Genomic DNA, 111,264 nt, shown 5'->3' on the forward strand with positions numbered 1-111,264 from the left:
AATGCTGGCTCATTGCGCCATCGATGGCTTCCTGCATCGATTCGCCGAGAAGCCGCTGACCGAACTGCTTCTTCAGCAGGGCCATCGGCACCTTGCCCTTGCGGAAGCCCTTCATCTCGACCGAGGGCTGCGCCTCGGCGAGCTTCTCGTTCACCTTCGCATCGAGTTCGTCGGCGCTCAGCTTGATCGCGTAGCCGCGCTTGAGTCCGTCGTTCAGGGTCTCGGTGACCTGCATCTTGCGTATTGTCCTTCCGTCATCTCGTGGTGCGGGTGAAGGGACTCGAACCCCCACGCCTCGCGGCGCCAGAACCTAAATCTGGTGCGTCTACCAATTCCGCCACACCCGCGAAAACCTGCGCGGGCGCCCCACATGGGTCGCGGGTGCCCGATTGCGGCGCTCTCTAGCAAAGCGGGATGACGAGCGCGAGCGGAAAATCCTGCACTCATAGGGCGCCGGGCGAGCCTTCGCGCGCGCCGGACGCGCTGCATCGCTCGCGGGTCACGGTGATGCATCGCAGTTGCAGTGCGCCGTGCCGTGGGAACCTTTGCGCACAAAGCCACGACTTTAACCCGATGTTGCCGTAGTTTTCGGAAAAAACGAGGCAGGAACAGCAGGATTGCGCCCATGGAACCGAAAACGGTCCGGCGCGGAGCGGGGGCCCGTGTGCCACGGCCCGGCTCCGTCGATGCCATTCACAACGCCCTGATCGCGGGCACCGAGGTCTTCACGCTCGACGGCACGCTGCCGGTCGAGGTGCTCGTCCCAGGCGATCGCGTCATCACCCGGGACGCCGGCGCCGTCGCGCTGCGCGAGGTGCGCCACCGGCACGCGGCGCTGCCGCTCGTCCGGCTGCGCGCAGGCTCTCTCGGCAATGCGCGGCCCGATCGCGATCTGGTCATGCCTGCCCGGCAGGAAATCCTCGTGCGCGACTGGCGCGCCAGCGCGCTGTTCGGACGGGCCCAAGCGCTCGTCGCCGCCCGCCGCCTCTGCGACGGGGAGTTCGTCTCGGAGATCGGCACGTGCGACGTTTCCGTCGTCGAGCTCGTCTTCGACGCGCCGCACATCGTCTATGCCGACGGGCTCGAGGTCGCGGCCGGCGCGCCCTGCCCCGCCACCGTGGCCTGATCCCCGGCTTCGGCTCAGACGCCGAGCTCGCGCAGCACTCCCGGCAGCATGCCGCACAGATCCTCGGCAATCAGGCCGGGCCCGAACCGACGCGCGCATTCCACATGCAACCAAGCGCCGGTGCCGGCAGCCTCGAGCGGGGCGATCCCGCGCGCGAGCAGCCCGGCGATCAGCCCCGCGAGCGTGTCTCCAGCGCCGGCGGTGGCGAGCCACGGAACCGACCGCTCGTAGACCGCCGCGTTCACGAGAACGCGGCCATCCGGCGCGGCGATCACCGTGTCCGCCCCCTTAAGCAGAACGACCGCGCCGCACCGGACGGACGCCGCGCGCGCGGCGTCGATGCGCGAGGCGGCCGGTCCCGACTCTGGCGTGCGCTTCAGATCCTCGGCGATATCGGGAAAGAGCCGCGCGAATTCGCCCATGTGCGGGGTCAGGACGCACCGCGCGTGAAGCTTGGAGAACAGCCGGTCAGGCGCGTCGGCAAACGCCGTCAACGCGTCCGCGTCGAGAACGGTCGCGCGCCCGGATGCAAGCGCGGCGGGAACAAGGGCGTGCGCACGCTCCGACCCGAGGCCCGGACCGAGGCAAAGAGAATTCAATCGGGGATCCTCGAGTGCCGTGTCGAGCGCCTCTGCATCATCGACCCGGCGCAGCATCACCGCCGTTTCGTGCATCGCCACTTCGAGTTGCGCCGCGCCCGGCACGCCAAGGGTCACGAGCCCCGCCCCGATGCGCAAAGCGGCGCGTGCCGACAGCCGCGCCGCGCCGGTTCGCCCGGCACCGCCCGTCAGCACCAGCGCATGACCATGATCATACTTGTGCCCCGGCCGTTTCGATACCGCTGCGAGGGTGTCCGGTTCGACGAGCCGCGCCGGCCGAGCCCCCGGCGCCGTGGCCGCCTCCAGCCCGATATCGACACGCGCGAGCTGCCCGCAGGCCGTCGGTCCGTCGCTTAGGATGTGCCCCGCCTTCCGACGGTGGAACGTCACCGTAAGGTCCGCGGCCGTGCGCGCCTCGGGCGCGGCATCGCCCAACCAGCGCCCACTGTCGCTGCACCAGCCACTCGGCATGTCGATGGCAACGACCCGTGTCTCTGGATCACGCGCCGCGGCGCCAAGCTGTCGCGCCACTGCCGACAGGGTGAACGGGCGGGACAGGCCGGTCCCGAAGAGCGCATCGATCCAAAGCACTTCGCCGTCCACGGCCGGCGGCGCGATGGCCGCGTCCTCGAGCGCGCGCACCTCCCCGCGCTCGCGCCAGAGGTCATGGTTCGCCCGCGCATCCGGCGGTAGAGCGTCGGCCCGGCCGAGAAGGTACAGGTCGATCGTCCAGCCCCGCGCCGCGAGCAGCCGCGCGACGACGAAGCCGTCACCGCCGTTGTTGCCGGGCCCGCACAGCACCACCGCGCGGTGCGCACCTGCGGCAAGATCCGGCCACTTCGCCAGTACGGCGTCCACCGTCCCGGCCCCTGCCCGCGCCATCAATTCCGCCCCGGTCACGCGCCCTGCCTCGATGTCCGTACGCTCTGCCGCGCTCATTTCCGCCGCTGTCAAAAGCTCCATGCACCACCCGATTCAATTCTGATTATTTCTTGTGCGCATCGCACAAAAAATGATCCCACCGTCATTTCACGCTGGCGTGCATCCGTCACTGCCGCTTCTGTCGGATTGTGACGCTCCGGCAGACATGGTCTGACCGCGGAGGCACGGATGAGGGAGACACGCGCCATGAAGAAAATCGAGGCGATCATCAAGCCTTTCAAGCTCGACGAGGTGAAGGAAGCGCTTCAGGAGGCGGGCATCCAGGGGCTGTCGGTCGTCGAGGTGAAGGGCTTCGGGCGACAGAAGGGGCATACGGAACTCTATCGCGGTGCCGAATACGTGGTCGACTTCCTGCCGAAGGTGAAGATCGAGGTGGTGCTCGACGACGATCTTGTCGATCGCGCGATCGACGCGATCGTCGCCGCAGCGAAGACCGACAAGATCGGCGACGGCAAGATCTTCGTCACGCCTGTGGAGCATGCCATCCGCATCCGGACCGGCGAAACCGGCTCCGAGGCGCTCTGACCCCCTGCCTCGCCAACGACCAATCACACCAAGATTTTCCTACGACAGAGAAGGATTCCATCGATGAGCAAGAGTGACGTTCTCAAGCTGATGAAGGACGAAGACGTCGCCTACGTCGACATCCGCTTCACCGATCCGCGCGGCAAGCTGCAGCACGTGACGCTGATGCACGATCAGGTCGACGAGGACTTCCTCGAAGAAGGCTTCATGTTCGACGGCTCGTCGATCGCCGGCTGGAAGTCGATCGAGGCCTCGGACATGAAGCTGATCCCCGATCCGGACAGCGCCTACATCGATCCGTTCTACGCCGAGAAGACGCTCTGCCTGCACTGCACCGTGGTCGAGCCGGACACCGGCGAACCCTACGAGCGCGATCCGCGCGGCACGGCGCTGAAGGCGGAGGCCTACCTCAAGGCGTCGGGCATCGGTGATACCGCCTATTTCGGCCCGGAGGCCGAGTTCTTCATCTTCGACAACGTCCGCTACTCGAATTCCATCAACAAGGTTTCCTACGAGGTCGATGCCATCGACGCGTCGTGGAACACCGACACCGAGTACGAGATGGGCAATACCGGTCACCGCCCCGGCGTGAAGGGCGGCTACTTCCCGGTGAACCCGGTCGATCACGGGCAGGATCTGCGCTCGGAAATGCTGTCGACGATGGCGCGCATCGGCATGAAGGTCGACAAGCACCACCACGAGGTGGCGTCGTGCCAGCACGAACTTGGCCTGATCTTCTCGACCCTGACCGATCAGGGCGATCAACTGCAGAAGTACAAGTACGTCATCCACAACGTTGCCGAGGCCTACGGCAAGTCGGCGACCTTCATGCCCAAGCCGATCTATGGCGACAACGGCACCGGCATGCACTGCAACATGTCGATCTGGAAGGACGGCAAGCCGCTCTTCGCGGGTGACAAGTACGCGGACCTGAGCCAGGAAGCGCTGTGGTTCATCGGCGGCATCCTCAAGCACGCCAAGACGCTCAACGCCTTCACCAACCCGTCCACGAACTCCTACAAGCGCCTGATCCCGGGCTTCGAGGCACCGGTTCTGCGCGCGTTCTCGGCCCGGAACCGTTCGGGCTGCGTCCGGATCCCGTGGACCGAGAGCCCCAAGGCCAAGCGCGTCGAGGCCCGCTTCCCCGATCCCTCCGCGAACCCCTACCTGTGCTTCGCGGCACTGCTGATGGCTGGTCTCGACGGAATCTCGAACAAGATCGACCCGGGCGAGGCGATGGACAAGAACCTCTACGATCTGCCGCCGGAAGAGCTCGAGGGCATCCCGACCGTCTGCGGGTCGCTGCGCGAGGCACTGGACTCGCTGAAGGCAGACCACGCCTTCCTGCTGGCCGGCGACGTCTTCACCAAGGATCAGATCGACGGCTACATCGACCTGAAGATGGAAGAGCTCGAACTCTACGAGCACACGCCGCACCCGGTCGAGTTCGGCCTGTACTACAGCTGCTGACCGTTTCCGGAACGAAAGAAATTCGCGGGGCGCTCCTTTTCGGGGCGCCCCGTTTCCGTTCGGCCCCCCTGACCCCTGCCGGTTGCCGGACCCTCTTGCAAAAGCCGCAATTGCAGATCTGCACGGCAGCGGCTCAATTGTGGCGAAACCCGGACAGAGCCAAGCGGGATGCGACGGATCTGGGCCAATTTGGGCAAAGGCGCCGGAACTGTGGCATCCGCCGCGAAAATGCGCCACTTGCGGCGGAAAATGCCGCTTTGGGTGACCCTGCGTTTCACAATTAGGGCGCGAATCCCCCGCAACTTTGTCTCATCGCGACACATCAGAGACGCGCCACGGAGACAGAAGCCATGACCGCTATTGCTGCCCAGACCGAAACCGTCCTGCCCGAACGCGCCTCCCTCGTCCTGGGAGCCGACCTCCACCTGACCGTGCATGCCCTGACCGACCTGATCGCGGTCTGCCTGCCCGAGATCGATGTCGACGGGGGCACGCCCGTTCGCACGCAGACCGGCCTGCACGTCGAGACCGAGAGCTTCGATCTCCGACTGTCGGTGGGTACCCTCGGGGGATCGAACCGCCTGACGGTGGAACTCGTCGCCCGCGATCCCGCGGAAACGGCACAGGCCTGCGTGCAGGCCCGCCTCGCGAAACTCGTTTGGTACATGCTGGCGCGCGTTCCGGCCACGCATGTGGAATGGCTCGATGCCGCCGTCGCGCTGCCGCGCGCCGCGTTCCTGTCGGCATTGGAGCCCGAGCCGACGCCGTCGCGCCCGGTCGCGCCGCGTCGGACGGTGGCGGCGCCGTTGCGCCGCACCGCACGTCCCGCCCGTGTGCGCCGTCTCGTGCGGCCGCAGCGCACGGTGCCCGACGAACAAGGCGCCACGCATCGCCACGACTCGCACGTCCAGGCTTTCGAGCGGCACCTGCGCGCCGAAGTCCTGCGAGACGCCTCTCCTGAAGAAGTCGCGGCCCTGCGCTCCGACAACGAGAACCTGGCCCCCTTTCCCGGCCGAACGGCCGTTTCGGTCAGCATCGCGGCCTGCGTTGCGGCGATCGGGGTCTTCCTGCCGCTGTGAGTCGGTCACGCCGGCGTGCTTCGCCGGCGTTCCGCCTTAACGGTGGAACGATTCGGCGCTACCGTCGTTGGCCAACGGCTTTCAGACAGGAGACCTCGATGCGCCGAATACTCACCGCGCTTTGCCTCACCCTCGTTTCGGCACCCGCGGCCTGGTCCGCTCAATGCATCACGAGCCAAGGCGCGTTCGGAAGCTACAAACAGGGTCTCGCCCAGGAAGCCGCCGCTGCCGGCGTCGGCCAGCGCGGCATGCAGGCGCTGCAGGGCGCACAACTTTCGGGCATCACCTGGCGGTTCGAATCGCAGCCCTCGAGCCAATCTGGCGTGTCCTACGGCGATCCGGCCAACTTCCTCGCGAAGCGGTCCGGCGGATCGGCTCAGGCCTTCATCAACCAGGTGTCGAACCGAATCCAGCGCAACGCCAACCTCTTCTCCTCGCTCGAGCGGACCTACGGCGTCCCGGGAAGCGTGCTGGCGACGATCTGGGGGCTCGAGACGAGCTTCGGCGGCTACCTCGGACGCACGCCGGTCGTCGGCGGCGCCGTGACGCTGGCCTCCTACTGCCGGCGCCATCCCCGGTTCGAGAGCCACGCCATCGCCGCGCTGCAGCTCGTGGACCGCGGCGTCATCACGCCCTCGACCCAAGGCGGCCCGTCGGGCGAGCTGGGCCACATGCAGTTCCTTGCCGGTAACTGGGCGCGCTTCGGCGTCGATGCCAACGGCGACGGACGGGCCGACCCCTACAACGCCGTCGACGCGCTGGCCTCGGCCGCGAATCTGCTGCGCAGTAATGGCTGGCAGCCGGGTCAGCCCTTCGGACAGGGCACGCGCAACTTCAACGTGCTTTCCGCTTGGAACGACAGCGGCAATTATCAGCGTGCCATCGCCTACGCCGCGGAGCGCATCGGCGGCTAATTGCCGGTTTTTCGCGTTATTGTCCTGAATCATGCCGTTTCACCGCCGGCGCCGCACGAAGCGGCCGCCGGCGGACACAATCTCTCCTCAAACGCGAATTAACCTTGATCTCAGAAGCGCCCGCAAAGGGCCGGTCCCGAGGTCGAGAAGCCATGTCGCACGTTGTACGTCCCTATGCCGCCCTGCTGCTACCCGACCCCGCCGGGCCGGATCTGAGCGCAATGCTGCGCGGCGCCGCCGAGGCGCTTCGCGATCTCGACGGCGGTCCGGACGCCGTGCGCATCTCGCGCTCCCGGTCGGCCGCTGCGGGCGCGACGACTATCGTGCGTGCCGTCGTCTCCGGAAACCGCATCGTGTTCGAACTGGCCGGCCGGCCCGGCCGCTCGCGCCTGTCGCGGCGCCGCGCGGCCGAAATCCTGTCAGGTGTCGTCCATCGCGTCCTGCCGATGGTCGAGGCGCAGCACGTCGAGTGGTTGAGCCCGAGCAGCGCGCTCACTCCCGAGGAGTTCCTCGCGGCGCAAAGCTACACGTCGAGCCGCCGGGCCCCGCCCGCCGCGCCGACGAAAGGTCCTGAAGTGTCGAACGTCACCCGTCTGCCGGTGACTCCGCGCCGCATCCCCGAGCCGCCGGCGCCCGAAGCCCCGGAATCCGAGACCGCCTTGAGCCCGACGCAGACCACCGATCTGCGCGCGCAGGCGGCGAGCTGGTCGCTCACGGCGACGATCGCGGCGTTGTGCATGCCGGTCGCCCTGATCCTCGCCGCGACGCATGCGTTCCGCGGATCGGATTTCCGTCTGTCGGCGCATGTCCTGACGCTTTCGGCGACAGGGACGGTGCTCAATCAGGCCGGAGCGTTCCGGCCGGAGCTTCTTCTGGCCGCTCTCTGACACCGGGCACGTCCGCACGCTCCAGCATGTAGGTGTGGATCGTGAACACGACCGCCCGCGTCTGCGGCAGCCGGACGAGGCACTGCCGTTCCGTCCGCAGATAGTCCGGCGCTTCTCGGCTCCATTTCGGGCGCGTCGCCGGCGGATCGGGCTGATAAAGCGTAGGATCCGCCGTCCAGAGTTCGTTGCAGCGCCAGAGCGGTCGACCCACGCCGATCCCATCGAACAATCGCTGCACCCGCCGTGCGATATTCCCGTCGTAGTCCGGGACCGGATCGTGGATCGTCGTCAACGGGTGGCCGATCTTTTCCGACAGGCGCCACCGCGCGGGAAAACAGAGCATCGCCGCGGTCAGAACGTGCTCTGCGGCATCCTCACCACGCTCCAGCACGCACACATCCTCCTGCACGAGCCGTCCCAGCGTCGCGAGCGGATCGTCGCGATCGAGCGCGACGGCGTTGTCATCCGGACGCACGACGTGATCCGCAGCGACTTTGTACCCATCGGGAAGCGCCGCGACGATCGCCTCCAGAGCCTCGAGCACCGCGGGCCGTGCCCCGGGTCGTTCCGCAAGGACGGCATCGCGGTCGGTCTCGATCAGGCGGGCGCGTTCGGCCATCTGTTCGGCAAACGCATCATCCGTCACGATCCAGGGCTCCGAGAGTGGCTGGATCCCCGGCAGACGCGGGCGCTCGGCCGGATCGTAAGGCAGATGCCGTTGCAGGATCATCGTGTGCTCCGAACGAAAACGGCGCGGCAGGCCGTGGCCGCCGCGCCGTGCATCGATCAAGTGGCGCCCGGATCAGCCGCGCGCGCGGCCGACGAGCTTCCAGGCGGCGGGCAGCAGCACCGCGGCCAGTGCGAGCTTCAGCGCGTCACCGACGAGGAACGGCGTCAGGCCCCACTGCAGGATTGGCTGGTCCCAGCCGTAGAGCATCCCGAGCCAGATCAGGCCCGGCACGTAGATCAGGACGTTGCCGAGCAGCATCGCGCCCGCCATCTTCGGCGCCGACCGGTCCCAGCCGCGACGGGCGAGCGCGCCCAGAAGCACGGTCGCGGCCACGTAGCCCGCGAGGTAGCCGCCGGTGCCACCCATCATGTAGGCGATGCCGCTCGACTCTGCGCCGGAGCCCGCGAACACGTTGAGACCGAGGGCGCCGAGCGCCATATAGCCGAGGATCGTCACGAGACCGAGCCGCGCACCGTAAGCGGCCCCGAGCGTGAGCACGGCGAACGTGCCCATCGTGATCGGCACGGGCCACATCGGAACGCGGATCTTCGCCGCGGCGGCGAGGAACGCGATGCCGAGAACGACTAGCGCCGCCTGCTTGAGACGCAGGCCCGCGCCTTCGGTCGCGCCGAAGGTCTCGGCCAGCACGTTGCGGTGGGTTGCGGTGGTCATTCGGACAGCCTCCTGGTCCTTGTCGTTCCGGTTCGTTCCGTTCTGCCCGAGCCGCCGGCATCCGGCAAGGGCTTAGCGCCGGTCCCGAGGGTCGCGGTCAGGCCGCGCCGGGCGCGTTCCCGTTGGTTTTCTCGCGGACGAACAACGTTTCCATCCGGTAGTCCTTGCGCGGGCCGCTGACCTCCCACGTCACGCCCCAGACCGGCCAATCGGCGAAATCGTAGACGACCGCGTAGCGATCAGGATCGCACAAGTGAACCGCCTCCGGCGAGGTCAGGCCCAGCGGGATGGCGTGGAACGGGCGGCCGTCGTCGAACGCGATCTCGATGCTGCCCGCGCCTTCGCGCCAGAGGTAGCTGCGCGTGCCGGGGATCGGCTTCTGGCCAGGCAGATGCATGGTCACCTGCTCGTCGTAGCGCAGCGCGTCCTGTTCGGGAATGAAACAGACCCGGCCCTCTGCATGGCCGGACATTGCGTGCATACGGTCGGTGATACGGCGGCTCAACCTCCACGTGCCCACGAAGTCACGCAGACCCGCCGGCAGACGCGCGAGGGCGCCCAGGGGATCGGCTCTTCGGTTCACGGCTTAGGGACCGTCACTTGTTCGCGCATACCACCAAGTCTATGACCGCGGCTGTTCGGTCAACAACCTGTGAGAGGTCCGGTTCCCATGATCCCCCGTTATTCCCGCCCCGACATGGTCGCGATCTGGGCACCGGAGACGAAATTCCGCATCTGGTTCGAGATCGAGGCGCATGCCTGCGACGCGCAGGCCGATCTCGGGGTGATCCCCCGCGAGAACGCCGAAGCGGTGTGGACGGCGGACGGCGTGGCGTTCGATGTCTCCCGCATCGACGAGATCGAAGCGGTGACCAAGCACGACGTCATCGCGTTTCTCACCCACCTCGCCGAAATCGTCGGCGCGGACGAAGCCCGATTCGTGCATCAGGGCATGACATCGTCGGATGTGCTCGACACCACCTTCAACATCCAGCTCACGCGCGCCGCCGACATCCTGATAACGGACCTGGAGGCGCTTCTCGCCGCGCTGAAACGCCGGGCGCTCGAGCACAAGGATACGGTGCGGATCGGGCGCAGCCACGGCATCCATGCCGAGCCGACGACGATGGGCCTGACCTTCGCGCGCTTCTACGCCGAGATGGACCGCAACCTTCAGCGCATGAAAATCGCCCGGCAAGAGATTGCTACCGGGGCCATTTCCGGCGCTGTCGGTACCTTTGCGAACATCGATCCCGCGGTCGAAGCGCATGTGTGCGACAAGCTCGGCCTCATCCCCGAGCCAATCTCGACCCAGGTCATTCCGCGAGACCGGCACGCCGCGTTCTTCGCGACACTCGGCGTCATCGCGTCCTCGGTCGAGAACCTCGCGACCGAGATCCGCCACATGCAGCGGACCGAGGTTCTCGAGGCCGAGGAGTTCTTCTCTGCCGGCCAGAAGGGCTCGTCGGCGATGCCGCACAAGCGCAACCCTGTCCTCACCGAGAACCTGACCGGGCTTGCACGGCTCGTCCGGTCGATGGCGTTGCCCGCGATGGAGAACGTCGCGCTCTGGCACGAGCGCGATATTTCGCATTCGTCGGTGGAGCGAAACATCGGCCCGGACGCGACCGTGACGCTTGATTTCGCGCTCGCGCGCCTGACGAATGTCGTCGAGAAACTGGTGGTTTATCCCGAACACATGATGCGCAACATGAACCAGTACAAAGGTCTGGTCATGTCGCAGCGAGTGCTTCTCGCGCTGACGCAGAAGGGCGCGAGCCGGGAGGCCGCGTATGCGATGGTGCAGCGGAATGCGATGAAGGTCTGGGAGGAAGGACGCGACTTCCAGACCGAACTCGCGGCCGATCCCGAGGTGACCGCGATCCTGTCGCAGGACGAGATCGCCGAAAAATTCGACCTCGGCTACCATACCAAGCATGTCGACACGATCTTTGCCCGGGTGTTCGGAGAGGACTGAGCCGTGAAATGATGCAGCGGCGGGTCAGACTGCGCGGCGTGCCGCCGCAGGATCCATCGTTTCTTTGACGCTGCGTCATCAGACGTTATCTTTCGTCCATTGCAGCAAGGAGGACGGAAGATGACGATCAAGACACTTCTCGCCGCCGCGGCCCTCACGGCCGCCTCGGCCCTCTCGGCCAGCGCGAGCTGCAGCTGGGGCCAGCAGCAGGCGATGTCCTGCGGCGAAGGCATGACCTACGATCGCGAGAGCGGTTCCTGCGTAACCGTGACCGGCTGATCTGCCAGCGATACGAACACCGACAGGCGGCTCTTGGGAGCCGCCTTTTTCATGCGCGGGCCGAGCACGCTGCAAGCCTTCGTTAAGCTCGTTCCGATACCGAGACCGCATCCGACAGAATTCGCGATGCTCAAGAGCTCATGACCGTTCCGCGCCCGCTCGCCGCCTTGCCCGGACCCGTGGCCGGTCGGCCCGACCGCCTGACCCGCAAGGCGAAGGCCGCCATCATTGTGCAGTTCATCCTCAACGAGGGCGCCGACGTCCCCCTGTCGTCGCTCCCCGATCCCTTGCAGGAAGAGTTGACCCACGCGCTCGGCGCGATGCGCTATGTCGATCGCGCCACGCTCGACGCGGTGATCCAGGAGTTTTCCGACGAGCTCGAATCCGTCGGCCTGTCCTTTCCCGGCCATGTCGCCGGCGCGCTCGATCAGCTCGACGGCCGGATCAGCGCGCACACCGCGCGCCGCCTGCGCAAGGAGGCCGGCGTGCGGCAGCTGGGCGATCCGTGGGATCGCATCGGCGGACTTCCGGCCGAGCGCATCGCGGAGTTCGTGGCCTCCGAGAGCGTTGAGGTCGCCGCGGTCCTGATGTCCAAGATCAACGTGACGAAGGCCGCGCAGGTGCTTGGTCGCCTGCCCGGTCCGCTTGCGCGACGCATCACCTACGCCGTGTCCAAGACGTCGGCGATCACGCCGGACACGGTGGACCGGATCGGCCTGGCGATCGCCGCGCAGATCGATGCCGAGCCTGCTCGCGCCTTCTCTGCGACGCCGGTGGACCGTGTCGGCGCGATCCTGAACTACTCCGCCGACCGCATCCGCGACGACGTGCTGACCGGGCTCGACGAACAGGACAGCGCCTTTGCCGAGGCGGTGCGCAAGGCGATCTTCACCTTCGTGAACATCCCCGAAAGGATCGCCGCGGCGGATGTGCCAAAGATCACGCGGGAGGTCGCAAGCGACACGCTCGTCACCGCCATGGCCGGCGCCCGGTCCGAAGAGATGGCGCCGGTGGTCGATTTCCTTCTCGACAACATGTCGAAACGCGTCGCAGGCGGCCTGCGGGAGGAGATCGCGGACCGGCCGGTGCCGAAGGCGAAAGAAGCCGAGGACGCGCAACGCGCGGTCATCGACGCGATCCGGCGGCTGGTCGAGTCCGGCGAGGTCCAGTTCGTCGAGCCGGAGGACGAGGCGGCCGAGTGACGGCGCGCGCGGATGCCGCGCTTGTGGATCCGGGGCGCGCGGCCTATCTCTCGCACCCGATCCGCGAGGGAGCCCGACTTGGCCGATGCCGACCCTTCCCAAGACGCCGCCCGCACCGACGCGCCGCGCGGCAGTTGGGGCGACTGGGCGACCGATCGCGCGCTGCGCGGCGCGATTGCCGCGTGCCTCGCGTTGCCGTTGCCGCTGCGCCTGCGCCTGATGGGCCGGCTCGTGTCGGGCGTGGTCGCACCGCTCGCCGGGTATCGGCCCCGCGCGATCGAGAACCTGCTACATGTCTGGCCGGACATGCCCCGGGATCGGGCGCGCGCCCTCGCCGACCGTGTGGCCGACAACGCCGGCCGCACGATGATCGAAAACTACGACGTGCTCGGCCTGCGCGACCGGATGGCGGACGTGCCGCTGACCGGCCACGGCGTGGACGACATGGAGGCGGCCCGCGCCGCGGGCCGTCCCATCCTCTTCGTCACCGGCCACTACGGGAACTTCGAGGCGCCGCGCGCCGCTCTGGTTGCGCGGGGCTGGCAGATCGGCGGCCTCTACCGACCGATGTCGAATGTCTATTTCAACGCGCACTATGCCGCCAACATGCACCGGCTCTCCGGCCCTGTGTTCGAACAGGGCCGCCGCGGCACGCTGGGTCTTCTGAAACACCTCAAGGGCGGCGGCAACGGCGTGCTGCTCTTCGATCTCTATTCGGGTCGCGGTGTGCCGATCGACTTTCTCGGGCGTCCCGCGCCGACGCTGACCTCGGCGGCCGAGATCGCGGTCAGGACCGGTGCGCTCATGGTCCCGTTCTTCGGCATTCGCCAGCCCGACGGCCAAAGCTTCGAGCCGCGCTTCGATGCACCGATCCCGCATGGCGACCCGGTCGAGATGATGCGAGCGGCGACGGCGGCGCTCGAGGCGCGCATTCACGACGATCCGGCGCAATGGTTCTGGATTCACCGACGGTGGAAGCCCGACCGGCAGGCGAAGCGTCAGCGCAAGCGGGCGGCGGCCAACACCTCGCCGTGATCGGCCTCCTGCACCAGCACGACGGCCGCGGCATCGCCCTCGATCGCGACCTGCTCGGACCAAGCGCCCTGCCCGTCCCAATGGCCGACGACGTCCCAGTCCGTCACGATGTGCGAATACTCGATCTTGCGGCCGGCATTCTCGCCTCGATGGATCGCCACGGATTCCGACTCGCGGTAGCGGACGAGATACACCTTCGTTGCGCCAACCGGCGCGTCGGTGGCGAGCGCGAGGTCGAGCACGGTGCCCCGACGTTCGGCCGTAATCTCGACCGGCGTCTCGCGCGCCTGATGCCGCGCGACCGCGGCGGCGAGGTCCTTCGGACGGTTGCCGACGATATCCTCGGCCCCGTTGACGACCATCTGCGGCGTGTAGACCGAGGTTCGGCCCGCGGCGCGGGCATAGCCCTTCTGCCGCGCGGTGAAGCGCGGCTGCGCGAAGCTGTCCTTCCAGCCGATGTAGTCCCAGTAGTCGACGTGCAACGCGAGCGGGATGACACCCTCCTGCGTCCCCAGCTCCTTCAGGAGCGCATCGGCCGGCGGACAGGACGAACATCCCTGCGAGGTGAAAAGCTCCACCACGACCGGATGCTCCTCGGTCGCCCCGGCGATCGCCGTCGCCGCCCAGAACACAGCAGCCAGCCGCACGGCCCCGATCATCGGCACACCCCGTCTCGATACAATCTGTCGATGGATAGACAGCCGGAACTGAAATGACCACTCAAGGTTTTGAGAGAGTTCGTCACCGCGTTCTCCCGGCGCACTTGCACAGTGCTGCATACCACAGTATACAACGCGCCTGACCTTGATCGAGTCCGTCCCGTGGGGCACATCCCCGGGTGACGACCACGATCGCCCAGCATTCTTCAGGAGGCAGCATGCCCATCACTGTAGGCCAGGACAGCTCCAACACCCGCAAGTTGCTCGAGGCCGGCGGGTCCACCGTCGCCTACTATTCCATCGAGGCGGCCGAAGCGGCAGGGCTCGGCGATTTCTCGAAGCTGCCGAAATCGCTCAAGGTCGTGCTCGAGAACATGCTCCGCTTCGAGGATGGCAAGACCGTCGTCACCGACGACGTGAAAGCGTTCAGTGAATGGGCCGCGAACGGCGGCAAGGCCAACCGTGAACTCGCCTACCGCCCTGCGCGCGTGCTGATGCAGGACTTCACCGGCGTGCCGGCCGTCGTCGACCTTGCGGCGATGCGCGACGGGATCAAGGCGCTCGGCGGCGACCCGCAGAAGATCAACCCGCTGAACCCCGTCGACCTCGTCATCGACCACTCGGTGATGATCGACGAGTTCGGCAATCCGCGCGCCTTCCAGATGAACGTGGACCGCGAATACGAGCGCAACATCGAGCGCTACACATTCCTCAAGTGGGGCCAGAAGGCGTTCGACAACTTCCGCGTGGTGCCGCCGGGAACCGGCATCTGTCACCAGGTGAACCTCGAATACCTCGCGCAGACGATCTGGACCGACACCGACCAGAACGGCGATGAGGTCGCCTATCCCGACACGCTGGTCGGCACCGACAGCCACACGACGATGGTCAACGGCGCGGCCGTGCTCGGCTGGGGCGTCGGCGGCATCGAGGCAGAGGCCGCGATGCTCGGTCAGCCGATCTCGATGCTGATCCCCGAGGTCATCGGCTTCAAGCTCACCGGCGAGATGGTCGAGGGCACCACCGCTACCGACCTCGTGCTCAAGGTCTGTCAGATGCTTCGCGAGAAGGGCGTCGTCGGCAAGTTCGTCGAATTCTACGGCGACGGGCTGGACAACGTGACGCTCGCCGACCGCGCGACCATCGGCAACATGAGCCCGGAATTCGGCGCCACCTGCGCGTTCTTCCCGATCGACGACGAGACGCTGCGCTACCTGCGCATCACCGGCCGCGACGAGGACCGGATCGCGCTCGTCGAAGCCTATGCCAAGGCGCAGGGCATGTGGCGCGAGCCGGGCGCGGAGCCGGTCTTTTCCGACACGCTCGAGCTGGACATGGCGACGGTGAAGCCGGCCATCTCGGGCCCCAAGCGCCCGCAGGACCACGTCAATCTCGATGAGGCGGCCAAGACGTTCCACACCTACATCGAGGGTCAGCGCGACGCGAAGGATGCCGACGCGAAGGAGGAGGTCCGCTGGGAAGGCGAAGGTGGCATGCCCGAGCCGGTCCAGATTCCCGGCGACACCGGCAGCCACAAGCGCGGCTTCGTCAAGATGACCGATATCGACGGCGAAGAGGTCGAGTTCCAGCTGCATGACGGCTCGGTCGTGATCGCGTCGATCACCTCGTGCACCAACACCTCGAACCCCTACGTGATGATCGGCGCCGGCCTCGTCGCCAAGAAGGCGCGTGAAAAGGGTCTCGACCGCAAGCCCTGGGTGAAGACGTCGCTGGCGCCAGGCTCGCAGGTCGTGTCGGCGTACCTCGAAGCCTCGGGCCTGCAGGACGATCTCGATGCGATCGGCTTCAACCTCGTCGGTTACGGCTGCACCACCTGCATCGGCAATTCCGGCCCGCTTGCGCCGGAGATTTCGAAGTGCATCGCCGACAATGACCTGATCGCGACGTCGGTCCTGTCGGGCAACCGTAACTTCGAGGGCCGGATCAGCCCCGACGTGCGCGCCAACTACCTCGCATCGCCGCCGCTCGTTGTCGCTTATGCCATCGCCGGCGACATGAACGTCGACGTGGCGAACGATCCGATCGGCACCGACAAGGACGGCAACGACGTCTATCTCAAGGACATCTGGCCGAGCCAGGCCGAGATCGCCGCGCTGGTCGAGCAGACCGTCACGCGCGAAAGCTTCCAGGAGAAGTACGCCGACGTCTTCGAAGGCGACGAGAAATGGCGCTCGGTCGAGACCACCGACGACGAGACCTACGACTGGCCGGCATCGTCGACCTACGTTCAGAACCCGCCATACTTCCAGAACATGTCGAAGGAGCCCGGCGAGATCCACAACGTCGAGGACGCGCGCGTTCTCGCCATTCTCGGCGACATGATCACCACCGACCACATCTCGCCCGCCGGGTCCTTCAAGGAAACCACCCCGGCCGGCAAGTACCTGGTGGAGCGTCAGGTCGCGCCCCGCGAGTTCAACTCCTACGGCTCGCGCCGCGGCAATCACGAAGTGATGATGCGCGGGACCTTCGCCAACATCCGCATCAAGAACGAGATGCTGGACGGCGTGGAGGGCGGCTACACGCTCGATCCCGACGGCAACCAGACCTCGATCTTCGATGCCGCGATGGCGTACCAGGATCAGGGCACGCCGCTGGTGATCTTCGGCGGTGAACAGTACGGCGCGGGCTCCTCGCGCGACTGGGCGGCCAAGGGGACGGCACTCCTCGGGGTCAAGGCGGTGATCGCCGAGAGTTTCGAGCGCATCCACCGCTCCAACCTCGTCGGTTTCGGCGTGGTGCCATTCGAGTTCACCGGGGGCGATACCCGCAGCTCGCTTAAGCTGACCGGCAAGGAGAAGGTCTCGATCCATGGCCTCGACAGCGTGACGCCGGGCGCGGAAGTGCCCTGCAAGATCACCTACGAGGACGGATCCGAAACCGAGATCACTCTCAAGTGCCGGATCGATACGGCGATCGAGGTGGATTACGTCAAGCATGGCGGCGTGCTGCACTACGTGCTGCGCAACCTCGCCAAGGAAGACGCGGCGGCCTGACACCCGTGCCACCGCACGCGAACCGCATCGCAGGGGCCCCTCGGCGCATCGCCGGCGGGCCCCTGTCGTTTTCCGGCCGAAGCGGGCGCGCGCCGTGACGACTTGGCCGTCCGATAGGGTGATCGACCTCTACGACCGGAATGTGGACGCCTTCGCAGCCGCGCGCAGCACGTCGCTGTTCGAAAGCGGCTGGCTGTCGGCCTTTCGCAGAACGATGCCCGCCGGTGGGGCTTCGGTCCTCGACCTCGGCTGCGGAACCGGCCGGCCGTTGGCCGCCCACCTGATCGACGCCGGCTGCAGACTGACGGGGATCGACGGCGCGCCCGGCATGATCGACCGCGCGCGTACCGCGTTTCCGGATCACGACTGGCGCGTGGCCGACATGCGCGCCCTGCCCCCGCTCGGACGCTTCGACGGGCTCATCGCGTGGCACAGCCTGTTTCACCTGACGCCAGAGGATCAGCGCAGCATCATCGCCGCGATGAGCGGTCTCGCATCGCCCGGCGCCGCGTTGATGTTCACCAGCGGCCCTGCTTTCGGCGTGTCGCTCGGGACCTTCGCCGGCTCCCCGCTCTATCATGCGAGCCTCGCGCCCGCCGCCTATCGCGGCGCGCTGCGCGATGCGGGGTTCGAGGTCCGTCGCCACGTTGCGTGCGACCCGACGTGTGGCGGCGCAACGGTCTGGCTCGCGCGTCGAACCTGCTGAATCCATCTGCCGCCACCGTTTGGGTTGCAACGGTGCAACCCCGCCTTTAGGTCGCCGGGCCGCCACCCTGCCGTTAGGTCAGCGGCAGGCAACCCAAGGGAGGATCTGATGCTCAACGCCCTGTCGCGTCCGCTGGTGCGGGTGATGGACCGATACTTGCCGGATCCATTCGTGTTCGTCGTCGTCCTGACCCTCGTGGCCGCGCTCGCCGCGCTGGTCTTCGAAGGGACCGCACCGTTGCAGGTGGTCGCGATGTGGGGTGACGGGTTCTGGTCGCTCCTGCAATTCTCGATGCAGATGCTGCTCGTGCTGGTGACAGGCTACATGATGGCCTCGACACCGCTCGTGCGCCGCGGACTTGCCGCGCTGGCCGGCCTCGCCGACAGCCCGGCGCGCGCCATCGTCATGGTCAGTCTCGTGTCGCTGCTGGCGTCCTGGATCAACTGGGGCTTCGGCCTCGTGGTCGGCGCGCTGTTCGCCAAGGAACTCGCCCGCGTGGTCCGGGTCGACTACCGGCTGCTGGTCGCGTCGGCCTATTCGGGCTTCATCATCTGGCACGGCGGGCTCGCCGGTTCGATCCCGCTGTCGATCGCGACGGAGGGGCATCCCTTCGTCGACCAGATCGGCGTGATTCCGACCGGCGAGACGATCTTCTCGTTCTATAATCTTGCCATCGTGGTCGCCTTGTTCATCGCGGTGCCGCTCATCAACCGGGCGATGATGCCGCGCGAGGCGGACAGCGTATATGTCGACCCTGCCCTGCTCGAGGAGCGCGAGGCGCAACCGGCGAGCGACGATCCGACGCCGGCCGAATGGATCGAGACGAGCCGCGTGCTGCCGCTCTTCATCGGCGCGATGGGCGTGGCCTGGCTCTTGCAGCATTTCCTGACCGGCGGCGGGCTGGAGCTCAACGTCATCAACTTTCTCTTCCTGACGCTGGCGATCCTGCTGCACGGCACGCCGCGCAACCTTCTCGCCTCGCTGTCCGAAGCCGTGAAGGGCGGCGCCGGCATCGTCATCCAGTTCCCGTTCTACGCCGGGATCATGGCGATCATGGTCGAGTCCGGGCTCGCCGCGTCGATCTCGCAGGGGCTGACGGGCTTCGCCACCGCGACGACGCTGCCCTTCTTCACCTTCCTCTCGGCCGGTATCGTGAACTTCTTCGTGCCGTCGGGCGGCGGGCAATGGGCGGTGCAGGCGCCGGTGATCCTGCCGGCGGCCGAGTCGGTCGGCCTCGACCAAGCCCGCGCCGCGATGGCCGTCGCCTGGGGCGACGCCTGGACCAACATGGTGCAGCCGTTCTGGGCCCTGCCGATCCTCGGCATCGCGGGCCTGCGCGCAAAAGACATCATGGGCTTCTGCACGGTGCACCTTCTCGTCTCGGGCGCGATCATCGCCATCGGGCTGACCCTGCTCTGACACCCGACGTGCCGCGCGATGCGGCAGACCGGCGGATGCCAGCCCGCGGGCGCGGCATCCGGCCGGTTTCCGCCGTCCGCGGCGGCCCGTCACGGTCTCGTGTGACGGCGCGTCCGACGATCACCGTTACACCTGCGACGGGCCATCCCCAGATGGCTTGGGACACGACCACCAGAGCAGGTTTTCGATGAAGCTTCTGACCCTCGCGCAGGCCGCCGTGCTCGTCCTGCTGACCGTCTTCGGGGCCTATGCCGCGCACGACACGACCCGCACCGCCGCCGATCCCGCCTGCCTGACCCAGAGCGACGGCACCTGCGCGCGCTAGACGACGCTCAGGATCCGGCGGCGAGCGCCTCCTCGAGCGCCGGCACGAAGCGCTGCTCGAAATCCGAGCCGACGAGCGGCCCCTGGAAGCGCAAGAGCACGGTGCCGTCGCCGTCGACGATGAAGGTCTCGGGCGGCGCCGTGACCCCCCAGTCGATCGCGGTGCGGCCCTGCGGATCGAAGGCGACCGCGGCGAAGGGGTTCTCCTCGTCGCGCAGGTAGGTCAGCGCGGCGTTGGACTGGTCCTTGAAGTTGATCCCGACAAGGTCGATCCCCTCCGCAGCATATTCCAGCAGCTGCGGATGCTCGGCGCGGCAGGGCGGGCACCAGCTGGCCCAGAAGTTCACCAGCGTCACCTCGCCGTCGGCCAGCATCTCCATCCCCACGGGGGGATAGTCGCCCAGCGGTTCGGGGGTGATCGCCGGCGCCGGCTGGCCCACCCGCGTCGATGGCAGACCCTGGGGGTCCTCGCGATACATGCCGACATACGCGAGCGCCGCGAAGGCGGCGAAGATCGCCGGGGGCAGGATCATCAGCGGCTTGATCTTCATGCGCTCTTTCTCCGCCGTTCGACCTCGTCGAGCGCGGCGCGCACGCGGCGCGCGCGCCACACGCTCACCAGAACCAGCGCCACGATCAGCACCAGCGACACGCCATAGGCCGACAGGACCGTGCCGGCGTACTTGCCGAGGTCGGGGATCATGCCATCCGCTCCCGCGCGAGGATCGCCCGCATCCGCCGCGCCCGGATCTCGGTCTGCGTGCGCAGGAACACCAGCGCGACGAACAGCAGCACGAACCCCGCGATGCAGACCAGCAGCGGCATATAGAACACGTCCGCCACGTTCTCCTCCTTGTCGAGCGACAGCGACGCGCCCTGGTGGAGGCCCTGGTTCCAGAAATTGACGGCGTAGCGCGACAGCAGCGCGAAGACCGACCCGACGAGACACAGGATCGAGGTCAGATCGGCGGCGGAATCGTCGTTCTCGATCGCCTCCCACAGCGCCATGTAGCCGAGATAGAACAGGAACAGAATGAGGAACGACGTCAGCCGTGGATCCCACGCCCACCACGTGCCCCACATCGGCTGGCCCCAGATCGCCCCGGTGGCGAGCGCGATCACCGTCATCGTGGCGCCCACCGGCGCCGCCGCGCGCGCCGCCAGCGCCGAGACGTGGTGCCGCCGCACGACCCAAATCAGGGACGCGACCAGCATCATCAGCCACGCGTTGATCGCCATCAGCGCCGCCGGAACGTGCAGGTAGATGATCTTGACCGTCGAACCCTGGCGATAGTCGTCCGGCGTGAAGAAGAAGCCCCAGACGAGGCCCACCACCAGGCAACCGAGCGCGCTCGCGGCAACCACCGGCAGCACGCGGTCGGTGACCCGGATGAACCGGACGGGGTTCGCGTATTCCCAAAGCGACATCGGCTGCGTCTTACCCTTCGATCTGCGGCCGCTCCAAATCACATGTCCGGGCGCGGATTGTCCACACTCAGCGCAGCGAGACCCGCAATACCGCCGCCGCGGCAAAGGGCAGCAGCGCGAGCGCACCGGCGCTGACCCCGGCCAGCAGCAGCAGCGGCGTCTCCACCGGCAGTCCCGCCGCGCCGCGCCGCGCCGCCTCGGCCCCGAAGATCAGCGTCGGCACGTAGAGCGGCAGAACCAGCAGCGACAGCAGCAACCCTCCGCGCTTCAGCCCCACGGTCAGCGCCGCGCCGAACGTGCCGATCACCGACAGCGCGGGCGTTCCGATCAGGAGCGACAGGAACAGCCAGGGATAGCCGGGCCCCGGCAGGCTCAGGAAGATCCCGAGCGCCGGCGCCGCGGCCACCAGCGGCAGGCCGGTGGTGATCCAGTGCGCGAGCGCCTTGACGGCGACGATCCCCTCGAGCGGCAGCGGCGCCGTGGCCAGAAGGTCCAGCGTCCCGTCCTCGAAATCGAGCGCGAAGATCCGGTCGAGCGACAGCAGACAGGCCAGGAGCGCCCCGATCCACAGGATGCCCGGCGCGATCGCCGAGAGCCGCGCCGTCTCGGGCCCGACCCCGAACGGCACCAGCACCGTGACGATCAGAAAGAACGCGAGCCCGAGCCCGAAGCCGCCGCCCGCGCGCACCGCGAGCGCGAGGTCGCGCCAGAGAAGCGCCCTCACAGGAAGGCCTCGTCGCCGGACGCGGCCGGGAACCGCGCGCGGTGGCGGGCGACGTCGAGGACCCCCACCTCGGCGCCAAGCCCGAGATCGATATGGGTCGCGATCAGCGCGGCGCCGCCCTGTGCCAGATGCGCGCGCACCGCCGCCGCGAAAAGCGCGACCGACGCGGCGTCGAGCGACACCGTCGGCTCGTCCAGCACCCAGACCGGCCGCCCGGTCACCAGAAGCCGCGCGAGCCCCAGGCGCCGCTTCTGTCCGGCCGACAGGTTGCCTGCCCAGCGAACTTCCAGCGCGGACAGGTCGTAGGCCACCAGCGCCGTCGAGATGTCGCGCGTGCCGAACGCCGCAGCCCAGAACCGGAGGTTTTCACTCACCGACAGACTGGCCTTCAGCCCATCGGCGTGGCCGGCATAGGCGACGTTCTCCTGCCCCCCAATACGGCCCGCCAGCGCCGGCTGCAGGCCCGCGACCGCGCGTAGAAGCGTGGTCTTGCCCGATCCGTTGGGGCCGCGCAGAACCAACGCCTCGCCGGGCCCGAGCGCGAGGCTGACACCCTCCAGGACCGGCACGCTGCCGCGCGCCACGCTCACATCGATAAGCTCAAGCATCCCCGTCGCCCTAGACCGCGCTCGGATCGGCGACAAGCGTCCGCGCCTTCATCTTGCCCGAAACCCCGGGGGTGTGGGGGCAGAGCCCCCACCCGGTCGCCCGTTTTCGTGCAGCGCCGGTGCTCAGACCGGCAGCACCGCGAGCGCCACGCGGCGCCCTTCGGACAGCAGGACATTGTACGTCCGGCAGGCCGAGGGCGAGTTCATCACCTCGACGCCGATGCCCGCGTCCTCGAGTTCGGTGCGCAACTCGGCGGGCAGATGCGCGATGTCGGGGCCCGTACCGACGAACAGCACGTCGATGTCGGGCGCCAGCGCGCGCAGCGTCTCGCCGTCCTGCATCCCGCCCCAGGCCTGCGTGCCGCGCGGCGACAGGCAGAGCGGGCCGTCGACCGCCTTTCCGCCGATGCGGAAGAAGCCGGGACCGTAGCCCTCGACCGGCGCGGCGTCGCTGAAGGTGATCTCGTTGAGGCGCATGTGCCACCCTCCTCACGTCCCGATCGGATCTCCGATCACGTAGATACCGCAGTAACCACATAAATCACGCGGCGGTAAAGTCCCCCACGATCTCGCCGGAACGGCGCAGCAAGGCCCGCGCGCGCTCCCGCAGAACCGACCCGAATGGTGCGGTGCGACAACACGCCACGGGCTTGAATGCGGCACAGGTCCGGCTCGATGGACCGATCAGGCGTCGACGTTGGCGAACTGGTTGCCCTGGGTGTTGTCGGGCTTCGACCAGTCGCGCTTGACGCCCAGCCGGTGCAGGATCGCCGAGGCCACGAAGATCGACGAGTACGTGCCGACGATCACGCCCCACGTCATCGCGAAGACGAAGCCGCGGATCACGTCGCCGCCGAGCACGAGAAGCGTCAGCAGCGCAATCAGCGTCGTCACCGAGGTCATCAAGGTCCGGCTCAGCGTCTCGTTGATCGAGATGTTGAGCACCTCCCTGAGCGGCCGCTTCTTGTACTTGATGAGGTTCTCTCGCACCCGGTCGAACACGACCACCGTATCGTTGAGCGAGTAGCCGACGATGGTCAGCAGCGCCGCGATGATCGCGAGGTCGAAGCGGATCTGCAGCTCCGAGAAGATGCCGATGGTCAGCGCGACGTCGTGCACCAGGGCGACGACCGCGCCCACGGCGAACTGCCATTCGAAACGCAGCCAGATGTAGACCAGCACCGCCCCGATCGCGAGCAGCACAGCGATGACCGCGGTCTGGATGAGCTCGCCCGACACCTTCGGCCCAACCGACGAAACGGAGGTGAACTGGATATCCGGCGCCACCTCCTGAAGTGCGGCCTCGACGGCGGCGATGGTGTCCTGGCTCACCGCCTCGACCTCGTCCTGCGCGGCGATGCGGACCATCGCGACGTTCTCGTCGGGGCCGAACGAGGGATCGAACACCTCCGAGATGACGATGTCGCCGAGTTCCAGGTCCTGCAGCGCGTCGCGGTAGGCGCCGACATCCACCGGCTCGGCGCTTTCCGTCCGGATCGTGGTGCCGCCGCGGAAGTCGATGCCGTAGTTCAGCCCCTGGAGGAAGAACGATACGAGTGCCACGACGATGAGCACGGCCGATATGCCGAGCCAGAGCTTCGAGCGGCTGAAGAAGTCGATCGAGGTCTCGTTGGGGACGAGTTTCAGACGCATGTTGGTCGCTCCTCAGACCGTGACCGTCTTCGGACGGCGGCGCTCGAACCATGTCACGATCAGCAGTCGGGTGACGAAGACCGCGGTGAAGACCGAGGTGCAGATCCCGAAGCCGAGCGTGATCGCGAAGCCCCGCACCGGGCCGGAGCCCATGGCGAAGAGGATGATCGCGGTGATGATCGTGGTGATGTTCGCGTCGACGATCGCCGACAGCGCCTTCTCGTAGCCGCGCTCGATCGCACGCGCCGGCCCCTTGGCCGTCTTCAGCTCTTCGCGGATCCGCTCGAAGACCAGCACGTTGGCGTCGACCGCCATGCCGACGGTCAGGACGATCCCGGCAATGCCCGGCAGGGTCAGCGTGGCGCCGATCAGGCTCAGAAGCCCGAACAGCAGCGCGATGTTCAGGATCAGCGCGACGTTCGCGAACACCCCGAAGAGCCCGTAGCTCGCCACCATGAACACGAGCACCAGCGCGAAGGCGACCATGGTCGCGAGCTGGCCCGCCGCGATCGAGTCGGCGCCGAGCTCGGGTCCGATCGTGCGCTCTTCGAGGAAATCGAGCCCGGCGGGCAGAGCGCCGGCCCGCAGAAGGACCGCGAGGTTGGTCGATTCCTCGATGGTGAAGTCGCCGGTTATGATGCCCGAACCGCCGGGGATGTGGCTCTGGATCACAGGAGCCGAGATCACCTCGTCGTCGAGGACGATGGCGAAGGGCGAGCCGATATTGGCCGCGGTATAGTCGCCAAAGGCGCGCGCGCCCTGCGTGTTGAACCGGAAGTTCACCGCCGGCTGGCCATTCTGGTCGAACGACGGCTGCGCGTCGACGAGCTGTTCGCCGGTCACGACGGGCGAGCGTTCGAGCGTGTAGAAGACGTTTTCCTCGTCGAGCGCGGGCAGCACCTCCTCGCCGACGCCGGGGTCGGCCTCGGGATCGCCGCTGCGGCTTACGACGGGCTGGAACGTCAGCTGCGCGGTGGTGCCGATGATGTCCTTCAGCTCCTGCGCCGAGCCGATGCCGGGCACCTGGATCAGGATCCGGTCCGCCCCCTGGCGCTGGATCGTCGGTTCACGGGTGCCGACCTCGTCGATGCGACGACGAATGATCTCGAGCGCCTGGCGCAGCGTGCGCTCGTTCGTCGCCGCGCGTTCGGCGTCCGACAGGGTGACCGTCAGGATGCCGTCGGCCGCGCTGACGTCGATGTTCTGCGCCCCGCCCTGCGCCAGCGCGGTCGTCGAACTGACCGGCTCCGCGAGATCGCGCACGGCTTGCAGCGCGGCGCCCTGCCCCGAGGTATCGGATATCGCGATCCGAAGCTCGTCCGGCGGGCTGTCCTGCAGGCGGATCGTGCCGATCTCGTCCCGCAGCGGGCGCAGCGCGTCCCGCACCGACGGCCAAAGCGCCTCGAGCCGCGCGCCGTAGACGTCTTCCACCCGGACCTCGGCCAGAAGATGCGCGCCGCCCCGCAGGTCGAGGCCCAGATTGACGAGGCCGGACGGCAGGAACGACGGCCAGCCCGCGGCCTGCGCCTCGAGCTCCTGCGTCGAGCCCTCGCGCTCGATTGCGGTGACGGCGTCGTTGTGCGCCTCCACACGGCCATAAAAGAGGTTGGGCGCCGCGAAGATCAGGCCGGCGGCGACCACCGCCCAGATCAGGATGCGCTTCCAGAGGTCGATCTGCAGCATGGGTGCCGCCTTCGCTCGGGGGCGCCGACCGACATCATGCCGCCGTGCGCCCCGTGTGTCCGGGTCGCCGGCTTACTTGTCGGCGTTGGCGGGCTCGGTCTTCGACAGGACCTGCGCGATGGTGTTCTGCACCACGCGGACCTTCACGCCCTCGGCGAGCTCGACGTCGAGCTCGTTGTTGTCCTTGACCTTGACCACCTTGCCGATAAGCCCGCCCTGCGTGACCACCTGATCGCCGCGCCGCAGGCTTTCCACCATCTTCTGGTGCTCCTTGATCTTCTTCTGCTGCGGACGGATCAGCAGGAAGTACATGATCGCGAAGATCAGGATGAGCGGGACGAACTGGGCGATCGCGCTGCCTTCCATCGAGGGGCTCCTATCGGGTCGTGGGATGCGCGGCGGCCCGGGGCCCCGCGAAAGTTGCGCGGAACCTAGGGCGCGGCGCGAAGCGATGCAAGCCGATGCCGCTGCGGCCCGATGCCCTCTGCGGCACGGGCTGATCGCGGCTGGAACAGCGGGCGGCTGCGCCTATCTCCGCCGCATGCCGATCCGTCTTCTCCGCGGCGTCCCAGCCGCCCTCGCCCTCGTATCAGTCCTAGTTTCCTCGGGGGCGGCACGCGCGCAGGACGCGATCGGGCGGGTGAACATTGCCGGCTACAACACGCGCGGCATGTGCAGCGGCACGCTCGTGGCGCCGCGCGCGGTGCTGACGGCGGCGCATTGCGTGCTCGAACGCGACGGCAGCCCCAAGCGCATCTCTGACATGGTCTTCGTCGCCGGCTGGACCGGAGAGGGCCACGCGGGCGCTGCGCGGGTGGCCGATGTCGAGGTTCACCCCGATGCGGTGTCGGACGGGCGCATCGACGTCGCTCATGACCTGGCTCTCCTGCGCCTCGATCAGGACGTTGCGCTGGAGCCGCTGGCCGTCGGCAACGCGCCACCCGCCGGGCCGTTCGCGCTCGCCGGGTACACGCGCAGCCGACCGCACCGGCTGACCCGCTCGGAGGCCTGCGCCGGACAGGGCGCCGGCGCAGTCTGGCGCATCGGCTGCGCGATCGAATACGGCCAGTCAGGCGGCCCGGTCCTGTTCGGCGGCGACCGTCCGCGCGTCGCCGCCATCCTCTCGGCCCGCGATGCCGGCGGTGCCATCGCCGTTCCGGTCGACGGCTGGGTGCGCCGGACGCTCGCCCGGCTTCGGTGATCCCCTACACCTTGCCGCGGCTTTGCGGCATAAGCGGCGCGGAATCACCGAGATAGGGAGCGAGGCGATGCACGACATCCGCTGGATCCGCGACAATCCGGACGCCTTCGACGCCGCCCTCGGGCGGCTCGGAGTCGAAGCCGCATCGCCCTCGCTGCTCGCGCTCGACGAGGCGCGGCGCGGCGCGATCCACGAAGCCGAAACCGCGCAGGCCGAACAGAACCGGGCCGCGAAGGAGATCGGCGCCGCCAAGTCCAAGGGCGACGAAGCCGAATTCGAACGCCTGCGCACGCTGGTGTCCGAAAAGAAGGCCGCAGTGACCGAGATGCAGGCGAAGGCCCGCGATCTCGACGCCGAACTGACGGACGCGCTGATGCGCCTTCCGAACCTGCCGTTCGACGACGTGCCGGAGGGGACAGACGAAACCGACAATGTCGAGCTTCGCCGCTGGGGCACGCCGCGCACGTTCGACTTCGCGCCCAAGGAGCACTACGAGCTTCCGGGCGTGCAGGACGGCATGGATTTCGAGACCGCGGCCAAGCTGTCGGGCAGCCGGTTCGTCGTGCTGTCGGGCGCGGTGGCACGGCTCCATCGCGCGCTCGCGCAATTCATGCTCGACACGCATGTCACGCAGAACGGCCTGACCGAGACCTGGACGCCGGTTCTCGTGCGCGACGAGATGATGTTCGGCACCGGGCAGCTGCCCAAGTTCGGCGAGGACAGCTACCGCACCCGCGAGGGCTGGTGGCTGGTGCCCACGGCCGAGGTGACGCTGACCAATATCGTCAACGGGCTCACCGTCGACGAAGGGTACCTGCCCCGCCGGTATGTCGCGCATACGCAGTGCTTCCGGTCCGAGGCCGGCAGCGCCGGGCGCGACACGGCCGGGATGCTGCGCCAGCACCAGTTCGAGAAGGTCGAAATGGTCTCCGTGACCCATCCGGATGCCTCGCTGGAGGAACACGAACGCATGACGCGCTGTGCCGAGGGCATCCTCGAGGCGCTGGAATTGCCCTACCGCACGGTCGTGCTGTGCACGGGCGACATGGGCTTCGGCGCGCGCAAGACGCACGACATCGAGGTCTGGCTGCCGGGACAGGACAATTACCGCGAGATCTCTTCGGTTTCGGTCTGCGGAGATTTCCAGGCGCGGCGCATGAACGCCCGCATGAAGCCCGCCGACGGCGGCAAACCGGTCTTCCTGCATACGCTGAACGGATCGGGGCTCGCGGTCGGCCGCTGCCTGATCGCCGTGCTTGAGAACGGCCAGGAAGCCGACGGATCGGTCACGCTGCCGTCCGCGTTGCATCCGTGGCTGGGCGGCAAGACCCGGCTGAGCGCGGAAGGAGAGCTGCTCTGACGTCCGAAACGCGCATGAAGCTCTGGGCCTGGGCGACGCTCGTGGCGGCGCTGGCCTTCGCCGCGGCGCCGATCCTGTCGCGCGGGTTCAACGGTTTCGAGCCCGGACAATTCCCTGTGCCGCAGGACGATCCACCGGTGCAGCCGGCCGGCTACGCGTTCGCGATCTGGGGGCTGATCTATCTCTGGCTCGCGGCCGGCGCTGCCTTCGGCGCGCTGCGCCGGTCCGACGATCCCGACTGGGCCGCGATGCGCCCGCCGCTCGTCGCCAGCCTGCTCATCGGGGCGTTCTGGCTGCCGGTCGCGCAGGCATCGGTCCCGCTCGCCACGGTGATGATCTGGGCAATGCTGATCGCGGCGATCATCGCCGTTTTCCGCGCCGGTGACACCGACCGGTGGTGGCAGATCGCGCCGGTGGCGGTCTATGCAGGCTGGCTCACGGCCGCGTCCTGCGTGTCGATCGGCCTTGTGCTCGCCGGCTGGGGGATCATGCCCGGCACCCCGGCCGCGCTCGTGGCGCTGGTGCTGGCGCTCGCCATCGCGGTGACGGTCCAGTATCGCCTGCACCGTGCGCCGGAATACGGCATCACGGTGATCTGGGCCCTCGTCGCGGTGATCGTCGCCAATGCCAGCCCGTTCAATGCCGCCGTCGTCGGCCTGTCGGTCATCGGGATCGGCGCGATCCTCGCGATCCGCGGCACCGACACGGAATGACCCCGACCGGAGGCGCCGCGCCATGACCGACGAGACCGCCCGCGACAAGATGACCTCCGGCGCGCTCTACTATCCGGGCGACGCCGGCCTCGTGGCCGATCGCAAGCGCGCGCAGGCACTGCTGCGCGACTACAACGTCACGATTCTCGGCGATCCGGGGCGTGTGGCGATCCTGTCCTCGCTGCTGGGCACGATGGGCGAAAAGGTCGCGATACGGGCGCCGTTCTATGTGGATTACGGCTACAACATCCATATCGGGACCGGCGTGTTCCTGAACTACGGGTGCTACCTGCTCGACGCCGCGCCGATCCTCATCGGCGATGGTTGCGATATCGGGCCTTACGTGCAGCTCCTCACCGCCGATCATCCACGCGATCCGGAGGCTCGTCGGCAGGAACTGGAGAGTGCGCGCGGCATTACCATCGGCCGCGACGTGTGGCTCGGCGCGGGCGCGATCCTTCTGCCGGGTGTTACCGTGGGCGACGATGCCATCGTCGGCGCCGGCGCGGTCGTCACCCGCGACGTGCCGGCCGGTGTCACTGTGGGCGGCAATCCGGCTCGCCCCCTTGTTCGCCGCCAAGCGACCGACTAACTTTGTCGGGAAAGAAGGAGGCACGCGCATGTTCGGCATTCCCGGCCAGGCCCCCGTCACCATGACCGACGCGGCGGTCCGCCAGATCTCGAAACTGATGGAGCAGGACGGCCGCTACGGGCTGAAGATCGGCGTCAAGAAAGGCGGCTGTGCGGGTATGGAATACACCATGGACTACGTCGACGACGCCGAATCGAACGACGAGGTGGTCGAACGCGACGGCGCCCGCGTCCTGATCGCGCCCATGGCGCAGATGTTCCTGTTCGGCACCGAAATCGACTACGAGACTTCGTTGCTCGAGAGCGGTTTCAAGTTTCGCAACCCCAACGTGGTCGACGCCTGCGGTTGCGGCGAATCGATCAAGTTCAAGGACGTGGACGAGCTACAGGCGGAACAGGCCGACAGCGCGGACTGACCCCGGCTCTCCCGAAACAGATTCACAAAAGGCCACGCGGATGTCCGCGTGGCCTTTGTCGTTCGCGTCAACGTCGTTCGTCAGGCGTTCCGCCCGTCACTCCCAGCAGCTGACAAGAACGGTCATGTCGCTGGCACGGCGGGTCAGGTCCTCCGGCGTCAGCTCACCGCCCAGATCGGCGCGACCGACGCTGAGCCCGGCCTCGGACACGAGGCTCTGCAACGCTTCCGCGTCGGCCGCGAAGCTGACCTGTTCGGGCAACTGGCGGCCGCCCGCATCGCGCGGCAGCAGCATGCCGAGAACACCGCCGCCGGTGTCGAGCACCGGCCCGCCGGCATCGCCCGGCTCCGCGGCGAGCGCCAGCCGCTTGAGGTTTTCCTCGCCCGAGAGGCCGCGCACGTCCTCGAGGCTGCCGAAGGTCAGCGTCGGTGCCGGAAGGACGCCGCCGAAGCTGTAGCCCGACACCGCCACCTCGGACTTGAGGCGCGGCGGGTCCATCCGGAACGCCGCCACCTGGCGCGGCGCGAGCCGCGCCACCGGAACCAGAACCGCGGCACCGAGATCGGCATCCTGCGCCGCCACCCGCGCCTCGTGGCTGTCGTCGAGCGTGACCCGTCCGCATCCTTCGACCGCGCCGAGCGCCGTCACCACCGCGCCCGAGCGATCCACGTAGAAGCCCGAGGCGGTGGCGCGCGGCTGGCGCACACGCAGACCGGCCACGAGATCGATCGCCTGCTCTTCCTCGGCCACCGTCGCCGGATCGAGCACCCGGCCCGGCACCGGCGCGAAGCTCTGCTGCATCTCGTCCAGCACCCGGGCGCGCCGCTCCTCGTCGCCGACCGGCCAGATCAGGGTGAAGCCCTTGACCGCTCCGTCGGTCAGCCGCGCCTCGGTGTGCGACACGATGCGCCCGCTCTGGCCGGTGAGCGTGAACCCGTCGGCGCGGCGCGACCGCTCCCCGCCTTCCGGCACGATCTCGAGCGTCTGCATGATCTCGTAGAGACCGTTCATCGTGTCGCGATCGCCGGGCTGCGAGATCAGCAGAACGCGCGCCGGCAGATCGCCGGTCGGCTCATAGCGCACGAACGGGCTGGACGCCGCATCCTTCTCGACCACACCGAGCGGGATCGCCACACGCACGCCCGCCTCGCGGTCCTCGACGACCTGAAGGTCGAGCCCTTCGAGCACGGCATTGTATTGCCCGATCAGCGCGGCTCGCTGACGCGTGGTCAGGATGCCCGTCACTTCCTCGCCGTTCGCGCTCTGCCACTCGGACATAGCGCTCCGCGTGCCGCGCCCGAAGGCCGCGTCGATGGGCCCCTGGTAATGGCCGGCCCATTCGAGCGCGATCTGCAATTCCTCGCGCTCGGCGCGGTTCAGTTGCGCCTCGCTGGCGCGCGCCTCGCGCGGGGTCTCGTCTGCCGGGGCCGGTGCCTCGGGCGCGCTCTCTGAGCTTTCGCCCGTGCCCTGCTGCGCCTCCGACGGGGCATCGGGCGATTGCGGAACGACCGCGCCCGCCCCGACAGGGAAAAAGCGTTGGCGGTAGCGGTTGGGCTCCTCGACATAGGAATCGCCCGGGATCTGCCCCGCCGCGCGCAGCTGACGCAGCCGCGCCGCGGCCTCTTCGGGCGGGAATGGGCCAAGCGCGATGCCGTACCAGCCTCCGCCCAGCGAAAAGCCATTCACATCCGAAAGATAGCTGGCGTAATCCCGCACGCGGTCCTCGGCGCGCGACAGCGAGCGCTGCGCCTCGATCTGGATGAAGGCGGCCTGTTGCGCCGCCGCCATCGAGCCCGCGAATACGAGCGCCGCTGCGAGTGTCCAAAGCCGTCCGGTCATGCGCGTCTCGTGCCTCTCTGTGCCGTGTTCTATGAGCCTGAGCACGCATAACAGAGCGTGGCAATGTCGCATGTCAAAATCTGGGGAGCCGCGCGATTGACCCCGGCCCTGTGGCCTCATAATCAACCCGCGATATCGAAGGACGGATGGACAGCCATGGCCGCGAGCGACAGACCCAAGAGCTTTCAGGAGATCATCCTGCGGCTGCAGAACTACTGGGCCGCGAAAGGCTGTGCCGTCCTGCAACCCTACGACATGGAAGTCGGCGCCGGCACGTTCCATCCGGCGACGACCCTGCGCGCGCTCGGCGCCCGGCCCTGGGCCGCGGCCTACGTCCAGCCCTCACGCCGTCCGACGGACGGGCGCTACGGCGAGAACCCGAACCGACTTCAGCACTACTATCAGTTCCAGGTGCTGATCAAACCCTCGCCGCCGGACCTTCAGGACCTCTATCTCGGCTCTCTCGAAGCGATCGGCATCGACATGGACCTGCACGACGTGCGGTTCGTCGAAGACGACTGGGAAAGCCCCACGCTCGGCGCATGGGGGCTCGGCTGGGAGGTGTGGTGCGACGGCATGGAAGTGTCGCAGTTCACCTACTTCCAGCAGGTCGGCGGCCACGATTGCCACCCCGTCTCGGGCGAGCTGACCTACGGGCTGGAGCGGCTGGCGATGTACGTGCTTGGCATCGATCATGTGATGGACATGCCCTTCAACGATCCGCAGACGCCGATCGCGCTCAGCTACGGCGACGTGTTCCGCCAGACCGAGCGGGAATATTCGCGCTGGAACTTCGACGTCGCGGATACCGACACACTCCTGCGTCATTTCGAGGATGCCGAGGCCGAGTGCCGCCGGATCCTGGAGGCCGAGGAGATAGACCCCAAGACGGGCCAGCGGATCGTCATGGCGCATCCGGCCTATGACCAGTGCATCAAGGCCTCGCACCTGTTCAACCTGCTCGATGCGCGCGGCGTGATTTCGGTGACCGAGCGGCAGGCCTATATCGGGCGGGTGCGCGCGCTGGCCAAGGCTTGCGCCGATGCCTTCGTGACGACGGACGCAGCCGCCGCCTTGGCCGCGGAATGACCGGAAAGGTACTCACCCTGTTCCTGGTGGCGGCGGCGCTCGCGGCCGGGCTCGCCATGTATTACCTCCAGGTCTATGCCTTCTACGAGGACGTGCCGGAGAACGACGCCGAGATCGTGCTGATGCGCGCCGGAGAGGACACCGCCGAGCCGATCCCCTTCGAGACGTTCGAGGGCATCGACGCCGACAGCTCACCGATCCGCTATCGTGCCTGCTTCTCGACCGAGGTGTCGCTCGAGGCCGCCCGCGAGCGGTTCGAAGCCTATCCCGATGCCGCGCCGCGCGTGGCGCCGGGCTGGTTCTCGTGCTTCGACGCCGAGGCCATCGGCGAGATGATCGCGGACGGCCGGGCCGGCGTGTTCCTGTCCGAAGCCAATATCGAGTACGGCATCGACCGCGTGGTCGCGATCACCGAAGACGGCTTCGGCTACGTCTGGCACGAGATCAACGATTGCGGCGAGAAATCCTACGACGGCACGCCGCTCGGCGAGGATTGTCCGCCCCGCCCCGAAAGCTGATCGGGAACCCTAGCCCTGCCCTGCGCGCTTTTCCCGAGCGACGCAAGGAGCGATCATGGCACAGCAAGCACCCGCATGGGTGGTCCCCGTCATGCGCGCGGGCTACAGCGCGCGCGCACTCGTCTACACGGTCGTGGGCAGCCTCGCCCTCGCCGCCGCCATCGACGGCGGCAGTGCAGAGGGAACGACAGGCGCCCTCGCCGACCTGAAATCGGAGCCGTTCGGCGTTGCGCTCTTGTGGGTCATCGCGATCGGCCTGCTGGCTTATGCGGTCTGGCGCTTTATTGCCGCGGCCCTGGATCTGGAGCGTCGCGGCGACGATTCTTCCGGCCTCTTCGCACGGGGCGGCCTCGTGGTGACGGGCCTGATCCACGCCGCGCTCGGGGTGTCCGTGGGCAGCCTCGCGATGGGCCGCTCGGGCGGCGGCGGCGACAGCGGGGCGCAGGACTGGACCGCGCGCCTGATGCAATTGCCCTACGGCAAGTGGATCGCCGCGGCGATCGCCGCAGGCATCATCGGCGCCGGGATATACTACATCCACAAGGGCATGGCGCGGAAATACGAGCGCACGATGCGCGTCACGCCGACCACGCGGAAGCTCGACCCGGCCCTGATGGCGGGCTTCGTGGCACAGGGTACGCTGATTGCCATCGTCGGTGCTCTTTTGGGTTATGCGGCGCTCACCGCGGACCCGAGCGAGGCCGGTGGCATCGGCGCGGCGCTCGATCAGGTGCGCTCCGCTCCGTTCGGTCGCGTTGCCCTTGGGGTCATCGCGGTCGGTGTCCTCGGCTTCGCCCTCGAGAACCTCGTGGAAGCGCGCTACCGGATCGTGCCGGCGCGGTCGGGCGGCGAAGTGGAGACGCTCGCGGCACGGGCCAAGGCGAAAGCCAAGGCCAAGGCCGAGGAGACGGCGCGCGCCGCACAGCGATGACAGCGGGCCTCTGCTAGCTGCTGGACGATACCGTCGCGGGCCGGTATCCCCGCCGCGACCGACATTCCAGCGTTCGTGGATCCCAGCATGCCCGACCTCTTGATCGAACTCTTTTCCGAGGAGATTCCGGCCCGGATGCAGGCCCGCGCGGCCGAGGATCTGCAGACGCGGATGACCGACGGGCTGGTCGAGGCGGGGCTCACCTACGCCCATGCCGCGGCCTTCGCCACACCGCGTCGCCTCACCCTCGCGCTCGAGGGGCTGACCGAGTCGTCACCGACGTTGCGCGAGGAACGCCGTGGCCCCCGCACCGACGCGCCGGAAAAGGCCGTCGAAGGCTTCCTGCGCGGGGCTGGCGTCCAACGCGCGGACCTGATCGAGCGTGAGGAGAAGAAGGGGACGTTCTTCTTTGCCGTGGTCGAGACGCCGGGACGCCCCGCAGAGGCGATCATTGCCGAAGTACTCGACCGTGTCGTTCGCAACTTTCCATGGCCGAAATCCATGCGTTGGGGGTCCGGGAGCCTTCGCTGGGTGCGGCCGCTGCACCGGATCCTGTGCATCCTGAGCGATCAGGAGGGGCACCGCGTGGTCCCGCTCGAGATCGACGGGATCGCCGCCGCGGATGTGACCGAGGGCCATCGCTTCATGGCGCCGGACGCATTTTCGGTAAACGGTTTCGATGATTACGTGGCGAAGCTGAAGCGCGCGCACGTCATCCTCGATCCGGCCGAGCGTGCCGAGATCATCCGCAACGACGCCGAGAACCGCGCGTTCGCCAGCGGTCTCGAACTGGTCGAGGATCGCGGGCTCCTGGCCGAAGTTGCGGGCCTTGTCGAGTGCCCGGTCGTCCTGATGGGCGAGATCGGGGCCGAGTTCCTCGACCTCCCGCCCGAGGTGCTGATGACCTCCATGAAGGAGCACCAGAAGTTCTTTTCGGTGCGCAATCCGAAGTCTGGCCGCATCGAACGGTTCGTGACCGTCGCCAACCGCGAGACGGCCGACCACGGTGCCACGATCCTCGCCGGCAACGACAAAGTGCTGTCGGCGCGGCTGTCGGACGCCAAGTTCTTCTGGGAAAACGACCGCCGCGTCGCGGTCGAGCAGAAGATGGCGCCGTGGATCGAGAGCCTTGCCGCGGTGACGTTCCACAACAAGCTCGGGAGCCAGGCGGCCCGGATCAACCGGATCGCGGCGCTCGCACGGGAACTGGCCCCGGTGGTCGGCGCCGACGCCGACCTCGCGGAGCGCGCCGCGCGCGTCGCGAAGGCCGACCTTTCGTCGGAAATGGTCTATGAATTCCCGGAACTTCAGGGCCTTATGGGCCGCTATTACAGCGAGGCCGCCGGCCTCCCGGCCGCGGTGGCCACAGCCTGCGAAGAGCACTACTCGCCTCTCGGGCCCTCCGACGCCGTGCCCTCCGCTCCGGTATCCGTCGCCGTCGCGCTCGCCGACAAGATCGACACGCTGACCGGGTTCTGGGCGATCGACGAGAAGCCGACCGGTTCGAAGGACCCCTACGCGCTGCGGCGCGCGGCACTCGGCGTGATCCGGTTGCTTGTGACGAACGACCTGCGACTCGGGCTGCTGGATGCGGTGCGCAAGTCAGACACGCTTGTCGTCGAGAGCGCGGACGGGCTCGTCGGTCCGGGCATCGAGGCATTCGCGCCCGATCTCCTCGGCTTCTTCCACGACCGCCTGAAGGTGTATCTGCGCGATCAGGGCATCCGGCACGACGTCATCGACGCCTGCCTCGCGATGCCCGGCGCCGACGACCTGACGCTGCTGGTCAAGCGGGCGCGCGCGCTTCAGGACATCCGCGAGACCGAGGATGGCGAGAACCTGATCCAAGGCTTCAAGCGCGCCAACAACATCCTGGCACAGGCCGAGGAGAAGGACGGCGTCGAATACAGCTTCGGCCCGGACCGCAAGTTCGCCGACGCGCCCGAGGAAACCGCGCTCTTCGATGCGCTGGACGCCGCCGAGGCGCGGATCGCCCCGGCAATGGCGTCCGAGGATTTCGCCACCGCGATGGCGGCCATGGCGGGCCTGCGTCCGGCCCTCGACGCGTTCTTCGACTCCGTTCAGGTCAATGCCGAGAACGAGGTGCTGCGCCGCAACCGTCTCAATCTGCTCAGCCGGATCCGGCAAGTCTGCCTGCAGGTCGCGGATCTTACGCGGCTCGAGGGCTAGACGATCGCTCCGGACGGCCGAGACCAAAGCGTCACGCCCCTGCCTCGAAGCGGCCCTTGTGCGGGCGTTTCGCAGGCGTATCCTGCGCCGGAGATGAACGACGCCGCACCGCAGAAACCCGCCGAGACCGATCCAGAGGTCACACTGATCACGCCGACCGCGCCGGTCCGGTCGTCGACCCATGGCGGCCGTGCCAAGTGCCTGCAGCGGCTCGTTCGGCTGGACTTGCCCGTTCCGAAAACGGTCGCGCTGTCGTTCGATGCGGTGCGCGGCATTGCGCACGGCCGGATGCCCGACCTCGACGCACTGCTCGGCGCCTTTCCTGCCGGTGCGGTCCTCTGCGTCCGACCGTCATCCGAAGACCCGGACTGGGGCGGACCGGGCGCTGTGCTCAACGTCGGCCTGAATGACGCGACCCACGCACGCCTGTCGGCCGAGATCGGCGTCGCGGCGGCGACCCAGCTTTATTCGCGGTTCGTGCATGCCTACGCGGTCGAGGTGGCGCGGCTCGATCCCGACGTGTTCTCGGACATCGAAGCGGAGGATGCGGACGGGCTGGCCGCCCTTCTCGACGCCTATGCCGAAGAAGCCGAAGAGCCGTTTCCGCAGGATCCCGCGGTTCAGCTCGGCGCCGTCCTGCGCTCGATGGCGCGCGCGTGGGAGGGCACGACCGCGCGCATCCTCCGACAGGCCAAGGGCGCACCGGCGGACGCCGGCCTAGGCCTCGTGGTGCAGGAAATGGCACTCGGACTCGGACACGGGGAATGCGGCTCCGGCGTGCTGCAGCTTGTCAGCCCCGTGACCGGCCTGCCGCAGATCACGGGGCGGTATCTGAGCCAGAGCCAGGGGCGCGAGGCGCTCGAGAAAGGCGCGGCCTCGCTCTATCTCGAGCGTGACGCGCGCGGTGCCTCGCTTCAGGACCTCGCCCCGGACGCCTTTGCCGAGCTGCTGAGCCATGCCGAACGCATGCGCCGGCGGCTGCGCGCGGAGATGCAGGTGGAGTTCACCATCGAGAGCGGCCGGCTGTTCATCCTCGACGGCGTCGTGGTGAAAGGGACCGCCCGCGCCTGCGTGCGCATGGCCGTGAGGCTCGCCGAAGACGGAATCATCTCGCGCCAGGAGGCTCTCCTGCGCGTGGAGCCGCGCGCGTTGTCCGAATTGCTGCACCGTCAGGTCGATCCCGAAGCGCATCGCGATCCGATCGGCAGCGGCGTCGCCGCGAGCCCCGGCGCGGCCTCGGGCCGGATCGTGTTCACCGCCACCGACGCGCAGGCGATGGCCGCGCGCAACGAAAAGTGCGTTCTGGTGCGCCGCGAAACCGCGTCAGAAGATGTGCGCGGCATGCACGCGTCCGTCGCCGTCCTGACCGAGCGCGGCGGCATGACGAGCCACGCCGCCGTGATCGGCCGCGGGCTCGGCCTCCCTTGCGTCGTTGGCGCTGGACGCATGGGCTTTCATCCGCGCAAACGCCTGCTGATGGCAGAGGACGGCCGCGTTTTCCGCGAAGGCGACACGATCACTGTGGACGGCACCTCCGGCGCGATCCTCGCCGGAGCGCCGGCGATGGTCGAGGCGATGCTCGACGATTCGTTCCAGACACTGATGACCTGGGCGGACGAGGAACGCGACATCGGCGTGCGCGCCAATGCCGACACGCCGGCCGACGCGACCACCGCGCGAAATTTCATGGCCGGCGGAATCGGGCTCTGCCGCACCGAGCACATGTTCTTCGAACCCGGCCGGCTGACCGTGATGCGCGAGATGATCTTCGCCGACGGCCCCGAGGACCGGCGCGCGGCGCTCGAACAGCTTTTGCCGATGCAGCGTGCCGATTTCATCGAGCTGTTCCGCATCATGACGGGGCTTCCGGTCTGCATCCGCCTGTTCGACCCGCCGCTGCACGAATTCCTGCCCTCCGATCGCTCCGGCATGCGCGAATTGGCAGAGGCGCTTGGACTGCCGGTGACGGACGTGACGCGCCGGGTCGAGTCGATGGGCGAATACAATCCGATGCTCGGGATGCGCGGGGTGCGCCTCGGCGTGACGGTGCCCGAGATCTACGACATGCAAGCGCGCGCGATCTTCGAGGCCACGCTGGAGGCGAGCCGCGAGGATGCGCCCGTGGTCCCCGAGGTGATGATCCCGCTCGTGTCGACGCCGCGCGAGGTGGAGTTGGTGAAGACCCGCGTCGATGCCGTGGCCGCCGCCGTCCGGACCGAGCGGGGCCGCGATTTCGACTATCGCCTCGGCGTGATGGTCGAAACGCCGCGCGCCTGCCTTCTGGCCGATCAGGTCGCGCGCCACGCGCAGTTCCTGAGCTTCGGAACCAACGACCTCACGCAGATGACCTACGGCCTGTCGCGCGACGATGCCGGGCGATTCATGTCCGACTACGTCGCGAAGGGGGTCTTCGCGGAGGATCCCTTTCACGTCCTCGACGAGCACGGCGTCGGAGAGCTCCTGCGCATCGGTGTGCAGCGCGGTCGCGCCGGCCGTGACGACCTGACCATATCGGTCTGTGGAGAGCATGGCGGTAACGCGGATTCGATCGCGGTATGCCGGGCGGCGGGAATCGATTACGTCAGCTGTTCGCCGTTCCGCGTTCCGGTGGCGCGATTGGCGGCAGCGCAGCTTGCGCTGCGCGATCGGGCCGACGACAAGATCAGCCACCCCTGAGAATTTCGCACGCGACATATTGAATGTGAATTGTGGCGATCGGCAAGACACCGCCGAAACCGAATGTCGCAAACTGGACTCGCAAGGCCGCCGTGTTTAGGCCCGCTCCCGTCTTGCCGCGCCCGGCGCAGATCGGGGGCAAGCCTGGGGATAACATTCTGAGGTGTGCTTATGTTCCGTGTCCTGCTCGCGACACTCGCTGCCCTTGTGTGCGCGCTTCCGCTTCGTGCCGATACCGTCGAAGACGACATTGCCGACCTGATGCGCGTTGAAGGACGTGCCTTGAACGCCGCCAGCGCGGCGCATCTTCAGCGTCTCGTCACCACGCCCGACAACGCGGTGAAGTCGCTGCGCTACGACGCCCGCTGGCTGTCGCAGCATCCGTTCGACGCCGGCGGCCGCGATTGGCAGTGCCTGACCGAGGCGCTCTACTTCGAGGCGCGCGGCGAGAGTCTGCGCGGCCAGTTCGCGGTGGCCGAGGTCATCCTCAACCGCGTCGACAGCCCGCGCTATCCCGACAGCGTCTGCGGCGTGGTGAACCAGACCTGCCAGTTCTCCTACACCTGCGACGGCCTGCCCGAGACGATGCACGAGGCGCGCGCCAAGACGCAGGTCGGCAAGGTGGCCGGTCTGATGCTGGAGGGCGCGCCGCGCGAGCTCACCGACGGGGCAACCCACTATCACACCGTCGCGGTCAGCCCCCGCTGGGCCAACGCGTTTCCGATGACCGCACAGATCGGCGTGCATCGCTTCTATCGTCAGCCGCTTCAGATCTCGATGCGCTGACCGCGCCGCGAGGCGGATCTCGGCTCCGGCCGCGATCCGCCTGTCCCGCCGGCCGCATCCGGCACCACGCCCAATTCGCGCGCAGGCACCGTCGCGCCCGGTCGACGCGATGCCGCAAGCGGGTGGCAGCCGGTGCCGCGGCATGGTTAAGGTCGCGCAACACGATGCAAGCGCCGAGCCCTGCCATGGCCTCCGAAATCCGTCTCGCCTTCTCCCACCCTGCCGAGCGCAGCCTCGCAACCGCGGGTGATGCGCCGCGCGACAGGATCAGCCTGCGCGACCATGTCCGCGAGGTCGAGATCGGCGCCTTCCAGGCCGAGCGTGGCACCACCCAGCGCGTCAACTTCAACGTCGTGGTCGAAGTGCTGCCCTTCACCGGGCCGCTCGACGACGACGTGGACCGCATCCTGTCCTACGACCGGGTCACCGAGGCGATCAGTGCCGAACTTGCCGCGGAACGCGTGAACCTGCTCGAGACGCTGGCCGAGCGGATTGCCGAGCGCATCCTCGCCGAGCCGCAGGCGCTGCGCGCCTTCGTGCGGATCGAGAAGCTCGATCGCGGCCCGGGCGCGCTCGGAGTGGAGATCGTGCGCGGCCGGCGCGAGCTCGGCCAGCGCGGCGCCGAACGCGCGGAGGAGCGGCCGCACCCGCGGGTCGTCTACCTGTCGAACGCGGCCATCGACGCCGCCGCCCTGCCCGGCTGGATCGACACGCTCGAGGCGGCGCGTGCCCCGCTCATCCTGTGCGTCGGGCCGCATGCGCTCGCGGTACCGAGCGCCGAGCATCCGATGGTGCAGCGGCGCATCGACCTGCTGGCGATCGAGCAGAACGGGTGGCGGCTGGCCGCGCGCGACCCGCGCGCCAAGGTCGTGGCGACCCGGACCGAGCTCGACTGGGCGATGAAGAACGGCCAGATCAGCATCTGGGCGCCGTCGAAAATGGTGCTCGATGCCACCAGCGGCCCCAAGGGCCCGGCCCGCGACGCGGTCGCGCTCGCTGCATGGTTCGCCGGCGAGATGGCGGCGCGCGAACTGATCGTGGCCGGAGCCGACCTGCCGGAGGACGCGGAGGTGCCGCTGCGCGCGCTCGAGGTCGGCGCGCCCCTCTGAGGGCTTGCCATGTCCGGCGTGCTCGCCCATTCGGGCCCCATGAGCGACTATTTCCGACCCCTCGTCCAGCGCGGGCCAGCGCGTCCGCCCGGCGCCCATGCGCTTGCCGGCGGCGCGCACTGGTTCACCCATGCCGAACGTCTGCGCCGCGGCGCCGCGCCCGAAATCGTACCGGCCGACGCCATGCCCGCCGACTGGGCGCAGGCGCTGACCGCCGCGCGCGCTCCGGTGGCCGGCGTCGATATGAACGGGCCGCGGCTGATGGGCATCCTGAACGTCACCCCCGACAGCTTTTCCGATGGTGGCGCGCATGACGGGCGCGACGCGGCGGTGGCGCACGGACGCGCGATGGCCGCGGCCGGGGCGGACCTGTTGGACATCGGCGGCGAATCCACCCGCCCCGGGTCCGATGCCGTGCCGGCAGAGGCGGAGCGCGACCGCGTCGTGCCCGTTCTCGAGGCGCTGAACGGCGACACGGACATGCCGCCGATCTCGATCGACACGCGCAAGGCGGTGGTGGCCGAGGCCGCGGTCGCAGCGGGCGCCACGCTCGTCAACGACGTCGCGGCGCTGACCCACGACCCCGCGCTCGCGGCCTTCTGCGCGCAGGCGGGCCTGCCTGTCTGCCTGATGCATGCGCAGGGCGATCCGAAGACCATGCAGGACGCGCCGGCCTACGATGACGTGCTCCTCGGTGTCTACGACTGGCTCGCCGCCCGCGTCGCGGCGGCGGAGGAAGCGGGCATTCCACGCACGGGCATCGTCGTCGACCCCGGCATCGGCTTCGGCAAGACGGTCGCGCACAACCTCGCGCTCCTGCGCGGCGCGGCGCTCTTTCACGGGCTCGGTTGCCCTGTGCTCGTGGGCGCCAGCCGCAAAGGTTTCATCGGCGTGATCTCCGGCGAGCGGGATCCCGCGCGCCGCGCGCCGGGCTCGATCGCCGTTGCGCTTGCCGCAGCGGCCGAGGGCGTGCAGATTCTGCGCATACACGACGTGGCCGAGACCAAGGCCGCGCTGAGGCTCTGGCAGGCAGTGAGCGAAGGACAGGCAGATGGGACGTGAGCTTTTCGGAACCGACGGCGTCCGCGGGCGCGCCAACAGCTACCCGATGACCGCCGAGACGGCGCTGGCGATCGGCGCCGCCGCGGGGCGCTATTTCAGGCGCGACACCGCCGGCGTGCACCGTGTGGTGATCGGCAAGGACACGCGACGCTCGGGCTACATGTTCGAGACCGCGCTGACCGCCGGGCTGACCTCGACCGGGATGAGCGTTCTGCTGCTCGGCCCGGTCCCGACGCCCGCGGTGGGCTCCATGACCCCGTCGATGCGCGCGGATCTCGGGATCATGATCTCGGCCTCGCACAATCCCGCCGAGGACAACGGCATCAAGTTCTTCGGTCCCGACGGCTTCAAGCTTTCCGACGCCGCGGAGGCGGAGATCGAGGCGCTGGTGGCCTCGGGCGTCGACCTCGCCCCTGCGAGCGAGATCGGGCGGGCGCGCCGCATCGACGACGGCCGCTTCCGCTACCAGGAGCGCGTGAAGTCGACCGTGCCCTCCGGCATCCGGCTCGACGGCATGAAGGTGGTGATCGACTGCGCCAACGGCGCCGCCTACCGCACGGCGCCGGACGTCCTGTGGGAGCTCGGCGCCGAGGTGATCCCCTTGGGCGTGACACCCGACGGCTTCAACATCAACCGCGATTGCGGCTCGACGAGCCCGCGTGTCGCGCGCGAAACCGTGGTCGCGCACGGCGCCGACCTCGGCATCTGCCTCGACGGCGACGCCGACCGCGTGCTCCTGATCGACGAGACCGGCACGGTGGCCGACGGTGACCAGTTGATGGCGCTGATGGCGACCCGCTGGGCCGAGGAGGACCGGCTGCGCGGCGGCACGCTGGTCGCGACCGTCATGTCCAATCTCGGCCTCGAGCGGCATCTGACCGACCGGGGGCTGAAGCTCGAGCGGACAGGTGTCGGCGACCGCTACGTCGTCGAAGCGATGCGGCGCGGCGGCTGGAACCTCGGCGGCGAGCAATCCGGCCACATCGTCATGACGGACTACGCCACCACGGGCGACGGGCTGATGGCCGGGCTTCAGTTCCTGACCGAGATGGTCCGCACCGGACAGCCGGCCTCGGCACTTGCCCGGACCTTCGAACCGGTGCCCCAACTGCTCAAGAACGTCCGCTACACGCCCGGGCGCGCCCCTCTCGACGCCGCCACGGTGCAGGAGACGATCCGCGCCGCCGAGGCGCAGATGGGCGCGCGCGGCCGCGTCCTGATCCGGAAGTCCGGGACCGAGCCGCTGATCCGCGTCATGGCCGAGTGCGAAGACGAGGGCCTGTTGTCGCAGGTCGTCGACGGCATCGTGGCCGAGGTCGAGGCCGCGGCCTGACCGCGGCGCGGGAGGCAGGCGGCGCAAGCGAGGGGCCGGCCCCTCGCGCTCCCCGGAGTACTTGGACCAAGAAGAAGATGCGGCGGGAGTTCGAGCGCTTTGCCGCCGGGCCTCGCCTGCGAGGTCAGAGCTTGCCGGCGTAGATCTGCGCGAGACGGGTCACGGCCTGGTCGGGCGGCATCTCCTCGCTTTCGCCGGTGCGGCGCGAGGTCAGTTCGACAACGCCGTTCTTCAGCCCGCGCGGCCCGACGGTGATGCGCCACGGCAGGCCGATCAGGTCCATCGTCGCGAACTTGGCGCCCGCGCGCTCGTCGGTGTCGTCGTAGAGCGGCTCCAGCCCCGCCTCGGTCACGGCGGCGTAGAGCTGTTCGCAGGCGAGATCGGCGGCCTCGTCGCCCTGCTTGAGGTTCACGATCCCGACATGGAAGGGCGTGACCCCCTCGGGCCAGATGATGCCGCGATCGTCGTGGCTGGCCTCGATGATCGCGCCGAGGAGGCGCGAGACGCCGATCCCGTGCGAGCCCATGTGCACCGGAACGCGGTTGCCGTCGGGGTCGACCACGGTGGCGCCCATCGGCTCGGAATACTTCGTGCCGAAGTAGAAGATCTGTCCGACCTCGATGCCGCGGGCGCGCCGGCGGCGCTCCTGCGGCACCTGGGCCTCGAACTCGGCCTCGTCGTGGGTGTCGTCGGTGCGGGCATAGCGCGACGTGAACTCCTCGAGCACGGCGCGGCACTGGGCGTGGTCGTCGTAGTCGATGCGCCGCGCGCCGAAGGTCAGTTCGGTGATCTCGCTGTCGTAGAACACCTCCGATTCGCCGGTCTCGGCCAGGACCAGGAACTCGTGGGTGTCGTCGCCGCCGATCGGGCCGCTCTCGGCGCGCATCGGGATCGCCTGCAGGCCCATACGCTCGTAGGTGCGCAGGTAGCTCACGAGGTGGCGGTTGTAGGCGTGCATCGCGTCTTCGTAGGTAAGATCGAAATTGTAGCCGTCCTTCATCAGGAACTCGCGGCCGCGCATGACGCCGAAGCGCGGGCGCACCTCGTCGCGGAATTTCCACTGGATGTGGTAGAGCGTCATCGGCAGGTCGCGGTAGGACGACACGTGGCTGCGGAAGATGTCGGTGATCATCTCCTCGTTGGTGGGGCCGAACAGCATGTCCCGGTCGTGCCGGTCGCGGATGCGCAGCATCTCCGGGCCGTAGGCGTCGTAGCGACCGCTTTCGCGCCAGAGGTCGGCCGACTGGATCGTCGGCATCAGCATGGCGATGTGACCGGCACGGGCCTGCTCCTCGTGCACGATCTGCTCGATCCGCCGCAGCACCCGGTAGCCCAGTGGCAGCCAGGAGTAGATCCCGGCCGATTGCTGCTTGATCATGCCGGCCCGCAGCATCAGGCGGTGCGAGGCGATCTGCGCCTCCGACGGCGTTTCCTTCAGGACGGGCAGGAAGTAGCGGCTGAGGCGCATGGCGGCTCCCGGGGTGGTCTGTGGGCAGGGTGCCGCGCCGGTGTAGGCAAGCCCCGCCCGTAAGGCAATGCGGGCCTTCGGTTTGACCTTCGCGGCGGTCCGGGCGAGATGTGACACTTTCATGACACGCACCCCGCGCGGCGCCCGCGCCGCCGCAAAGAAGACGGAGCCCGCATGCCGCAGACGATCGAGGAACCCGCCCGCCACACGCCGGTGATCGCCGAGACCGACGTGCTGGTGGTGGGCTCGGGGCCCGGCGGCCTGGCCGCGGCGCTGGCGGCGGCGCGCGCGGGCGTGCAGGTGATCCTGCTGGAGCGCTTCGGCTGCATGGGCGGCAACATCACGGTGGTCGGCGTCGAGGGCTTCGCCTGGTACCGGCACGCCGCGACGATCGAGGCCGGCGGTATCGGCCGGGAGTTCGAGGACCGCGCCAAGGCGATGGGCGCCGCAGCGCCGGAGAGCCAGTCGCTGAGCTACGAACTCGACAGCGAGGGCTTCAAGCTGGTGGCGGATCGCCTGGTGGCGGAGGCCGGCGTGCGACCGATGCTGCACCGGCAGGTCGTGGCCCCCATCCTCGAGGGCGACAGGATCGCCGGGGTGATCGTCGAATCGAAAGCCGGGCGCGAGGCGATCCGTGCCGCGCGAGTCATCGACGCGACCGGCGACGCCGACATTGCCCACCGCGCCGGCGCGCCGACGGCGAAGACCCCGGTCGAGGAGATGCAGGCCGCGAGCGTGATGTTCCACCTTGCCGGCGTCGACAAGACGCGCTTCCTCGCCGGCGTCGCGGCGGACCCCCAGACCTACGGCGACTGGTCTTCGGGCGAGTGGCAGGTGGAGACCTCGGGCAAGGAGGACGCGATGTATTCGCCGTTCCTCGGAAAGCCGTTCGACAAGGCCCGCAAGGAGGGCCGCCTGCCGGCGCACCTGTCGACGCTGGGCGGGACATGGGGCGCGGTGCACGACACCGGCGAGATGACCTACATGAACCTCGTCCATCTTGCCGGCTGTGACGGGACCGATCCCGACAGCCTGACCCGGTTCGAGATCGAGGGCCGCGCGCAGGCGATGGCGGCGATCGAGGTGCTGCGGCACTACACGCCCGGATGCGAGGGCGTGCGCCTTCGGAATTTCGGCATGTCGATCGGGATCCGCGACACCCGCAAGATCCGGGCCCTCTACGACATGACCGAGGCCGACGTCCGACACGAGGGGCGCTTCGACGACTCGATCGGCATCTACCCGGAATTCATCGACGGTTACGGCGTGCTGATCCTGCCGACGACAGGTCGATACATGCAGATCCCCTACCGCGCGATGCTGCCGCGCGGGGTGCGCGACCTTCTGGTCGCGGGGCGCTGCATTGGCGGCGACCGGATCGCCCACGCCGCGACGCGCAACATGGCCTGCTGCGCGGTGACCGGCCAGGGCGCAGGCGTCGCCGCGGCGCTGTCGGTGCGGGACCGGCGCGGGTTCGAGGAGGTCGATATCGGCGCGGTGCAGGGCGTGCTCGAGCGCCAGGGCGTGCGGCTTCACTGAACCGCAGCGCCATGGCGCCGCAGGGCGCGTGCGCGACTTGCACGGGCCCCGGCAACGCGCGACAACAGGGGCTGTCCGCACCCCCGCCCTGACCCGACCGATACCGGAGCGCCGATGACCCTGCCCGTCCGCGACCAGCTCAAGTACTGGGGCATCGCCGCGCTGATCTTCGCGGTCGTGCTGTGGTTCCTCGGCGACGTCCTGTTGCCCTTCGTGGTCGGTGCGGCGATCGCCTACTTCCTCGATCCCATCGCCGACCGGTTGGAGCGGGCGGGCGCGTCGCGCACTCTGGCGACCGCGATCATCACCGTCTGCACGATCCTGATCTTCATCGTCGCAGCGCTCCTGGTGATCCCGACGCTGGTGCAGCAGACCTCGCAGCTGGTGCAGACGGCGCCGGACCTGTTCCAGAACCTGCAGAACTTCCTTGCGCAGCGCTTTCCCGAGGTTCTGGCCGAGGACGGCGTCTTCCGCCAGACGATGACCTCTCTCGGACAGACGATCCGGGATCGGGGCGGCGAGCTGATCCAGACGGCGCTGACCAGCGCGCGATCTCTGATCTCGGTCCTGCTGCTCTTCGTCATCGTTCCGGTGGTGGCGGTGTACCTGCTGCTCGACTGGGACCGCATGGTGGCGCGGGTCGACGAGCTCTTGCCGCGCGAGCATGCGCCGACCATCCGGTCGCTGGCGCGCGAGATCGACGACACGCTGTCGTCGTTCATCCGGGGCATGGGAACCGTCTGCGTCATCCTCGGAACCTACTACGCGCTGGCGCTGATGGCGGTCGGCCTGCAGTTCGGGCTGGTGGTCGGCGTGATCGCGGGGCTTCTGACCTTCATTCCGTATGTCGGCGCCATCGTCGGCGGCGTCCTGGCGATCGGCCTGGCGCTGTTCCAGTTCTGGGGCGAATGGATCTGGATTGTCGCGGTCGCCGTGATCTTCCAGGCCGGCCAGCTCATCGAAGGCAACGTGCTGACGCCCAAGCTCGTGGGCGATTCGGTCGGTCTGCATCCGGTGTGGCTGCTGCTGTCGATGTCGGTGTTCGGCACGCTGTTCGGTTTCGTCGGACTGCTTGTCGCAGTGCCTGTCGCCGCCGCGCTCGGCGTGATCGCGCGGTTTCTCGTGGCGCAATACAAGGGGTCGCGGCTCTATCTCGGGTCGACCGATACCGCGCGGGAGGGCGGAGATGACGCCGCTTGAGCGCGATCTGCGCCAGGTCGTGATCGACCTGCCGGTCCGCGTCGCGCTGGGACGCGAGGATTTCTACGTGACCGAGGCGAACGCGCTGGCGGTGGCGCAGATCGACGGCTGGCGGCACTGGCCGGGATCGAAATTCGCCCTGACGGGCCCGCGGGGATCGGGCAAGACGCATCTCGCCAATGTCTGGCAGGCCGACAGCGGTGCGCGCATCATAGCGGCGGCGGACCTGCCGTCGGCCGACGTGCCGGCCCTCGCGGCCGGACCCGTTTGCGTCGAGGATATCGGCGGCATCGCCGGCGACCGGACCGCGGAGGCGGCGCTGTTCCACCTGCACAACCTCGTCCTGAGCGAGGGGCACGCCCTTCTCATGACGGCGCCGGCGCCGCCGGCGCAGCTCGGGCTCGCACTGCCCGACCTTGCCAGCCGGCTGATGGGCACGCAGTTCGCGCGCCTCGCCCTGCCCGACGACGCGTTGCTGGGCGCGATCCTGCTCAAGCTGTTCGCCGATCGCCAGATACGCCCCGGCCCGACGGTGGTCCCTTACCTCGTGCCGCGCATGCGCCGGTCCTTCTCGTTCGCGCAACGTCTCGTGGACGAGATCGACCGCACCGCCCTCGCCACGCACCGCGAGGTCACGCGGGCGCTCGCGCAGGCCTGCCTGAGCCGCCTCGAGCAGGAGGTGCCGACAGATGTCTGACGTCTCCGCCGCGGGCGGTCACGAAACTGTCACTGCCAAAGACAATAAGGCGACCATGACCAAGGCAGATTTTCTCAAGGCGCCTTTGCCCGACGCGGTCGAATTGCCCGATTTCGACCCGTCCGGCCCGGACCGCTTCTTCAATCGCGAGCTGAGCTGGCTCGGCTTCAACTGGCGCGTCCTCGAAGAGGCGGAGAACACGCGCGTGCCGCTGCTGGAGCGGGTGCGCTTCCTGTCCATCTCGGCGTCGAACCTCGATGAATTCTACACGGTCCGTGTCGCCGGCCTGCGCGAGCTGACACAGGCGGGCAACACCTCGCCTGCGGCGGATGGTCTGACGCCTGCGCAGCAGCTGACCCAGATCGACGCCGCCGCGCGCGACCTGATGGCCGCGCAACAGCGCGTCCTCGGCGAACTGCGCTCCGAGATGGAGCGCGAGGGCATCGTGATCGTGGCGCGATCCGACCTGTCGGACACGGACCGCGCGCACCTGCGCGAAGTCTTTCTCGAACAGGTGTTCCCGATCCTGTCGCCGCTGGCGATCGATCCGGCGCACCCGTTTCCGTTCATCGCGAACTTGGGATACTGCCTCGCGCTTCAGCTCGACCGGACACGCGGAAAGGACAGCGGGTTACAGGCGTTGCTGCCGATCCCGCAACAGATCGACCGTTTCGTGAAGCTGCCGGGCAGCGCCGGCCATCGCTTCATCCTGCTCGAGGATCTGCTGCTTCTGCACATCGACGCGCTGTTTCCCGGCTACGAGGTGAAGGATCATTTCGGCTTCCGCGTGCTGCGCGACAGCGATCTCGAACTCGAGGAAGAAGCCGAGGATCTCGTGCGCGAGTTCGAGGTCGCGCTGAAACGGCGCCGGCGCGGCGAGGTGGTGCGCCTGACGATCTCGGCCGGCGCACCGCAGAAGCTCAAGCAGATCGTCATGCGCGAGCTGCACGTGCGTGAGGAAGAAATCGTCGAGCTAGACGGCATGGTCGGGGTCGTGGACACGAAGGAGCTGGTGCTCGACGCGCGGCCCGACCTTCTGTGGCCGTCCTACACGCCGCGCGTTCCCGAGCGCGTACAGGACCACGACGGCGACATGTTCGCGGCGATCCGCCAGAAGGACATGCTGCTGCACCACCCGTACGAAACATTCGACATGGTCATCCGCTTCCTGCGGCAGGCGGCGCAGGATCCGGACGTGGTCGCGATCAAGAACACGCTCTATCGGACCTCCAAGAACTCGCCGATCGTCGAGGCGCTGTGCGAGGCGGCCGAGGACGGCAAGTCGGTCACCGCGCTGGTCGAGCTGAAGGCCCGCTTCGACGAGGCCGCGAACATCCGGCAGTCCCGCCGGCTGGAGCGCGCGGGCGCGCATGTCGTCTACGGTTTTCTCGAGTGGAAGACGCACGCCAAGATCGCACAGGTGGTCCGCCGCGAGGGCAACAAGCTGGTGACCTACTCGCATTGGGGCACCGGCAACTACCACCCGATCACCGCCAAGATCTACACCGACCTGTCGCTCTTCACCTGCGATGCCGCGCTCGGGCGCGACGCGGCCAAGGTGTTCAACTACCTGTCGGGCTACGCCTATCCGGAAGGTCTCGAGAACCTGTCGATCTCGCCCCACACGCTCAAGTCGTCTCTGATCGAGATGCTGCAGCGCGAGGCCGAGCACGCGCAGGCCGGCCGGCCCGCGCAGGTCTGGGCCAAGATGAACTCGCTGATCGAGCCCGATATCATCGACGCGCTCTACGAGGCGAGCCAGGCCGGCGTGAAGATCGACCTGGTGATCCGCGGCATCTGCGGCATCCGGCCCGGCGTGAAGGGCCTGTCGGACAATATCCGGGTGAAATCAATCGTCGGGCGGTTTCTCGAGCACAGCCGCATCTGCTGCTTCGGCAACGGCCATGGCCTGCCGCATGCCAAGGCGCGGGTATTCATGTCTTCGGCGGACTGGATGGAGCGGAACCTCAACCGCCGGATCGAGCATCTCGTCGAGATCAAGAACGACACCGTGAAGGCGCAGATCGTCAGCCAGATCATGGCCGCGAACCTGGCCGACGTGGCGCAGAGCTGGGTCATGGGACCGGATGGCACCTTCGTCCGCGAAAAGGTGCCGGAGGGCGAGTTCGCCTTCAACTGTCACCGCTTCTTCATGGAGAACCCGTCGCTGTCGGGCAGAGGCTCGGCTGGCGCCGCGGATGTGCCGAGCCTGACCCACGGCTCGGACCGCTAGCCGTTCCGGATGACGTAGCGGTAGCACCTCGCGCGCTTGACCCCGCGGAGTGCTCTTGCCAGACACCCAGACACGGACGGAGGGCCGTCGTTTCGGGGATGAGCGGAATGGATGCAGAGGCGGAGCACGCCGAGTGGGGACTGTTCGGCCGGCCCCTCTTCGCCGATAAGGAGGCACGCGCCCTGTCACGCGTGGGCGTGGTCGACATCGGGTCGAACTCGGTTCGCCTGGTGGTGTTCGACGGGGCCGCGCGGTCGCCCGCGTATTTCTACAACGAAAAGATCATGTGCGAGCTTGGCGCCGGCATGTCCGAAACCGGGCGGCTCAACCCCGAGGGGCGGGTCCGCGCGCTGGCCGCGCTGCGCCGCTTCGCGCTTCTGTCCGAGGGCATGAACGCGCCGCTGACGCTGGTCGCGACGGCCGCGGTCCGCGATGCCGCCGACGGCGACTCGTTCCGCGAAGAGGTGTTCGACGAAACCGGCCTGACCATCTGGGTCATCGACGGCGAGGAAGAGGCCCGTCTGTCGGCCCAGGGCGTGCTGCTCGGGTGGCCCGGCAGCTACGGACTTGTCTGCGATATCGGCGGATCGTCGATGGAACTGGCCGAGATCTCCGGCGGTCGCGTCGGACGGCGGGTGACCTCGCCGCTCGGTCCGCTCAAGATGCGCGACGTCTCCGGCGGGCGGAAGGCGCGGGATAAGCACATCAAGGAAGTGATAAGCGGGCTGGCCAAGACGATGGGCACGCAACGCGACCGGCTGTTCCTCGTGGGGGGCTCGTGGCGGGCGATCGCGCGCATCGACATGGAACGGCGCGCCTATCCGCTGCACGTGCTCCACGAATACCGGATGGACGCGACGGCCGTTGCCGAGACCGCAAAGTTCATCGAGAAGTCCGACATGGAGGAGCTCCGCGGACGCTGCGGTCTGTCCTCCTCGCGGGCGTCTCTCGTGCCCTATGCCGCCGAGGTGCTCAAGCAACTGGTCCAGAAGTTCAAGCCGGCCGACATCGCGATATCGAGTTACGGGATCCGCGAAGGCCTGCTCTACGAACAGATGCCGCAGAAGCTGCGCGACCGCGATCCGTTGATCGAGGCATGTTACTCCGCCGAGGCGAAGGACGCGCGGTTGCCGGGCTTCGGCCGCCGCCTCTTCGATTTCGTGCGTCCGCTCTTCGCCGATGCGACGCCGGCCAAGCTCCGCCTCGTGAAGGCGGCCTGCCTGCTCCACGACGTGAGCTGGCGCGCGCATCCCGACTACCGCGCCGAGACCTGCTTCGACAACGCGACGCGCGCAAACCTCGGCGGGCTCAAGCACTGGGAACGCGTCTTTCTCGGGCTCGCTTTGCTGCACCGCTACCGCAACAAGCGCGAAGGCACTCGGTTCGAGAACCTCAACGGTCTGATCGACGCCGAAGAGACGCAGCAGGCCGAGATCCTCGGGAAGGCACTGCGCTTCGGCGCCATGCTCTGGATGTCGGAACGCAGCACCGCCGGTGCACGCCTCGAATGGGATCCGGTCGAGCGCTTCCTGCGCCTGTCCCTGACCGAGGAGGCATCCGACCTGTTCGGCGAAGTGGCCGAGGCGCGCTTCAAGTCGCTGGCGAACTCGCTCGGAGCCGAAACAGAGGTCGCCATCGGCTGAGGTCTCTCAGAGCTCAATGCTGTCCTGCGGATCGGGCTCGGTCGTGTCGAGCGGCGGCGCATCGGGCTTGCGGCGAATGATGATGTCGCCATTGTCGAGGATCTCGGGCGCTTCGTAGGCCGACCAGTCCTCGACCTCCTCCAGCAGGTCGCGCAACGCCGGCCCCATCGCCGAGACGAAGTCGCGCAGCTCGGGCCCCAGATCCTCGGCCAACGCGCGCAATTCGCGCAAAGCCGGCTGCATCTCGTCGATCACGCCGCGAAAGAACAGCTCCGCGCCGCGCTCCATGAGCGACAGGCCGTCCTCCTCGGATCCTGGTTCGGTCGCCTGAGCCAGTGCCGGGCCGGAGACCGGTACCGCGGCCGTCGCCCAGGCGGCGAATAGAAGGGGAAACGTGCGTTTCATGAGAGAAACATAGGCGCGCGCGGACGACGGAAACAGGGGTTAGGCCGCATGGCGGTCCGAGATTTCCTCCCACGCGCGGTTGATCGCCACGAGCCGTTTCTCGGACATCTTCACCGCCTCTTCCGGGAGCCCGCGCGCGACCATGCGATCGGGATGGCTGTCGCGCACGAGCCCGCGCCAGACCTTGCGGATCTCGCCGATCGGGGTGCCGGGATCGACCCCGAGCACGGTATAGGGATCGGGTTCGGCGTCGTGCACGTAGCGCGCGCGCAGGGAGCGGAAGCGCGTGTCACCGAGATCGAAGATTTCGGCCACCTTGGACAGGAACGCATCCTCGGCCGGGTGATAATTGCCGTCGGCGATCGCGATGTGGAACAGCCCCTCCATCAGATCGCACAGCGTGCCCGTATCCTCGCCGAACATCGCCTTGATGCGCCGGGCGTAATCCTCGAACCCCGCCACGTCCTGCCGGGCGAGGTTGAACACCCGCGCGGCGCCGGCCTCGTCCTCGGGAGCGATATGGAAGACGTCCCGGAAGGCGGTCACCTCGGATCGCGTCACCAGCCCGTCGGCTTTTGCCATCTTGGCCGACAACGCGATCACCGCGATGGCAAACGCCACCGACCGCTCCGGCGGGGCGCGGAGACGGTCGAAGACGGTGGCGAGGCTTTCGCCGCTCGCAAGCGCGGAGACAGCCTCGGAGATGCGCGACCAGATCGACATGATACCGCAGTGTAGGGCAGCGCCCCATCATTGTCAGGCGGAGGTGCCCAGCATTTTCTGCATCAGCACCAAATCGATCCAGCGCGAGAACTTCCAGCCGGCCTGAGGGATGCGGCCGACCTCTTGAAATCCGAGGGAGGCGTGAAAGCGCAGCGCCGGGTCGTTCTCCGCGCTGACGGCCGCGATGAAGGACTGGACGTCGGTCGCGACGGCCTCCTGCGACAGCGCCGCCATCAGCGCACGGCCGAGCCCGTCGCCCCGGGCGCCGGGCGCCAGAGCGATGGTCGTCTCCATCGTCCGGGCGTAGCCTGTCCCGCCGCGGAACGGGGCGAACGTGGCGTATCCGGCAATGCGCCCTGCCCGCTCGGCGACGATGAACGCACGGCCCCTTGCGGCGATGTCGTTCCGGACCGACTCGAGCGTGCGCGGCGTCGACGAGAAGGTGATGGCGGTGTCGGTGATGATCGGATTGACGATCGCCAGCACCGCCTCCGAATCCTCGATCCGGGCAGGCCGGAGCTGGGCTCCGGCCACCGCGACCGGATTGCTCACTGGAGGACGCGCCGGTGGTCCGGCGCCTCCAGCGTCGCGCGCAGGCTTGGCACGTCGTCCGTTTCGAACACCGCCTGCGGCACGTCGAGATGCGGGCCGAGCAACGCAGCCAGCGCCTCGGCCTCGGGATGCGCGATCTGGAGCCGGGTCACCCGGCGCCCGGTCGAAGCGAGCGCGGTGCCGGCGGGCACCGGGCTGCGCCACTCGATCAGCGCCGGAAACAGTCCATCGAACGGAAGCGCGCCGTCCTCTGGCACGGCCATGCGCCAGCGCAGAGCGCCACGCGCCATGTCGACCGCCTCGCCCGCCATCGGCAGCACCGCCAGCGCTGCATCGAGATCCTCGACCCGCACGACCCAGGTCGACAGCCGGGCCGGCCCGCGGAAGCGATCCAGCCCGAACCAGCGCGGCATCGGCGGCGGCGGGACTGCCGGATCGATCGCGATGGCTTCGAGGTAGAGATCGTCGGCCAGGCCCGCGACACAGTTATGCGTCCCGAACCGTACGTGCTTTCCTCCCGGGACGAGCGGCTGACCAAGTGCAGCCTCGGCATGGGCCGTCGCCTCTTCGAGAGTTTCGGCGGCGACGACCAGATGGTCGAGGGTCAGTCGGATCGGATCGGCATTCATTCCGACATGAATGCTCAATCCCGGAAAAATTGCACGAAAAAAGGCAGTTGGCGCTCTTTCGCGCCAGTTCGTGCCGATTCAGCGTGCCTTGAAGAGACCGCCGAGAACGCCGCGCACCAGACGCCGGCCCGTGGTGCCGCCCAGTTCCTTGACCACGGCGCGGGTCAGCGCCGCACCGAGCGTGTCGCTGCGTCCGCGGGAGGACCGCGTGCCCTGCCGGTCGACACGGCTGCCGGAGTAGCGGCGCGCGGCGCTGTATTCGCGCGCCTGCGCCTCGGCGAGGTCCTCCTCGCGTTCCGCGGCCTCGGCCGCAGCGGCCGCAGCCTCGGCCCGCGCACGCAACGCCTCGTAGGCCGAAGGACGGTCCAGCGCGCGATCGTAGCGCGCGCCGAGCGGCGAAGCGTCGATGACGGCACGCCGCTCGGCAGCCGACAGCGGGCCGAGCCGCGACGAGGGCGGCCGGATCAGCGTCCGTTCGACAATTCCGGGCACGCCCTTCTTTTGCAGAAACGACGTCACTGCCTCGCCCACGCCGACCTCGAGGATCGCGGCCTCGGTATCGAAGGCCGGGTTTTCGCGGTAGGTTTCGGCGGCCAGCTTCAGCGCGCGCTTGTCGCGCGCGGTGAACGCGCGCAGCGCGTGCTGAACCCGGTTTCCCAGCTGGCCGAGCACGTCCTCCGGCACGTCGTCGGGATTCTGCGTCACGAAGTACACCCCCACGCCCTTGGACCGGATCAGGCGCGCCACCTGCTCCACCTTCTCCACCAGCGCACGAGGCGCATCCTCGAACAGCAGGTGCGCCTCGTCGAAGAACAACACGAGCCGCGGCTTCTCGGGGTCGCCGACCTCGGGCAGATCCTCGAATAGCTCGGACATGAGCCACAGAAGGAAGGTCGCGTAGAGCCGCGGCGCCGACATCAGCCTGTTGGCCGCAAGCACGTTGACCATGCCGCGCCCGGTCGTGTCCGTGCGCATCAGGTCCGCGAGATCGAGCGCGGGTTCTCCGAAGAGCTGCGCGCCGCCCTGCCCCTCGAGGACAAGAAGCCGGCGCTGTATCGCGCCGACCGACTGCACCGCGATGTTCCCGTAGCGCAGCGACAACTCCGCGCGGTTCTCGCCCACGAAGGTCAGCATTGCCTGCAGATCCTTCAGGTCGAGCAGCGGCAAGCCCTCCTCGTCGGCGACGCGGAAGGCGACGTTCACGATGCCCTCCTGCGCTTCGGTCAGTTCGAGCATCCGGCTGACGAGAAGCGGGCCCATCTCGGCAACTGTCGTGCGGATGGGGTGCCCCTGTTCGCCAAAGAGATCCCAGAACGTGACCGGACACGCGCTGTAGGCATAATCGTCGAATCCGATGGTGGCCGCCCGCTCCGAGAACGCGCCGTGAAGCTTGTGATCCGCGCTGCCCGGCGCGGCCAGGCCCGACAGGTCGCCCTTCACGTCCGCCAGCACGACCGGCACCCCCGCGGCGGAAAAGCCTTCGGTCATGATCTGCAGGGTCACCGTCTTGCCGGTGCCGGTCGCGCCGGCGATCAGCCCGTGCCGGTTTGCGTAGCCGAGCGCGAGCCGCTGCGGCGTGCCGTATCCGGGGCCGCCGCCACCGATGAAGATCGAGTTGTCCATGCGTCCGTCTCCGCCGAAAAGTCCAAGATCGACCATACTTGCTTAACGAGTCCGCGCCATAATCATGTTGTCCGGGCCGCATGTCCTCTTCGGGTCCGGACGACTTCCTCCCTGTCGACTGGCCGCGCCTTCGGGCGCGGTCTTTTTCGTCTGCGCAAGGCGGTCCGGGATCGGCATGATATTGCCTGTTGACCGAAAGAAATCACCGTCGTAGCGTCTGCACCAATGACAAAGTCGGCCGGTCCGACAGGGAGACAGCGGCCCGGGAAACGGTGCCGCGAGAATGAGAAAAGGAGCCGATACCGGCTCCTTTTTTCGTTGTCGGACACCCTCGGCCGCGCGCGGTCGCAGCACTGTGCAACCGCCCCCTGACACTCCCGTGCGGCCGTGCTATGCGGCTTTCGACCGAAGTGACGACAGAGCTCGGAGGAGCCCATGACGATCAGACTGACCCATCTTTCCCTCATCGCCGCACTGGCCGCCGCGCCTGCGTTCGCCCAGGACGAGCCGGACGCCGATGCCGGGCAGGACGCGCCTGCCGCAGAGGGCGCCGAGAACGCGCCCGGCGCAGATCCGGATGTGGGTCTTCAGGGGATGCAGCAGGCCCGCCCCGAAGCCTTCGTGCGCTCGGAAAACGGCGACTGGGAGATCCAGTGCATCCGTTTTCCCGACGGGACCGAGGCACAATGCCAGATGTTCCAGCTTCTGACTGCGCAGGACGACAATCCGCTTGCCGAGGCGTATTTCTTCAAGCCGCCGGAAGGCTCGCAATTCGCGGCCGGGCTCAACCTCGTGGTGCCGCTGCGCACGCTGCTGACCCAGCCGCTGGGTATCGCCATCGACGGCGGCGCGACGCAGCAGATCCCGTACATGACCTGCTCTGCCGAGGGGTGCGTGGCGCGCGCGGGCATCTCGGAGCAGCAGCTCAACCAGTTCCGCGCCGGCGCCGCGGCGCGGATCACCATTGTCCCCGCCGATGCTCCGTCCGAGCAGGTGACGACCGACATGTCGCTCTCGGGGTTCACTGCGAGCTTCGACGAGCTCGAACCGGCTCAGCTGCCCACACAGCCGAGCCAGGGCACAGGTCAGTAAACGACGACAGGACACCGATTGTCAGGGGCCGGACGCCGCGTCCGGCCCTTTTTGCATGCGCGGCCCGTCCCGCGTTTCTCAGCACAGGTACGCGTCGGCGCTGCTGACGGTGCCGTCGTCGGCCGACAGCGTCTGCGTCAGCACGAAGGCGTTGCCGCCCCGCGCCGCAACGGCGTTGCGCACCTTGTTGAGGGCGCTTCTGGCATCCTGCGCTGCGGTCAGGCCGAAATAGTTCACGCCCTCCACCGGACCGACGAACGTACATCGCTCCGACGCGGCGAGCGAGATCTGGCGGACGCCGCGTGCGTCATCGCTCAGCTCGGTGCCGCAGGCCGCAAGCGCGGTGCCTGCCATGATCATGATGTGCAGCGGTTTCATCCCGCGTCTCCCCTCGTGCTTGGGCTCGACAGATCCCGAAACCCGGTCTGGGTCGGTCCCATCATAGCCGAAGGGCTCGCATCGGACGACCCGATCGCCCATGGTCGTCCGGCGCGGCGACCGCGCGCGCCTCGAAGTCCATCGCCTCAAGCCGGGAACCCTGCATGACCGACGTCACTCTTCGCCCCCTCGCCGACACCGACGAAGCGCAATGGCGCGCACTCTGGACGGGGTATCTCGACTTCTACGGGGCCACGGTGTCGGAGGCAGTCTACAGCGCCACGTTCGCGCGGCTGTGCGACCCCGATCGCCCGCAGCAGCGCGCGCTGGTTGCGGAGACCGATGGCCGGTTGCTCGGCCTCGTGCACGTCGTCTTCCACCCCCACAACTGGCGGGTGGAAGACGTATGCTACCTGCAGGATCTCTTCGTGATGCCCGAGGCGCGCGGCACCGGGCTCGGGCGCGCGCTGATCGAGGCCGTTTACGGCATGGCCGACGCGGCCGGCGCGCCGTCCGTCTACTGGCTGACGCAGGACTTCAACCACGAGGCGCGCCAACTCTACGACCGCATCGCGACGCTGACACCGTTCATCAAGTATCAGCGCTGAGCGGCGCGCAGATCGACTCCGCGTGGCGCTCAGCCGCGCGCCGCGGGAAGCTCGATATTGATCTCGAGGCTCGACTGCCCCTCGCCGCGTTCCATCTGGATATCAACCGCATCGTCGTCGATCTTCATGTGACGCTTTATGACCGCGAGGATGTCACGCTGCAGCTCGGGAAAGACGTCCGGCCCCGGACCGCCGGCGCGCTCGTGCGCCAGAAGCACCTGGAGCCGTTCCTTGGCCGCTCGGGCCGAGGGATCCTGCTTGCGGGTCCAGCGGGGAAAACCGAAGCGCATCATGCCGTCCGCCCGAAGAGCCGCTGCATGAAGCCGCGCGGGCGGTCGGATTCCAGCCGGACCTCGAGATCCTCGCCATCGAGCCGCGCGGCCGCGGCTTCGTAGGCGCGGCTCGCAGCCGACGGCTCGTCGAGCACGACCGGCATCCCGAGGTTCGACGCACGCAGCACGGCCTTGCTTTCTGGAACAATGCCCAGAAGCGGCACCGCGAGGATCTCTAGCACATCCTCGACCGTCATCATTTCGCCCGTGTCGATCCGCGCCTGATCGTGACGCGTAAGCAGGACCTGCGCCTTCACCGCCTCGCCCTTCTCGGCGCGATCGGTCTTGGCCTGCAGGAGGCCCAGCACACGGTCGCTGTCGCGGACCGACGACACCTCGGGGTTCGTCACCACGACCGCCTCGTCGGCAAAGTGCATGGCAAGCTGCGCGCCACGCTCGATGCCCGCCGGGCTGTCGCAGATGATGTAGTCGAAGCTCTCGCGCAGCTCCGACAGGACCGACTCGACGCCTTCCTTGGTCAGGGCGTCCTTGTCGCGGGTCTGCGATGTCGGCAGCACCGACAGCGTCTCGATCCGCTTGTCGCGGATCAGGGCCTGCGACAGCTTGGCGTCGCCCTGGATGACGTTGATGAAGTCGAACACGACCCGGCGCTCCACGCCCATGATCATGTCGAGGTTGCGCAGGCCGACGTCGAAGTCGATCACCACCGTCTTGTGACCGCGCTGCGCCAGCGCGGCGCCGATCGCGGCAGCCGATGTGGTCTTGCCCACGCCGCCCTTGCCGGAGGTCACCACGATGACCTTGCCCGCCTTCCTGTCCTGTTCCACGGCGCTCTCCTTTCCGTTCGGTCTCATCAATTGCGTCAGTCCAGCAGGTGCATCTGCAGACTGTCGTCCTCGAGCGCGACCATGACCTGCTGGCCGCGCACCGCGTCGTCGAAATTGTCGGGCGTGCGGTAGCGCCCGGCGATCGCCACCAGCTCGGCATCGAGCCGGCGGCAGAAGATCCGCGCGCTTTCGTCGCCGTGGACACCGGCCATCGCCCGACCGCGCATCCGGCCGTAGACGTGGATATGCCCCGCGGCGATCAGCTCGGCGCCCGAACTCACGGGGCCGACCACGGTGAGGTCGCCGCCATCGGCGACGACCACCTGCCCCGACCGCACCGGTGTCGTCACCAGCCGGTTCGCCGGCGCGAGCGGAGCGCGTTTGCCGCCGCGGCGCGGCCCCGGCTTGCCGAGCGGCCCGTCCTGGCCGGCGTCGATGCTCAGAAGCCCTTCTTCCGCGGCAAGCTCGGCCAGCCGCCCGTGCGCGTGCAGCACGCCGAACGGCATCATCCGCCGCGCGCGCAACTCGCGCAGAAGCCGCGAGAGATCGGCATCCCCGAGCCGCGCGCCCGCGTCCTCGAGGTCGATCAGCATCGGCGCCTTTTCGAAGAATTGCGGCGTCTGCCGCAGATGCTCGTCGAGCGCCTCGAGAAAGGCCGCGTCGACGGGGCCGTTGCCCGGGCGCAGCGTCACCGCGGTAAAGTATCGCCCGCGGAACTGGAAAGGCGCGACGCGCGTCGTCGCCGGGCGACCGGCGGTCGCCTGTGGGGTGTCGGGCACGGGGGCTCGGTCCTTGCTGCTCGTGTGCCGGCGACTCGCGCAATCGGTCGCCGTTACGCGCGGGCGTAGCGTCTCGCGCGCGCGATGGCCACCCCGTCCGCGACGGCACGCCGCATCTCGGCAGGATGCTGCTTTCGGTTGAGCGGCAGGGCGCCTCAGTCCCGCCGGTTTGCGCGTGCGAGTCCGCGAAGGATCGCATCGGCGGCGCGGCGCCCCTGCGGAGGACCGTCGCGACCGAGGCGCTGCATCGTCGTTTCCATCGCTCGGGCCTGCGCCTGCGGCGCGTCGAGCACCTTCAACAGCGCGGGCGCGATCCGGTCCGGGCGGCAGGCCTTGCCGATGAACTCGGGCACCGCGCGGGTCTCCGACACGAGGTTTACGAGCGTCACGGTGTCGGTGCGGAGCATCCGGCCGATGATCTGCCGCGACAGCCAGTTCATGTCGTAGGCGATCACCATCGGTGTCGCCGCCGCCGCGAGCTCCAGCGACACCGTGCCGGAGGCCGCGAGCGCGACATCCGCGGCAGCAAAGGCCGCCCGCTTCTCGGGTTGTGCCGCCGGGCCCAGACCGCGCGGATCGAGCACGACCGGCGCGCCGGGCCAGTCCGCGGCCTGCGCCTCGACCGCGGCCGCGACGGCCGGTGCCGCCGGCACCACGAAGCGCAGGTCCGGCCGCGCCGCATGTACCTGCTCCAGCACCTCGCCGAAGACGGGACCCAGCCGGGCGACCTCGGAGCGGCGCGAGCCCGGCAGGATCAGCGCCAGCGGCGCCTCGCCGAGCCCATGCGTCAGGCGGAAGCGCGCCACGTCTGCGGCCCCGGCCACCGGCTCGCTGACCACGGGATGACCCACGAAATCGCATTCCATCCCGGCGGCTTCCATGAACGGCGGCTCGAACGGCAGGAGCGCGAGCACCTGGTCCACGTGTGGCGCCATCTTTGCCGCGCGACCCGGCCGCCAGGCCCAGACCGTCGGCGCGACATAGTGCACCGTCCGCAGGTTCGGCGACCGCTCGCGCACGATCTTCAGGACCCGGAGCGAGAATTCCGGCAGGTCCACGGTGATGACGACATCGGGCTGCGCGGCAATCGCGGCTTCCGCGGTCTCGCGGATACGCCGCTTGAGCGCGCGATACTCCGACAGGATCTCGACGATCCCCATGATCGAGATCTCGTCCATCGGAAAGAGCGACACGAGCCCCTGCTCTTCCATCAGCGGACCGCCGACACCGGTGAAGGTGACGCCGTCGCCCACGGCATCGCGCAGGCCCGCCATCAGCGCGGCGCCAAGGCGGTCGCCCGAAGGTTCGCCGGCAGTGATGAAAACCCGCATCAGCGCACCCAGAGCCACAGACCGGCGGCGTCGAGCCGCCCGACGACCTCGGTGCGGTCGAGAACGATGACGCCGCCCGCCTCGACGACGATGCCGCGCAGGCCGGCGCGGATGGCGCCGTCGGCCGTCCCCGGCCCGATCGTCGGCAGATCCGCGCGGCGGTCCTGCATCGGCTTGGGCGCCTTGTAGAGCACGGCACCCGCAGCTTCCGAGCCAAGCCCGCGCAGCATCGCGTCGGTGCCGCTGTCGGTCTCGCGCGCGATCACGCGGTTGCCGCGGATCACGGCCGCTTGCCCGAGATCGGCGCGCCCCATCTCGGCGATCACCTCGTCACCGGTCCGCGCCTCGGCCTCGCCGTCCGGCGCGGCGCGGCTCGCAACGCCAAGTGGCGGGAGCAGGTCGGGCGCAGCTTCGTGCGCGGCCACGACGGCGAAGCCCTGGGCCTCGAACAGTGCGATCGCGCCGCGGAGCGCGCCATCGTCGCCACGGGCGAGCGCGCGGCGCATCGCCGGGAGCATCGCCAGCGTCGCCAGATCGAACGACAGCGGACGGATGCGCGGACGGTCCACCCCGCCGCACAGGCAGATCCGCTCGACCCCGCGTGCGCGCAGGCGTTTCATCAGGCCGCCCAGCCTCTCGATCCGAAAGGTGATGTCGGGCGTCAGCCCCTCGGGCGCGTGCCCCTCAAGCGCACAGACCAAAGGACGTTCGGCCTGCGCGGCGGCGACCGCGGCCGGCAATCGGCCCCGCCCGGCGATCAGGGCCAGCATCGGCGGCTCATCCGGGAGTCAGGAAGTGACGATCGGTATCGGCGAGGACGAAGGACACGATTTCGCGCACGTACGCGCTCTGCGTTTCCTCGCCGAGGCGCCGCGCGCGGTCGGCGAACGCGCCTTCGCCCTGCGCCAGCATCTGGAACGCCGCGCGAAGCGCGGTGATGTCGGATCGCGCGACGCCGCGGCGTTTCAGCCCGACGAGGTTCAGCCCGTCGAGCCGCCCGCGCGGGCCCTGCACCAGACCGTGCGGAATCACGTCGTTCGTGACCATGCTGACGGCGCCGATAATGGCGCCGCGCCCGATGCGGACGAACTGGTGCACACCCGACAGGCCGCCGACGATGACCTCGTCCTCGATGATGCAGTGCCCGGCAATGGCGGCATTATTGACCAGGATCACGTGGTTGCCGATCTGAACGTCGTGCGCAACGTGGCAGCCCGCCATGAACAGCCCGTCATCGCCGATCCGCGTGAGGCCGCCACCGCCCTCGGTGCCCGCGTTCATGGTGACGTGCTCGCGGATCCGGTTGCGCGCGCCGACCCTGAGCCGGGTCTTCTCGCCTCGGAATTTCAGATCCTGAGGGACCTCGCCGATCACCGCGAAGGAAAAGATCGTCGTGTCTTCGCCGATCTCGGTTTCGCCGGTCACGACCACATGGCTCTTCAGAACGCAGCGTGCGCCGAGCGTCACGTCGGGCCCGACATGACAAAACGGGCCGATCTCGCAGTCCGGCCCGATCCGCGCGCCGTCCTCGACCACGGCACTCGGGTGGATCACCGGATCGCTCACGCCTGCAGATCCATCATCGCCGTGAACTCGGCTTCGCAGGCCATCTCGCCCTCGACCTCGGCATGGCCACGGAACTTCCAGACCTTGCCGCCGGGCTTGCCGCGTAGCGTCTCGAGCGTCATGCGAAGCTGGTCGCCCGGGATCACCTTGCGCCGAAATTTGCAGCCGTCGATCCCCATGAAATAGATCAGCAACTGCTTGTCCGCGAGTTCCATCGTCACGCCGACCATCACCGCCGCGGTCTGCGCCATCGCCTCCACGATCGTCACGCCCGGCATGATCGGGGTGCCCGGGAAGTGGCCCTGGAAATACGGCTCGTTCATCGTGACATTCTTGATCCCGACCGCGCGCGCGGTGCCGCCGATATCCTCCACCCGGTCCACCAGCAGGAACGGGTAGCGATGCGGCAGGATCCGCTGGATCATCTGGATGTCGGCGCGGGCGAGCGTATCGGTCATGGCGGCTCCTTCGGGCGGCGTTCGGGGCAAAGCCGTAGCAATGCCGGGCCCGGGCAGCAAGCGCGGGGCGTCAGTCGCGCGGCCCTGCCCCGGGCAGGATCGGAACGGTCGGCGCCGAATCTGCGCCGAAGTCGCCGTCCGACGGCACCGGTGCGACGGGTTCCTCGAGGTCGCTGCCGTCACCGATGCGCGCGTCGAGCCGTTCGATCGCGAGCGCGGTGATGTCCGCGCTCTCGGACGAGACATAGACCTGCCGCCGCTCGATCAGCGCCGCCGCGCCGGCCTCCTGCATGATCTGGAGGAGCACAGGGCGCGCGGCGGCGACGATGCGCCGGCGCACCTGTTCGGTTCGCTGGCTGAATTCCTGCGCCTTCGCGTCCTGCTGCTGGCGCAGGCGCTCGACCTTGTCGTTGAACGCCTCGGCCGCGGCGCGGAACTCCTGCGGCTCCATCGAGTCCCGCCGATCGGTCAGCTCCTGCTCTTCGGCGCGCAACTCTTCGGCAATGCGCTCGCTCTCGGCAGCGATCGCCCGGCCCTCGTCCTCGATCTCGCGCAGGACCCGCTGGCCGTAAGCGCTCTCCTGAAGAAGCCGTTCGGTCTCGATGGTCAGAAGCGCGCCAGGCTGCGGTGCGGGCGGCTCGGCATCCTCGGTTTGAGGACGCATGGGTGGCAACGCGCCGGTGTCCTGCGCGCCAGCGGGCGCCGCGCAGGCCAGAGCCAGGATCCACAAACATGCGCCGACGCGCGCGGCCATCAGAAGTCCGTCGAGATGGTAAACTCGAAGTTCTGCTCCTCGTCGCGCTCTTCCTTCATCAGCGCTTCGGAGAAGTTGAAGCGCAGCGGTCCGAGCGGCGTGGTCCAGAACAGCGACACACCGACGACGTGACGGAACGAGCCATCTTCGTAGAGCACGTCGGAATTGGTCTCGTCGAGGCCCCAGAGATTGCCGACATCATAGAAGACGCCGCCGGAGATGCCGTATTCCTCGGGCAGACCGAGCGGGAACTCCGCTTCGAACCGGGCGACGGCGTAGTAGTTGCCGCCGAGAGGGTCGTCGATGTCATTGGCGCCGTTGAATTCGCGCGGCCCGATGCCGCCGGGTTCGAACCCGCGCATCCGCGACGACCCGAGGAAGAAGCGGTCGGTCACGCGGCTGCCGTCGCCGTCGTAGGCTAGCGCTCCGCCCTCGACCGTCGCGCGGAGCGTCACTTCCTCGTTCCAGACGAGCCGCTGCGCCACGGCGCGCGCGGTCGTCTTGATGAAGCTGGTGTCGCCGCCCAGACCGCCGAAATCCTGCCCGAAGGACAGCAGAACGCCCGCCGTCGGATCGAGCCCGGTGCGCCGCGTGTCGTAGGACAGCGTATAGCCGACGGAGCTTTCGAAGATCTCGCCGCGCTCGGCCTCCTCGCGCACGAGGTTGCCCACCTCGCTTTCGTCGGGGATCGTCAGGTTGGTGTAGCCGAGCGTGTAGCGCACCTGCAGGTCCGTGTTCTCGCTGATCGGGAAGGTCAGCGAGGGCGACAGCGTCCCCGTCGTGGTGTTGTACTCGGCGTTGTCGCGTTCGGTTTCGTAGAAGTCGAGGTTGAGCCCGAAAGCCAGATCACGGCCGAGCAGCGCCGGTTCGGTGAAGCTCAGCGCGTAGCGCTGGTTGTCGGTGCCCGTCGTGAAGGTGAACGACAGCTGCTGTCCGCGGCCGAGGAAGTTGCGCTCGGAGAAGCCGAGGTTGAGGCCGAAACCGTTCGAGGTCGAATAGGATCCGCCGAAGCTGATGGAGCCGGTCGGCTGCTCTTCGACGTCCACGTCGATGATGACCTGCTCGGGCGTCGAGCCCTCGCGGGCGTTGACCTCGGCATCGGCGAAGAAGCCGAGCGCGCGGATGCGCTCCGCGCTTTCGCGGATCGCGCGCGGATTGAACGGATCACCCTCGACCGTGTCGAACTGGCGCCGCACCACGCGGTCGAGCGTGGTGGTGTTGCCCTCGATGTCGATGCGCTCGACGAAGATGCGCTCGCCCCGGGTCAGAACGTAGTTGACGTCGAGCGCCAGGTTGCGCTCGTCGCGGCGGATCTGCGGTTCGACGCGAATGAAGTCGAGACCTTCGCGGATCGCCAGACGCTCGAGACGGGCGATGTCACGCTCGACCAGAGCGGGATTGTAGATCTGCCCTGTGCGCAGGCGGACGGCGTCGCGGAACAGCGCGGTGTTCACCTCGCGCAGATCGGACGACACAGTGATGCGTCCGGCCCGGAATTGCTGCCCTTCGTCCACGTTGAAGGTCAGGAAGTAGGCGTCGCGCTCGTCCGACAGCTCGGCGTTCACGCCCGTGATCCGGAAATCGACATAGCCGCGCGAGGCGTAGAAATCCTGCAGCGCGCGGCGGTCGAAGGCGACGCGCTCCTCGATGAAGGTGTCAGCGCCGATGAGCGCCCGCAGGAGGCCCGCCTGCTTGGTCTGGATCGCCCGGCGAAGCCGACCGTCGGAGTACTCGTCGTTGCCGACGAAGCCAATGCGCTCGATCTCCGCAACGCCACCCTCGAAGACCTCGAACACGAGGTCGACGCGGTTCTCGGACCGTCGGATCACCCGCGGATTGACGCGCGCGGCGACACGACCCTGCTGGGTATAGGCGCCGGCGATCGCGTCGGCGTCCGCCTCGGCCTGGCTGGGCGAGAAGACCCGGCGGGGCGTGGACCCCAGCAGCGGCGACAGATCCTCGTCGCTGATGCGTCGGTTGCCCTCGATCGCGATGTTGTTGATCGTCGGGAACTCGACCACGCGGATGACCAGCGTGTTGCCCTGAGGAACGATCTCGACCTCTTCGAAGAGCCCGGTTTCCTGGATCCGCTGGTAGGCGGCGTTGAGCTCGCCGCCGCTGACCGTCTCGCCGCGCGCGATCCCGGCATAGCTCAGGATCGTGCCGGCCTCGATGCGCTCGTTGCCCTGGATCGACACGTTGGTGAAGCTGTAGCTCTGCGCGCCGACGATCGTCGGAACCACCGACGCCGACACGGCAAGGCCGATGGCCAGTGCCCCCACCGTCGATTTCAGAATACGGTTCGCAGTGCCCCTGCTCGCGCGGCCTGCGTTGTCGTTGTGGGTCATGCCGCCCATCCCGTCATACCATCCCTCAATCGAGGTCAGTATCGGGATCACCGCACCTTGTCAAAAGCGCAAGCGACAGGGAACGGCGGCATTTTCAAGGCTGTGTTGCCGGCGCGTCGACGCCGGCCCGACAGCCTTCAGCTGCCCGCGACCCAGGCGCCGAACGCAAGCGCGCCGGCGATGATCGAGACGGTCAGCATCCAGTCCCCGTTCAGCGTCCAGACGAGACGCAGTCCGCGGACCCCTTGTGCGATCGTTTGCATGGTCCCCGTCCTTTCTTGGTCGGTCACGCCGGACCATGGCGTGCGAACGGGGCGAAAATTGGGCGCGCCGCGGGCATCCCCGCGGCATTCGCTCAGAGCGCAGGTCGGGCTGCGGTCAGGGGCAGAAGATGTCGTTTGTCAGCGCGAACACCATCAGCCCCAGAACGAGGGTCAGGCCGATCGACATCAGAACGCGCAGCGCGCGGTCCGAGGGCGGGCGACCGGACACGGCCTCGTAGGCGTGGAAGCACAGATGCCCGCCGTCGAGCACCGGCACTGGAAACAGGTTCAGAAGGCCCACCGCCGTCGACAGCACCGCGATGAACCAGATGAAGCTCTGAGTGCCCTGGCTCGCCATGGCGCCGGAGGTTTCGGCGATGCCGATGGGACCGGACAGGTTGCAGGTCGAGATCGCGCCGGTGATCATGTGCCACAGGCCCGACAGCGACCCACGGATGATTTCCCCTGTCTGCCCGACGCCCGACATGAACGCCTCGCCGACGCCCGGCGTCTCGGTCGCCGCCTCGAAGAACATGCCGCCGGCGATGCCGATGCGATAGACGGTCTGGAACGACCCGTCGGCCTGTGGCTCGTCGATGCGACGCGGCTCCAGCGTGATGTCGAGCGTCTCACCGTTGCGCCAGACGGTCAGGTCGAGCGCCGCCCCGTCGGAGCCCTCGACCCTCTCGCGGAGATCCTCGAATGCGACGATCGGCTCGCCGTTGATCGCTTGGATCACGTCGCCGTCCTCGAGCCCGGCCTCGGACGCCGCAGTAAGCGGCAGTACCTGCGACGCCAGCGGCAGGTAGACGTAAGGCCCCGCGACCGTCATCTCCTGCCCGTCGCGGCGGATCGTGTAGTCGAGCACCTCCTCCTCGGGCAGCGAGTCGAGAAGATCGTCGAAGGCGCCCTCGTTGTCGAAGGGCGGAAGCGCCTCCCCTTCGATCGCGAGGATTTCGTCGCCGACCTGCAACTCCTGCACCGTCGGCAGCGGCTTCAGCTCGCCTACGGTCAGCGGCTCGGACGTCACGCCGCGCACCATGAAGATCGAGGTGAAGATGATGATCGAGAGAACGAAGTTGAACGCAGGCCCCGCCGCCACCGTCGCGGCGCGCGCCCAGAGCGGCGCGCCCGTCATGGTGCGCCGGCGCTCGCTTTCGCTGAGACCTTCCATCGCGGACTCGTCGGTGCCGCCCGACGGGTTGGCATCGCCGCGGAACTTCACGTAGCCGCCGAGCGGAAACAGCGCGAACTGCCACTTGGTCCCGCGCTTGTCGGTGCGCGAGAGCAGGACCGGCCCGAACCCGAGCGAGAAGACGTCGGCATCGATGCCGGACCACCGTCCCACGATATAGTGCCCGTATTCATGGATCGCGACGATCACCGAGAGCGCGACCACGAAGGCCAGCAGCGTCCACAGCAATCCGCCGAACTGCGGCACCAGCGTGACGATGTCCAAAACCTCTGCCCCTTATCAGCCCTGCGCGATGACCTCGCGCGCCGTTACCCGGGCGACGTGGTCGGCCGAGAGCACCTTATCAAGATCGATCACGGCATCATCAAGACCGTCCCGTGCGGAAAGCCTGTCGAGCGTCTCCGCGACCACATCGGTCATCCGGGTAAAGCCGATCTGCCGCGCGATGAATGCGTCGAGCGCCTGCTCCTTCGCGGCGTTGAAGACCGCCCCGGCGAGGCCGCGCGCTTCCATTACCTCGCGGGCGAGGCGAAGCGCCGGCCACCGCGTCTCGTCGGCGGGTCGGAATGTCATCTGGCCGAGCGCCGCGAGGTCGAGCCGCTGCACAGGCAACGTCCGCCGTTCGGGCCAGTGAAGGGCAAAGCCGATGGCGTGGCGCATGTCGGGCGGCCCCACATGCGCCATCAGCGCCCCGTCGGCAAATCCGACCAGAGCGTGGATCAGGCTCTCGGGATGCACGAGCGCCTCGATCTGGTTCGGCGCGAGACCGAAGAACTCGCGCGTCTCGATCAGTTCCAGCGCCTTGTTGAACATCGAGGCACTGTCGATGGTGATGCGCTGGCCCATCGCCCAGTTCGGATGCGTCGCGGCCTCCTCCGGCGTCGCGCTGGCGAGCCGCTCGACCGGCCAGTCGCGGAACGCACCGCCGGAGGCCGTAACGATCACACGCTCGACGGCGGCGATGTCCTCTCCGATCAGTGCCTGGAACACGGCCGAGTGCTCGCTGTCGACGGGCAGGATGCGCGCGCCGTGCGCCCGAGCGGTCTCGAGCATCAGGGGCCCGGCGCAGACCATGCTCTCCTTGTTGGCGAGCGCGAGCGTCGCGCCCGAGCGCAGCGCCGCAAGTCCCGGCGCAAGCCCCGCAGATCCAACGATCGCAGACATCACCCAGTCCGCCGGGCGACTGGCCGCCTCGATCAGGGCGCCCTGCCCGGCCGCAGCCTCCACGCCCGAGCCCGCGAGCGCCGCGCGCAGCGCCGGCAACTCGCTCTCGTGGCAGGTCACCGCGACCTCCGCGCCGAGTTCGGCCGCATCCGCGGCCAACTGGCCGACATTGCGACCGCCGGTCAGGGCGACGACCCGGTAGGCATCGGGATCGCGACGGATGAGGTCGATGGTGTTCTGTCCGATCGATCCGGTCGCGCCGAGGATCGTCACCCGCCGCAGGGTCACGGAAACACCCCGGGCAGTCCTGGGGGGAAGCCGACGAGCTGGGCCGCGATCAGCATGAAGACCGATGCGCCGAGCATGCCGTCGAACCGGTCGAAGAGGCCGCCGTGCCCGGGGATCAGGGTCGAGCTGTCCTTCACCCCGGCCCGGCGCTTGATGGCGCTTTCGGCGATATCGCCGATCTGGCTGGCCATCGAGGCCGCCACGGACAGACCGAGAAGCCCGGCATCCGCCCGTGTCAGGAGAACGTAGCCGATCCCGACCAGAAGCGCCGCCACCCAGCCGCCGATCGCGCCCGCCCACGTTTTCTTGGGGCTGACGCGCGGCCACAGGAGTTTGCCACCGAAGAACCGGCCGGCAAAATATCCGGCGATGTCGGTCGCCACCACGACGAGGATGAGCCACATCAGCCACTCGATCCCGTAGCGGTCCCGGAGCACGATCATACCGAATCCCGCGAGCAGGATCAGCGCCGCGAAACTGGCATAGGTCACGCCGCCCCGCTCCATCTGGCCGAGCCCCAGCATCGAGGGCGCCAGGACCAGCGGCAGGGCGAAGGCCGGCGGCACCTCGGAGGCGACCATCATCGCCACCCCCGCGGTCAGGCCGAGCACGTAGGGAGAGCGGTCGCGCTTGGCGTCGAGCATCGACACCAGCTCCCACACCATAACGCCGCAGACGAGCGCGACGAAGACGTGAAACACGATGCCGCCGGCCCAGACCGCGGCGACGCCGACGGCCACCATGACCGCGGCCGATAGAAGCCGTTCGCCCAGATCGTCCCACTTCGAGCGCAGGCTCATGCGGGAACGGCACCGTAGCGGCGTTCGCGGCCACCGAATCTTTCGGTCAGCCGCGCGAATTCGGCGGCGGTGAAATCGGGCCAGAGGGTGTCGACGAACTCGTACTCCGCGTAGGCGGACTGCCACAGCAGGAAGTTCGAGATCCGAGCCTCGCCGCTCGTGCGGATGACGAGATCGGGATCGGGAAGAAGGCAGGTGTCGAGGTAGCGCGGAAGCGTTTCCTCGCCGATATCGGCAGGGTCGAGCCGGCCGGCCGCGACGTCCTCGGCGAGCCTGCGGGTGGCGCGCGCCACCTCGTCCCGGCCGCCGTAATTGAGCGCGATAGTCAGATTGACGCCGGTGCAATGGGCTGTCAGCGCCTCGAGCTCGTCCATCATCGTGCTCAGCTTCTTGTCGAGACGGTCGCGGTCACCGATGAAGCGCACGCGCACGTTCCGTTCGCGCAACGCCCGCGCCTCCTGCACGATGTAGCGGCGAAACAGGCTCATGAGCCCCGCCACCTCGGATTGCGTCCGCTTCCAGTTCTCGGTCGAGAAGGCGAAGATCGTCAGGTAGCTGACGCCCGCGTCGGGACAGGCCTCCACGATCTCGCGCACCCGTCGGGCGCCGGCCTGGTGGCCGAACAGGCGCGGACGGCCGCGACGCTGTGCCCAGCGGCCATTGCCGTCCATGATGATCGCCACGTGGCGCGGCCCTGCGCAGTCGCGGATCGGTTTGACCATGTGCGGTCTCTCCTTCGGTGCCCTTGCGGGTGGCTGTCTCGTGCTGGCGGTGCCGCGTGCGGGCTCAGACCTGCATGATTTCCTCTTGCTTGGTCTCGAGCGCCTTGTCGACCTTGCCGATGTAGGTGTCGGTCAGCGACTGGACTTCGCCCTCCCAGAACTTCTGATCGTCCTCGGAGACGGAATCCTTGTTCTTCTTGATCTGTTCCATCCCGTCGCGCCGGACGTTGCGGATCGAGACCCGAGCGCCCTCGGCGTATTGCCCGGCGACCTTGGTCAGCTCGCGGCGGCGCTCCTCGTTCAGCTCGGGGATCGGCAGCATGATGATCGTGCCGTTGAGCTGGGGATTGATGCCGAGGCCGGACTCGCGGATCGCCTTTTCGACCTTGCCGACCATCGACTTGTCCCAGACGTTGATGGTGACCATGCGCGGCTCGGGGACGTTGACCGTTCCGACCTGGTTGATCGGCGTCATCTGTCCGTAGGCCTCGACCTGCACCGGTTCGAGCATCGAGGCCGATGCGCGGCCCGTGCGAAGCGAGGCGAACTCGGTGCGCAGGTTGCTCATGGCGCCTTCCATGCGGCGCTGCAGGTCGTCCAAGTCCAGTTCGTAGTCGTCTGCCATGTCCTGTCGTCTTCTCCGCTTCGGATTGCGCGGCCCGCACCCGGCGCGCGCGTCGCGCCGACCATATGCCCAAGGTGCGGGCAATGTATAGGGCCGCCACCACCACCCGGGCAGATCGGTGCCACGTCGGCGCAGTGCAGCGCAATCGCGTGAGGACGTGTTGCGCCCGGGTCGGCGCAGGGTCTACGGTTCGACCCGACGGCGTCCGGGAGGGGCGATCGCGTCCGGCGCTCGGCCGGCGGATCGATGGGAAGCCGGCCCGGCGCCATCCGTGCCGGAACCGCGCCACCGGCGGCGGCATGGACCGTTTGCCGACAGGATCGAGGGACGCATGCGACCGCTTCGCGACATCCTCCCCGACCGCCCGGTCCTCATCGCCGGGCCGACCGCCAGCGGCAAGTCGGCGCTCGCGCTCGACATCGCGACCCGGCAAGGCGGCGTGATCGTCAACGCCGACGCGATCCAGGTGTTCTCGGACTGGCGCGTGCTGACCGCGCGCCCCGGACCGGCGGACCTCGCCGCCGCGCCGCACGCGCTTTACGGTCATGTCCCGGGCGACACGCCCTACTCCGCCGGACGCTGGATGCGCGACGTGGCGCCGCTTCTGGACCGTCCCGAGCGCCCGATCATCGTTGGCGGCACCGGGCTCTACTTTGCCGCGCTGACCGAGGGACTGGCCGACATCCCCGAGACGGACACGGCCACCCGCGCCCTTGCCGATGCGCGCCTTGCCGAAGATGGTCGCGACGCGTTGCTGGCCGAACTCGACCCCGAAACGCGCGACCGCATCGACCCTCTCAACCCGATGCGCGTGCAGCGCGCATGGGAAGTCCAGCACATGACCGGGCGCGGGATGGCCGCCTGGCAGGACGACACGCCGCCCCCGCGCCTGCCGCCTGAGGAGGCGCACACGATCGTCGTCGATGCCCCGCGCGACTGGCTCGCTGCGCGCATCGCCCGACGCTTCGACGCGATGATCGCCGGCGGCGCGCTCGACGAGGCGCGCGCCAACGCGCCGGACTTCTCTCCTGCACGCCCGTCGGCCAAGGCGATCGGCGCGCGCGAACTCGTGGCCCATGTCCGGGGCGAGATGACACTGGTCGCGGCGCGCACCGGCGCCGTGACCCAGACCCGACAATATGCCAAGCGCCAACGCACCTGGTTCCGCGCACGGATGCGCGATTGGGAGCCCTGGCGCCCGGCCGAGGAGGCCGCCTGACATGACCGGACCCGCATTCCTTCGAAAGCCTTCCCGGATTCAGGAATCCGCGCCCGTGCAGCGGCGCATCCGCTGCCAGCCGTTCGCGCAGGTCGTCGGCCAGTCGGCATGGCGGATGACCCTCTTGCACGATCGGCCCGACGACCTTGTGCTGTGGGTCACCCGGGGTCAGGGCCGCATCGTGGTCAACGGGGTCCGACGCGGGCTCGGCGTCAACAACGCCGTGGTCCTGCCGGCCGGGACGCTGATGTCTGTGGAATTGGGCGCGCAGGCGCTGGCGCAGGTGATCCAGAGCCCTCCCGGCACCGCCCCGCGGATGCCCACCACGCCGATGCACCTGCGCCCGCGCGATACCTTCGCGCAGGCCGAGCTGACCGGCGAGATCGAGGCCATGCAGCGCGAGATCGCGCGTGACCGGCCGCACGTCCAGGACGCGCTCGGCGCGCACCTCACGCTGGTCGCGGTCTGGCTGGAACGGCAGCGCAGCGACGGCCTTCTCGATTCCCCGCCAGAAAACGCCGGCGACAGGCTGGTCCGCCGCTATGCCGAGCTACTGGTGCAGCACCATCGCTCGGAGCGGGTGATGGCGGATTACGCCGACATGCTCGACGTGACGCCGACGCACCTGACCCGGGTCTGCAAGGCCGCATGCGGACGCAGCGCCGCCGAGATACTGACCGAACGGGTGATCCACGCCGCCCGCGAGATGCTGGCCGAACCCGAGCCGCCGATCGGCGCGGTCGCCGACGCGCTCGGCTTTTCGAGCGCGGCCTATTTCAGCCGGTTCGTGCAGATGCACACGGGCGCCACGCCGAGCGCGCTGCGTTTGAGATCCGGGCGCGACGCGCCCGCCGCACCGCTCGGGGTCCGGCGCGCATGAGCCTGCGCCGCGGCCATCGGGCCCTGCCCGGTCTCGTGCGTGCACTCGGTTCGGGCACGCTGTCGCGTCGCGAGTTCATGACGCATGCCACCGCGCTCGGCGTCACCGCGTCGGTGGCGAACGCGGTTGCCGGGCGGCCCGCCGACGCGCAGGAAACCGCGCGTCCGGCACGGCGCGCCGGCGGCACCCTGAGGATTCAGCAGGACGTGCGACCGCTCAAGGATCCGCGCACCTTCGACTGGTCCGAGATCGCCAACGTCACGCGCGGCTGGCTCGAATACCTTGTCGAGTATCGCAATGACGGCTCGCTGCGCGGCATGCTTCTGTCGGACTGGGAAGCCAACGACGACGCGACCGGCTACACGCTTTGGGTCCGCGAGGGCGTCACGTGGTCGGACGGCACGACCTTCACCGCCGATGACGTCGCGCGGATGTTCGAATACTGGTGCGATGCCTCGGTCGAGGGCAACGTGATGGCCGCCAGCCTTTCGGCGCTCGTCGATCCGGTGACCAATAAGCTTCGCGCCGGGTCGGTCGTCGTCGAGGACGGCGCCGTGCGCCTGATCCTGCCCCGGCCGGACGCAACGCTGATCGTGTCGCTGGCGGATTATCCGGCGGCCGTCGTGCCGCCCGGTTTCGACGCCGCGACGATGCTCGAGGATCCCGTGGGCACCGGCCCGTTCCGGCCCGAACACGTGACCCCGGGCGAAAGCGCCGCACTCGTGCGCGCCGAGGACCACCGCTGGTGGGGCGAGGATCTGCCCGAGTGGGGGCCCGCGACGCTCGACAGGATCGAGTTCGTCGACCTCGGCACCGACCCCTCGACCTGGATCGACGCGATCGAGAACGAGCGCGTCGACATGCTGTACGAGAATGTCGGGCGCTTCGTCGAAGCCGCGGATGCCCTCGGCTGGGAGCGCTACGAGACCCCCACAGCGGCCACGGTCGTTCTGCGCGGAAACCAGCAGGCCGAGGTCGGGGGCGCCACGCCCTATGCCGACATACGCGTCCGCGAGGCCCTCACCCTGGCCACCGACAACGCGATCTGTCTCGAACTCGGCTACGGCGGACGCGGCGAGGTCGCCGCGAACGATCACGTCGCGCCGATCCAGCCCGACCACGCGGATCTGGGCCCGGCACGGTTCGATCCCGATGCCGCCCGTCAGCGGGTGATTCAGGCCGGCCTGCAGGATTTCGAGCACCGCATCGTCACCCTCGACGACGGGGTCGCGCGGCGTACAGGTGCCGCCATCGAGGCGCTGCTGCTCGACGCGGGGATACCGGCCACGCAGGAGGTTCTGCCCGGGTCACGGTTCTGGGCGGAATGGAAGAGTTTTCCGCTCTCGATCACCGAGTGGAATCACCGCCCGCTCGGGGTGCAGACGCTGGCGCTCGGGTACCGCACCGGCGCGGTCTGGAACGAAAGCGGCTACGCCAACCCCGATTTCGACGCCGCGCTGGACCGCGCGCTCGCGATCGCCGAGCCCGAGGCGCGCGCGGAGGTGATGGCCGAATTGCAGGGCATGTTGCGGGCCAACGCTGTGATCGTGCAGCCCTATTGGCGCTCGCTGATCCGGCACGCCCGCCCCGACGTCGTCGGCGCCGAGATGCATCCCGCCTTCGAGATCCATCTCTACAGGCTCGGCTTTTCGGCCTGAGGCCGTGGCCGGTCCGGGGCCTCAGCGGCCCCAGATGATCTTCACGTAGTTCTGCGTTTCCTTGTACGGCGGCACGCCGTCATAGCGTTCCACCGCGCCGGGGCCCGCGTTGTAGGCCGCCAGCGCCAGCGGCCACGAGCGAAACTTGTCGAACTGCGCCTTGAGGTAGCGGGCACCGCCGTCGAGATTCTGGTTCGGATCGTGTGGATCGACGCCCATCCGCGCCGCGGTCTGCGGCATCAGCTGCGCGAGCCCGAGTGCGCCCTTGTGCGACTTCGCATTCGGGTTCCAGCCCGATTCCTGCTGCACAAGCCGAAGAAAAAGATCCTCAGGGATGCCGTGCCGTCGCGCGGCCGTGCGCGCAACGGTCAGAAATTCGCCGCGGTATCGCCCGCGCCACTCGGGCGTGGTGCCGGCGGCGCCGGGCTCGGGTCCCCACTTCGTGGGCGTGACCACTTCGGGCGGCTGCAGCCGGACCGAATTGTTGTATTGCTGGGCGGCGCGACCGTCGAGCACGCGGGTCTGCGACGAGAAGAGGCGCGCACGGTTCTGCGACGACAGGATGTCGGCCGCCACCGAAACCGGCAGAAGCGCGCATAGCGCCGCCACTCCGCCTGCGAAGCGCATTGTGGTGAGCATTGTTCCTCGCTGTCCCTGGCCGGGTGACCCCGGCACGTGCGCGGGACTATACGCGAATGCCGCAGCCACGCCACCCCGCGTCCATTGCCGCGCCGCGGCATGCGGCGCGACGGACTGCCGCGACCGGCCGGAGCGCGCTCAACACCTCCTTAAGGTTAATCGGTTCCGATGGCCGGAGGGCTGGTGTAGGCTCCTCCGAACCTCGGCGCAGCCGGGCAGAATCGGCAGGTGCCGAGAGCGAGACACGAGACGCAGAAGAGAGGTCACATGGCCGGATCCGTGAACAAGGTCATCATCGTCGGAAATCTCGGGCGCGACCCCGAGACGCGGACGTTTCAGAACGGCGGCAAGGTGTGCAACCTGCGCATCGCGACCTCGGAGACCTGGAAGGACCGCAATACCGGCGAGCGACGCGAGAAGACCGAATGGCACTCCGTCGCGATCTTTTCCGAACCGCTGGCGCGGATCGCGGAGCAGTATCTGAAAAAGGGCTCCAAGGTCTACATCGAGGGCCAGCTGGAGACGCGCAAGTGGCAAGACCAATCCGGCCAGGACCGCTATTCGACCGAAGTCGTGCTGCGCCCCTACCGGGGCGAACTGACGCTTCTCGACAGCCGCGGCGGCGGTGACGGCGGCGGCTTTGGTGGTGGTGGCGGCGGCTACCAGGACGATTACGGCGGGGGCGGCGGCTACGGCGGCGGATCGGACCGCGACTATTCCGGCGGCGGCTCCGGCCCCTCGCGGGCGCCGTCTCGGGATATCGACGACGAGATTCCGTTCTGAGCGACTCGCGCCCGGATGCGATGCGCCCGCGTTTCGCATCCGCGCGACCTTTCAGGCCCCGACGGATCCGGGATTCCGACTGGGTCGGGGCGATCATCTCTCTCCGCGAACGGGACTGGCAGACCGACGAACGCCGGGCGCCGCGCTGCGACGCGTCGACACGACGCCCCTACGCACTGCGCCCGCGCGGACCTATGTCCTATGAAACCGCTCTTTTCCGGGACATCTCATGACTTGGTCCTTTCCCATCGGTCGCCTGCTCGGATCGCAGCTTCGCGTCCATATCACGTTCTTCCTGCTGCTCGCATGGATCGCGTTCAGCGCCTGGGGCACCGGTGGCGCTCCCGCCGCGACGATCAACGTGATCTTCGTCCTCGCGCTGTTCGCCTGCGTCGTCGCGCACGAATACGGCCACGCGCTGATGGCGCGCCGCTTCGGCATCCCGACACCCGACATCACGCTTCTGCCGATCGGCGGTGTGGCGCGGCTGGCGCGCATGCCCCAGCGGCCGGGACAGGAAATCGCCGTGGCGCTGGCCGGTCCGGCGGTGAACCTCGTAATCGCGGGCGTCATCTACCTCGCGCTCGGGCGGCTGGAGATGGCCAACGTGCTGGCCAGCGACGGCACGGCGGCGGGCTTCTTTGGGCCGCTGGCGACGATCAACGTCTGGCTGGTTCTCTTCAACATGATCCCGGCCTTCCCGATGGATGGCGGGCGGGTCCTGCGGGCGACGATCGCGATCTTCGCCGGGCGCGCACGCGCGACGCGCATCGCCTCTTACGTGGGTCAGACGATCGCCGTCGGCTTCGCGATCTGGGGCGCGGTCTCGGGTTCGCCGCTGCTGGTGCTGATCGCCGCCTTCGTTTTCCTTGCGGCGCGGGCCGAGCGCGCGGCGGGCTGAGCGGTCAGCCGCGCGCGGCGAGCGCCTCGGTCAGCAACGCATGCACGGCCTCGCGCGGCACATCCGCGGTCACGAAAGCATCTCCGATCCCGCGTGCCAGGACGAAGCGCAAACGACCGTCCACGACCTTCTTGTCCTGGCCCATCAGATCGAGAAGCGCGTCGGCATCGGGCAGATCGCCGGGGATGTCGGCCAATGTGGCGCGCATGCCCATCGCCGAGAGGTGCGCCGCGACCCGGCTCGGGTCTTCCTGCGGGCAGAGCCCCAGCCGCGCGGACAACGCGAAAGCCAGCGCGCAGCCAATGCCGACGCCCTCACCGTGCAGCAGGCGATCGGAATAGCCGGTCGCGGCCTCCAGCGCGTGGCAGAACGTGTGGCCGAGGTTGAGCAGCGCGCGATCACCCTGCTCCGTTTCGTCGCGGACCACGATCTCGGCCTTCATCTCGACCGACCGGCGGACGGCCTGCGCGCGCAGCGCGGTATCGCCTTCGGCGAGCGCCGGGCCCTGCCGCTCGAGCCATTCGAAGAACGCCGCGTCGCCCAGCAACCCGTACTTCATCACCTCGCCGTAGCCCGCGCGGAAATCTCGCGCCGGCAACGTCTCGAGCGCCGCGATGTCGGCCAGCACCCGCGCGGGTTGGTGAAACGCGCCGACGAGGTTCTTGCCGTGGCGCGTGTTGATGCCGGTCTTGCCGCCGACCGAGCTGTCGACCTGCGCGAGAAGCGTCGTGGGCACCTGCACGAAGCGTACGCCGCGGCGCAGGATCGCCGCCGCGAAACCCACCAGATCGCCGATTACCCCGCCGCCGAGCGCAACGACAACGTCGCGGCGCTCCACCTTGCGGTCGAGCAACCATTCCACCGTCCGCGTCAGCTCGGCCCAGCCCTTGGTCGCCTCGCCCGCCGGCAGAACCAGCGCCTCGCTGTCAATCCCGGCCGCCGCGAGCCCCGTCTCCAGCGCCGGCAGTTGCGCCTCGGCCACTGTCGCGTCGGTCACGACCACCACGCGAGGGCGCGGCAGCAGGTCTGCGATCTCGGCGCCCGCACGGTCGATCAGGCCGGTCCCGATGCGGACATCGTAGGCGCGCGCACCAAGCGGCACGTGAACGGTATCGGCCGCCGGATCGATCGCGGTCGCTTGGGTCATCGAGGGGGCTCCATCACGTCTGGGCGGGTGGCAAGCGCGGCGAGCACCCGCCGCGAAGTGTCGTCGATCGTGTATCCGGGGCGCGTCGTAACCCTGAGATCCGCCTGCGCGTAGACCGGATTGCGCCGTGCGAGCAGGTCCGACAGCGTGCCGAACGGATCGGCCGTCTTCAAAAGCGGTCGCGTCGGCTTCATCTTCACACGCGCCCAGAGCAGGTCGAGATCGGCCTCGAGCCACACCGACACGCCGCGGCGCGCGATCGCCTCACGGTTTTCGGGTTGCAGGAAGGCGCCGCCGCCGGTCGACAGGATCCCGGGGGGCCCGGACAACAGCCGCGCGATGACCTGCGCTTCCTTCTGCCGGAAGAACGGCTCGCCGTCGCGCTCGAAGATCTCGGCGATGGTCATGTTGGCGGCTGCTTCGATCTCGGCATCCGAATCGACGAACGGCACCCGCAGGGCCTGCGCGACCGCGCGGCCCACCGCCGTCTTGCCGGCGCCCATCATGCCCACGAGCACGACGGGCTTGCGCAAGCGCAGATCGGTCGCTGCCAGTCTCTCGGCCATCCCTTGCCCAATTTCGGAATTTCCGGCGTGAATGACGTGAACTCGCCTAAAAGGCCAGTTATAAGTGCGAAAAAATGCCGAGGCGACAACGGGCGGACACATGGGACGTATCCTGAAATGGCTTTTCTACCTGGTCGTGCTGGGGGCCGTCCTGTTGACGGGCTACGCCTATGTCGGCCCGTTCTTCGGCGCCAATTTCGCGCCCCCGCAAACAGAGATGCGTCAGCCGGTCGAACTGGATGTGGACTAGGCCGCTCGCCGTCCTGATCGCGCTGGCGGGACCGGCGGCGGCGCAGGAACCGCTGTCGGCCATCGACTGGCTCGGCCGCGACAGGTCGGAGCCCGCGATCGCGCCGCGTGCCGGCACCGCGACCGGATCGTCGTCGACCCTGCCCGAGCGCGAGGAGCCGCCGGCAGTGCGCGACGCCCGCGCCCCCGAGGTCGAGACCGGCCCGATCGGCGCACCCGAGGCCGGAGCCGCGGGCCTCTTGCCGATGGCGGTGACGGGCCTGCCCCGCACGCTCTGGGAGGGCAGCGACCCGGCGCGGCTCCAGTCGCTGATCTCGCAGGCAGATCCGGCCGTCCCGGCCCTTGCCGCCCTGCTCAACACGCTGATGCTGGCCGAAGCCGATCCGCCGCCCGGCGCGAACAACTTCCTTGCCGTCCGGGTCGCGCGCCTGGTGGAGACCGGCGCGCTCGACGCCGCGGAGGCGCTGCTCGAACGCGCCGGACCGGCGCGGCCGGGCCTGTTCCCGCTCTGGTTCGACGTGGCGCTTCTGACCGGCGACGCCAGCGCGCCCTGCGCGGCGCTGAACGACAATCCGGTGCTGGCACGCGATGTCGGTCCGCGCGTCTTCTGCGCGGCGCGTGACGGCGACTGGCCCCGCGCGGCGCTGACCTTCGAGACCGCGCGGGCGCTGGGAGAGCTTTCGGGACGGGACGCCGACCTGATCGAGCGCTTCCTGTCGCCGGAAATGGCCGAAGAGACGCCGCCTCTGCCACCACCTCCTGCGCCGACAGCCCTGCAATTCGCCCTGGCCGAAGCGGTCGGAGAGCCGCTGCCCGCCGGCGCGCTGCCGCGCGCGTTCGCCGTGGCAGCCCTCTCCGGCGATCGCGGCTGGAAGGCGCAGCTCGACGCCGCGGAGCGGTTGGTCCGGGCCGGTGCTCTGTCGGAAAACCGCCTGCTCGGCATCTACACGCTGCGCGAGCCCGCGGCATCGGGCGGTGTCTGGGATCGTGTCGAGGCGGTTCAGGCGCTCGATCGCGCGCTTGCCGGTTCCGATCCCGATGCGCTGGCCGGGGCCCTGTCGACCGCGTGGCGGGAAATGCGCGCGAGCGGCCTCGCCGTGCCGTTTTCGCGGCTCTTCGGGCCCGATCTCGCCCGTCGCGACCTGTCCGGTGCGGCGGGGCGCATCGCGGCGCAGGCGGCGCTTCTGTCGGACAGCTACGAGGACGCTGCTGCAACGATCACGACGGACACGCCGGAGCTGAGGTTCCTGATGGCAGTGGCGCGCGGCTCCGATCCCTCCCCCTCGCCGGACCTGCCCCACGCCCGTGCGATCGCCGCGGCCTTCGCCGAGAATCGTGCGCCGGCCGGGCCCCTCATCGCCATCGCGCAGGAGGACCGGCTGGGCGAGGCGATCCTGCGCACCATGGCGCTCTTTTCCTCGGGCGCGGCAGGCAACGCGGGCGATCTGACCGACGCGCTCGCAACGCTGCGGGCGCTCGGGCTCGAGGACACGGCACGCCGCGCGGCGCTGCAACTCGCGATCCTGTCGGAGGACGTACGATGACTGATGCACGCTGGATCTCGTCGTTCCTCGAGGCCGCCGCGGCCGAACGCGGCGCGGCGACCAACACGCAGCTGGCCTACGGACGCGACCTGCAGGACTTCTCGGAATGGCTGGCCGGGCGCGGATCGGACTTCATCCGTGCCGAACGCGCAGACGTGGAGGGCTATCTCGTCCATTGCGACGCCCAAGGCTTTGCCAAGTCGACGCGGGCGCGCCGTCTTTCCGCGATCAAGCAGATCTACCGGTTCGCCTTCGAGGAAGGCCTGCGCGGCGACAACCCGGCGCTGCAGATCGCCGGGCCCGGTCGCGACAAGCGCTTGCCGAAGACACTCTCGACCGACGAGGTGGACCGCCTTCTGGCCGCGGCGGAAACGCTGGGCCGCACCCCGGCGGACCGACTGCGCAATGCCTGCCTGATGCAAGTGCTCTACGCGACCGGGATGCGCGTGACCGAACTCGTGTCGTTGCCCATGTCGGCCGCCAAGGGGGATCCACGGCTTTTGCTGGTGCGGGGCAAGGGCGGCAAGGAACGGCTCGTGCCACTCAGCCCGCCGGCCCGCGCGGCGCTCGCCGCCTGGGTGGAGGAACGCGACAGGCAGGACGGCGTCGCGCGCGCCGAGGGCCGCCCCGTCTCTGCGTTCCTGTTCGCCTCGCGCGGAGCCTCGGGACATCTGACGCGACACGCGTTCTACGCGTTCATCAAGGATCTTGCCGTGGCGGCGGGCGTGTCGCCGGCCAAGGTCACGCCGCATACGATGCGCCACGCCTTCGCGACGCACCTCCTCGAGAACGGCGCCGACCTGCGCGCGATCCAGACATTTCTCGGCCATGCAGACGTCGCGACGACCGAGATCTACACCCACGTGCTCGAGGAACGACTGCGCGAACTGGTCTTCGACCATCATCCGCTCGCGCGCAGCCCTTGAATGCGCCGCCGACGCAGCACATAACCGGCTGAACCTTTCCTGACTTTCCGGACATCATGGACGCCGCCGCTTTCGACGCCGCCTTCTGGATCACCACCGCCGCCATTCTCGGACTGCTTGTCCTGTCGGGCTTCTTCTCGGGGTCCGAGACGGCCCTGACTGCTGCCTCGCGCGGCAAACTGCGCGCGGCCACCGACAAGGGATCCAAGGGTGCGGAACGCGCGCTGAAGATCACCGAGGACAACGAGAGCCTGATCGGCTCGGTGCTTCTGGGCAACAACCTCGTCAATATCCTCGCAACGTCGCTGGCGACCGCGCTGTTCACCCGGCTTCTGGGCGAGTCGGGCGTTGCGCTGGCGACGCTGATCATGACGCTTCTGGTTCTGATCTTCGCCGAGGTGCTGCCGAAGACCTACGCCATCACCAATCCCGAAACGGCCGCGACGCGCGTCGCGCCGGTGATCCAGGTCGTAATCCTCGTCTTCGCGCCGGTCGTGGGCGCGGTGCGCGTCTTCGTGCGCTGGGTGCTCGGCCTGTTCGGGGTCAAGACCGACCCCGACAGCCAGATCCTTGCCGTGCGCGAGGAGATCGCCGGCGCATTGAACCTCGGCCATTCCGAGGGCGTGGTCGAAAAGGAGGACCGCGACCGGATCCTGGGCGCGCTGGACCTCGCCGACCGCACGGTCGAGGAGGTGATGCTGCACCGCTCCGGAATCGAGATGATCAACGCGGATGCCGACCCGTCCGAGATCCTGCAGCAATGCCTCGAATCGAGCCACACGCGGCTGCCGGTCTTCAAGGACGATCCCGAGAACATCGTCGGGCTGATCCACGCCAAGGACCTGCTGCGTGCGATGTACCGGCTGATGGAAGGGGCCGAAAGCTCGATGGAGGCGCTCAAGAGCTTCAAGATCGCGGATATCGCGATGCCGCCCTACTTCGTGCCGGACACCACGTCGCTGGACGACCAGATGCGGCAGTTCCTGCGCCGGCGCACGCACTTCGCGCTGGTGGTGGACGAATACGGCGCGCTACAGGGCCTGATTACGCTCGAGGACATCCTCGAAGAGATTGTCGGCGAGATCACCGACGAGTTCGACCCCGACGCCGATCACACGATCACCGTGGCCGAAGACGGGCACTACTGGATCGACGGGCAGATGACGATCCGCGACTTCAACCGCGCGACGGACTACCAACTGCCCGACGACGAGGCCAACACCGTCGCGGGCCTCGTGATCCACGAGGCGCAGATGATCCCGACTGTGGGACAGGCTTTCAGCTTCCACGGCTTCCGCTTCGAAGTCGTGGCGCGCGAGAACAACCGCCTCACTCGGCTGAAAATAAGACCTCTCGAGGCCCAGCTTCGGCCACGTTCGGAGGCGTGACGAGCTCGAGCCGGTAACCATCGGCGCCCGCCACGAGCGACAACTCGCCACCGATCTGTTCCGCCGCGCTTTCCATCAGGCGCATGCCGATGGAGGTGATCTCGCTGTCGGCGGTCGGCAGATGGGTCGCCTGGTCGCCGATACCGTCGTCGGCACAGATGAGGCGGATCGCCTCGTCCTCTTCCTGAGTGAGCGTGATCTCGACCGTGCCGCGGCGGTTGTCCGGGAACGCGTGCTTGGTCGCGTTTGCTGCGAACTCGCTCACGATCATCGCCAGTGTGGCAGCCTTGCGCGAGTCGACGCGCGCCGGCGCGATCGACGCGCGGATGGACACGTTCTTGGACATCGGTCCGCGCAGCAGGTCGCAGACCCGCCCGAGATACGTGTCGAGCCGGATCATGTCGAATTCGGAGGTCCGGTAAAGCTCGTTGTGGAGTTGAGCGATGGCGGTCACGCGGCGCGAGATCGCGTTCAACGCTTCCTTGGTCTCTTCGTTGCGCGCCCGTGCGGTGTAGAGCCGGATGAACGACGCGACCGTCTGCAGAGAATTCTTCACCCGGTGGTCGATCTCGTTGCGCAAAATCGCCTCGTTGCGCAGCGCGCGCCGCAGATCGAGCTGGCGCATGACCTGCCGCGCCATCGTCTCGAGCGCGCTGCGCTGCGCGTCGGTAAGGATGCGCGGCTTGACGTCCAGAACGCAAAGCGAGCCCAGCGCATAGCCCGACCGCGAAATCAGCGGGGCCCCGGCGTAGAAGCGGACCGGCTCGGCCCCGGTCTTGCAGATCGGGTTGTCCGCCGTGCGCGGATCCGCCAGCGTGTCGGGAATCTCGAGCACCTCTTCCTGCAGGATCGTGTGCGAGCAGATCGACATGTCGAGCGGCGTCTCCGGCATCGCGAAGCCGGCACGCGCCTTGAACCACTGGCGGTCGCTGTCCACGAGGCTGATCAGCGCGACGGGCACGTCGCAGAACTGCTTCACAAGCTCTGCAACCTCGTCGAAGCTGTCCTCCGGCGCGGTGTCGAGAATGCCGTAGCTTTCGAGTTCTTCCAGACGCTCGGCCTGGTCGTCCGGGGTCGGTGCGCGCATGATCGGGGGTTCTGTCTTCGTCGGAGAGAGTGTGTCGTGTAAGGCGGGGCGCCTTTCTGGCGCTGCATCTCGCAGATGCTCGGAACTGATTGGTTGCACTCGAAGTGTCAACCTAGAACACCATAGCGCGCTGTCAGGGGGAGATGGAAGAGATTGCAGAAGCGCCTTCACATGCGCGCCGAACAAAAAACGAGATGAGACGCTCAAGTGACCGCTATTTCGGTTCTTTTGCTGGCGGCCGGACGCGCGCGCCGGATGCGCGGCGCCGACAAGCTGCTCGAACTCGTCGACGGCGTGCCGCTGATCCGACGGCAGGCCCGGGTCGCCCTGGCGGTCACGGACGACGTCGCGGTGACAGTGCCGGTGCCCGGCGATGGGCGCACCGAGGCGCTGTCGGGTCTGCCGGTGCGCGAGGTTCCGGTGCCCGACGCAGACGACGGCATGGCGGCGTCGATCCGGGCGGGCGTCGCGGCACGTCGGCCGGGAACGCAGGCGCTGATGATCGTTCCGGGCGACATGCCCGAACTGACGGCGGATGACCTCGGCGCGATCGTACAGGCCTTCGACCCGGCGCGTCCCGACATCCTGCGCGGCGCGGCCGCCGACGGGCGGCCCGGCCATCCCGTGCTGTTTCCCGCAGATTGCTTCGCAGAGCTCGCGGCGCTCGACGGAGATACCGGGGCGCGGCCGGTTCTGGACGCGAATGCCGCGCGGGTTCGTCTTGTTTCCCTGCCGGAGATGCACGCGATCACGGATCTGGACACGCCCGAGGAATGGTCCGACTGGCGCGCGCGAACCGGCCATTGAGGCCTCTCGTGTGTCCGAAACGGGAAACAGGGGCGGCTGAGCCGCCCCTGCCCCGGGTGCGCCGAACCGGTTTCCCGATCCGGCATGCTGCATAACTGTTGTTACTTCGTCAGGAGCTCCGCCTCGTGCCGCTTGAGTGACCGGCGGGCCGATGCATAGGCGCGGATCCCGCGATCCTCCTCGAGCTCCGGGAAGAGCTCCAAAATCTCTTGGCGCTGCGCGTTGCCGATACCCTTCAGGCTGTAGTCGCCCGGCTGGAAGCTCTCGGTCCAGGTCCCGTTCGACAGCACGACCTCGTGGGCGTCGAACATGAAATGGATGTACGACACGCCGAGCGACGTCACCTCGTCCACGCCCTCGATCCCGGTCAGGTGCTTGGCCGCCGCCAGAACCTCACGCTCTTCGAAATAGAGGGCGGTCTTGTCGTTCGATACCAGCATCCGGTGGTTCGGCGACACGAGCATGTCGTGGGTCGGCAGGCCGGTCCCAAGCGCGCCCTTCTGGATCAGGATCGGCTTCAGATGCGGTTTTCGCGCGAGCTCGAACGGAACCAGGTCCTTGCGGCCGAGCCAGCGGATTTCCTGGATCCCGTTGTCGCGGGTGATGATCCTGTCGCCCTCGCGCAGATCCTCAACCAGGCGTTCGCCCTGCGGCGTCGCGATCAGTGTGCCGGGCGTGAAGCAGGGAATGACCTCCTCGATGTTGAAGAAATCCATCCGGCCCGTAACGGACCCGTCGCCATCGAGGAACTCCACCGTCCCGTCGATGCCGTTGGGCTCGCGGTCCGGGCCGTCATCGTCGGGCCGAACGTCGGTCAGGCGGAAATTGCCCGCGCCCACGCCGGTAAGGTCGAGCACGTCGCGATCCTCACCCTCGGCCCCACCGAACACGGTGTCCCCGCTGCCCTGATCGGCCGAGCCGACGACGATCCTGTCTGCATCGGCGCCGCCGCGGATCACGTCGGCCCCATCGCCGCCATCGAGCGTGTCGGCCCCCTGTCCGCCGATGAGCGAGTCCGCGCCGCCGTCCCCCGACACGAGGTCGTCACCGTCACCGCCCTCGACGGTGTCCGAACCGCGGCCGGCATTGACGGTGTCGTCGCCATCGCCGGCAAGCACGCGATCGTCGTTCGGCGCGTCGCCGTCGAGCAGAGCGTCCTCGTTGTCGATCCGGTCGGGCGGCGTATCGGGGTCGCCAAGATAGTCGATGTCAATCAGGTCGTCTTCCGGCGTGCCTTCGACGATACCATCGCGCGCGGGCTCCACCGTCACAGTGACGGTCGCCGTGTCGCGGCCGCCCTGCCCGTCGTCGGCGACATAGCTGAACGTGTCGTTCCCGACGAACCCGGGCTCGGGCGAGTAGAGGATCGGCCCGAGCGGATCCTCCTGCGTGACGGTGCCGTGATCGGGTTGCGTGAAGTCGAGAACGCCAAGGATGTCGCCGTCGCCATCCGTGTCATTGGCAAGGATATCGGCCGAGACTGCGACGCCGGCGACCGTCTGGATCGTGTCGTCGACGGCGTGGGGCGGCACGTTGCCATCCCCGTCATTCGACACGGTGACTGTCACCGTCGCGGTGTCTTGCCCGCCTTCGCCGTCGTCGACCTCGTAGGTGAATTGATCGACGCCTTTGAACCCCGGAACCGGCGTGTACGTGATCGTGCCGTCACCGTTGAGCGTGACCGAGCCGTTGGACGGCGTGCCGACCGCGCTCACGCCGAGAGGGTGGCCCTCGGGGTCGCTGTCGTTGGCGAGGACGGAGATCGTGACCGGCGTTCCCGTCGCGGTGTTCGCGGCATCGTCCTGCGCGTTCGGGTCGAGATTCCCGGGTTTTCCGACCATGTCTTTGCCCTTTCCGGTTTGGGCCGGGAGGCCTCTGCCCACCCCCACCCATCGGCAGCCCGTGGCGAAGCACGGCGCTCGGTTGCACTCGTCTCCCACGCGGCGGAAGGACGGTCGCGCCCGTCAGGGCATCCGGACGACAGGCACAGCCCCGTCGTCGGCGAAAGCCGGGCCTTTGCCCGGTCACCGGACCGTCGCGTCCCGCAAGAGGGATCTGTTTTTCGGTGCGGCCGCCCCCGTGGCCGGCAGTCATCGCCCCCCAGTTGGGCGTAGTTCTGTGATAGCGCCGGGCCCGACCGGCACAAAGATAAAAATGGCGCAAACGCGGCGGATTCACCCGGATCATGGCGAAGTTCGGGCCCCCATTCGCTCTCTAGACAGCCCCGAGCCGGATTTATTGTTTCCCAATGGATGACGGCTGAAGAGAATAAAGCAATAAATATGGAAAAAACTCTAATGAGCTATCCGGATTGTCGCCTCGCGCGAAACGATTCCGGGGCGCCGCATCTCCGCCGCAATTTGATCCAGGCCGCACCGGCCGCGGGGTCGCGCTGTGTCACGTGCCGAACCAATCCGGCCGCACAACCCGAATTTGCATCGCTTTGGTCTGCAAAATCGGCGCGTTCCGCGATTCGCAGCGTGTGGTGGCCAGATTTATGCCGAATTCCCGATTGCGGCGGTCGCGAGACGACCGGAACGGCCCGGCCGCGATGGGTCGCGACGCCGACGTCTCGGTCCTTGGCGTCAGAAAAGATCGACTTCGCCAACCGATGGTGCCGGGACTGCCGTGCGCTCGCCTCTCAGCGCCTGCACGAGATCGCGCAGCCGGACCTGCGACAGCGCGCGGTCGAGGTCGAGGTCGGGCGGCGCGTCGATCTCGCGCGCGAGGCCGTCGAACAGCATTCCGAGTTCGCTCAGCGTCTGCAGCAGCCGATCGAGGTTCTGCAGTGCCGCGGAGACTGGCGGAATGGCCTCCTCCCGTTCCTGCAACGCACCGCTGATCCACCCTTCGAGCCGCAAGCCGTCCTGCTCGAGCTGGCGCATTTCGCCGGCCAGCCGCGAGAACAGTACGTCGAGAGGGACGCCGGACGACGTGTTGTCTCGCTCGGTCACAAGGGCCCCACGACCGCCTGCAGACAGGTCTTCATCTGCGGGGTGTCGAATGGCTTGGTGATGAAGTTGTTGAGGCCGAGCTTCTTGCCGGTGCTCAAAATCTCCTTGTCCAGCTTGCCGCTGACAAGGATGAAGCCGATCCGGCTCGTCTGCTTGTTCTCGCGCAGTGCCTTGAGAAGCTGAAGCCCGTTGAGGCCCGGCATGTTGTAGTCCGAAATCACGAGGTGGACGGGCCTTGCCGCAATCTTCTGCAAAGCGGTCTGTCCGTCTTTGCAGAAATCGATCTGGCGGATGCCGATCTGTTCCAGCGCCATTAATATGAGTGAACGACTGGTGCTCATGTCGTCCACGACCATGACCGACAATGATTGCTTGAGTGACATGTCATTGCATCCTGCGTGCAGAGGAAAGCCTGGGATCGGTGGAGCGGCAGAACGTCGTCCGACCGCACAGGTCCAGCCGATCGCGAAACTCCGGGCCGAGCCGCTCGGAATGGCCGATGAATAGGGTGCCTTCGGGCCCGAGGACGGCTTCGAGCCCGGCCCAGACATGGGCCTGCGTGTCGTCGGCCATGTAGATCGCCACGTTGCGGCAGAAGATGGCGTCGAACGGGCCGCTCAGCGGCCACGGCTCCATAAAGTTCAGATAGCGGAACGTGACCAAATTGCGGACCGCCGCGGTGACGACGACGTGGTCCGGCTCGGGATCCGGTTCGAACATCACGGCGCGCAGCGCGTCCGGCACGGCTGTCGGCCCGGGATCGCGATAGCGCCCTTCTTGCGCGGTGGCCAGCGCCTCGACGCTGATATCCGTGCCAAGTACGCGCACGTCGTGCCGGGCTGCCTCTGGAAAGGCACCGAGCACGGTCGCGGCGATCGAATACGCCTCTTCGCCTGTCGAACAGCCCGCCGACCACAGGCGGACGCGCCCGCCGGACCTTGCCTGCGCCGAGAGGCGCGGCATCACCTCCGTCGCCAGGTAGTCGAAGTGCTCACCCTCGCGAAAGAACCGCGTCGTATGCGTGCAGAGCGCGATGACCATGCGGTAGCGCTCGGCCTCCTGCCCCGGCGCGCGGATCCGGTCGAGATAGTCGCGGAACCGGACAAGACCGAGACCACGCACATGCCGGTTCAGCCGCGAGTAAACGAGTTGCCGGTTTTCGGGGCCGAGGCTGATGCCGGCATCGACGCGCAGCAGCTCAGCCACCGCATCGAAGTCGGCATCGGTGAACTCGACGCCCGCGCTCGCCGTCACGGGGACCGGATCGGAGACGTCGGCCATCAGGCTTCCTCGGGAAGCCGAATGCGCGGAAGGACCGTCGCAATGTCGAGGATACGCAGCATGCGGTCGTCGCTGGCAATCACGCCCTCGATGAACCCGGCCGTGGCATCCGAGCCCATGCGCGGCGGCGGCTTGATCTCCGACGGGGCGATGCCGAGGATGTCGGACACGGCGCTCACGAGAAACCCCACCGTCTGGTCCCCGAGCACGGCGATTATGATCACGTGTCGCGGGGTCGGCTCGAGCGGGATCAGACCGAGTCGCGACGCGAGATCCACGATCGGAACCACCGCGCCACGCAGGTTGATCACGCCGAGAATATACGACGGCGCGTGCGGCAGCATGGTCACGTTCGTCCAGCCGCGGATCTCGCGCACAAGCATGATATCCATGCAGAAATCCTGCTCGCCGATGGCGAAGGACACCAGTTCGCGGGTTCCGGTGGCGCTCTGGTCGTCTCGGGGCTCGGCCATGCTCAGTCTCCGTTGGCAGTCACAAGCGGCGAAAGCGGCGCGAGTTCGCGTTCCGCGATGCGCGCGGTCTCTTCGGGATCGATGATGAGGGCGATCTTGCCGTCGCCGAGGATGGTGGCCGCGGCCACCCCGGGAACATGCCCGTAATTGCCTTCCAGGCTCTTGATGACGACCTGCCGCTGGTCGATGATCCGGTCAACCGCGAGCGCCCAGCGCTCTCCCTGCTCCGTCTCCACGAGGAGAAGCACGAGATCGGTGAGGCCGAGCCCTGTCGCCCTGTAACGGAAGGCCCGACCCAGATCGACGATCGGCACCAGGCTGTCTCTCACGTTGAGGACCTCGGCACTCGCGCCCATCCGATGGACATGCTCGCCGTCCGGACGGATCGTCTCCACCACGGACGTGATCGGCACCACCATCGTCTGTCCCGCGACATCGACGACCATGCCGTCGAGAACGGCGAGCGTCAGAGGAAGCGAGATCGCGAACGTCGTGCCGCGTCCGGGCGTCGAGGTGATCGAAACGCGGCCTCCAAGCTTTCGGATCGCGCTTTGGACCACATCCATGCCGACCCCGCGCCCCGAGAGATCGGTCACCTGGTCCTTCGTCGAAAACCCCGGGAGGAACAGCAACCGATCGATCTCACCATCCGAAAGCTGTGCATCCCGCGCCACGAGCCCCTTGCCCGCCGCAATGTCGAACACCCTCCGGCGGTCGATCCCCGCGCCGTCATCGGCGACCTCGATCAGCACCCGACCCGACCGGTGCGAAGCGCTGAGGCGCACCGTGCCTGTCGGGCTCTTCCCGGCGCCGCGACGCGCCTCTGTCGCCTCCAGACCGTGATCGATCGCGTTCCGGAGGATATGCGTGAGCGGTTCTATCAGGCGCTCGATCACCGTCTTGTCGATCTCGGTGTCCTCGCCTTCGGTCTCGAAGTCCACGTCCTTTCCGGCGACCTCCGACGTCTCGCGCACGATACGCGCCATTCGCTGAAAGAGCTGCTTCACCGATTGGGCTCGCAGCGACATGACGTTTTCCTGGATCTGAAGCGCGAGGGACTTGTACTCGTCGAGCGACGCACCGAGGTCTGCGCGGTTCGCGACATGCGACTCGCTTACGCTCTGCGTCAGGACCGACTGATTGATGACCAGTTCACCGACGATGTTGATGAGCGAGTCGACGAGGTCCAGATCGACGCGCACCGTCGATTTCGGGCTTTTGGCGCCACCCTTTGCGTCACCCAACGCGCCGACGGCCGGTGTCTCTTGCGCCCGATACGCTGTGTCCGCCAAGGCGGATTGCGGCCGGCTGGTCGATCCGAGTGTCTCATCGTTCGCGATCGCGACGGGCGGGACGGCTGTGGTGGACTCTTGGTCCGAGCCAATGTCACCCCTCGACGCCTGCGCGGCTGAGCATTCGTCGATCTCGGGCCCCTCCGGACGAGGACCACCTGGACCGGCTTCAGGCTCGGACGTCGATTCCGCCGGGTCGGCTTCAATCCGGATCTCCGCCAAGGTCTCAACGAACTCGAAAATCTCGCGGATGTCATCTTCGGAGCGTTCGGTAAGCAGATCGAGACGCCAGCCAAGATATGGCCGCTTCGCGGAGAGATCGGCGAACGCAGGGAGTGCGCCAGCATCGGCCGTCACCACGAGATCGCCGAGTGCGGCCAGTTCCCTGAACAGATACAGCGGTTCGTGACCGTTCGCAAAGAGCTCGGCCGTGGGACGCAGCTCAATGCTGAAGCGCGTGCGCGATGGGGATGGCAAATCGAGCGGGTCAGTCGAGAGTGCCAGGGGTGCAAAGGTCAGATCTTCGGCGTCCGCGTGTTGGAGCAGCTCATCCGCGCCGATGGGCGCGTCCTCGCCTGCATCGGACGCTCCGGGATGATCGATGCGGCCGCTATCCGCCGGACCTTGCCCCTCGGCGAGGCGAGCCAATTGCGCCACAAGCGCGTCGTTCAGCGGCCCCTCGCTCCCGTCGCCCGCGCGGCCCGCCGCGACCAGGTCCGCGAGGTGATCCGCAGACCGTTGCAACACGCGCATACTTTCCGCGTCCGGTGCCAGCTGGCCCGAGCGCATCTTGTCCAGAACGGTTTCGAAGCTGTGCGAAAACCGGACAATTGCGTCGAGACCGAAGGACGCCGCACCGCCCTTTATGGAGTGAACGTTGCGGAAGACCGCGTTGACGATCTCGCTGTCGTAACCTTGCGTCGTCGGCAAGTGCGCCTCGATGTCGGCCAGCCCATCGTTCAGTGCCTCGAGCAGTTCGTCGCATTCGAGGAAGAACATCTGCTTGATTTCGTCGAGCGAAGACATGGTGCGGCTCACGTGGCTGCGATGCGGCGGATGGCGGCGATCAGCTTGACGTCGTCGAACGGCTTGACGACCCAGCCGGTAGCGCCGCTGTCGCGTGCGCGGGCCTTGAGATCCTGAGCGCTCTCCGTGGTCAGAACGAGGATCGGCAGCGCCGCGCGCGCAGCGTCTTCGCGGATGGCCGAGATCACTCCGAAACCATCGAGGCGCGGCATGTTGATATCGGTGATCACGACATCCGGCTCGACCTCTGTGAGGGTCTCGAGCCCAGCCACCCCATCCTCCGCGGTATGAACGTCGAAGCCCGCGCGCGCGAGGCACATGCGCAGCATCTCGCGTATGGTCCGCGAATCGTCGATTGCGAGTATTTTCAGGGTCATGCATCGCTCCCCTCGGACAGCAGCTCGGCACCGAGGCCAAGCAGGCGGAGATCGTCCTCCATCGCGGCCGACGGACGAAGCGTGAAGCCGGCGCTGCGCGCGTCCGCGTCCCGGCGCGCCGCGAGCAGGACTTGCGCACACAGCGCGCCGCAGCTGCGCACTTGCGCGCCATCGAGAGAGACCTGGCCTAACGATTGCGCGGCAAGAGCGTCGTGGAGCGATGCCGCAGCGGCTGTGTCGAGCTTGTCCGGAAGCATGAATGGCGTGGACATGGTGGTCTCCTAGAACAGATCGACATCGCCGACGGCGACACGCGGGGGAGCGGTCTCGGCCGGGATCGCATCGGTGACGAAAAGCATCTGGGCCTGTCCGGTGGAAGGGCGGTAGCGAAGACGCCGGGCCCGCTCACCACCCAGGCTTGACGAGACGAGGGGTATCTTTTCGGTGTTCAGGTAGTCACGCGCGAAGACGCAATTCGCCGCGCCGATCCGGCCGATGCCCCCTCCCATCGTGGCACCGCCGAAAAGCTTGGCTTCGAGCCGTGACTTTCGCGCGCCGAGCTTGAGCAAGGCGTTGATGAGAACCTCCATCGCATAGGATCCGTAGCGTTCTGAGTTGCCCATTTCGCCGTCGCGTCCGGCGAGCAGGAAATGGTTCATTCCGCCCACGCCCGCGATGGGGTCGCAAAGGCAGGTCGCCACGCAGGATCCGAGCAGTGTCGTGAAAACGATTCGGCCATCGTCGCTCACGTCGTATTCGCCCTGAACCACAAGGCGGGTCGCGGCGGGCGCCTCGCGGGGATGAGAGCTCTGGTCGCTCATGATCTCGTATCCGGCTCGATGTCAGGACGGCGGCTAAAGGAACGGCTTAGAAGTCTGCCCACTTCTCGATGCCGCCGGCGGCTACGGGTTTCGGGAGCGGTCGCGCCCCGTCGGTCCCCGTGGTCGGGGCGGATGAGGCCGCGCGACCCGTGGCGGCGTTGCTTGTGGGCAGCCCGGTTTCGGCGACGCGGAAGCGCGCCAGAGTATCGACGAGAGACACGGCGTCGTTGCGCAGGGCCTCCGAAGCGGCGGTCGTCTCCTCCAGCCGAGCCGCCACCTGCTGTGTCGATTGGTCGAGCTGGGTCACCGACCCGTTGATTTCCTCGAGGTTGTTCGACTGCTGCTGCGCCGAACCGGCGATGTCCGAGACCAGGCCGGCAATCTCGGTGACGGACGTGGCAATGTGCTGGAGCGCCTGCCCCGTGCGCCCGACCAGATCGACGCCTTTCTGCACCTGCGAACCGCTTTCGGCGATCAGGTCCTTGATTTCGCGCGCGGCGTCCGAGGATCGCTGGGCGAGCGCGCGGACCTCGGATGCGACGACCGCGAATCCGCGGCCCGCATCGCCGGCGCGAGCGGCCTCGACCCCGGCGTTGAGCGCGAGGAGGTTGGTCTGGAAGGCGATGTCGTCGATGACCTTGATGATCGAGGTGATCTTGTCGGAAGACGAGGCGATCTGGTCCATGGCGGCGACTGTTTCGACCACGACGTCGCTGCTTTCCTCGGCATTGTCGCGCGCCGCCGCGGCCGCCGCGTCGGCTTGCGCGGCGCCCTCGGCAGCATGTTTTACCGAGGTCGTCAGCATGTCGAGTGCCGCGGCAGTCTGCTCCAGCGTCGCTGCGGTGCTTTCCGTTCGCTTCGACAGGCTGTCGGCGGTATTGCTGATATCGCCGGTTTCGTTGCGGATGTTGGCCGCCCGCTCGAGGATCTCGACCAACGCGGTCTCGAGTTTTTCCATCGCCCCGTTGAAATCGAGACGCAGGTCTTCGTATTCGCTGGCGAACGGTTCGCGGATCCGTGTCGTCAGATCGCCGTCGCTGACAGCGCTCAGCCCGACTCGAATGGCATCGACAACGGTGACGCGTTCGGCCTCTGCGCGCTTGCGCGCGTCGCGAGCGGTGGCGATCGCCTCGTGCGCTTCGGTGACGTCCTTGCCGAGCAGGATAACCCGGTCGAACTTTCCATTCCGGTCGGACACGGCGGTCAGGCTCCCGTCGACGACGACCTCGCGACCGTCGCGCGTCTTGAGATGCATGTTGCCGTCGAAAGGGGTCCCCCCGGCCGCCGCCGCCAGGCTGGCGGAGAGCGAGGCGTGATCCTGGCCGAAACCGACGGCGAACGCAGAGAGATCGGTGCCTCGGAGACTGTCCGGCGAGACGTTGAGCGTCTTCGCGAAGAGCGCGTTGCCTCGGATGATCCGTCCGTCGCGATCGATCTGACAGAGCAATTGCGAAGACTCGATCGCGTCGGCCATCGCGTTCTTGAACCAGATGTCGCTGACATCCATCCATTCCAGGACGAAGCCGATCGTGGAGCCGTCCGCATCGGTCGCGCGGTTCACGCGCAGTTCGATCCTGCGATTTCCGAGACGGAAATGGCTGGTCATCGTATCGCTGCCGAGCCGGGCGAGCCGCTCGCGGATTGGATCCGAGGTCGGATGGAACCGTTCGATGCTCTGGCCGACGAGCGTGTCGGGGTCGAAGTCGATGCGGCCGCTTTCCTTGAGCGCTGCACGCGCGGCCTGGAAGATCGCGACCATCGGGCCGTTCACCGCCATGATGTTCAGATCGGTATCGACGAGCATGATCGCCGCCGACGAGTTGCGGAAGGCCGCCCCCTGAAAACGCCGGTCACGTTCGGCCTCGCGACCCTCGTCGAGATCGACGCGCAGATCCTCCAGCGCGCGGGCAATGTCACCGATCTCGTCCGCGCGGTCGTTCATGGGAACCTCGACCTCGCGGTTGCCGAGGCGGAGCCCGTCGATGACATCACGCGCGGTGCGGATCGGATCGACGAGCACGCGCTTGTAGAGCGCGATCGTGACACCGAGCACGATCAGCGTGACCAGGGCAGAGACTGCGATCGCCTGCAGGGCAAGCGCGCGCGACCGCGCCTCGAGCGCGTCGTCGTTCCAGAATGAAACGAGGACCCCGACCGGATCCGGAATCGCGCCGTAGTGGATCGGCGCAGCGAAGCCGAGTTGCCCGTCCGCGACCACTGCGCCCTCCGCGAGCGCGCGGGCCGCGAGGTCTTCAACCGCCCCCTCCGAAAAGGCGCCCCGGCTGGCGATCGGCGCGCCGTCCGCGCTCAGGATCATGGCGCCGGACACATCGTTCTGTTCCATGGACATCAGGCGATCGATGAACTCCTCGGCGTGCTCGGCATTGCCGAAGCGCACGGCAGCGGCCGACATGTCTCCGACAAGGGCGGTGAGGTTGCGCGCCTCTTCGGTCAGTCCGGAGCGGGCGCTTTCGAGAATCCCGCGGCCATAGACGACCGATATGGCCGTGGCGACGATGACGCAGGACAGAACGCAGAGGCACGCGATCTTCACGAAGACCGAGCGAAGACGGAAGGATGACGTGGAACCGGGCATGGATCAGACCTGCGATGAGTGGAGTGTGCGGGTGGAGCGGCCGGTTCAGAACGCGTCGATGTTGAGACCGACGGTGACGGCGCCCAGGAGCGCGCCGGTCGCGGCAGTCAGCGGCATCGAGATCTGAAGCTGGTAGGTCTGCGTCGACTCATCGAACTCGACCTCGCTGGTGTGCACCGCACCGGCGCCTGCCGCGTACGTCTCGAGAAATTTCGCCTCGTCTCCCTGCCAGAAGTCGGAAGTGATGCCGCTGATCGCGGCGTTGAGACCGCGCCGATCCATGACGATGATTTCGGTCACCCGGCCCTGCGATTGCGCGATCGCGTCGCGCAGGCGCTGGCTCGCCTCATGATCGGCGACCGCGGCGATCGTCGGCGCGTCGGCTGCGCCGATCTCGCCGCGCCACCGGGCATCGAGGGCGATGATCTCTTCCTCCGTCAGATCGGCATGACGCGCATTGCTGTACGCGATCGCGGATAGGATTTCCGGTTCGGCCATCCAGTCGTGCACCAGGTCGCGCACGTAGTCGGTCATTGCCAACGTACCCTCGGCAGCATGAAGCGGACCCGCGAGGCACAGCATCGCGGCGCCGAGGCGGAGGGAGGTGAACAGCATGGCGAATCTCCTGAGCACGCCGGCAACCGGAGCCGGCGAACGAGACCATGCGCACGCACGCTTAAATCGCGGTAAATCGCCGTCGCGTCTTCGTTCGCGCGGCGCCTAAATTTGCTCCCAATACATGGGAGCGAGTTGGTTTTTTATTTCCAGACAGCAGCTTGCCGCAAGAACTTCAGGTCGTTACTGCGCCGCGCGGATATGCGGATAGGCGGACCGGAAGGCCGCGTGCGCCTCGTCCATCGCCTCTCGCAGGTCGGGATGCGGCAGGATTTCCGCTCCGGAAGACGGCGGCTGCATCACCTCTTGCGACGCCGCACCGGTGGCGGCGCACAGACCGAGCCGTGCCGCGCCAAGCGCGGCTCCGAACTCGCCGCCCTCCGGCACGTCCAGCGGAACGTCCAGCACGGTCGAAACGAGATCCAGCCAGTATCGTGACCGCGTGCCGCCGCCGATTGCCCAAAGCCGCTCGATGCGGGCGCCGGTGTCACGCAACGCGTCGAAACTGTCGCGCAGGCCGAACGCCACGCCTTCGAGCACCGCGCGGGTGAGGTCGTCGCGCCCGGTCTCGGCGCCGAGCCCGGTGAAACTGCCGCGGATGGCGGCATCGTTGTGCGGTGTGCGTTCGCCGGAGAGGTAGGGCAGAAATCGCACGCGCCCCGGCGCCTCGAGATCGCGCAGTCCTGCGGTCAGGTCCGCGGGCGTCGCCCCGGTCACCTGTGCCAGCCAGTTGAGACTGTCGGTCGCCGCGAGCATCACCCCCATCTGGTACCAGCGGCCCGGCACCGCGTGACAGAACGTATGAACCGCCGTCTCGGGCGCCGGTGCGTAGCCATCGCGCGCGGCCAGCAGCACCCCAGACGTCCCGAGCGAGACGAAGCCCTGCCCTTCGGCCATCGCCCCGATTCCGCAGGCGGCGGCAGCGTTGTCGCCGGCGCCGCCCGCGACGGCGACATCCGGTCCGACGCCCCAGCGGCGCGCGATGTCCGCGCGCAGGGTGCCGGCGCGCTCCGACCCTTCGACCAGTGCCGGCATCTGGCTGCGCGTCACGGTGCCGGCCGCGAGAAGTGCGTCGGACCAGTCGCGCGCACCTGTGTCCAGCCAGGACGTGCCGGCCGCGTCGGACATGTCGCCGACCGCGTCACCGGTCAGGTGGTAGTTGAGATAGGCCGCCGGCAGCAGCACGCGCGCTGTCCGGGCAAAGATCTCGGGCTCTTGCGCCGCGACCCACAGCAGCTTGGGCGCCGTGAACCCCGGAAAGACGATGTTGCCCGACAGACGCCGCACCTCGGGATCGGCATCGAGCGCTGCCGCCTCGGCGTGCGCGCGGGTGTCGTTCCACAGGATGCAGGGGCGGAGCACCGCCCCCGCCTCGTCGAGAAGCGTGGCGCCGTGCATGTGCCCCGCGACGCCGATCCCGGCGAGATCGGCGAAGGCCGGATGCGCCGCCGACAATTCGGCGACGGCGGCATCGAGCGCGGCAATCCACGCGGCCGGATCCTGCTCGCTCCAGCCGGGATGCGGATGGGACACGTCGTAGGCGCGCTCGGAGGCGCCCACCGGCACGCCGTCTCCGTCGACCAGCAGAGCGCGCAGACCAGACGTGCCCAGATCGATGCCCAGAAAGCTCATGTCCCTCTCCTCCGGTGCGAGTGTCCCGCCCGAACCTGACGGGCGCGCGCGACATGGGCAACCGGTTGACGATCGGACCCGAGTCGCCTCGGGCCGAGGCATCGGACGGTCCGAAAACGCGACGCCATTCCGCGTCAATTTGCGACATTTCTTTAAACTTTTGCGGCAAATCGCCGGAAATTCGGATACATCGGGTTTTCTCGGCAAGGATCCGCCGCTATGTCGCCTTCCACGAACGCCGGACCAATGTCACGACGGTCGATCCGCGGCCCAGGCTGGGCCGCCCTTGCCTGCGACGCGGCGCACCGCCGCCCTCGGTCCGGCAGTGCAACCAATTCAAGGGGACACCATGCGAAAGCTGACACTGACGACAGCGCTTACCCTTCTGGCCGCGCCGGCCCTCGCGCAGGACGGCGAGAGCTGCGGCGAGGTTTCGATCACCGAGATGAACTGGGCGTCCGCGTCCGTCGTGACCAATGTCGCGAACTTCATCATGGAACAGGGCTATGGCTGCGACGTCTCGATCGTGCCGTCCGACACCGTCCCGGCCGTGACCTCGGTGTCCGAGAACGGCGAGCCCGACATCGTCACCGAGCTCTGGACCAACTCCACGGGCGAGGTCTATCAGCGCCTGAAGGACGAAGGCCGCGTCGAGGAGCTCGGCGCCGTGCTCGAGCCCGGGGGCGTCGAAGGCTGGTGGATCCCCTCATACCTCGCGGAAGAGCATCCTGAACTGACATCGATCGAAAGTATCCTCGAGAACCCCGATCTCGTCGGCGGCCGGTTCCACAACTGCCCGGAAGGCTGGGGCTGCCGCGTCGTGAACGACAACATCCTGCCCGCGTTCGGCGTTGCCGATGCCGGCATCGAGGTGTTCGACCACGGCTCGGGCGAAACGCTGGCCACGTCGATGGCATCGGCCTACGAGAGCGAGGAGCCCTGGTTCGGCTACTACTGGGCGCCGACCGCGCCGCTCGGCCGGTACGACATGGTGAAGGTCGATCTCGGCGGCTATGACGAGGAGGCGCACAACGCCGCGCAGAACCCGGACGCGACCGATGTCGGCCGCACGGGCTTCCCGGCCGCGCCGGTGAACACCGCTGTGACGACGACCTTCTCCGAAGAGCACCCGGACCTGACCGAGTTCCTGTCGAAAATGACCTTCGACGTGGACACGATGAACGCCATCGTCGCGTGGATGGAGGAAAATTCCGCCTCGGGCGAGGAAGGTGCCGTCTACTTCCTGACCAACTATCAGGACACCTGGACCAACTGGATCGACGATGCCGCACGCGAGAACCTCGCATCGGTGCTCGAGCAGTAAGTCCTCATGCGGCCGGCGCGCAAAACACTGCGCCGGCCGCCCGGATTCCGGAGCCTTGCGGGTGGCAAATCCGCCGCCGCGATGCAGTTGGTAGGTCTCGGACCCAATCTGCCACCCACCGCGAGGACAGACACATGAGACGTCTCCTTCTGATTTCCGCAGCCACCACCGCCTTCTTCGCTCCGCCGGCCCTCGCCCAGGACGCGTCGGAGGACGGATCGTGCGGCGAAGTCTCGATCACCGAGATGAGCTGGGCGTCCGCATCGGTCGTGACCGGTGTCGCGACCTTCCTGATGCGACAGGGTTACGGGTGCGACGTGACCGTCGTTCCCTCCTCGATCACGCCCGCGCTCGCCTCGGTCGCGGAGACGGACGAGCCGGACGTGCTCACCGAGTTGTGGGTGAACTCCGCCCCGGTCTACGACCGCCTCGTCGAAGAAGGAAAGCTGTCGCCGCTGACCGAAGTCCTGTCCGACGGCAGCATCCAGGGGTGGTACGTGCCCGACTACCTGATCGAAGAGCATCCCGAACTCGCGACGCTCGAGGGCGTTCTGGCCAATCCCGACCTTCTGGACAGCCGGTTCCACAACTGCCCCGAGGGGTGGGACTGCCGCACGGTCAACGACAACCTGCTGCGCGCGGCCGGCTTCGAGGAGGCCGGATTCGAGATCTTCAACCACGGCTCGGGCGAGACGCTCGCCTCGTCGATCGCATCCGCGCATTCCAGCGAGGAGCCGTGGATCGGCTACTACTGGTCGCCCACCGCGGTGCTTGGGCGCTACCCGATGACGCGCGTCGACCTCGGCGGCTTCGACGCCGAGGCGCATGAATGCAATGCCACCGTCGACTGCCCGGACCCGGAGGTCTCCGCCTATCCGAACGCTGATGTCTACACCGTCGTGACGCAGAGCTTTGCGGAGCGCGAGCCGGAAGTGACGGATTTCCTCAGCAAGATGCAGTTCACCAACGACCAGATGAACGAGCTCCTGGCGTGGCGCGAGGAGAACACCGCGTCGACCGAGGAAACCGCGGTGCGCTTCCTGACGACGCAGCAGGATCTGTGGCGTGACTGGATCGACGAGGACGCGCAGGCGCGTCTCTCGGCGATCCTCGAATGACACGCGGCCGGGCGCGCGCGCACAGGCGCGCGCCTGCCCTTCGCGGGCCGGCCGCCTAGAACAAAAGGACCATCAGGGACCATGGCGACATACGACTGGATCTTCGACGGCCTCGGGCTGCGGCAATGGTGTGACGGAGACGGCTCCGGGGGGTCGGCGCCGATGTCGATGGCGGACCTGATGAACCAGACCGGGAACGCGCCCGAGCGGACGATCTGGGACACGCCGTTCCCGTCGATGGACGCGCTCAATGATGCCTGCGCGTCGTTTCCGCAGTCGCGCGAGCTGACCCGCGGGCTCGAACGCGGCTTTCTCGACATCAAGGACGCGCTGTCCTACGTGCTCGATCCGCTGACCCAGCCGCTGAGCTGGGCGCTGCAGAACGCGCTCTGGCTGTTCCAGGAGACGCCGTGGTGGATCATGATCCCGGTCCTGGCGCTGGTCGTCCTAGCGATCTCGAAATCGTGGAAGCTCGTGGCCTTCGTCGCCGGGTCCTTCGCCGCGCTGGCCTTCATCGACTACTACGACTACGCCATGCAGACGCTGGCGATCATCTTCGTCTGCGCGGTCATATGCGTCGCGCTCGGCGTGCCCATCGGCATCGCCATGTCGCGCTCCGACAGGTTCCAGGGCGGCATGATCCCCGTCCTCGACATGCTGCAGACGCTGCCGCCCTTCGTCTACCTGATCCCGCTGATCTTCCTGTTCTCGGTGACCGAGCCCAAGCTCTACGGCATCGCCATCATCCTCTACGCCATCGTGCCGGTGATCCGCCTGACCAATCTCGGCATCCGGCTCGTCGACAAGGAGGTGATCGAGGCCGCCGACGCCTTCGGCATGACCAAGCGCCAGAAGCTCTACGGGGTGCAGATCCCGCTGGCGCTGCCGAACATCATGGCCGGCGTGAACCAGACGATCATGATGTCGCTCGCCATGGTGGTGATCGCGTCGCTCGTCTCGGCCCCGGGCCTCGGCGTGCTGGTCCTGCGCGGCATCCGCAACCTCGAGCTCGGCGTCGGCCTGATCTCGGGGCTCGGCATCGTGCTGCTCGCGGTCATCCTCGACCGCTCCACCAAGGCGGCGCTCGCGCGCGTCAACGCCGCCCAGAAGCACTGAGAGGAGCGACGGACATGGCCGATCCCAAGATTTCGATCCGCAATCTCTACAAGATCTTCGGCGACGACCCGCAGGCGGCGCTGACCCATGCCAAGGCCGGCATGCACAAGGACGAGCTGCTCGAGGCGCACCGCCACGTGCTCGGCCTGCGCGACATCAACGTCGACATGCAGGCCGGCGAGATCACCGTGGTCATGGGGCTCTCGGGCTCGGGCAAGTCGACGCTGATCCGCCACCTCAACCGGCTGATCGAGCCGACCGACGGCGAGGTCGTCATCGCCGGCGAGAACATCATGGACTATTCCGACGCACAGCTGCGCGCGCTGCGCCGCAAGCAGATGTCGATGGTGTTCCAGAAGTTCGCGCTCCTGCCGCACCGCACCGTGCTCGAGAACGCCGCCACGCCGATGATCGTCGACGGCGAAAAGCGCTCGGCCTGGGAGGCGGAGGCGACCAAGTGGCTCGACCGCGTCGGGCTGCAGGGCCAGGGCCCGCAATATCCCCACCAGCTTTCGGGCGGCATGCAGCAGCGCGTCGGCATCGCCCGGGCGCTGACCTCGAACTCCGACATCATGCTGATGGACGAGGCGTTCTCGGCGCTCGATCCGCTGATCCGCACCGACATGCAGGACCTGCTGCTCGAGTTGCAGCGCGAGTTGCAGAAGACCGTGGTCTTCATCACCCACGACCTCGACGAGGCGCTCAAGCTCGCCGATCACCTGGTGATCCTGAAGGACGGCGAGGTGGTGCAGCAGGGCGAGCCGCAGCACATCCTGATGCACCCCAACGATCCCTACATCGTCGACTTCATCTCCGACATCAATCGCGCCCGCGTCCTGCGCGCCCGCACGGTGATGCGCGAGACAACCGAGGATCCCGGCGGCCTCGCCGGCGCGGTCGACGAGAACGCCACGCTCGAGGACGTCATCGCCAAGGCCGACGGCGACACCAACCTGAGCTTCCGCGTCCTGCGCGACGACACCATGGCCGGAATCCTCTCCATGACCGACGTCGTCAAGGCGCTCGTGCCCACCGACGCCGCAGAAGACGGCATGAGAAAGGCATCGTGACCGGTCCCCGCATCGCCTGCGATCGAAGTCGGCACCGATGCGCTGCATCACCAGCTTCCGCCTCTCTCGAAGACGGCGGCCTTCGGACGATCGGCCCAGGGCATCCACGTCCCGAGAAACCCGGCCGCATCCCAACGGCCGGGACGTCCGCGGACCGATCCGGACACCTCGATACGACCGATGACCGTGACCCGTCGCGCGCCCTACCCTCGCTCGGGCGATCGGTCTAAACCGGCGGGGTTGGCAGCGGCGCAGTGCGGGACGGGCGAGCGGCATGACGCGCAGATTTCTTCTCTGGACCCTGATCGTGGTCCTGGCGCTGAGCGCGGCCTTCGTGCTCAACGCGCTGCGCGGGCGGCTGGGCTGGACGGCGACCACGCTGTCGCCGGCCGAGCTGTCGGAGCAGCTCTCACCGGGCTTCACCTGGACACGGCCCGAGGGCGACGGGCCATTTCCCGCCGCGCTCCTGCTGTCGGGCTGCGACGGGCCGCAGGACAACGTAGCCCGTCTGGCCGCGCGGCTGGCTGAGGCGGGCTGGCTGTCGCTCAATGTCGACAGCCACGGACCGCGCGAGCTCGACGACCGGCAGATGTGGCGGCTCGTCTGCGCGGGGCAGCTTCTGAACGGCGCCGAACGCGCGGCCGACATCGCCGTGGCCCTCGCGGCGTTACGCGCGCGCGACGACGTCGATCCCGAACGGATCGCGCTGATCGGCATGTCGCATGGCGGCTGGGCCACACTCGACTTTCTCGTCCTGTCCGAAGCGGGCACCGTGCCGCCACTCCTGACCGAATGGCCCGCGACCCTGCCCGCGCGGCGCCACGCCGGGATCCGTGGCGTCGTCCTGTACTATCCGTATTGCGGACAGGCGTCGCTCGCGTCGGTGTCGGATCTGCCGACTGACCTCGGCTACCGTTTTCTCCTCGTCGAGGAGGACACCATCGTGGACGAGCGCGAATGCCTCGAAGTGGCGGGCTCCCTGCTGGCGCACGATGCAGATGTGGCGGTGACGCTCTACGAGGGCGTGACACACAGCTTCGACCAGCAGGACATCTCGTTCCTGAGCCCGCTCGAATTCGACCGCGACGCCACCGAACGGGCGATCGCCGAGACGCTGCGCTTTCTCGACACGCTCTGACCGGCGGTGGGTCCTCAGTTCCAGCCGGCCGGCATGTGCAGCGCCTTGATCTCCAGATACTCCTCGAGGCCGAAAAGGCCGCCCTCGCGCCCCGTCCCCGACATCGAGTAGCCGCCGAACGGGCTGCCCGGGGACTGCGGCGTGCCGTTCACGTGCACCATGCCAGCCCGCAGCGCAGCAGCGACGCGCGCGGCCCGAGCCGGATCGCCCGTCTGGAGGTAGGCGGCAAGACCGTAGTCCGTGTCGTTGGCGAGGCGCACCGCCTCCGCCTCATCGGCGAAGGGCGTGATGGCGAGGACCGGTCCAAACACCTCCTCGCGCCAGATCGTGTGGTCGGGGGTCACGTCGGCGAACACCGTCGGTCGTGCGAAATGCCCGCGGTTCACACCCTCGGGACGGCCCGGGCCCCCGGCAATCAGGCGTGCGCCCTCGGTCCGGGCACCGTCGATATATCCCTGCACGCGGGACCATTGCGCGGCACTCACGAGCGGTCCCATCCTGTCGCCTTCGACGGTCGGATCCCCGACGATCGTCTCGTCGGCCACGCGCGCCGCGATTTCACAGGCCGTGTCGTAGACCGATCGCTCGACCAGCATCCGGGTCGGTGCGTCGCAGGACTGGCCGGAATTGAGAAAGCACTCGGCCGCCGACGCGGCCACCCGCGCCTTGAGATCGGCCCCGCAATCGGCGAAGACGAGGTTCGGCGACTTGCCCCCGAGTTCGAGCGTCACGCGTTTGACGGTGGCGGCGGCATCGCGGCTCACGGCTGTGCCGCCACGGGTCGAGCCGGTGAACGACATCATGTCGACGTCGGGGTGCCGCGACAGCGCGGCGCCCGCCACGGGCCCCGAGCCGTTCACGAGATTCACGACCCCCGCCGGCACGCCGGCCTCGTCCAGGATCTCCATGTAGAGCATGGCCGACAGCGGCGTCAGTTCCGACGGTTTCAGGACGCAGGTGCAGCCCGTCGCGATCGCCGGCAGGACCTTGAGGGCGATCTGGTTGATCGGCCAGTTCCACGGCGTGATGAGTCCGCAGACCCCGATCGGTTCCCGCCGGATCACGGTGCCGTTCGGCAGACGCTCCTGCCACGGGATTTCGTCGAACGCGGCGAGAAACCCCTCCAGATGCGAAACGCCCACGGCGGCCTGTTCCTCGAACGCCATCGTCGCCGGTGCGCCCATTTCGGCGGTAATCGTGCGGGCCAGATCCGCCTGCCGGGCGCGCGTCACCTCGAGCACTCGCTCGAGAACCGCCCGCCGCTCCGCGGGCCGCGTCGCGGCCCAGTCCGGGAAGGCCGCCCGGGCAGAGGCCACCGCAGCGTCGATGTCGGCGTCCATGCCAAGCGCGATCAAGGCGATGGCCTGTTCCGTGGCCGGATTCTCCACGCTGAGCCGCGCCGGGCTCACTGGCGCGGTCCACGCGCCACCGATGTAGAACTGGATACGGTCCGGGATCATGCGCGGTCCTTCTCGTCGAGCCACGCGCGGATGATCTCGCGGTGGCGGGCGCCGTCGTAGCTGGGAAAATGGCCGCCATGCACGACCCGCACCGGCAGATCCAGAAGACGGGTCATCGAGGCGTAGTAGTCCCGCGCGTCGGCGTGGTACGTGTCTTCGATCAGCGGGCCGTCATAAACGATATCGCCCGAGAACAAGGTCTCGGTCGCCGCTTCCCACAGCGCGATCCCGCCCGGCGAATGCCCGGGGGTGTGGATGACCTCGAAATGCCGGTCGCCAAGATCGATCACGTCGCCATCCTCGACGAGTCGCGATGCCGGCGCCGCCCGCACCGAATAGGTGGTGGAGCTGTAGGGCGCCGGCGGCAGACGGTCGAAGATGTCGTCGGTCACGTAGGGATCGGCCAGTGTCGCGCGGTTTTGCGGATCGGCGAGGATGTCGGCCTCGGCACGATGGACGACGCGGTCCGCGAATTCGTGGTGACAGCCGATATGGTCGAAATGGGTGTGCGAGGCGACCGCCGTCAGTGCCCGCTCGGTCACGAGCGGCACCCACTCCCGCAGCGGCAGGACGCCCATGCCGCTGTCGATCAGCATGTCGCGATCCCGCCCCCGCACATGCCACATGTTGCAGCGGTAGAATGGCTGGATGAAGGGCTCGTGGATCAGCGTGACGCCATCGGACTTGCTCTCCGTGGCGTACCAGTCCTCGGGGCGGGCGTGGTCCATCTGGGTCATCCCGTTGCGGCGAACGCGGCGAGGTCGGCGGTTTCGGCGGCGAGGTCGAGCACCGCTCCCGGCGCCGGCGGATCGACCGCCGGAAGATGCGCGACGAGGAGAAGGTCCGGCGCGGCGTCCGGCGTCAGATGCGCGCGGCAATGCGTGCCGAAGAACGCCGCGTCGCGCACGCGCGACGGCCCGATTGCAAGCGATCCTTGCGCGGCAGCCTCGCGCGGGCGCACCGCCTCGGGGCGCAGGCAGAGCGTAAGCGGGCCCTCGGCGGGCGGCGGGCGATCGACGGCCCCGAACGGCGTCTCGATCCGCCCGCCCGTGCCCCGACCGGAAAATCGGTTGGTCTCGCCCATGAACTCGGCGGCGAAGAGGCTGGCGGGTTGACGGTAGATGCGCGCGGGAGCGCCGGCATCCTCGATCCGGCCGGCATTCATCACCACGATGCGGTCGGCGATCGCCAACGCCTCCTCCTGGTCATGGGTCACGTGGACGAAGGTGGTGCCGACCTCGCGCTGGATCGCCTTCAGCTCGTCCTGCATGGCGCGACGCAGCTTGAGATCGAGCGCACCGAGTGGCTCGTCGAGGAGCAGGACATCCGGCTCGACCGCCAGCGCGCGAGCAAGCGCGACCCTCTGGCGCTGACCGCCCGACAACGCATGCGGATGCGCGTCGGCCTGTGCCAGCAGGCCGACCATGTCGAGCTTCTGGTCGGCCCGGGCGCGGCGGTCGCGCCGGCCGACCCCGGCCATCCGCAGCCCGAAGGCCACGTTGTCGCGCAAGGTCATGTGCGGGAACAGCGCGTAGTCCTGGAAGGTCGTTGCGGTCGGGCGGCGCACCGCCGGCACGCGGGTCATGTCCTCTCCGCCGATCAACACGCGCCCCGCATCGGGCGTGAGAAATCCCCCGAGAACGGACAGAAGCGTCGTCTTCCCGCAGCCCGAGGGCCCGAGCAGCGTGATGTATTCGCCCGCCGCGATATCGAGCGTGATGTCGTCGAGCGCGCGCAGCGAGCCGAAGCTGTGGCCGATCCGTTCGAGGGTTACGGGCGCGGTCATGAGCGTCTCCGGAAAACAACAAGTTCGAGAAGGATCACCGCCGTCACCGAAACAAGGAAGACGAGGCTGCCAATCGCGTTCAGCCGCGGCGACAGGCCCGAACGCAGCATCGACCAGATCTCGACCGGCAGCGTGACGTCGAACCGGGTGAGCAGGAAGGCAATGATGAACTCGTCCCAGCTGAGCGTGATCGACAGGAAGAACGCGGCGAGGATTGCCGGCGCCAGCATCGGCACGGTCACGAGCAGTACGACCTGCGCCTCCCGTGCTCCCAGATCCCGCGCCGCCCGCTCGGCATTCACGTTCTGGGCGCCCATGGAGGCGTAGATGATGGCGAAGCAGAGCGGCAGGTTGATCACCACATGGCCGATCCCGGCCGTCCAGAGCGACAGGCCGATCCCGATCCGCTGCAGCACGATGAGAAGCCCCAGCCCGACGATCAGGTAGCTGACTGTCAGAGGCGCGATCAGCAACGCGCGCAGCAGCGCCGTCCCGGGCAGCCGGTGCCGTGCCAGCCCGTAGGCCGCCGTGAAGCCGAGCGTCACCGCCACCGACGCCGACAGGAGGGCGACCCCGAGCGAATTCAGAAGCGCCGCCGTCAGGTCGTCGTCCGCGAGGACGTCGGCATACCATCTGAGGCTCGGACCTTCGAACGGCGGCACCGGCAACGTCCCGTCCTGGAACGAGAACAGCACCAGCGCCGCCACCGGCAGGTAGATAAAGACGAAGGCGGCAGACCCGTAGACCAGGGGCAGAAGCGTGCGTGTCATAGCCTGTCGAGCCTCAGCCAGCGCGACATCACGAGATAGGCGAGCGTCACAAGGCCCATGAGGACGACCGCCAGTGCCGAGGCGAGCGGGAAATCCGCGCGCCGACCGAGTTGCACCATGATGACCTGCGGCACGGTCAGCTCCGTGTTGCCGCCGAGGATCTGCGGCGTGATGTAGTCGCCGATACACAGCACGAAGGTCAGGAACGCGCCCGTCATGATCCCCGGCAGTGTCAGCGGCAGCACCACGTGCCGGAACGTCTGGAACGCGTTCGCGCCCAGATCCGCCGCCGCCTTGCGGTAGTTCGGCGACAGTTGCACGAGGTTGGCGTAGATCGTGAGCGTCAGCAGCATGACGAAGAAATGCACGAAGCCCGTGACCGTCGCGAATCGCGTGTTGGCGAGCGTGAGCGGCTCGTCGATCAGCCCGATACCGAGAAGCGCCTGGTTCACCACGCCGTCGCGCGCCAGCACCAGCAGCCAAGCGTAGGATCGCACGACGTAGGAGGTCCAGAATGGCAGGATCGCGAGCAGAAGCGCCAGCCGCTGCCACCGCGGCGGAATACGGAACGCGATGATCCAGGCCAGCGGATAGGCCAGCATCACCGACACCACGGTCACCGTCAGCGTGATCTCGAGCGACACGACGATGGCCCGCGCCAGATACGCCTTGCTCGCCAATTCGAGGTAGTTGTCCGGATGAAGGCCCCAGATCAGCGTGCGCCCGTCGAGCGTGGCCAGGCTCATCGCCGCCATCACCACGAACGGCACGACGAAGAACGCCGCCGTCCAGACTAGGGCCGGGGCCGCGAAGCCCCAGCCCCGTATCGTGTCGGCCCGTGCGGTCACTGCTGGAGCGTGTTCAGCCAGAGATCCTGCATCTCGATGTCGAGATCGGTGTCGGGCGCCGGGTAGAGTTGCGTTGCGGCCAGGTAATCCTCCTGATCGTCCCAGCGCAGCCGCGCCTTCTGATCGTCGTCGAGGAATTCGCCCGCCCCGGCGTTCGCCGGCATCCCCCAGAAGCAGGACGACGTGGCGAGACGCGCCTGCCCTTCCGGGCTGACGATGTACTTGACGAATTCGAGCGCGAGATCGGGCTTTTCGCTATCGGCGAGCACACCGATCGACTGCGTCCAGCGGACGGCTCCCTCCTCGGGGATGGTCCAGGTCAGCGCCGGTTGCTCTTCGGCCAGGACGGCGGTCAGCCATTCGCCGCCGCCCACCACGATGTCGACTTCGCCGGTGGCGAGCGCCGTCTGCGCCGCGACGACCCCTGCGACGGACGCCGCGCGGCCCCGCATCGCCGAGAGCGTGTCGCCGATCGGCCCGAGCGCGTCCGCGTCGATGGCCGCGGTGTCGATGCCCTCGGCCAGCGCGGCGATCCCCATCACCGGCAGGTAATAGTCGTAGATCGAGATGCGGCCGTCGTACTTTTCGGACCAGACGGTCGAAAGGCTCTGCATGTCCGCCTCGTCCACCGCCTCCGAATTGTAGGAGATGGTGTTGTAGCCGAACTTCTCTGTCACCGCGTAGATTTCTCCGTCGCGGCTGTTGTTGTCCTCCATGACGACCTCGGGAAAGAAATCGTCGGTGGGCAGTTCGTCCGCCGGAAGCGGCGCCAGGATACCGGCGTCGATGGCGCGGAACACGTCGATCCCGTCGATGACCAGCACATCCCAATCGCCGGGGCGCGACTGTTCGAGAGTCGCCAGCGCGGCGCCGGTCCCCTCGTATTCGCGCAGGTTGACGGTCACGTCGTGCGCCTCCTCGAACGGTTCGATCAGCGCGGGATCGGTGTGGTCGCACCAGACCAGCGCGTTGAGCTCGTCCTGCGCCGCTGCCGCGCTGCCGAGCGTGGCGAGCGCGGTGCTCCCGAGAAGGCAAAAGGCTGTTTTCGAAGTCATGCGCGTCTCCCTGTGTCGCGAAGCCGGCAGCTCTGCGGCCGCTCGTGCAGAAAAAAGTTGAGCGCGTTCAAGTTTACAGTCAACATGAATCTTGAATTGGTTTCGAGGTTTCGGCGCGACACGGCATGGCGGGCTTACGCGACAGGCAGAAGGCGGACCGCGAGCGGCGGATCCTGTCCGCCGCGGTGACGATGTTCCGGGCCAAGGGCTATCGCGCGGTCCGGCTCGAGGACCTGGCGGAGCGCGCGGACGTCTCGGTCGGGACGGTCTACAACTACTACCGGACCAAGGGCGATCTGCTCATCGCGGCGGTCGCGATGGAGGTCGAGGAGGTGCTGGAAACCGGTGCGACCATCGTGGCGACCCCGCCGCCGGGCGTCGAACCGGCGCTGATGGCGCTGATCGGTTTCTACTACGACCACTCGCTGGAATACCTGAGCAAGGAGATGTGGCGCACCGCGATGGCGCTGTCGATAGAGGCACCCGAGACCCCGAACGGCCAACGCTACAGCGCGCTCGATTCGCGACTGGAAGCACAGGTGACCGAGATGATCCGCGTGCTGAAGCGGCGCGGCGAGGTCCGCGCCGATATCGATTCAACGGCGATGGGACAGTTCGTCTTCAACAACCTCAACATGATGTTCATCGAGTTCGTGAAGGACGATGCGATGACACTGGACGCGCTGCGCGAGACTGTCACCGTCCAGATGCGCGCGCTCGCCCGTATGATTGCCACGGAGGCCGCATGACACGATTCAACCAGCCGCTCGGCGGCAACGACATGCCGCGTTTCGGCGGCCCCGCGACCATGATGCGGCTTCCGCCCGCCGAAACCGCCGCGGGACTCGACGCCTGTTTCGTCGGGATCCCGATGGATATCGGCACGTCGAACCGGCCGGGCACGCGGCTCGGGCCGCGCCAGATCCGCGACGAGAGCCGGATGATCCGGCCTTACAACATGGCGACCGGCGCTGCGCCCTTCGACGCGCTTCAGGTCGCGGACATCGGCGATGTGCCGATCAACACGTTCGACCTCAAGAAA

General features: G+C 68.0%; 112 protein-coding genes and 1 tRNA gene (2 of these 113 running past the window's edge). 52 read left to right on the plus strand and 61 right to left on the minus strand.

Annotation, left to right across the window (positions count from 1 at the left end; genetic code table 11):
- Together tig and ROJ8625_RS06665 are read right to left on the minus strand one after the other, a co-directional pair.
- A protein-coding gene (tig, locus tag ROJ8625_RS06660) for a trigger factor (RefSeq protein WP_085791096.1) crosses the window boundary here: on the minus strand, nt 1–235 show its start. The gene continues 1,097 nt to the left of window position 1, outside the view; 235 of the gene's 1,332 nt are visible here — the first part of the coding sequence; its start codon is at nt 233–235; its stop codon lies beyond the left edge, outside the window.
- A 27-nt stretch (nt 236–262) separates the two neighbouring features.
- A tRNA-Leu gene (locus tag ROJ8625_RS06665) sits at nt 263–347 on the minus strand.
- A gap of 278 nt (nt 348–625) precedes the next feature.
- Here ROJ8625_RS06665 and ROJ8625_RS06670 point away from each other — a divergent pair.
- The gene (locus tag ROJ8625_RS06670) at nt 626–1,126 is read left to right on the plus strand and encodes a Hint domain-containing protein (protein ID WP_085791097.1); all 501 of its coding nucleotides are present in this window, start codon (nt 626–628) and stop codon (nt 1,124–1,126) included.
- A 14-nt stretch (nt 1,127–1,140) separates the two neighbouring features.
- Here the strand turns inward: ROJ8625_RS06670 and ROJ8625_RS06675 are convergent, their stop codons facing one another.
- Nucleotides 1,141–2,688: an NAD(P)H-hydrate dehydratase gene (locus ROJ8625_RS06675; protein ID WP_085791098.1), complete on the minus strand. Its 1,548-nt coding sequence runs from the start codon at nt 2,686–2,688 to the stop codon at nt 1,141–1,143.
- Nucleotides 2,689–2,853: 165 nt separating this feature from the next.
- Here ROJ8625_RS06675 and ROJ8625_RS06680 point away from each other — a divergent pair, with 165 nt between their 5' ends.
- The 5 genes from ROJ8625_RS06680 to ROJ8625_RS06700 all read left to right on the plus strand — a co-directional run bounded on the left by ROJ8625_RS06680 (nt 2,854) and on the right by ROJ8625_RS06700 (nt 7,542).
- Nucleotides 2,854–3,192, plus strand: coding sequence for a P-II family nitrogen regulator (locus ROJ8625_RS06680; protein WP_085791099.1), 339 nt, complete (start codon nt 2,854–2,856; stop codon nt 3,190–3,192).
- 63 nt (nt 3,193–3,255) lie between these two features.
- Nucleotides 3,256–4,662, plus strand: a complete 1,407-nt coding sequence (gene glnA, locus ROJ8625_RS06685) for a type I glutamate--ammonia ligase (protein ID WP_085791100.1) — start codon at nt 3,256–3,258, stop codon at nt 4,660–4,662.
- A 350-nt stretch (nt 4,663–5,012) separates the two neighbouring features.
- The gene (locus ROJ8625_RS06690; protein WP_085791101.1) at nt 5,013–5,741 is read left to right on the plus strand and encodes a hypothetical protein; all 729 of its coding nucleotides are present in this window, start codon (nt 5,013–5,015) and stop codon (nt 5,739–5,741) included.
- Nucleotides 5,742–5,839: 98 nt separating this feature from the next.
- A complete protein-coding gene (locus ROJ8625_RS06695) occupies nt 5,840–6,655 on the plus strand; it encodes a lytic murein transglycosylase (RefSeq protein ID WP_085791102.1) in 816 nt (271 codons plus the stop codon).
- Nucleotides 6,656–6,807: 152 nt separating this feature from the next.
- The gene (locus tag ROJ8625_RS06700; RefSeq protein WP_143535063.1) at nt 6,808–7,542 is read left to right on the plus strand and encodes a hypothetical protein; all 735 of its coding nucleotides are present in this window, start codon (nt 6,808–6,810) and stop codon (nt 7,540–7,542) included.
- On the opposite strand, the gene ROJ8625_RS06705 is transcribed toward ROJ8625_RS06700, so the two are convergent.
- The 3 genes from ROJ8625_RS06705 to ROJ8625_RS06715 form a co-directional block, all read right to left on the minus strand.
- A complete protein-coding gene (locus ROJ8625_RS06705; protein ID WP_085791351.1) occupies nt 7,493–8,272 on the minus strand; it encodes a heme-dependent oxidative N-demethylase family protein in 780 nt (259 codons plus the stop codon). The two genes, ROJ8625_RS06700 and ROJ8625_RS06705, sit on opposite strands and share 50 nt — an antisense overlap.
- A 72-nt stretch (nt 8,273–8,344) precedes the next feature.
- Nucleotides 8,345–8,944, minus strand: a complete 600-nt coding sequence (locus tag ROJ8625_RS06710) for a biotin transporter BioY (RefSeq protein WP_085791104.1) — start codon at nt 8,942–8,944, stop codon at nt 8,345–8,347.
- Nucleotides 8,945–9,041: 97 nt separating this feature from the next.
- Nucleotides 9,042–9,527: a DUF6314 family protein gene (locus ROJ8625_RS06715; RefSeq protein ID WP_268794685.1), complete on the minus strand. Its 486-nt coding sequence runs from the start codon at nt 9,525–9,527 to the stop codon at nt 9,042–9,044.
- 87 nt (nt 9,528–9,614) lie between these two features.
- On the opposite strand from ROJ8625_RS06715, the gene purB reads away from it, so the two are divergent.
- The 4 genes from purB (at nt 9,615) to ROJ8625_RS06730 (ending at nt 13,438) form a co-directional block, all read left to right on the plus strand.
- Nucleotides 9,615–10,922, plus strand: a complete 1,308-nt coding sequence (gene purB / locus ROJ8625_RS06720; protein ID WP_085791105.1) for an adenylosuccinate lyase — start codon at nt 9,615–9,617, stop codon at nt 10,920–10,922.
- A gap of 120 nt (nt 10,923–11,042) precedes the next feature.
- Nucleotides 11,043–11,201 carry a chitin-binding domain-containing protein gene (locus ROJ8625_RS20610; protein ID WP_200813292.1) on the plus strand — a complete coding sequence of 53 codons (159 nt, stop codon included), beginning with the start codon at nt 11,043–11,045 and terminating at the stop codon, nt 11,199–11,201.
- A 140-nt stretch (nt 11,202–11,341) separates the two neighbouring features.
- Nucleotides 11,342–12,403, plus strand: a complete 1,062-nt coding sequence (locus ROJ8625_RS06725; RefSeq protein ID WP_085791106.1) for a flagellar motor switch protein FliG — start codon at nt 11,342–11,344, stop codon at nt 12,401–12,403.
- 78 nt (nt 12,404–12,481) lie between these two features.
- Nucleotides 12,482–13,438, plus strand: coding sequence for a lysophospholipid acyltransferase family protein (locus ROJ8625_RS06730; protein WP_234984189.1), 957 nt, complete (start codon nt 12,482–12,484; stop codon nt 13,436–13,438).
- Here the strand turns inward: ROJ8625_RS06730 and ROJ8625_RS06735 are convergent.
- On the minus strand, nt 13,402–14,097 hold the full coding sequence (locus tag ROJ8625_RS06735; RefSeq protein WP_085791108.1) for a DUF1223 domain-containing protein: 696 nt from the start codon (nt 14,095–14,097) through the stop codon (nt 13,402–13,404). The genes ROJ8625_RS06730 and ROJ8625_RS06735 overlap by 37 nt on opposite strands.
- 218 nt (nt 14,098–14,315) lie before the next feature.
- On the opposite strand from ROJ8625_RS06735, the gene acnA reads away from it, so the two are divergent.
- From acnA to ROJ8625_RS20960, 4 genes are all read left to right on the plus strand, one after another.
- Nucleotides 14,316–17,114: an aconitate hydratase AcnA gene (gene acnA, locus ROJ8625_RS06740; protein WP_085791109.1), complete on the plus strand. Its 2,799-nt coding sequence runs from the start codon at nt 14,316–14,318 to the stop codon at nt 17,112–17,114.
- 94 nt (nt 17,115–17,208) lie between these two features.
- Nucleotides 17,209–17,820 (plus strand): class I SAM-dependent DNA methyltransferase, encoded by a 612-nt coding sequence (locus ROJ8625_RS21165; RefSeq protein WP_234984190.1) that lies wholly within the window; start codon nt 17,209–17,211, stop codon nt 17,818–17,820.
- A 108-nt stretch (nt 17,821–17,928) separates the two neighbouring features.
- A complete protein-coding gene (locus tag ROJ8625_RS06750) occupies nt 17,929–19,239 on the plus strand; it encodes a short-chain fatty acid transporter (protein WP_085791111.1) in 1,311 nt (436 codons plus the stop codon).
- A 187-nt stretch (nt 19,240–19,426) separates the two neighbouring features.
- Entirely contained in the window at nt 19,427–19,564 is a 138-nt protein-coding gene (locus tag ROJ8625_RS20960) for a hypothetical protein (protein ID WP_159456733.1), read from the plus strand.
- A gap of 7 nt (nt 19,565–19,571) precedes the next feature.
- On the opposite strand, the gene ROJ8625_RS06755 is transcribed toward ROJ8625_RS20960, so the two are convergent.
- From ROJ8625_RS06755 to yajC, 9 genes are all read right to left on the minus strand, one after another.
- Nucleotides 19,572–20,114: a DsbE family thiol:disulfide interchange protein gene (locus tag ROJ8625_RS06755; RefSeq protein ID WP_234984191.1), complete on the minus strand. Its 543-nt coding sequence runs from the start codon at nt 20,112–20,114 to the stop codon at nt 19,572–19,574.
- A complete protein-coding gene (gene ccmD, locus ROJ8625_RS06760) occupies nt 20,111–20,266 on the minus strand; it encodes a heme exporter protein CcmD (protein WP_085791112.1) in 156 nt (51 codons plus the stop codon). The genes ROJ8625_RS06755 and ccmD overlap by 4 nt, the downstream gene beginning before the upstream one ends.
- Nucleotides 20,263–20,991, minus strand: a complete 729-nt coding sequence (locus ROJ8625_RS06765; protein WP_085791113.1) for a heme ABC transporter permease — start codon at nt 20,989–20,991, stop codon at nt 20,263–20,265. The genes ccmD and ROJ8625_RS06765 overlap by 4 nt, the downstream gene beginning before the upstream one ends.
- 67 nt (nt 20,992–21,058) lie before the next feature.
- Complete coding sequence (gene ccmB, locus ROJ8625_RS06770; RefSeq protein ID WP_085791114.1) at nt 21,059–21,715, minus strand: heme exporter protein CcmB; 657 nt, start codon at nt 21,713–21,715, stop codon at nt 21,059–21,061.
- Entirely contained in the window at nt 21,712–22,323 is a 612-nt protein-coding gene (ccmA, locus tag ROJ8625_RS06775) for a heme ABC exporter ATP-binding protein CcmA (protein ID WP_085791115.1), read from the minus strand. The genes ccmB and ccmA overlap by 4 nt, the downstream gene beginning before the upstream one ends.
- A 123-nt stretch (nt 22,324–22,446) precedes the next feature.
- A complete protein-coding gene (locus ROJ8625_RS06780; protein WP_085791116.1) occupies nt 22,447–22,800 on the minus strand; it encodes an Mth938-like domain-containing protein in 354 nt (117 codons plus the stop codon).
- A 207-nt stretch (nt 22,801–23,007) separates the two neighbouring features.
- Complete coding sequence (gene secF, locus ROJ8625_RS21310; protein WP_234984192.1) at nt 23,008–23,976, minus strand: protein translocase subunit SecF; 969 nt, start codon at nt 23,974–23,976, stop codon at nt 23,008–23,010.
- A gap of 12 nt (nt 23,977–23,988) precedes the next feature.
- Nucleotides 23,989–25,659: a protein translocase subunit SecD gene (gene secD / locus ROJ8625_RS21315; RefSeq protein ID WP_234984193.1), complete on the minus strand. Its 1,671-nt coding sequence runs from the start codon at nt 25,657–25,659 to the stop codon at nt 23,989–23,991.
- Between the two features lie 72 nt (nt 25,660–25,731).
- Nucleotides 25,732–26,025 (minus strand): preprotein translocase subunit YajC, encoded by a 294-nt coding sequence (gene yajC / locus ROJ8625_RS06790; protein WP_085791117.1) that lies wholly within the window; start codon nt 26,023–26,025, stop codon nt 25,732–25,734.
- A gap of 274 nt (nt 26,026–26,299) precedes the next feature.
- Here yajC and ROJ8625_RS20965 point away from each other — a divergent pair, with 274 nt between their 5' ends.
- From ROJ8625_RS20965 to ROJ8625_RS06815, 5 genes are all read left to right on the plus strand, one after another.
- Entirely contained in the window at nt 26,300–26,860 is a 561-nt protein-coding gene (locus tag ROJ8625_RS20965) for a trypsin-like serine peptidase (RefSeq protein WP_159456734.1), read from the plus strand.
- A gap of 67 nt (nt 26,861–26,927) precedes the next feature.
- Nucleotides 26,928–28,220 (plus strand): serine--tRNA ligase, encoded by a 1,293-nt coding sequence (serS, locus tag ROJ8625_RS06800; protein WP_085791119.1) that lies wholly within the window; start codon nt 26,928–26,930, stop codon nt 28,218–28,220.
- A gap of 14 nt (nt 28,221–28,234) precedes the next feature.
- Nucleotides 28,235–28,933: a TspO-related membrane protein gene (locus ROJ8625_RS06805; RefSeq protein WP_085791120.1), complete on the plus strand. Its 699-nt coding sequence runs from the start codon at nt 28,235–28,237 to the stop codon at nt 28,931–28,933.
- 22 nt (nt 28,934–28,955) lie between these two features.
- Nucleotides 28,956–29,525 (plus strand): sugar O-acetyltransferase, encoded by a 570-nt coding sequence (locus tag ROJ8625_RS06810; RefSeq protein WP_085791121.1) that lies wholly within the window; start codon nt 28,956–28,958, stop codon nt 29,523–29,525.
- Between the two features lie 28 nt (nt 29,526–29,553).
- The gene (locus ROJ8625_RS06815; protein WP_085791122.1) at nt 29,554–29,940 is read left to right on the plus strand and encodes a HesB/IscA family protein; all 387 of its coding nucleotides are present in this window, start codon (nt 29,554–29,556) and stop codon (nt 29,938–29,940) included.
- Between the two features lie 96 nt (nt 29,941–30,036).
- Here the strand turns inward: ROJ8625_RS06815 and ROJ8625_RS06820 are convergent, their stop codons facing one another.
- The gene (locus tag ROJ8625_RS06820) at nt 30,037–31,779 is read right to left on the minus strand and encodes a peptidoglycan-binding protein (protein ID WP_085791123.1); all 1,743 of its coding nucleotides are present in this window, start codon (nt 31,777–31,779) and stop codon (nt 30,037–30,039) included.
- A 156-nt stretch (nt 31,780–31,935) separates the two neighbouring features.
- Here ROJ8625_RS06820 and ROJ8625_RS06825 point away from each other — a divergent pair, with 156 nt between their 5' ends.
- The 9 genes from ROJ8625_RS06825 to glmM all read left to right on the plus strand — a co-directional run bounded on the left by ROJ8625_RS06825 (nt 31,936) and on the right by glmM (nt 43,473).
- Nucleotides 31,936–32,868, plus strand: coding sequence for a glycine--tRNA ligase subunit alpha (locus ROJ8625_RS06825; protein WP_085791124.1), 933 nt, complete (start codon nt 31,936–31,938; stop codon nt 32,866–32,868).
- The gene (locus ROJ8625_RS06830) at nt 32,865–33,386 is read left to right on the plus strand and encodes a DUF6446 family protein (RefSeq protein ID WP_085791125.1); all 522 of its coding nucleotides are present in this window, start codon (nt 32,865–32,867) and stop codon (nt 33,384–33,386) included. The genes ROJ8625_RS06825 and ROJ8625_RS06830 overlap by 4 nt, the downstream gene beginning before the upstream one ends.
- A 55-nt stretch (nt 33,387–33,441) precedes the next feature.
- Nucleotides 33,442–34,317 (plus strand): DUF1206 domain-containing protein, encoded by an 876-nt coding sequence (locus tag ROJ8625_RS06835; RefSeq protein WP_085791126.1) that lies wholly within the window; start codon nt 33,442–33,444, stop codon nt 34,315–34,317.
- A gap of 87 nt (nt 34,318–34,404) precedes the next feature.
- Nucleotides 34,405–36,507, plus strand: coding sequence for a glycine--tRNA ligase subunit beta (gene glyS, locus ROJ8625_RS06840; protein WP_085791127.1), 2,103 nt, complete (start codon nt 34,405–34,407; stop codon nt 36,505–36,507).
- Between the two features lie 93 nt (nt 36,508–36,600).
- The gene (locus tag ROJ8625_RS06845) at nt 36,601–39,183 is read left to right on the plus strand and encodes a putative PEP-binding protein (protein ID WP_085791128.1); all 2,583 of its coding nucleotides are present in this window, start codon (nt 36,601–36,603) and stop codon (nt 39,181–39,183) included.
- Nucleotides 39,184–39,465: 282 nt separating this feature from the next.
- A complete protein-coding gene (locus ROJ8625_RS06850; protein WP_234984194.1) occupies nt 39,466–39,969 on the plus strand; it encodes a cell wall hydrolase in 504 nt (167 codons plus the stop codon).
- Nucleotides 39,970–40,154: 185 nt separating this feature from the next.
- A complete protein-coding gene (locus tag ROJ8625_RS06855) occupies nt 40,155–41,078 on the plus strand; it encodes a dihydroneopterin aldolase (RefSeq protein WP_085791130.1) in 924 nt (307 codons plus the stop codon).
- Nucleotides 41,079–41,087: 9 nt separating this feature from the next.
- Nucleotides 41,088–42,140 (plus strand): dihydropteroate synthase, encoded by a 1,053-nt coding sequence (gene folP / locus ROJ8625_RS06860; protein ID WP_370738470.1) that lies wholly within the window; start codon nt 41,088–41,090, stop codon nt 42,138–42,140.
- The gene (gene glmM, locus ROJ8625_RS06865) at nt 42,130–43,473 is read left to right on the plus strand and encodes a phosphoglucosamine mutase (RefSeq protein WP_085791131.1); all 1,344 of its coding nucleotides are present in this window, start codon (nt 42,130–42,132) and stop codon (nt 43,471–43,473) included. Before folP ends, glmM begins: the two co-directional genes overlap by 11 nt.
- Nucleotides 43,474–43,597: 124 nt before the next feature.
- Here glmM and proS read toward each other — a convergent pair whose 3' ends face one another.
- Nucleotides 43,598–44,941, minus strand: a complete 1,344-nt coding sequence (gene proS / locus ROJ8625_RS06870) for a proline--tRNA ligase (protein ID WP_085791132.1) — start codon at nt 44,939–44,941, stop codon at nt 43,598–43,600.
- Nucleotides 44,942–45,115: 174 nt separating this feature from the next.
- Here proS and ROJ8625_RS06875 point away from each other — a divergent pair, with 174 nt between their 5' ends.
- From ROJ8625_RS06875 to ROJ8625_RS06895, 5 genes are all read left to right on the plus strand, one after another.
- Nucleotides 45,116–46,480: an FAD-dependent oxidoreductase gene (locus tag ROJ8625_RS06875; RefSeq protein ID WP_085791133.1), complete on the plus strand. Its 1,365-nt coding sequence runs from the start codon at nt 45,116–45,118 to the stop codon at nt 46,478–46,480.
- 114 nt (nt 46,481–46,594) lie between these two features.
- Entirely contained in the window at nt 46,595–47,680 is a 1,086-nt protein-coding gene (locus ROJ8625_RS06880; RefSeq protein ID WP_085791134.1) for an AI-2E family transporter, read from the plus strand.
- Nucleotides 47,667–48,377 (plus strand): P-loop NTPase family protein, encoded by a 711-nt coding sequence (locus tag ROJ8625_RS06885; RefSeq protein WP_085791135.1) that lies wholly within the window; start codon nt 47,667–47,669, stop codon nt 48,375–48,377. The genes ROJ8625_RS06880 and ROJ8625_RS06885 overlap by 14 nt, the downstream gene beginning before the upstream one ends.
- A gap of 55 nt (nt 48,378–48,432) precedes the next feature.
- Nucleotides 48,433–50,610, plus strand: a complete 2,178-nt coding sequence (locus tag ROJ8625_RS06890) for an RNA degradosome polyphosphate kinase (protein WP_085791355.1) — start codon at nt 48,433–48,435, stop codon at nt 50,608–50,610.
- Between the two features lie 107 nt (nt 50,611–50,717).
- Nucleotides 50,718–52,253, plus strand: a complete 1,536-nt coding sequence (locus ROJ8625_RS06895) for a Ppx/GppA family phosphatase (protein ID WP_085791136.1) — start codon at nt 50,718–50,720, stop codon at nt 52,251–52,253.
- Between the two features lie 6 nt (nt 52,254–52,259).
- On the opposite strand, the gene ROJ8625_RS06900 is transcribed toward ROJ8625_RS06895, so the two are convergent.
- From ROJ8625_RS06900 to ROJ8625_RS06920, 5 genes are all read right to left on the minus strand, one after another.
- Complete coding sequence (locus ROJ8625_RS06900) at nt 52,260–52,658, minus strand: hypothetical protein (protein WP_085791137.1); 399 nt, start codon at nt 52,656–52,658, stop codon at nt 52,260–52,262.
- 39 nt (nt 52,659–52,697) lie between these two features.
- A complete protein-coding gene (locus ROJ8625_RS06905; RefSeq protein ID WP_085791138.1) occupies nt 52,698–53,381 on the minus strand; it encodes a molecular chaperone DjiA in 684 nt (227 codons plus the stop codon).
- Between the two features lie 33 nt (nt 53,382–53,414).
- Nucleotides 53,415–53,933, minus strand: coding sequence for a GNAT family N-acetyltransferase (locus ROJ8625_RS06910; protein ID WP_234984195.1), 519 nt, complete (start codon nt 53,931–53,933; stop codon nt 53,415–53,417).
- Nucleotides 53,930–54,562 carry a VOC family protein gene (locus tag ROJ8625_RS06915; protein WP_200813293.1) on the minus strand — a complete coding sequence of 211 codons (633 nt, stop codon included), beginning with the start codon at nt 54,560–54,562 and terminating at the stop codon, nt 53,930–53,932. Before ROJ8625_RS06915 ends, ROJ8625_RS06910 begins: the two co-directional genes overlap by 4 nt.
- 78 nt (nt 54,563–54,640) lie before the next feature.
- The gene (locus ROJ8625_RS06920; RefSeq protein WP_085791358.1) at nt 54,641–56,185 is read right to left on the minus strand and encodes a helicase HerA-like domain-containing protein; all 1,545 of its coding nucleotides are present in this window, start codon (nt 56,183–56,185) and stop codon (nt 54,641–54,643) included.
- 435 nt (nt 56,186–56,620) lie between these two features.
- On the opposite strand from ROJ8625_RS06920, the gene ROJ8625_RS06925 reads away from it, so the two are divergent.
- Nucleotides 56,621–57,277, plus strand: a complete 657-nt coding sequence (locus tag ROJ8625_RS06925) for an invasion associated locus B family protein (protein ID WP_085791139.1) — start codon at nt 56,621–56,623, stop codon at nt 57,275–57,277.
- A 78-nt stretch (nt 57,278–57,355) separates the two neighbouring features.
- Here the strand turns inward: ROJ8625_RS06925 and ROJ8625_RS06930 are convergent, their stop codons facing one another.
- Nucleotides 57,356–57,655 (minus strand): DUF4156 domain-containing protein, encoded by a 300-nt coding sequence (locus ROJ8625_RS06930; protein ID WP_085791140.1) that lies wholly within the window; start codon nt 57,653–57,655, stop codon nt 57,356–57,358.
- A gap of 164 nt (nt 57,656–57,819) precedes the next feature.
- On the opposite strand from ROJ8625_RS06930, the gene ROJ8625_RS06935 reads away from it, so the two are divergent.
- Nucleotides 57,820–58,263: a GNAT family N-acetyltransferase gene (locus ROJ8625_RS06935; RefSeq protein WP_085791141.1), complete on the plus strand. Its 444-nt coding sequence runs from the start codon at nt 57,820–57,822 to the stop codon at nt 58,261–58,263.
- A 29-nt stretch (nt 58,264–58,292) separates the two neighbouring features.
- Here the strand turns inward: ROJ8625_RS06935 and minE are convergent, their stop codons facing one another.
- The 15 genes from minE to frr all read right to left on the minus strand — a co-directional run bounded on the left by minE (nt 58,293) and on the right by frr (nt 71,676).
- Nucleotides 58,293–58,556: a cell division topological specificity factor MinE gene (gene minE, locus ROJ8625_RS06940; RefSeq protein WP_085791142.1), complete on the minus strand. Its 264-nt coding sequence runs from the start codon at nt 58,554–58,556 to the stop codon at nt 58,293–58,295.
- Nucleotides 58,553–59,383 carry a septum site-determining protein MinD gene (gene minD, locus ROJ8625_RS06945; RefSeq protein WP_234984196.1) on the minus strand — a complete coding sequence of 277 codons (831 nt, stop codon included), beginning with the start codon at nt 59,381–59,383 and terminating at the stop codon, nt 58,553–58,555. Before minD ends, minE begins: the two co-directional genes overlap by 4 nt.
- Nucleotides 59,384–59,418: 35 nt before the next feature.
- Nucleotides 59,419–60,162 carry a septum site-determining protein MinC gene (gene minC / locus ROJ8625_RS06950; RefSeq protein WP_085791144.1) on the minus strand — a complete coding sequence of 248 codons (744 nt, stop codon included), beginning with the start codon at nt 60,160–60,162 and terminating at the stop codon, nt 59,419–59,421.
- A gap of 155 nt (nt 60,163–60,317) precedes the next feature.
- A complete protein-coding gene (gene lpxB / locus ROJ8625_RS06955) occupies nt 60,318–61,493 on the minus strand; it encodes a lipid-A-disaccharide synthase (protein WP_085791359.1) in 1,176 nt (391 codons plus the stop codon).
- Nucleotides 61,493–62,263 carry an LpxI family protein gene (locus ROJ8625_RS06960; protein WP_085791145.1) on the minus strand — a complete coding sequence of 257 codons (771 nt, stop codon included), beginning with the start codon at nt 62,261–62,263 and terminating at the stop codon, nt 61,493–61,495. Before ROJ8625_RS06960 ends, lpxB begins: the two co-directional genes overlap by 1 nt.
- A gap of 7 nt (nt 62,264–62,270) precedes the next feature.
- On the minus strand, nt 62,271–63,059 hold the full coding sequence (lpxA, locus tag ROJ8625_RS06965; RefSeq protein ID WP_085791146.1) for an acyl-ACP--UDP-N-acetylglucosamine O-acyltransferase: 789 nt from the start codon (nt 63,057–63,059) through the stop codon (nt 62,271–62,273).
- Complete coding sequence (fabZ, locus tag ROJ8625_RS06970) at nt 63,056–63,517, minus strand: 3-hydroxyacyl-ACP dehydratase FabZ (RefSeq protein WP_085791147.1); 462 nt, start codon at nt 63,515–63,517, stop codon at nt 63,056–63,058. Before fabZ ends, lpxA begins: the two co-directional genes overlap by 4 nt.
- A gap of 70 nt (nt 63,518–63,587) precedes the next feature.
- Complete coding sequence (locus ROJ8625_RS06975; protein WP_234984197.1) at nt 63,588–64,271, minus strand: OmpH family outer membrane protein; 684 nt, start codon at nt 64,269–64,271, stop codon at nt 63,588–63,590.
- The gene (gene bamA / locus ROJ8625_RS06980; RefSeq protein WP_085791361.1) at nt 64,271–66,619 is read right to left on the minus strand and encodes an outer membrane protein assembly factor BamA; all 2,349 of its coding nucleotides are present in this window, start codon (nt 66,617–66,619) and stop codon (nt 64,271–64,273) included. The genes ROJ8625_RS06975 and bamA overlap by 1 nt, the downstream gene beginning before the upstream one ends.
- Before the next feature lie 137 nt (nt 66,620–66,756).
- Entirely contained in the window at nt 66,757–66,882 is a 126-nt protein-coding gene (locus ROJ8625_RS21450; RefSeq protein WP_268794686.1) for a hypothetical protein, read from the minus strand.
- A gap of 115 nt (nt 66,883–66,997) precedes the next feature.
- A complete protein-coding gene (rseP, locus tag ROJ8625_RS06985) occupies nt 66,998–68,341 on the minus strand; it encodes an RIP metalloprotease RseP (protein WP_085791148.1) in 1,344 nt (447 codons plus the stop codon).
- 15 nt (nt 68,342–68,356) lie between these two features.
- Nucleotides 68,357–69,523 (minus strand): 1-deoxy-D-xylulose-5-phosphate reductoisomerase, encoded by a 1,167-nt coding sequence (gene dxr, locus ROJ8625_RS06990; protein ID WP_085791362.1) that lies wholly within the window; start codon nt 69,521–69,523, stop codon nt 68,357–68,359.
- Between the two features lie 2 nt (nt 69,524–69,525).
- The gene (locus ROJ8625_RS06995; RefSeq protein WP_085791149.1) at nt 69,526–70,329 is read right to left on the minus strand and encodes a phosphatidate cytidylyltransferase; all 804 of its coding nucleotides are present in this window, start codon (nt 70,327–70,329) and stop codon (nt 69,526–69,528) included.
- Entirely contained in the window at nt 70,326–71,051 is a 726-nt protein-coding gene (uppS, locus tag ROJ8625_RS07000) for a polyprenyl diphosphate synthase (protein WP_085791150.1), read from the minus strand. The genes ROJ8625_RS06995 and uppS overlap by 4 nt, the downstream gene beginning before the upstream one ends.
- A gap of 64 nt (nt 71,052–71,115) precedes the next feature.
- The gene (gene frr, locus ROJ8625_RS07005) at nt 71,116–71,676 is read right to left on the minus strand and encodes a ribosome recycling factor (RefSeq protein ID WP_085791151.1); all 561 of its coding nucleotides are present in this window, start codon (nt 71,674–71,676) and stop codon (nt 71,116–71,118) included.
- A gap of 331 nt (nt 71,677–72,007) precedes the next feature.
- Here frr and miaA point away from each other — a divergent pair, with 331 nt between their 5' ends.
- Genes miaA through ROJ8625_RS07020 form a run of 3 tightly spaced genes read left to right on the plus strand, consistent with a single transcriptional unit; the run spans nt 72,008 to nt 75,433 of the window.
- Complete coding sequence (miaA, locus tag ROJ8625_RS07010; RefSeq protein ID WP_085791152.1) at nt 72,008–72,895, plus strand: tRNA (adenosine(37)-N6)-dimethylallyltransferase MiaA; 888 nt, start codon at nt 72,008–72,010, stop codon at nt 72,893–72,895.
- Nucleotides 72,896–72,950: 55 nt separating this feature from the next.
- Nucleotides 72,951–73,775 carry a helix-turn-helix transcriptional regulator gene (locus ROJ8625_RS07015; RefSeq protein ID WP_234984198.1) on the plus strand — a complete coding sequence of 275 codons (825 nt, stop codon included), beginning with the start codon at nt 72,951–72,953 and terminating at the stop codon, nt 73,773–73,775.
- A complete protein-coding gene (locus ROJ8625_RS07020; protein ID WP_085791154.1) occupies nt 73,772–75,433 on the plus strand; it encodes an ABC transporter substrate-binding protein in 1,662 nt (553 codons plus the stop codon). The genes ROJ8625_RS07015 and ROJ8625_RS07020 overlap by 4 nt, the downstream gene beginning before the upstream one ends.
- 21 nt (nt 75,434–75,454) lie before the next feature.
- Here the strand turns inward: ROJ8625_RS07020 and ROJ8625_RS07025 are convergent, their stop codons facing one another.
- Nucleotides 75,455–76,072, minus strand: coding sequence for a lytic transglycosylase domain-containing protein (locus ROJ8625_RS07025; RefSeq protein ID WP_503128378.1), 618 nt, complete (start codon nt 76,070–76,072; stop codon nt 75,455–75,457).
- A gap of 267 nt (nt 76,073–76,339) precedes the next feature.
- Between ROJ8625_RS07025 and ssb the strand changes: the two genes are divergently transcribed.
- Together ssb and ROJ8625_RS07035 are read left to right on the plus strand one after the other, a co-directional pair.
- Nucleotides 76,340–76,855, plus strand: a complete 516-nt coding sequence (ssb, locus tag ROJ8625_RS07030) for a single-stranded DNA-binding protein (RefSeq protein ID WP_085791155.1) — start codon at nt 76,340–76,342, stop codon at nt 76,853–76,855.
- A gap of 229 nt (nt 76,856–77,084) precedes the next feature.
- Nucleotides 77,085–77,756, plus strand: a complete 672-nt coding sequence (locus tag ROJ8625_RS07035; protein WP_085791156.1) for a site-2 protease family protein — start codon at nt 77,085–77,087, stop codon at nt 77,754–77,756.
- Nucleotides 77,757–77,760: 4 nt separating this feature from the next.
- Here the strand turns inward: ROJ8625_RS07035 and aroB are convergent, their stop codons facing one another.
- Nucleotides 77,761–78,903 (minus strand): 3-dehydroquinate synthase, encoded by a 1,143-nt coding sequence (aroB, locus tag ROJ8625_RS07040; protein WP_085791157.1) that lies wholly within the window; start codon nt 78,901–78,903, stop codon nt 77,761–77,763.
- Nucleotides 78,900–79,469, minus strand: coding sequence for a shikimate kinase (locus tag ROJ8625_RS07045; RefSeq protein WP_085791158.1), 570 nt, complete (start codon nt 79,467–79,469; stop codon nt 78,900–78,902). Before ROJ8625_RS07045 ends, aroB begins: the two co-directional genes overlap by 4 nt.
- Before the next feature lie 100 nt (nt 79,470–79,569).
- Here ROJ8625_RS07045 and ROJ8625_RS21170 point away from each other — a divergent pair, with 100 nt between their 5' ends.
- From ROJ8625_RS21170 to ROJ8625_RS07060, 4 genes are read left to right on the plus strand one after another with little or no spacing between them, the layout of a single operon-like run.
- A complete protein-coding gene (locus ROJ8625_RS21170; protein ID WP_200813294.1) occupies nt 79,570–79,719 on the plus strand; it encodes a hypothetical protein in 150 nt (49 codons plus the stop codon).
- Nucleotides 79,709–81,262, plus strand: a complete 1,554-nt coding sequence (locus ROJ8625_RS07050; RefSeq protein ID WP_234984199.1) for a hypothetical protein — start codon at nt 79,709–79,711, stop codon at nt 81,260–81,262. Before ROJ8625_RS21170 ends, ROJ8625_RS07050 begins: the two co-directional genes overlap by 11 nt.
- Nucleotides 81,259–82,188 (plus strand): site-specific tyrosine recombinase XerD, encoded by a 930-nt coding sequence (locus ROJ8625_RS07055; protein WP_085791159.1) that lies wholly within the window; start codon nt 81,259–81,261, stop codon nt 82,186–82,188. Before ROJ8625_RS07050 ends, ROJ8625_RS07055 begins: the two co-directional genes overlap by 4 nt.
- A 56-nt stretch (nt 82,189–82,244) precedes the next feature.
- Nucleotides 82,245–83,576 carry an HlyC/CorC family transporter gene (locus tag ROJ8625_RS07060; protein WP_085791160.1) on the plus strand — a complete coding sequence of 444 codons (1,332 nt, stop codon included), beginning with the start codon at nt 82,245–82,247 and terminating at the stop codon, nt 83,574–83,576.
- On the opposite strand, the gene ROJ8625_RS07065 is transcribed toward ROJ8625_RS07060, so the two are convergent.
- Nucleotides 83,518–84,663 (minus strand): histidine kinase dimerization/phosphoacceptor domain -containing protein, encoded by a 1,146-nt coding sequence (locus tag ROJ8625_RS07065; protein WP_085791161.1) that lies wholly within the window; start codon nt 84,661–84,663, stop codon nt 83,518–83,520. The two genes, ROJ8625_RS07060 and ROJ8625_RS07065, sit on opposite strands and share 59 nt — an antisense overlap.
- A gap of 207 nt (nt 84,664–84,870) precedes the next feature.
- Here ROJ8625_RS07065 and ROJ8625_RS07070 point away from each other — a divergent pair, with 207 nt between their 5' ends.
- On the plus strand, nt 84,871–85,470 hold the full coding sequence (locus ROJ8625_RS07070; protein WP_085791162.1) for a nucleotidyltransferase family protein: 600 nt from the start codon (nt 84,871–84,873) through the stop codon (nt 85,468–85,470).
- 101 nt (nt 85,471–85,571) lie between these two features.
- On the opposite strand, the gene ROJ8625_RS07075 is transcribed toward ROJ8625_RS07070, so the two are convergent.
- The 12 genes from ROJ8625_RS07075 to xylB form a co-directional block, all read right to left on the minus strand.
- Nucleotides 85,572–87,311 (minus strand): Hint domain-containing protein, encoded by a 1,740-nt coding sequence (locus ROJ8625_RS07075; protein WP_085791163.1) that lies wholly within the window; start codon nt 87,309–87,311, stop codon nt 85,572–85,574.
- Nucleotides 87,312–88,055: 744 nt separating this feature from the next.
- The gene (locus ROJ8625_RS07080; RefSeq protein WP_085791164.1) at nt 88,056–88,424 is read right to left on the minus strand and encodes a DUF8776 family protein; all 369 of its coding nucleotides are present in this window, start codon (nt 88,422–88,424) and stop codon (nt 88,056–88,058) included.
- On the minus strand, nt 88,421–88,807 hold the full coding sequence (locus ROJ8625_RS07085; RefSeq protein ID WP_085791165.1) for a response regulator: 387 nt from the start codon (nt 88,805–88,807) through the stop codon (nt 88,421–88,423). The genes ROJ8625_RS07080 and ROJ8625_RS07085 overlap by 4 nt, the downstream gene beginning before the upstream one ends.
- A gap of 1 nt (nt 88,808) precedes the next feature.
- Nucleotides 88,809–89,705 (minus strand): CheR family methyltransferase, encoded by an 897-nt coding sequence (locus ROJ8625_RS07090; RefSeq protein WP_085791166.1) that lies wholly within the window; start codon nt 89,703–89,705, stop codon nt 88,809–88,811.
- On the minus strand, nt 89,705–90,178 hold the full coding sequence (locus ROJ8625_RS07095) for a chemotaxis protein CheW (protein WP_085791167.1): 474 nt from the start codon (nt 90,176–90,178) through the stop codon (nt 89,705–89,707). Before ROJ8625_RS07095 ends, ROJ8625_RS07090 begins: the two co-directional genes overlap by 1 nt.
- Before the next feature lie 2 nt (nt 90,179–90,180).
- Entirely contained in the window at nt 90,181–92,496 is a 2,316-nt protein-coding gene (locus ROJ8625_RS07100; RefSeq protein WP_234984200.1) for a chemotaxis protein CheA, read from the minus strand.
- 8 nt (nt 92,497–92,504) lie between these two features.
- The gene (locus tag ROJ8625_RS07105; protein ID WP_085791168.1) at nt 92,505–92,873 is read right to left on the minus strand and encodes a response regulator; all 369 of its coding nucleotides are present in this window, start codon (nt 92,871–92,873) and stop codon (nt 92,505–92,507) included.
- Nucleotides 92,870–93,145: an STAS domain-containing protein gene (locus ROJ8625_RS07110; RefSeq protein ID WP_085791169.1), complete on the minus strand. Its 276-nt coding sequence runs from the start codon at nt 93,143–93,145 to the stop codon at nt 92,870–92,872. The genes ROJ8625_RS07105 and ROJ8625_RS07110 overlap by 4 nt, the downstream gene beginning before the upstream one ends.
- 9 nt (nt 93,146–93,154) lie before the next feature.
- Nucleotides 93,155–93,622, minus strand: a complete 468-nt coding sequence (locus tag ROJ8625_RS07115; protein ID WP_234984201.1) for a chemotaxis protein CheD — start codon at nt 93,620–93,622, stop codon at nt 93,155–93,157.
- A 118-nt stretch (nt 93,623–93,740) separates the two neighbouring features.
- A complete protein-coding gene (locus ROJ8625_RS07120; protein WP_085791171.1) occupies nt 93,741–96,290 on the minus strand; it encodes a methyl-accepting chemotaxis protein in 2,550 nt (849 codons plus the stop codon).
- A 45-nt stretch (nt 96,291–96,335) separates the two neighbouring features.
- Complete coding sequence (locus tag ROJ8625_RS07125) at nt 96,336–96,905, minus strand: PDC sensor domain-containing protein (RefSeq protein WP_085791172.1); 570 nt, start codon at nt 96,903–96,905, stop codon at nt 96,336–96,338.
- Between the two features lie 183 nt (nt 96,906–97,088).
- Nucleotides 97,089–98,537, minus strand: a complete 1,449-nt coding sequence (gene xylB / locus ROJ8625_RS07130) for a xylulokinase (RefSeq protein ID WP_085791173.1) — start codon at nt 98,535–98,537, stop codon at nt 97,089–97,091.
- Nucleotides 98,538–98,886: 349 nt separating this feature from the next.
- On the opposite strand from xylB, the gene ROJ8625_RS07135 reads away from it, so the two are divergent.
- The 5 genes from ROJ8625_RS07135 (at nt 98,887) to ROJ8625_RS07155 (ending at nt 104,303) form a co-directional block, all read left to right on the plus strand.
- Complete coding sequence (locus ROJ8625_RS07135) at nt 98,887–99,861, plus strand: ABC transporter substrate-binding protein (RefSeq protein WP_085791174.1); 975 nt, start codon at nt 98,887–98,889, stop codon at nt 99,859–99,861.
- 134 nt (nt 99,862–99,995) lie between these two features.
- A complete protein-coding gene (locus ROJ8625_RS07140; protein WP_085791175.1) occupies nt 99,996–100,979 on the plus strand; it encodes an ABC transporter substrate-binding protein in 984 nt (327 codons plus the stop codon).
- A gap of 81 nt (nt 100,980–101,060) precedes the next feature.
- A complete protein-coding gene (locus tag ROJ8625_RS07145; protein ID WP_085791176.1) occupies nt 101,061–102,095 on the plus strand; it encodes an ABC transporter permease in 1,035 nt (344 codons plus the stop codon).
- Nucleotides 102,096–102,109: 14 nt separating this feature from the next.
- Complete coding sequence (locus tag ROJ8625_RS07150) at nt 102,110–103,165, plus strand: betaine/proline/choline family ABC transporter ATP-binding protein (protein WP_085791177.1); 1,056 nt, start codon at nt 102,110–102,112, stop codon at nt 103,163–103,165.
- Nucleotides 103,166–103,439: 274 nt separating this feature from the next.
- Complete coding sequence (locus tag ROJ8625_RS07155; RefSeq protein ID WP_085791178.1) at nt 103,440–104,303, plus strand: dienelactone hydrolase family protein; 864 nt, start codon at nt 103,440–103,442, stop codon at nt 104,301–104,303.
- Nucleotides 104,304–104,317: 14 nt separating this feature from the next.
- Here ROJ8625_RS07155 and ROJ8625_RS07160 read toward each other — a convergent pair whose 3' ends face one another.
- From ROJ8625_RS07160 to ROJ8625_RS07185, 6 genes are read right to left on the minus strand one after another with little or no spacing between them, the layout of a single operon-like run.
- Nucleotides 104,318–105,763, minus strand: a complete 1,446-nt coding sequence (locus tag ROJ8625_RS07160) for an aldehyde dehydrogenase family protein (RefSeq protein WP_200813295.1) — start codon at nt 105,761–105,763, stop codon at nt 104,318–104,320.
- Complete coding sequence (locus tag ROJ8625_RS07165; protein WP_085791179.1) at nt 105,760–106,491, minus strand: MBL fold metallo-hydrolase; 732 nt, start codon at nt 106,489–106,491, stop codon at nt 105,760–105,762. The genes ROJ8625_RS07160 and ROJ8625_RS07165 overlap by 4 nt, the downstream gene beginning before the upstream one ends.
- 5 nt (nt 106,492–106,496) lie before the next feature.
- Nucleotides 106,497–107,549, minus strand: a complete 1,053-nt coding sequence (locus tag ROJ8625_RS21570) for an ABC transporter ATP-binding protein (protein WP_085791180.1) — start codon at nt 107,547–107,549, stop codon at nt 106,497–106,499.
- Nucleotides 107,546–108,319: an ABC transporter permease gene (locus ROJ8625_RS07175; protein WP_085791181.1), complete on the minus strand. Its 774-nt coding sequence runs from the start codon at nt 108,317–108,319 to the stop codon at nt 107,546–107,548. The genes ROJ8625_RS21570 and ROJ8625_RS07175 overlap by 4 nt, the downstream gene beginning before the upstream one ends.
- Nucleotides 108,316–109,167 (minus strand): ABC transporter permease, encoded by an 852-nt coding sequence (locus ROJ8625_RS07180; RefSeq protein WP_085791182.1) that lies wholly within the window; start codon nt 109,165–109,167, stop codon nt 108,316–108,318. Before ROJ8625_RS07180 ends, ROJ8625_RS07175 begins: the two co-directional genes overlap by 4 nt.
- On the minus strand, nt 109,164–110,222 hold the full coding sequence (locus ROJ8625_RS07185) for an extracellular solute-binding protein (protein ID WP_085791183.1): 1,059 nt from the start codon (nt 110,220–110,222) through the stop codon (nt 109,164–109,166). The genes ROJ8625_RS07180 and ROJ8625_RS07185 overlap by 4 nt, the downstream gene beginning before the upstream one ends.
- Before the next feature lie 125 nt (nt 110,223–110,347).
- Between ROJ8625_RS07185 and ROJ8625_RS07190 the strand changes: the two genes are divergently transcribed.
- Both ROJ8625_RS07190 and speB read left to right on the plus strand, forming a co-directional pair.
- The gene (locus tag ROJ8625_RS07190) at nt 110,348–110,971 is read left to right on the plus strand and encodes a TetR/AcrR family transcriptional regulator (RefSeq protein WP_085791184.1); all 624 of its coding nucleotides are present in this window, start codon (nt 110,348–110,350) and stop codon (nt 110,969–110,971) included.
- Nucleotides 110,968–111,264 carry the 5' end (the start) of an agmatinase gene (speB, locus tag ROJ8625_RS07195; RefSeq protein WP_085791185.1) on the plus strand. Its footprint extends 648 nt past the window's final position, so only the first 297 of its 945 coding nucleotides appear in the window; it begins with the start codon at nt 110,968–110,970; its stop codon lies beyond the right edge, outside the window. Before ROJ8625_RS07190 ends, speB begins: the two co-directional genes overlap by 4 nt.

Origin of the sequence: Roseivivax jejudonensis (genome assembly GCF_900172265.1) — a bacterium.
Lineage (GTDB): Bacteria > Pseudomonadota > Alphaproteobacteria > Rhodobacterales > Rhodobacteraceae > Roseivivax > Roseivivax jejudonensis.

What these genes read in the sequence shown, in the direction of transcription:
- ROJ8625_RS06670 (WP_085791097.1), top strand. Translation starts at nt 626, where the DNA reads ATGGAACCGAAAACGGTCCGGCGCGGAGCGGGGGCCCGTGTGCCACGG.
- ROJ8625_RS06675 (WP_085791098.1), bottom strand. Translation starts at nt 2,688, where the DNA reads ATGGAGCTTTTGACAGCGGCGGAAATGAGCGCGGCAGAGCGTACGGAC.
- ROJ8625_RS06680 (WP_085791099.1), top strand. Translation starts at nt 2,854, where the DNA reads ATGAAGAAAATCGAGGCGATCATCAAGCCTTTCAAGCTCGACGAGGTG.
- glnA (WP_085791100.1), top strand. Translation starts at nt 3,256, where the DNA reads ATGAGCAAGAGTGACGTTCTCAAGCTGATGAAGGACGAAGACGTCGCC.
- ROJ8625_RS06690 (WP_085791101.1), top strand. Translation starts at nt 5,013, where the DNA reads ATGACCGCTATTGCTGCCCAGACCGAAACCGTCCTGCCCGAACGCGCC.
- ROJ8625_RS06695 (WP_085791102.1), top strand. Translation starts at nt 5,840, where the DNA reads ATGCGCCGAATACTCACCGCGCTTTGCCTCACCCTCGTTTCGGCACCC.
- ROJ8625_RS06700 (WP_143535063.1), top strand. Translation starts at nt 6,808, where the DNA reads ATGTCGCACGTTGTACGTCCCTATGCCGCCCTGCTGCTACCCGACCCC.
- ROJ8625_RS06705 (WP_085791351.1), bottom strand. Translation starts at nt 8,272, where the DNA reads ATGATCCTGCAACGGCATCTGCCTTACGATCCGGCCGAGCGCCCGCGT.
- ROJ8625_RS06710 (WP_085791104.1), bottom strand. Translation starts at nt 8,944, where the DNA reads ATGACCACCGCAACCCACCGCAACGTGCTGGCCGAGACCTTCGGCGCG.
- purB (WP_085791105.1), top strand. Translation starts at nt 9,615, where the DNA reads ATGATCCCCCGTTATTCCCGCCCCGACATGGTCGCGATCTGGGCACCG.
- ROJ8625_RS20610 (WP_200813292.1), top strand. Translation starts at nt 11,043, where the DNA reads ATGACGATCAAGACACTTCTCGCCGCCGCGGCCCTCACGGCCGCCTCG.
- ROJ8625_RS06725 (WP_085791106.1), top strand. Translation starts at nt 11,342, where the DNA reads ATGACCGTTCCGCGCCCGCTCGCCGCCTTGCCCGGACCCGTGGCCGGT.
- ROJ8625_RS06735 (WP_085791108.1), bottom strand. Translation starts at nt 14,097, where the DNA reads ATGATCGGGGCCGTGCGGCTGGCTGCTGTGTTCTGGGCGGCGACGGCG.
- acnA (WP_085791109.1), top strand. Translation starts at nt 14,316, where the DNA reads ATGCCCATCACTGTAGGCCAGGACAGCTCCAACACCCGCAAGTTGCTC.
- ROJ8625_RS06750 (WP_085791111.1), top strand. Translation starts at nt 17,929, where the DNA reads ATGCTCAACGCCCTGTCGCGTCCGCTGGTGCGGGTGATGGACCGATAC.
- ROJ8625_RS20960 (WP_159456733.1), top strand. Translation starts at nt 19,427, where the DNA reads ATGAAGCTTCTGACCCTCGCGCAGGCCGCCGTGCTCGTCCTGCTGACC.
- ROJ8625_RS06755 (WP_234984191.1), bottom strand. Translation starts at nt 20,114, where the DNA reads ATGAAGATCAAGCCGCTGATGATCCTGCCCCCGGCGATCTTCGCCGCC.
- ccmD (WP_085791112.1), bottom strand. Translation starts at nt 20,266, where the DNA reads ATGATCCCCGACCTCGGCAAGTACGCCGGCACGGTCCTGTCGGCCTAT.
- ROJ8625_RS06765 (WP_085791113.1), bottom strand. Translation starts at nt 20,991, where the DNA reads ATGTCGCTTTGGGAATACGCGAACCCCGTCCGGTTCATCCGGGTCACC.
- ccmA (WP_085791115.1), bottom strand. Translation starts at nt 22,323, where the DNA reads ATGCTTGAGCTTATCGATGTGAGCGTGGCGCGCGGCAGCGTGCCGGTC.
- ROJ8625_RS06780 (WP_085791116.1), bottom strand. Translation starts at nt 22,800, where the DNA reads ATGCGCCTCAACGAGATCACCTTCAGCGACGCCGCGCCGGTCGAGGGC.
- secF (WP_234984192.1), bottom strand. Translation starts at nt 23,976, where the DNA reads ATGCGTCTGAAACTCGTCCCCAACGAGACCTCGATCGACTTCTTCAGC.
- secD (WP_234984193.1), bottom strand. Translation starts at nt 25,659, where the DNA reads ATGCTGCAGATCGACCTCTGGAAGCGCATCCTGATCTGGGCGGTGGTC.
- yajC (WP_085791117.1), bottom strand. Translation starts at nt 26,025, where the DNA reads ATGGAAGGCAGCGCGATCGCCCAGTTCGTCCCGCTCATCCTGATCTTC.
- serS (WP_085791119.1), top strand. Translation starts at nt 26,928, where the DNA reads ATGCACGACATCCGCTGGATCCGCGACAATCCGGACGCCTTCGACGCC.
- ROJ8625_RS06805 (WP_085791120.1), top strand. Translation starts at nt 28,235, where the DNA reads ATGAAGCTCTGGGCCTGGGCGACGCTCGTGGCGGCGCTGGCCTTCGCC.
- ROJ8625_RS06810 (WP_085791121.1), top strand. Translation starts at nt 28,956, where the DNA reads ATGACCGACGAGACCGCCCGCGACAAGATGACCTCCGGCGCGCTCTAC.
- ROJ8625_RS06815 (WP_085791122.1), top strand. Translation starts at nt 29,554, where the DNA reads ATGTTCGGCATTCCCGGCCAGGCCCCCGTCACCATGACCGACGCGGCG.
- ROJ8625_RS06820 (WP_085791123.1), bottom strand. Translation starts at nt 31,779, where the DNA reads ATGACCGGACGGCTTTGGACACTCGCAGCGGCGCTCGTATTCGCGGGC.
- ROJ8625_RS06825 (WP_085791124.1), top strand. Translation starts at nt 31,936, where the DNA reads ATGGCCGCGAGCGACAGACCCAAGAGCTTTCAGGAGATCATCCTGCGG.
- ROJ8625_RS06830 (WP_085791125.1), top strand. Translation starts at nt 32,865, where the DNA reads ATGACCGGAAAGGTACTCACCCTGTTCCTGGTGGCGGCGGCGCTCGCG.
- ROJ8625_RS06835 (WP_085791126.1), top strand. Translation starts at nt 33,442, where the DNA reads ATGGCACAGCAAGCACCCGCATGGGTGGTCCCCGTCATGCGCGCGGGC.
- glyS (WP_085791127.1), top strand. Translation starts at nt 34,405, where the DNA reads ATGCCCGACCTCTTGATCGAACTCTTTTCCGAGGAGATTCCGGCCCGG.
- ROJ8625_RS06845 (WP_085791128.1), top strand. Translation starts at nt 36,601, where the DNA reads ATGAACGACGCCGCACCGCAGAAACCCGCCGAGACCGATCCAGAGGTC.
- ROJ8625_RS06855 (WP_085791130.1), top strand. Translation starts at nt 40,155, where the DNA reads ATGGCCTCCGAAATCCGTCTCGCCTTCTCCCACCCTGCCGAGCGCAGC.
- folP (WP_370738470.1), top strand. Translation starts at nt 41,088, where the DNA reads ATGTCCGGCGTGCTCGCCCATTCGGGCCCCATGAGCGACTATTTCCGA.
- glmM (WP_085791131.1), top strand. Translation starts at nt 42,130, where the DNA reads ATGGGACGTGAGCTTTTCGGAACCGACGGCGTCCGCGGGCGCGCCAAC.
- proS (WP_085791132.1), bottom strand. Translation starts at nt 44,941, where the DNA reads ATGCGCCTCAGCCGCTACTTCCTGCCCGTCCTGAAGGAAACGCCGTCG.
- ROJ8625_RS06875 (WP_085791133.1), top strand. Translation starts at nt 45,116, where the DNA reads ATGCCGCAGACGATCGAGGAACCCGCCCGCCACACGCCGGTGATCGCC.
- ROJ8625_RS06880 (WP_085791134.1), top strand. Translation starts at nt 46,595, where the DNA reads ATGACCCTGCCCGTCCGCGACCAGCTCAAGTACTGGGGCATCGCCGCG.
- ROJ8625_RS06885 (WP_085791135.1), top strand. Translation starts at nt 47,667, where the DNA reads ATGACGCCGCTTGAGCGCGATCTGCGCCAGGTCGTGATCGACCTGCCG.
- ROJ8625_RS06890 (WP_085791355.1), top strand. Translation starts at nt 48,433, where the DNA reads ATGACCAAGGCAGATTTTCTCAAGGCGCCTTTGCCCGACGCGGTCGAA.
- ROJ8625_RS06895 (WP_085791136.1), top strand. Translation starts at nt 50,718, where the DNA reads ATGGATGCAGAGGCGGAGCACGCCGAGTGGGGACTGTTCGGCCGGCCC.
- ROJ8625_RS06900 (WP_085791137.1), bottom strand. Translation starts at nt 52,658, where the DNA reads ATGAAACGCACGTTTCCCCTTCTATTCGCCGCCTGGGCGACGGCCGCG.
- ROJ8625_RS06905 (WP_085791138.1), bottom strand. Translation starts at nt 53,381, where the DNA reads ATGTCGATCTGGTCGCGCATCTCCGAGGCTGTCTCCGCGCTTGCGAGC.
- ROJ8625_RS06915 (WP_200813293.1), bottom strand. Translation starts at nt 54,562, where the DNA reads ATGAATGCCGATCCGATCCGACTGACCCTCGACCATCTGGTCGTCGCC.
- ROJ8625_RS06920 (WP_085791358.1), bottom strand. Translation starts at nt 56,185, where the DNA reads ATGGACAACTCGATCTTCATCGGTGGCGGCGGCCCCGGATACGGCACG.
- ROJ8625_RS06925 (WP_085791139.1), top strand. Translation starts at nt 56,621, where the DNA reads ATGACGATCAGACTGACCCATCTTTCCCTCATCGCCGCACTGGCCGCC.
- ROJ8625_RS06930 (WP_085791140.1), bottom strand. Translation starts at nt 57,655, where the DNA reads ATGAAACCGCTGCACATCATGATCATGGCAGGCACCGCGCTTGCGGCC.
- ROJ8625_RS06935 (WP_085791141.1), top strand. Translation starts at nt 57,820, where the DNA reads ATGACCGACGTCACTCTTCGCCCCCTCGCCGACACCGACGAAGCGCAA.
- minE (WP_085791142.1), bottom strand. Translation starts at nt 58,556, where the DNA reads ATGATGCGCTTCGGTTTTCCCCGCTGGACCCGCAAGCAGGATCCCTCG.
- lpxB (WP_085791359.1), bottom strand. Translation starts at nt 61,493, where the DNA reads ATGCGGGTTTTCATCACTGCCGGCGAACCTTCGGGCGACCGCCTTGGC.
- ROJ8625_RS06960 (WP_085791145.1), bottom strand. Translation starts at nt 62,263, where the DNA reads ATGCTGGCCCTGATCGCCGGGCGGGGCCGATTGCCGGCCGCGGTCGCC.
- fabZ (WP_085791147.1), bottom strand. Translation starts at nt 63,517, where the DNA reads ATGACCGATACGCTCGCCCGCGCCGACATCCAGATGATCCAGCGGATC.
- ROJ8625_RS06975 (WP_234984197.1), bottom strand. Translation starts at nt 64,271, where the DNA reads ATGGCCGCGCGCGTCGGCGCATGTTTGTGGATCCTGGCTCTGGCCTGC.
- bamA (WP_085791361.1), bottom strand. Translation starts at nt 66,619, where the DNA reads ATGACCCACAACGACAACGCAGGCCGCGCGAGCAGGGGCACTGCGAAC.
- ROJ8625_RS21450 (WP_268794686.1), bottom strand. Translation starts at nt 66,882, where the DNA reads ATGCAAACGATCGCACAAGGGGTCCGCGGACTGCGTCTCGTCTGGACG.
- ROJ8625_RS06995 (WP_085791149.1), bottom strand. Translation starts at nt 70,329, where the DNA reads ATGAGCCTGCGCTCGAAGTGGGACGATCTGGGCGAACGGCTTCTATCG.
- uppS (WP_085791150.1), bottom strand. Translation starts at nt 71,051, where the DNA reads ATGGTCAAACCGATCCGCGACTGCGCAGGGCCGCGCCACGTGGCGATC.
- frr (WP_085791151.1), bottom strand. Translation starts at nt 71,676, where the DNA reads ATGGCAGACGACTACGAACTGGACTTGGACGACCTGCAGCGCCGCATG.
- miaA (WP_085791152.1), top strand. Translation starts at nt 72,008, where the DNA reads ATGCGACCGCTTCGCGACATCCTCCCCGACCGCCCGGTCCTCATCGCC.
- ROJ8625_RS07020 (WP_085791154.1), top strand. Translation starts at nt 73,772, where the DNA reads ATGAGCCTGCGCCGCGGCCATCGGGCCCTGCCCGGTCTCGTGCGTGCA.
- ROJ8625_RS07025 (WP_503128378.1), bottom strand. Translation starts at nt 76,072, where the DNA reads ATGCTCACCACAATGCGCTTCGCAGGCGGAGTGGCGGCGCTATGCGCG.
- ssb (WP_085791155.1), top strand. Translation starts at nt 76,340, where the DNA reads ATGGCCGGATCCGTGAACAAGGTCATCATCGTCGGAAATCTCGGGCGC.
- ROJ8625_RS07035 (WP_085791156.1), top strand. Translation starts at nt 77,085, where the DNA reads ATGACTTGGTCCTTTCCCATCGGTCGCCTGCTCGGATCGCAGCTTCGC.
- aroB (WP_085791157.1), bottom strand. Translation starts at nt 78,903, where the DNA reads ATGACCCAAGCGACCGCGATCGATCCGGCGGCCGATACCGTTCACGTG.
- ROJ8625_RS07045 (WP_085791158.1), bottom strand. Translation starts at nt 79,469, where the DNA reads ATGGCCGAGAGACTGGCAGCGACCGATCTGCGCTTGCGCAAGCCCGTC.
- ROJ8625_RS21170 (WP_200813294.1), top strand. Translation starts at nt 79,570, where the DNA reads ATGGGACGTATCCTGAAATGGCTTTTCTACCTGGTCGTGCTGGGGGCC.
- ROJ8625_RS07050 (WP_234984199.1), top strand. Translation starts at nt 79,709, where the DNA reads ATGTGGACTAGGCCGCTCGCCGTCCTGATCGCGCTGGCGGGACCGGCG.
- ROJ8625_RS07055 (WP_085791159.1), top strand. Translation starts at nt 81,259, where the DNA reads ATGACTGATGCACGCTGGATCTCGTCGTTCCTCGAGGCCGCCGCGGCC.
- ROJ8625_RS07060 (WP_085791160.1), top strand. Translation starts at nt 82,245, where the DNA reads ATGGACGCCGCCGCTTTCGACGCCGCCTTCTGGATCACCACCGCCGCC.
- ROJ8625_RS07065 (WP_085791161.1), bottom strand. Translation starts at nt 84,663, where the DNA reads ATGCGCGCACCGACCCCGGACGACCAGGCCGAGCGTCTGGAAGAACTC.
- ROJ8625_RS07075 (WP_085791163.1), bottom strand. Translation starts at nt 87,311, where the DNA reads ATGGTCGGAAAACCCGGGAATCTCGACCCGAACGCGCAGGACGATGCC.
- ROJ8625_RS07085 (WP_085791165.1), bottom strand. Translation starts at nt 88,807, where the DNA reads ATGTCACTCAAGCAATCATTGTCGGTCATGGTCGTGGACGACATGAGC.
- ROJ8625_RS07090 (WP_085791166.1), bottom strand. Translation starts at nt 89,705, where the DNA reads ATGGCCGACGTCTCCGATCCGGTCCCCGTGACGGCGAGCGCGGGCGTC.
- ROJ8625_RS07095 (WP_085791167.1), bottom strand. Translation starts at nt 90,178, where the DNA reads ATGGCCGAGCCCCGAGACGACCAGAGCGCCACCGGAACCCGCGAACTG.
- ROJ8625_RS07100 (WP_234984200.1), bottom strand. Translation starts at nt 92,496, where the DNA reads ATGTCTTCGCTCGACGAAATCAAGCAGATGTTCTTCCTCGAATGCGAC.
- ROJ8625_RS07105 (WP_085791168.1), bottom strand. Translation starts at nt 92,873, where the DNA reads ATGACCCTGAAAATACTCGCAATCGACGATTCGCGGACCATACGCGAG.
- ROJ8625_RS07110 (WP_085791169.1), bottom strand. Translation starts at nt 93,145, where the DNA reads ATGTCCACGCCATTCATGCTTCCGGACAAGCTCGACACAGCCGCTGCG.
- ROJ8625_RS07120 (WP_085791171.1), bottom strand. Translation starts at nt 96,290, where the DNA reads ATGCCCGGTTCCACGTCATCCTTCCGTCTTCGCTCGGTCTTCGTGAAG.
- ROJ8625_RS07125 (WP_085791172.1), bottom strand. Translation starts at nt 96,905, where the DNA reads ATGCTGTTCACCTCCCTCCGCCTCGGCGCCGCGATGCTGTGCCTCGCG.
- xylB (WP_085791173.1), bottom strand. Translation starts at nt 98,537, where the DNA reads ATGAGCTTTCTGGGCATCGATCTGGGCACGTCTGGTCTGCGCGCTCTG.
- ROJ8625_RS07135 (WP_085791174.1), top strand. Translation starts at nt 98,887, where the DNA reads ATGCGAAAGCTGACACTGACGACAGCGCTTACCCTTCTGGCCGCGCCG.
- ROJ8625_RS07140 (WP_085791175.1), top strand. Translation starts at nt 99,996, where the DNA reads ATGAGACGTCTCCTTCTGATTTCCGCAGCCACCACCGCCTTCTTCGCT.
- ROJ8625_RS07145 (WP_085791176.1), top strand. Translation starts at nt 101,061, where the DNA reads ATGGCGACATACGACTGGATCTTCGACGGCCTCGGGCTGCGGCAATGG.
- ROJ8625_RS07150 (WP_085791177.1), top strand. Translation starts at nt 102,110, where the DNA reads ATGGCCGATCCCAAGATTTCGATCCGCAATCTCTACAAGATCTTCGGC.
- ROJ8625_RS07155 (WP_085791178.1), top strand. Translation starts at nt 103,440, where the DNA reads ATGACGCGCAGATTTCTTCTCTGGACCCTGATCGTGGTCCTGGCGCTG.
- ROJ8625_RS07160 (WP_200813295.1), bottom strand. Translation starts at nt 105,763, where the DNA reads ATGATCCCGGACCGTATCCAGTTCTACATCGGTGGCGCGTGGACCGCG.
- ROJ8625_RS07165 (WP_085791179.1), bottom strand. Translation starts at nt 106,491, where the DNA reads ATGGACCACGCCCGCCCCGAGGACTGGTACGCCACGGAGAGCAAGTCC.
- ROJ8625_RS21570 (WP_085791180.1), bottom strand. Translation starts at nt 107,549, where the DNA reads ATGACCGCGCCCGTAACCCTCGAACGGATCGGCCACAGCTTCGGCTCG.
- ROJ8625_RS07175 (WP_085791181.1), bottom strand. Translation starts at nt 108,319, where the DNA reads ATGACACGCACGCTTCTGCCCCTGGTCTACGGGTCTGCCGCCTTCGTC.
- ROJ8625_RS07185 (WP_085791183.1), bottom strand. Translation starts at nt 110,222, where the DNA reads ATGACTTCGAAAACAGCCTTTTGCCTTCTCGGGAGCACCGCGCTCGCC.
- ROJ8625_RS07190 (WP_085791184.1), top strand. Translation starts at nt 110,348, where the DNA reads ATGGCGGGCTTACGCGACAGGCAGAAGGCGGACCGCGAGCGGCGGATC.